Origin of the sequence: Rheinheimera sp. 1928-s (assembly GCF_029269265.1) — a bacterium.
In the GTDB taxonomy this organism is placed as follows: Bacteria; Pseudomonadota; Gammaproteobacteria; order Enterobacterales; family Alteromonadaceae; genus Pararheinheimera.
In genome coordinates this window covers 287,074-402,416 of sequence record NZ_JARIXP010000005.1, presented here as the reverse complement: position 1 = coordinate 402,416, position 115,343 = coordinate 287,074, and the positions used below count along the sequence as shown (strand labels likewise).

101 protein-coding genes, 5 tRNA genes and 1 pseudogene (2 of these 107 only partly in view) are annotated in these 115,343 nt (G+C 46.5%); 62 read left to right on the top strand and 45 right to left on the bottom strand.

Annotated features, from left to right (window positions below):
* The 4 genes from P3C17_RS14835 to P3C17_RS14820 form a co-directional block, all read right to left on the bottom strand.
* On the bottom strand, positions 1 to 652 hold the 5' portion of the coding sequence (locus tag P3C17_RS14835; protein ID WP_300930157.1) for a LysR family transcriptional regulator. It extends 242 nt beyond the left edge of the window; the window shows 652 of its 894 coding nt (coding positions 1–652); it begins with the start codon at positions 650 to 652; its stop codon lies off the left edge, out of view.
* Between the two features lie 15 nt (positions 653 to 667).
* Entirely contained in the window at positions 668 to 1,633 is a 966-nt protein-coding gene (cmoB, locus tag P3C17_RS14830) for a tRNA 5-methoxyuridine(34)/uridine 5-oxyacetic acid(34) synthase CmoB (protein WP_300930156.1), read from the bottom strand.
* Positions 1,630 to 2,370 (bottom strand): carboxy-S-adenosyl-L-methionine synthase CmoA, encoded by a 741-nt coding sequence (cmoA, locus tag P3C17_RS14825; protein WP_300930155.1) that lies wholly within the window; start codon positions 2,368 to 2,370, stop codon positions 1,630 to 1,632. Before cmoA ends, cmoB begins: the two co-directional genes overlap by 4 nt.
* 64 nt (positions 2,371 to 2,434) lie before the next feature.
* Entirely contained in the window at positions 2,435 to 3,274 is an 840-nt protein-coding gene (locus P3C17_RS14820; RefSeq protein WP_300930154.1) for a DUF72 domain-containing protein, read from the bottom strand.
* A gap of 96 nt (positions 3,275 to 3,370) precedes the next feature.
* On the opposite strand from P3C17_RS14820, the gene P3C17_RS14815 reads away from it, so the two are divergent.
* The 19 genes from P3C17_RS14815 to P3C17_RS14725 all read left to right on the top strand — a co-directional run bounded on the left by P3C17_RS14815 (position 3,371) and on the right by P3C17_RS14725 (position 19,096).
* The gene (locus P3C17_RS14815) at positions 3,371 to 6,190 is read left to right on the top strand and encodes a transporter substrate-binding domain-containing protein (RefSeq protein WP_300930153.1); all 2,820 of its coding nucleotides are present in this window, start codon (positions 3,371 to 3,373) and stop codon (positions 6,188 to 6,190) included.
* Between the two features lie 152 nt (positions 6,191 to 6,342).
* Positions 6,343 to 8,118, top strand: coding sequence for an aspartate--tRNA ligase (gene aspS / locus P3C17_RS14810; protein WP_300930152.1), 1,776 nt, complete (start codon positions 6,343 to 6,345; stop codon positions 8,116 to 8,118).
* A gap of 100 nt (positions 8,119 to 8,218) precedes the next feature.
* Complete coding sequence (locus tag P3C17_RS14805; protein ID WP_300930151.1) at positions 8,219 to 8,959, top strand: YebC/PmpR family DNA-binding transcriptional regulator; 741 nt, start codon at positions 8,219 to 8,221, stop codon at positions 8,957 to 8,959.
* Positions 8,959 to 9,480 (top strand): crossover junction endodeoxyribonuclease RuvC, encoded by a 522-nt coding sequence (gene ruvC, locus P3C17_RS14800; RefSeq protein ID WP_046520634.1) that lies wholly within the window; start codon positions 8,959 to 8,961, stop codon positions 9,478 to 9,480. Before P3C17_RS14805 ends, ruvC begins: the two co-directional genes overlap by 1 nt.
* A 28-nt stretch (positions 9,481 to 9,508) precedes the next feature.
* Positions 9,509 to 10,132 (top strand): Holliday junction branch migration protein RuvA, encoded by a 624-nt coding sequence (gene ruvA / locus P3C17_RS14795; RefSeq protein ID WP_127024496.1) that lies wholly within the window; start codon positions 9,509 to 9,511, stop codon positions 10,130 to 10,132.
* 45 nt (positions 10,133 to 10,177) lie between these two features.
* Complete coding sequence (ruvB, locus tag P3C17_RS14790; protein ID WP_233009493.1) at positions 10,178 to 11,188, top strand: Holliday junction branch migration DNA helicase RuvB; 1,011 nt, start codon at positions 10,178 to 10,180, stop codon at positions 11,186 to 11,188.
* Positions 11,189 to 11,835: 647 nt separating this feature from the next.
* A complete protein-coding gene (gene ybgC / locus P3C17_RS14785; RefSeq protein WP_300930150.1) occupies positions 11,836 to 12,261 on the top strand; it encodes a tol-pal system-associated acyl-CoA thioesterase in 426 nt (141 codons plus the stop codon).
* Positions 12,236 to 12,919 carry a protein TolQ gene (tolQ, locus tag P3C17_RS14780; protein WP_233080054.1) on the top strand — a complete coding sequence of 228 codons (684 nt, stop codon included), beginning with the start codon at positions 12,236 to 12,238 and terminating at the stop codon, positions 12,917 to 12,919. The genes ybgC and tolQ overlap by 26 nt, the downstream gene beginning before the upstream one ends.
* Positions 12,919 to 13,350: a protein TolR gene (gene tolR / locus P3C17_RS14775; RefSeq protein ID WP_008899232.1), complete on the top strand. Its 432-nt coding sequence runs from the start codon at positions 12,919 to 12,921 to the stop codon at positions 13,348 to 13,350. Before tolQ ends, tolR begins: the two co-directional genes overlap by 1 nt.
* Before the next feature lies 1 nt (position 13,351).
* The gene (tolA, locus tag P3C17_RS14770; RefSeq protein ID WP_233080053.1) at positions 13,352 to 14,257 is read left to right on the top strand and encodes a cell envelope integrity protein TolA; all 906 of its coding nucleotides are present in this window, start codon (positions 13,352 to 13,354) and stop codon (positions 14,255 to 14,257) included.
* Positions 14,258 to 14,261: 4 nt separating this feature from the next.
* Positions 14,262 to 15,611, top strand: coding sequence for a Tol-Pal system beta propeller repeat protein TolB (gene tolB, locus P3C17_RS14765; protein WP_300930149.1), 1,350 nt, complete (start codon positions 14,262 to 14,264; stop codon positions 15,609 to 15,611).
* A gap of 42 nt (positions 15,612 to 15,653) precedes the next feature.
* Entirely contained in the window at positions 15,654 to 16,160 is a 507-nt protein-coding gene (pal, locus tag P3C17_RS14760) for a peptidoglycan-associated lipoprotein Pal (RefSeq protein WP_300930148.1), read from the top strand.
* Positions 16,161 to 16,181: 21 nt separating this feature from the next.
* Positions 16,182 to 17,036: a tol-pal system protein YbgF gene (gene ybgF, locus P3C17_RS14755; RefSeq protein ID WP_300930147.1), complete on the top strand. Its 855-nt coding sequence runs from the start codon at positions 16,182 to 16,184 to the stop codon at positions 17,034 to 17,036.
* A 349-nt stretch (positions 17,037 to 17,385) separates the two neighbouring features.
* Positions 17,386 to 17,461, top strand: a tRNA-Lys gene (locus P3C17_RS14750).
* Between the two features lie 27 nt (positions 17,462 to 17,488).
* Positions 17,489 to 17,564, top strand: a tRNA-Lys gene (locus P3C17_RS14745).
* Positions 17,565 to 17,581: 17 nt separating this feature from the next.
* Positions 17,582 to 17,657, top strand: a tRNA-Lys gene (locus tag P3C17_RS14740).
* Between the two features lie 21 nt (positions 17,658 to 17,678).
* Positions 17,679 to 17,754: transfer RNA gene (locus P3C17_RS14735), tRNA-Lys, on the top strand.
* Positions 17,755 to 17,832: 78 nt separating this feature from the next.
* Positions 17,833 to 18,891, top strand: a complete 1,059-nt coding sequence (gene nadA, locus P3C17_RS14730; protein ID WP_300930146.1) for a quinolinate synthase NadA — start codon at positions 17,833 to 17,835, stop codon at positions 18,889 to 18,891.
* Between the two features lie 115 nt (positions 18,892 to 19,006).
* Positions 19,007 to 19,096, top strand: a tRNA-Ser gene (locus P3C17_RS14725).
* Between the two features lie 259 nt (positions 19,097 to 19,355).
* On the opposite strand, the gene P3C17_RS14720 is transcribed toward P3C17_RS14725, so the two are convergent.
* Positions 19,356 to 20,054: a 2OG-Fe(II) oxygenase gene (locus P3C17_RS14720; RefSeq protein ID WP_300930145.1), complete on the bottom strand. Its 699-nt coding sequence runs from the start codon at positions 20,052 to 20,054 to the stop codon at positions 19,356 to 19,358.
* Positions 20,055 to 20,325: 271 nt separating this feature from the next.
* Between P3C17_RS14720 and P3C17_RS14715 the strand changes: the two genes are divergently transcribed.
* Positions 20,326 to 20,577 (top strand): DUF4282 domain-containing protein, encoded by a 252-nt coding sequence (locus tag P3C17_RS14715; RefSeq protein ID WP_300930144.1) that lies wholly within the window; start codon positions 20,326 to 20,328, stop codon positions 20,575 to 20,577.
* Between the two features lie 77 nt (positions 20,578 to 20,654).
* On the opposite strand, the gene P3C17_RS14710 is transcribed toward P3C17_RS14715, so the two are convergent.
* Both P3C17_RS14710 and P3C17_RS14705 read right to left on the bottom strand, forming a co-directional pair.
* Entirely contained in the window at positions 20,655 to 20,912 is a 258-nt protein-coding gene (locus tag P3C17_RS14710; RefSeq protein ID WP_300930143.1) for a hypothetical protein, read from the bottom strand.
* A 92-nt stretch (positions 20,913 to 21,004) separates the two neighbouring features.
* Positions 21,005 to 21,790, bottom strand: a complete 786-nt coding sequence (locus tag P3C17_RS14705; RefSeq protein ID WP_300930142.1) for a CLCA_X family protein — start codon at positions 21,788 to 21,790, stop codon at positions 21,005 to 21,007.
* Positions 21,791 to 21,940: 150 nt separating this feature from the next.
* Here P3C17_RS14705 and P3C17_RS14700 point away from each other — a divergent pair, with 150 nt between their 5' ends.
* The 3 genes from P3C17_RS14700 (at position 21,941) to P3C17_RS14690 (ending at position 26,362) form a co-directional block, all read left to right on the top strand.
* Positions 21,941 to 23,254: a hemolysin family protein gene (locus tag P3C17_RS14700; RefSeq protein ID WP_300930141.1), complete on the top strand. Its 1,314-nt coding sequence runs from the start codon at positions 21,941 to 21,943 to the stop codon at positions 23,252 to 23,254.
* A 144-nt stretch (positions 23,255 to 23,398) separates the two neighbouring features.
* Positions 23,399 to 24,583 (top strand): MFS transporter, encoded by a 1,185-nt coding sequence (locus tag P3C17_RS14695; protein WP_300930140.1) that lies wholly within the window; start codon positions 23,399 to 23,401, stop codon positions 24,581 to 24,583.
* 198 nt (positions 24,584 to 24,781) lie between these two features.
* The gene (locus P3C17_RS14690; RefSeq protein WP_300930139.1) at positions 24,782 to 26,362 is read left to right on the top strand and encodes an ATP-binding cassette domain-containing protein; all 1,581 of its coding nucleotides are present in this window, start codon (positions 24,782 to 24,784) and stop codon (positions 26,360 to 26,362) included.
* 36 nt (positions 26,363 to 26,398) lie between these two features.
* Here the strand turns inward: P3C17_RS14690 and P3C17_RS14685 are convergent, their stop codons facing one another.
* From P3C17_RS14685 to P3C17_RS14665, 5 genes are all read right to left on the bottom strand, one after another.
* The gene (locus P3C17_RS14685) at positions 26,399 to 26,812 is read right to left on the bottom strand and encodes a hypothetical protein (protein WP_300930138.1); all 414 of its coding nucleotides are present in this window, start codon (positions 26,810 to 26,812) and stop codon (positions 26,399 to 26,401) included.
* A gap of 70 nt (positions 26,813 to 26,882) precedes the next feature.
* Positions 26,883 to 27,569, bottom strand: coding sequence for a pseudouridine synthase (locus tag P3C17_RS14680; RefSeq protein WP_300930137.1), 687 nt, complete (start codon positions 27,567 to 27,569; stop codon positions 26,883 to 26,885).
* A gap of 29 nt (positions 27,570 to 27,598) precedes the next feature.
* Positions 27,599 to 29,050 carry a DEAD/DEAH box helicase gene (locus P3C17_RS14675; protein ID WP_300930136.1) on the bottom strand — a complete coding sequence of 484 codons (1,452 nt, stop codon included), beginning with the start codon at positions 29,048 to 29,050 and terminating at the stop codon, positions 27,599 to 27,601.
* A gap of 182 nt (positions 29,051 to 29,232) precedes the next feature.
* Positions 29,233 to 30,537 (bottom strand): molecular chaperone, encoded by a 1,305-nt coding sequence (gene yegD / locus P3C17_RS14670; protein WP_300930135.1) that lies wholly within the window; start codon positions 30,535 to 30,537, stop codon positions 29,233 to 29,235.
* A gap of 38 nt (positions 30,538 to 30,575) precedes the next feature.
* Positions 30,576 to 32,324 (bottom strand): alpha/beta hydrolase, encoded by a 1,749-nt coding sequence (locus P3C17_RS14665; protein ID WP_300930134.1) that lies wholly within the window; start codon positions 32,322 to 32,324, stop codon positions 30,576 to 30,578.
* Positions 32,325 to 32,536: 212 nt separating this feature from the next.
* Here P3C17_RS14665 and P3C17_RS14660 point away from each other — a divergent pair, with 212 nt between their 5' ends.
* The 4 genes from P3C17_RS14660 (at position 32,537) to P3C17_RS14645 (ending at position 36,092) form a co-directional block, all read left to right on the top strand.
* Positions 32,537 to 33,073, top strand: a complete 537-nt coding sequence (locus P3C17_RS14660) for an RNA polymerase sigma factor (protein WP_300930133.1) — start codon at positions 32,537 to 32,539, stop codon at positions 33,071 to 33,073.
* Positions 33,063 to 33,581 (top strand): hypothetical protein, encoded by a 519-nt coding sequence (locus tag P3C17_RS14655; RefSeq protein ID WP_300930132.1) that lies wholly within the window; start codon positions 33,063 to 33,065, stop codon positions 33,579 to 33,581. The genes P3C17_RS14660 and P3C17_RS14655 overlap by 11 nt, the downstream gene beginning before the upstream one ends.
* A gap of 11 nt (positions 33,582 to 33,592) precedes the next feature.
* Positions 33,593 to 34,558: a DUF4097 family beta strand repeat-containing protein gene (locus tag P3C17_RS14650; protein ID WP_300930131.1), complete on the top strand. Its 966-nt coding sequence runs from the start codon at positions 33,593 to 33,595 to the stop codon at positions 34,556 to 34,558.
* Positions 34,559 to 34,760: 202 nt separating this feature from the next.
* Positions 34,761 to 36,092: a DUF4397 domain-containing protein gene (locus P3C17_RS14645; RefSeq protein WP_300930130.1), complete on the top strand. Its 1,332-nt coding sequence runs from the start codon at positions 34,761 to 34,763 to the stop codon at positions 36,090 to 36,092.
* Between the two features lie 166 nt (positions 36,093 to 36,258).
* Here P3C17_RS14645 and P3C17_RS14640 read toward each other — a convergent pair whose 3' ends face one another.
* The gene (locus tag P3C17_RS14640; RefSeq protein ID WP_300930129.1) at positions 36,259 to 37,722 is read right to left on the bottom strand and encodes an outer membrane protein transport protein; all 1,464 of its coding nucleotides are present in this window, start codon (positions 37,720 to 37,722) and stop codon (positions 36,259 to 36,261) included.
* Between the two features lie 274 nt (positions 37,723 to 37,996).
* Between P3C17_RS14640 and P3C17_RS14635 the strand changes: the two genes are divergently transcribed.
* From P3C17_RS14635 to P3C17_RS14615, 5 genes are all read left to right on the top strand, one after another.
* A complete protein-coding gene (locus tag P3C17_RS14635; protein ID WP_300930128.1) occupies positions 37,997 to 39,064 on the top strand; it encodes an efflux RND transporter periplasmic adaptor subunit in 1,068 nt (355 codons plus the stop codon).
* 70 nt (positions 39,065 to 39,134) lie between these two features.
* A complete protein-coding gene (locus P3C17_RS14630) occupies positions 39,135 to 42,374 on the top strand; it encodes an efflux RND transporter permease subunit (RefSeq protein ID WP_300930127.1) in 3,240 nt (1,079 codons plus the stop codon).
* Positions 42,375 to 42,378: 4 nt separating this feature from the next.
* Positions 42,379 to 45,444, top strand: a complete 3,066-nt coding sequence (locus P3C17_RS14625) for an efflux RND transporter permease subunit (protein ID WP_300930126.1) — start codon at positions 42,379 to 42,381, stop codon at positions 45,442 to 45,444.
* 101 nt (positions 45,445 to 45,545) lie between these two features.
* On the top strand, positions 45,546 to 46,619 hold the full coding sequence (locus tag P3C17_RS14620) for a serine hydrolase (protein ID WP_300930125.1): 1,074 nt from the start codon (positions 45,546 to 45,548) through the stop codon (positions 46,617 to 46,619).
* Between the two features lie 424 nt (positions 46,620 to 47,043).
* A complete protein-coding gene (locus P3C17_RS14615; protein WP_300930124.1) occupies positions 47,044 to 47,256 on the top strand; it encodes a hypothetical protein in 213 nt (70 codons plus the stop codon).
* A 278-nt stretch (positions 47,257 to 47,534) separates the two neighbouring features.
* On the opposite strand, the pseudogene P3C17_RS14610 reads toward P3C17_RS14615, so the two are convergent.
* From P3C17_RS14610 to P3C17_RS14595, 4 genes and pseudogenes are all read right to left on the bottom strand, one after another.
* Positions 47,535 to 47,834, bottom strand: a pseudogene (locus P3C17_RS14610) (type II toxin-antitoxin system RelE/ParE family toxin).
* 4 nt (positions 47,835 to 47,838) lie between these two features.
* Positions 47,839 to 48,096 carry a type II toxin-antitoxin system ParD family antitoxin gene (locus P3C17_RS14605; RefSeq protein WP_300930123.1) on the bottom strand — a complete coding sequence of 86 codons (258 nt, stop codon included), beginning with the start codon at positions 48,094 to 48,096 and terminating at the stop codon, positions 47,839 to 47,841.
* Positions 48,097 to 48,198: 102 nt separating this feature from the next.
* Positions 48,199 to 48,378: a DUF6435 family protein gene (locus tag P3C17_RS14600; RefSeq protein WP_300930122.1), complete on the bottom strand. Its 180-nt coding sequence runs from the start codon at positions 48,376 to 48,378 to the stop codon at positions 48,199 to 48,201.
* Between the two features lie 500 nt (positions 48,379 to 48,878).
* Complete coding sequence (locus tag P3C17_RS14595; RefSeq protein ID WP_300930121.1) at positions 48,879 to 50,297, bottom strand: ricin-type beta-trefoil lectin domain protein; 1,419 nt, start codon at positions 50,295 to 50,297, stop codon at positions 48,879 to 48,881.
* Between the two features lie 338 nt (positions 50,298 to 50,635).
* Between P3C17_RS14595 and P3C17_RS14590 the strand changes: the two genes are divergently transcribed.
* Positions 50,636 to 51,487 (top strand): transporter substrate-binding domain-containing protein, encoded by an 852-nt coding sequence (locus P3C17_RS14590; protein ID WP_300930120.1) that lies wholly within the window; start codon positions 50,636 to 50,638, stop codon positions 51,485 to 51,487.
* Here the strand turns inward: P3C17_RS14590 and pntB are convergent, their stop codons facing one another.
* The 3 genes from pntB to P3C17_RS14575 all read right to left on the bottom strand — a co-directional run bounded on the left by pntB (position 51,488) and on the right by P3C17_RS14575 (position 55,444).
* Positions 51,488 to 52,867, bottom strand: a complete 1,380-nt coding sequence (gene pntB, locus P3C17_RS14585) for a Re/Si-specific NAD(P)(+) transhydrogenase subunit beta (protein WP_300930119.1) — start codon at positions 52,865 to 52,867, stop codon at positions 51,488 to 51,490. It abuts the gene before it with no gap.
* Positions 52,868 to 52,872: 5 nt separating this feature from the next.
* Positions 52,873 to 54,402, bottom strand: a complete 1,530-nt coding sequence (locus tag P3C17_RS14580; RefSeq protein WP_300930118.1) for a Re/Si-specific NAD(P)(+) transhydrogenase subunit alpha — start codon at positions 54,400 to 54,402, stop codon at positions 52,873 to 52,875.
* 250 nt (positions 54,403 to 54,652) lie between these two features.
* Positions 54,653 to 55,444 (bottom strand): alpha/beta hydrolase, encoded by a 792-nt coding sequence (locus tag P3C17_RS14575; protein ID WP_300930117.1) that lies wholly within the window; start codon positions 55,442 to 55,444, stop codon positions 54,653 to 54,655.
* Positions 55,445 to 55,663: 219 nt separating this feature from the next.
* Between P3C17_RS14575 and P3C17_RS14570 the strand changes: the two genes are divergently transcribed.
* Complete coding sequence (locus tag P3C17_RS14570; RefSeq protein ID WP_300930116.1) at positions 55,664 to 56,500, top strand: AraC family transcriptional regulator; 837 nt, start codon at positions 55,664 to 55,666, stop codon at positions 56,498 to 56,500.
* 106 nt (positions 56,501 to 56,606) lie between these two features.
* Here P3C17_RS14570 and P3C17_RS14565 read toward each other — a convergent pair whose 3' ends face one another.
* The 3 genes from P3C17_RS14565 to P3C17_RS14555 all read right to left on the bottom strand — a co-directional run bounded on the left by P3C17_RS14565 (position 56,607) and on the right by P3C17_RS14555 (position 59,511).
* A complete protein-coding gene (locus P3C17_RS14565) occupies positions 56,607 to 57,863 on the bottom strand; it encodes a multidrug effflux MFS transporter (protein ID WP_300930115.1) in 1,257 nt (418 codons plus the stop codon).
* 168 nt (positions 57,864 to 58,031) lie between these two features.
* Entirely contained in the window at positions 58,032 to 58,763 is a 732-nt protein-coding gene (locus P3C17_RS14560; RefSeq protein ID WP_300930114.1) for a hypothetical protein, read from the bottom strand.
* 346 nt (positions 58,764 to 59,109) lie between these two features.
* Positions 59,110 to 59,511: a hypothetical protein gene (locus P3C17_RS14555; protein ID WP_300930113.1), complete on the bottom strand. Its 402-nt coding sequence runs from the start codon at positions 59,509 to 59,511 to the stop codon at positions 59,110 to 59,112.
* Positions 59,512 to 59,682: 171 nt separating this feature from the next.
* Here P3C17_RS14555 and P3C17_RS14550 point away from each other — a divergent pair, with 171 nt between their 5' ends.
* Positions 59,683 to 60,222 carry a hypothetical protein gene (locus tag P3C17_RS14550; RefSeq protein WP_300930112.1) on the top strand — a complete coding sequence of 180 codons (540 nt, stop codon included), beginning with the start codon at positions 59,683 to 59,685 and terminating at the stop codon, positions 60,220 to 60,222.
* Positions 60,223 to 60,305: 83 nt separating this feature from the next.
* Here the strand turns inward: P3C17_RS14550 and P3C17_RS14545 are convergent, their stop codons facing one another.
* Together P3C17_RS14545 and P3C17_RS14540 are read right to left on the bottom strand one after the other, a co-directional pair.
* On the bottom strand, positions 60,306 to 60,899 hold the full coding sequence (locus tag P3C17_RS14545; RefSeq protein ID WP_300930111.1) for a hypothetical protein: 594 nt from the start codon (positions 60,897 to 60,899) through the stop codon (positions 60,306 to 60,308).
* Complete coding sequence (locus tag P3C17_RS14540) at positions 60,889 to 61,413, bottom strand: RNA polymerase sigma factor (protein WP_300930110.1); 525 nt, start codon at positions 61,411 to 61,413, stop codon at positions 60,889 to 60,891. The genes P3C17_RS14545 and P3C17_RS14540 overlap by 11 nt, the downstream gene beginning before the upstream one ends.
* A 195-nt stretch (positions 61,414 to 61,608) precedes the next feature.
* Here P3C17_RS14540 and P3C17_RS14535 point away from each other — a divergent pair, with 195 nt between their 5' ends.
* From P3C17_RS14535 to P3C17_RS14525, 3 genes are read left to right on the top strand one after another with little or no spacing between them, the layout of a single operon-like run.
* Positions 61,609 to 63,075 carry an amidohydrolase family protein gene (locus P3C17_RS14535; protein WP_300930330.1) on the top strand — a complete coding sequence of 489 codons (1,467 nt, stop codon included), beginning with the start codon at positions 61,609 to 61,611 and terminating at the stop codon, positions 63,073 to 63,075.
* Positions 63,076 to 63,122: 47 nt separating this feature from the next.
* The gene (locus P3C17_RS14530) at positions 63,123 to 63,266 is read left to right on the top strand and encodes a hypothetical protein (protein ID WP_300930109.1); all 144 of its coding nucleotides are present in this window, start codon (positions 63,123 to 63,125) and stop codon (positions 63,264 to 63,266) included.
* Positions 63,267 to 63,269: 3 nt separating this feature from the next.
* Positions 63,270 to 63,548, top strand: coding sequence for a superinfection immunity protein (locus P3C17_RS14525; RefSeq protein ID WP_300930108.1), 279 nt, complete (start codon positions 63,270 to 63,272; stop codon positions 63,546 to 63,548).
* A gap of 92 nt (positions 63,549 to 63,640) precedes the next feature.
* Here the strand turns inward: P3C17_RS14525 and P3C17_RS14520 are convergent, their stop codons facing one another.
* The 3 genes from P3C17_RS14520 to P3C17_RS14510 are packed head-to-tail and all read right to left on the bottom strand — an operon-like array spanning position 63,641 to position 68,001.
* Positions 63,641 to 66,058, bottom strand: coding sequence for an ABC transporter permease (locus tag P3C17_RS14520; protein ID WP_300930107.1), 2,418 nt, complete (start codon positions 66,056 to 66,058; stop codon positions 63,641 to 63,643).
* Positions 66,051 to 66,740: an ABC transporter ATP-binding protein gene (locus P3C17_RS14515; RefSeq protein ID WP_300930106.1), complete on the bottom strand. Its 690-nt coding sequence runs from the start codon at positions 66,738 to 66,740 to the stop codon at positions 66,051 to 66,053. Before P3C17_RS14515 ends, P3C17_RS14520 begins: the two co-directional genes overlap by 8 nt.
* Positions 66,741 to 66,750: 10 nt before the next feature.
* A complete protein-coding gene (locus P3C17_RS14510; protein ID WP_300930105.1) occupies positions 66,751 to 68,001 on the bottom strand; it encodes an efflux RND transporter periplasmic adaptor subunit in 1,251 nt (416 codons plus the stop codon).
* 239 nt (positions 68,002 to 68,240) lie between these two features.
* On the opposite strand from P3C17_RS14510, the gene P3C17_RS14505 reads away from it, so the two are divergent.
* The 4 genes from P3C17_RS14505 (at position 68,241) to P3C17_RS14490 (ending at position 72,237) form a co-directional block, all read left to right on the top strand.
* Complete coding sequence (locus P3C17_RS14505) at positions 68,241 to 69,662, top strand: sigma-54 dependent transcriptional regulator (protein WP_300930104.1); 1,422 nt, start codon at positions 68,241 to 68,243, stop codon at positions 69,660 to 69,662.
* Positions 69,652 to 70,971 carry a HAMP domain-containing sensor histidine kinase gene (locus P3C17_RS14500; RefSeq protein ID WP_300930103.1) on the top strand — a complete coding sequence of 440 codons (1,320 nt, stop codon included), beginning with the start codon at positions 69,652 to 69,654 and terminating at the stop codon, positions 70,969 to 70,971. Before P3C17_RS14505 ends, P3C17_RS14500 begins: the two co-directional genes overlap by 11 nt.
* A 137-nt stretch (positions 70,972 to 71,108) precedes the next feature.
* The gene (locus P3C17_RS14495) at positions 71,109 to 71,348 is read left to right on the top strand and encodes a hypothetical protein (protein ID WP_300930102.1); all 240 of its coding nucleotides are present in this window, start codon (positions 71,109 to 71,111) and stop codon (positions 71,346 to 71,348) included.
* Positions 71,349 to 71,391: 43 nt separating this feature from the next.
* Positions 71,392 to 72,237, top strand: coding sequence for a DUF2971 domain-containing protein (locus P3C17_RS14490; RefSeq protein WP_300930101.1), 846 nt, complete (start codon positions 71,392 to 71,394; stop codon positions 72,235 to 72,237).
* Positions 72,238 to 72,342: 105 nt separating this feature from the next.
* Here P3C17_RS14490 and P3C17_RS14485 read toward each other — a convergent pair whose 3' ends face one another.
* The 3 genes from P3C17_RS14485 to P3C17_RS14475 all read right to left on the bottom strand — a co-directional run bounded on the left by P3C17_RS14485 (position 72,343) and on the right by P3C17_RS14475 (position 74,213).
* Complete coding sequence (locus tag P3C17_RS14485; RefSeq protein WP_300930100.1) at positions 72,343 to 72,819, bottom strand: DUF86 domain-containing protein; 477 nt, start codon at positions 72,817 to 72,819, stop codon at positions 72,343 to 72,345.
* Entirely contained in the window at positions 72,809 to 73,207 is a 399-nt protein-coding gene (locus tag P3C17_RS14480) for a nucleotidyltransferase domain-containing protein (RefSeq protein ID WP_300930099.1), read from the bottom strand. The genes P3C17_RS14485 and P3C17_RS14480 overlap by 11 nt, the downstream gene beginning before the upstream one ends.
* A gap of 115 nt (positions 73,208 to 73,322) precedes the next feature.
* Complete coding sequence (locus tag P3C17_RS14475; protein WP_300930098.1) at positions 73,323 to 74,213, bottom strand: LysR family transcriptional regulator; 891 nt, start codon at positions 74,211 to 74,213, stop codon at positions 73,323 to 73,325.
* Between the two features lie 103 nt (positions 74,214 to 74,316).
* Here P3C17_RS14475 and P3C17_RS14470 point away from each other — a divergent pair, with 103 nt between their 5' ends.
* The 3 genes from P3C17_RS14470 (at position 74,317) to P3C17_RS14460 (ending at position 77,153) form a co-directional block, all read left to right on the top strand.
* On the top strand, positions 74,317 to 75,429 hold the full coding sequence (locus P3C17_RS14470) for an S-(hydroxymethyl)glutathione dehydrogenase/class III alcohol dehydrogenase (protein ID WP_233010262.1): 1,113 nt from the start codon (positions 74,317 to 74,319) through the stop codon (positions 75,427 to 75,429).
* Positions 75,430 to 75,494: 65 nt separating this feature from the next.
* Positions 75,495 to 76,331 carry an S-formylglutathione hydrolase gene (gene fghA, locus P3C17_RS14465; RefSeq protein ID WP_300930097.1) on the top strand — a complete coding sequence of 279 codons (837 nt, stop codon included), beginning with the start codon at positions 75,495 to 75,497 and terminating at the stop codon, positions 76,329 to 76,331.
* A gap of 258 nt (positions 76,332 to 76,589) precedes the next feature.
* Complete coding sequence (locus P3C17_RS14460; protein WP_233078413.1) at positions 76,590 to 77,153, top strand: TMEM165/GDT1 family protein; 564 nt, start codon at positions 76,590 to 76,592, stop codon at positions 77,151 to 77,153.
* Between the two features lie 101 nt (positions 77,154 to 77,254).
* On the opposite strand, the gene P3C17_RS14455 is transcribed toward P3C17_RS14460, so the two are convergent.
* Positions 77,255 to 80,476, bottom strand: coding sequence for a TonB-dependent receptor (locus P3C17_RS14455; RefSeq protein WP_300930096.1), 3,222 nt, complete (start codon positions 80,474 to 80,476; stop codon positions 77,255 to 77,257).
* Positions 80,477 to 81,021: 545 nt separating this feature from the next.
* Between P3C17_RS14455 and P3C17_RS14450 the strand changes: the two genes are divergently transcribed.
* From P3C17_RS14450 to P3C17_RS14435, 4 genes are all read left to right on the top strand, one after another.
* Complete coding sequence (locus P3C17_RS14450) at positions 81,022 to 83,229, top strand: YgiQ family radical SAM protein (RefSeq protein ID WP_300930329.1); 2,208 nt, start codon at positions 81,022 to 81,024, stop codon at positions 83,227 to 83,229.
* A gap of 5 nt (positions 83,230 to 83,234) precedes the next feature.
* Positions 83,235 to 83,753, top strand: coding sequence for a GNAT family N-acetyltransferase (locus P3C17_RS14445; RefSeq protein WP_300930095.1), 519 nt, complete (start codon positions 83,235 to 83,237; stop codon positions 83,751 to 83,753).
* Positions 83,754 to 83,816: 63 nt separating this feature from the next.
* Positions 83,817 to 84,452 carry a hypothetical protein gene (locus P3C17_RS14440; RefSeq protein ID WP_300930094.1) on the top strand — a complete coding sequence of 212 codons (636 nt, stop codon included), beginning with the start codon at positions 83,817 to 83,819 and terminating at the stop codon, positions 84,450 to 84,452.
* On the top strand, positions 84,437 to 84,670 hold the full coding sequence (locus tag P3C17_RS14435; RefSeq protein ID WP_300930093.1) for a hypothetical protein: 234 nt from the start codon (positions 84,437 to 84,439) through the stop codon (positions 84,668 to 84,670). The genes P3C17_RS14440 and P3C17_RS14435 overlap by 16 nt, the downstream gene beginning before the upstream one ends.
* 15 nt (positions 84,671 to 84,685) lie before the next feature.
* Here the strand turns inward: P3C17_RS14435 and ygiD are convergent, their stop codons facing one another.
* The 3 genes from ygiD to P3C17_RS14420 form a co-directional block, all read right to left on the bottom strand.
* Positions 84,686 to 85,468, bottom strand: a complete 783-nt coding sequence (gene ygiD / locus P3C17_RS14430) for a 4,5-DOPA dioxygenase extradiol (protein ID WP_300930092.1) — start codon at positions 85,466 to 85,468, stop codon at positions 84,686 to 84,688.
* A gap of 95 nt (positions 85,469 to 85,563) precedes the next feature.
* The gene (locus P3C17_RS14425) at positions 85,564 to 88,530 is read right to left on the bottom strand and encodes a ligand-binding sensor domain-containing diguanylate cyclase (RefSeq protein ID WP_300930091.1); all 2,967 of its coding nucleotides are present in this window, start codon (positions 88,528 to 88,530) and stop codon (positions 85,564 to 85,566) included.
* Positions 88,531 to 88,903: 373 nt separating this feature from the next.
* A complete protein-coding gene (locus tag P3C17_RS14420; protein WP_300930090.1) occupies positions 88,904 to 92,083 on the bottom strand; it encodes an amidohydrolase family protein in 3,180 nt (1,059 codons plus the stop codon).
* 184 nt (positions 92,084 to 92,267) lie between these two features.
* Between P3C17_RS14420 and P3C17_RS14415 the strand changes: the two genes are divergently transcribed.
* Genes P3C17_RS14415 through P3C17_RS14405 form a run of 3 tightly spaced genes read left to right on the top strand, consistent with a single transcriptional unit; the run spans position 92,268 to position 94,641 of the window.
* On the top strand, positions 92,268 to 92,519 hold the full coding sequence (locus P3C17_RS14415) for a DUF1289 domain-containing protein (protein WP_300930089.1): 252 nt from the start codon (positions 92,268 to 92,270) through the stop codon (positions 92,517 to 92,519).
* Complete coding sequence (locus tag P3C17_RS14410; RefSeq protein WP_233078404.1) at positions 92,516 to 93,076, top strand: MgtC/SapB family protein; 561 nt, start codon at positions 92,516 to 92,518, stop codon at positions 93,074 to 93,076. Before P3C17_RS14415 ends, P3C17_RS14410 begins: the two co-directional genes overlap by 4 nt.
* Before the next feature lie 23 nt (positions 93,077 to 93,099).
* A complete protein-coding gene (locus tag P3C17_RS14405) occupies positions 93,100 to 94,641 on the top strand; it encodes a cation:proton antiporter family protein (protein ID WP_300930088.1) in 1,542 nt (513 codons plus the stop codon).
* 48 nt (positions 94,642 to 94,689) lie between these two features.
* Here P3C17_RS14405 and sugE read toward each other — a convergent pair whose 3' ends face one another.
* The 4 genes from sugE to P3C17_RS14385 all read right to left on the bottom strand — a co-directional run bounded on the left by sugE (position 94,690) and on the right by P3C17_RS14385 (position 97,464).
* Positions 94,690 to 95,004, bottom strand: coding sequence for a quaternary ammonium compound efflux SMR transporter SugE (gene sugE, locus P3C17_RS14400; RefSeq protein ID WP_053423655.1), 315 nt, complete (start codon positions 95,002 to 95,004; stop codon positions 94,690 to 94,692).
* Between the two features lie 148 nt (positions 95,005 to 95,152).
* On the bottom strand, positions 95,153 to 95,797 hold the full coding sequence (gene pcp, locus P3C17_RS14395; protein WP_300930087.1) for a pyroglutamyl-peptidase I: 645 nt from the start codon (positions 95,795 to 95,797) through the stop codon (positions 95,153 to 95,155).
* Positions 95,798 to 95,807: 10 nt separating this feature from the next.
* Positions 95,808 to 96,746 carry a DUF979 domain-containing protein gene (locus tag P3C17_RS14390; protein ID WP_300930086.1) on the bottom strand — a complete coding sequence of 313 codons (939 nt, stop codon included), beginning with the start codon at positions 96,744 to 96,746 and terminating at the stop codon, positions 95,808 to 95,810.
* On the bottom strand, positions 96,739 to 97,464 hold the full coding sequence (locus P3C17_RS14385; RefSeq protein ID WP_300930085.1) for a DUF969 domain-containing protein: 726 nt from the start codon (positions 97,462 to 97,464) through the stop codon (positions 96,739 to 96,741). Before P3C17_RS14385 ends, P3C17_RS14390 begins: the two co-directional genes overlap by 8 nt.
* A 332-nt stretch (positions 97,465 to 97,796) precedes the next feature.
* On the opposite strand from P3C17_RS14385, the gene tig reads away from it, so the two are divergent.
* The 6 genes from tig (at position 97,797) to P3C17_RS14355 (ending at position 106,408) form a co-directional block, all read left to right on the top strand.
* Positions 97,797 to 99,107: a trigger factor gene (gene tig, locus P3C17_RS14380; protein WP_300930084.1), complete on the top strand. Its 1,311-nt coding sequence runs from the start codon at positions 97,797 to 97,799 to the stop codon at positions 99,105 to 99,107.
* A gap of 170 nt (positions 99,108 to 99,277) precedes the next feature.
* On the top strand, positions 99,278 to 99,901 hold the full coding sequence (gene clpP, locus P3C17_RS14375) for an ATP-dependent Clp endopeptidase proteolytic subunit ClpP (protein WP_301331808.1): 624 nt from the start codon (positions 99,278 to 99,280) through the stop codon (positions 99,899 to 99,901).
* A 65-nt stretch (positions 99,902 to 99,966) separates the two neighbouring features.
* Entirely contained in the window at positions 99,967 to 101,241 is a 1,275-nt protein-coding gene (gene clpX, locus P3C17_RS14370; RefSeq protein WP_233010158.1) for an ATP-dependent protease ATP-binding subunit ClpX, read from the top strand.
* 184 nt (positions 101,242 to 101,425) lie between these two features.
* Complete coding sequence (lon, locus tag P3C17_RS14365; protein ID WP_300930083.1) at positions 101,426 to 103,822, top strand: endopeptidase La; 2,397 nt, start codon at positions 101,426 to 101,428, stop codon at positions 103,820 to 103,822.
* Positions 103,823 to 104,031: 209 nt separating this feature from the next.
* Positions 104,032 to 104,304, top strand: coding sequence for a nucleoid-associated protein HU-beta (gene hupB / locus P3C17_RS14360; protein ID WP_008898812.1), 273 nt, complete (start codon positions 104,032 to 104,034; stop codon positions 104,302 to 104,304).
* A 190-nt stretch (positions 104,305 to 104,494) separates the two neighbouring features.
* Positions 104,495 to 106,408, top strand: a complete 1,914-nt coding sequence (locus P3C17_RS14355; protein ID WP_300930082.1) for a SurA N-terminal domain-containing protein — start codon at positions 104,495 to 104,497, stop codon at positions 106,406 to 106,408.
* Between the two features lie 68 nt (positions 106,409 to 106,476).
* Here the strand turns inward: P3C17_RS14355 and P3C17_RS14350 are convergent, their stop codons facing one another.
* From P3C17_RS14350 to pspF, 6 genes are read right to left on the bottom strand one after another with little or no spacing between them, the layout of a single operon-like run.
* Complete coding sequence (locus P3C17_RS14350) at positions 106,477 to 107,247, bottom strand: ATP-binding cassette domain-containing protein (RefSeq protein ID WP_300930081.1); 771 nt, start codon at positions 107,245 to 107,247, stop codon at positions 106,477 to 106,479.
* Entirely contained in the window at positions 107,244 to 108,236 is a 993-nt protein-coding gene (locus P3C17_RS14345) for an oligopeptide/dipeptide ABC transporter ATP-binding protein (protein ID WP_233078394.1), read from the bottom strand. Before P3C17_RS14345 ends, P3C17_RS14350 begins: the two co-directional genes overlap by 4 nt.
* Entirely contained in the window at positions 108,236 to 109,129 is an 894-nt protein-coding gene (locus tag P3C17_RS14340; protein WP_300930080.1) for an ABC transporter permease subunit, read from the bottom strand. Before P3C17_RS14340 ends, P3C17_RS14345 begins: the two co-directional genes overlap by 1 nt.
* A 1-nt stretch (position 109,130) precedes the next feature.
* Positions 109,131 to 110,150 carry an ABC transporter permease gene (locus P3C17_RS14335; RefSeq protein ID WP_300930079.1) on the bottom strand — a complete coding sequence of 340 codons (1,020 nt, stop codon included), beginning with the start codon at positions 110,148 to 110,150 and terminating at the stop codon, positions 109,131 to 109,133.
* On the bottom strand, positions 110,147 to 111,763 hold the full coding sequence (locus tag P3C17_RS14330) for an ABC transporter substrate-binding protein (protein ID WP_300930078.1): 1,617 nt from the start codon (positions 111,761 to 111,763) through the stop codon (positions 110,147 to 110,149). The genes P3C17_RS14335 and P3C17_RS14330 overlap by 4 nt, the downstream gene beginning before the upstream one ends.
* Positions 111,760 to 112,842, bottom strand: a complete 1,083-nt coding sequence (gene pspF, locus P3C17_RS14325; protein WP_300930077.1) for a phage shock protein operon transcriptional activator — start codon at positions 112,840 to 112,842, stop codon at positions 111,760 to 111,762. The genes P3C17_RS14330 and pspF overlap by 4 nt, the downstream gene beginning before the upstream one ends.
* A 183-nt stretch (positions 112,843 to 113,025) precedes the next feature.
* Here pspF and pspA point away from each other — a divergent pair, with 183 nt between their 5' ends.
* The 4 genes in view from pspA to P3C17_RS14305 are tightly spaced (at most 35 nt apart) and all read left to right on the top strand, a layout consistent with a single transcriptional unit that may run on beyond the window.
* The gene (gene pspA / locus P3C17_RS14320; protein ID WP_233078389.1) at positions 113,026 to 113,694 is read left to right on the top strand and encodes a phage shock protein PspA; all 669 of its coding nucleotides are present in this window, start codon (positions 113,026 to 113,028) and stop codon (positions 113,692 to 113,694) included.
* A 25-nt stretch (positions 113,695 to 113,719) separates the two neighbouring features.
* Complete coding sequence (pspB, locus tag P3C17_RS14315) at positions 113,720 to 113,956, top strand: envelope stress response membrane protein PspB (RefSeq protein ID WP_233010168.1); 237 nt, start codon at positions 113,720 to 113,722, stop codon at positions 113,954 to 113,956.
* Positions 113,949 to 114,359, top strand: coding sequence for an envelope stress response membrane protein PspC (gene pspC, locus P3C17_RS14310; RefSeq protein ID WP_300930076.1), 411 nt, complete (start codon positions 113,949 to 113,951; stop codon positions 114,357 to 114,359). The genes pspB and pspC overlap by 8 nt, the downstream gene beginning before the upstream one ends.
* A gap of 35 nt (positions 114,360 to 114,394) precedes the next feature.
* Positions 114,395 to 115,343, top strand: partial view of a YcjX family protein gene (locus P3C17_RS14305; RefSeq protein WP_300930075.1) — the 5' portion only. 431 nt of this gene lie beyond the right edge of the window; only the first 949 of its 1,380 coding nucleotides appear in the window; the start codon lies at positions 114,395 to 114,397; its stop codon lies beyond the right edge, outside the window.

Genomic DNA, 115,343 nt, shown 5'->3' with positions numbered 1-115,343 from the left:
GTTGTTCCGCCCGCAGCCAGCCTACATCTTTAGGTTTGCTGGCTGTATCTCTGATCACTATTTGTAAATGTTGACTCAGCTCATTTAAATCCAGTTCTGGATGCTGTGCCAACACATGAGCTTGCCCCACCACCGGGACCATTTGCGTCACCGTTAAAGGTTCACCTATATAACCTTTAGGCACACTGGGGGACGCGGCTATGACTAAATCTGCCTTGTGTTCAATAATCATTTCGGTGGAGCCAGTGATCACAGTATCTATAATCTGAATACGGCTGCCACGGGAAACCGGGTGGAACTTGGCCAATGCCTGATACAGATATTTTTTCGGGTAAATCAATTCCACTGCTATGCGAATTTCAGGCTCCCAGCCTACGTTAATATTGGATGCCAACAGCTCTAAATCTTCAATTTGTTGGGTCAATAAACGAGAGCGACGCAACATGACTTCACCAGCCGGTGTTAAAAAGGCTTTACGGCCTTTGACTTCCAGTAGTTCCACACCCAGCTGATACTGCAATTTCGCGACTGCATGATTCAGTGAAGACTGACTTTTATTCAGTAAATCAGCGGCCTGCGCATAACCCCCCGCATCGACCACAGCTTGTAGTATGCGCCATTGTTCCATGGTTGATTTAGGGCGGTATGGCATCAAGGTTCCTTTATTCTAAGCCTGAGCTACTATCACAGCCCGTAGCGGTGCCGGATAGCCTTCAATGGTTTTACTATGATCAGTTGGGTCAAGAAAATCAATCAGACTTTCATTTTCCATCCAGCTGGTTTTACGTTGTTCAGCCAGACTGGTGACAGATAAATCCACTACTTTTGCATTTTTAAAGCCAACGCGTTGCATCCACAACAACAGAGCTGCCGTGCTTGGGATAAACCAGACATTACGCATTTTAGCGTAGCGGTCAGTGGGCACTAACACGGCCTGCTCATCACCTTCAATCACTAAGGTTTCCAGCACCAACTCGCCACCAGGGCGCAGTTGCTGTTTTAATTGAGCCAAAAAATCGATAGGGGAGCGGCGGTGATACAACACGCCCATAGAAAATACGGTATCAAAAGCTTTCAGTTCCGGCATATCGTCGATGCCGACCGGCAATAAATGCACTGTCGGGTCGGGATTAAAATGTTTGATGGCTTCAAACTGACAATAAAACAGCTGCGAAGGGTCAATTCCTACAACAAATTCTGCGCCTTCACCTTTCATTCGCCATAAGTGATAGCCACTGCCACACCCCACATCCAGCACAGTTCTGTGTTGAAGTGGGCTGATATGGGGCAGAACTCTGTCCCATTTCCAGTCAGAGCGCCATTCGGTATCAATGGTTAAACCATGCACAGTAAAAGGGCCTTTGCGCCATGGCATCAGTTGACGCAACAGCACTTCAAGTCGCTGTTTTTGTCCATGGTTTAAATCTTCTGGCTGGCCAAATTCGACTTTAGTTTTTAATTCGATGCAGCTCTTCGCTGCAACAGGTAAATGGTCCAGTACTTTTTGCCATTGCTTAAAGTCACCATGCAAAGCCTCTTGCTCCCAGCTTTTTAATTGAGCCGGCAGGGTCTCCAGCCAGTGCAGTAGTTTATTGCCTGCTATTTGCTGATAAAAACTCTGAAAACGGCTCATTGCTGCGCCTCGGCTTTAATGGCCACCATAGAGCAGAAGTTAAAACACTGGAACCACAAACTGATATGTTCAAAACCTGCAGCGGACAGTCGTGCTTTATGTTCTGCCAGACTGTCTGGGCGCATCACATTTTCAAGCGCAGTACGTTTTTGGCTGATTTCCAGCTCGCTATAGCCATTAGCGCGTTTGAAGTCGTGGTGTAAATCAATCAGTAATTCGTGCGTGGTAGCATCAGTTTCGATGATTTTTTCCGACAATACAAAAATGCCACCAGGTTTAAGTGCTTTATAGATACGCTCAATCAGGCGGGCTCTGTCTTCTTTCGCCAGAAACTGCAAGGTGAAATTACTGACAACCACAGCGGCATTTTCCATCGGAATATCGCGAATATCGGCAAGCAATACCGTAGCTGGCACGTCAGAACGAAAGGCCTGTAAATGGCTGGTACAACGTTCCACCATAGCCGCGCTGTTATCCACGCCTATTAACTGACAACCTGGTTCAGTGATCTGACGGCGCATGGCTAAACTAGCCGCTCCTAAAGAGCAGCCCAAATCGTAATAGTTGCTGTTGGCTTGTTGATAACGTTGCGTCAGCTTGCCTATGGTCTGAATAATGGTTTGATAGCCAGGCACAGAGCGTTGGATCATGTCCGGAAACACATCCACGACGGCAGAGTCAAAACAAAAATCCTGAATATGGCCCAGAGGGTCAGCGTAAATATGATCTTTTTGCATCAGTCGAACTACTTCATACCTGTAATTGGCGGACAGTTTAACGTATTTTGGCTTGGGGGCGAAATCAAAGCAGACTCAGTTGGCTCTGATTTTCTGGCCAGGGTGCCAGTATCGGATGCTCTATACCCAGATCCATCACAAACTGCCGTGCCAGCTGTGGGGCTGTTAAATTATCCGGGCTGTGGAAAAAACAAAAAGGCGTTTTCCCCTCATCCAGCCATTGCCGGACTTTCCCCAGCCAGGGCTGATAATAATGCTGATTGATGGTCATATCGTCAGTGCCGACAAAACGCAGCATCGGCTGTTTGGTCAAGGCCACTGCATGCACAGGTAAATAAGGTTTTTTCCGCTGCGCGTCCAGCAATGCTGCGGTTGTAGCTGGCACTGAGAATAAAGCTCTGCTGTCAAATATCACCCGCTCTGCCTCAAAATCACGCAATAAACGGTTCAAGGTAATTTCATGCTCTGCTTTATCAAAAAACACCGGATGGCGCACCTCAACAGCGACAGAAAAGGATGAACATAAGCTATTGAGCATTTGTTTAAGCCAGCTTAAATGCTCTGGTGAAAAATAAGCGGGTAGCTGTAAATGCACCAAAGCCAGTTTTGCTGCCAGCGGCGCTATCAGATCCTGCCAGAGTTGTAACTCGGCATGCTGGAATTGTTGAAACTGATGGCTTAATCGCTTGGGGACTTTTAAGGTAAAACGGAACGCTTCATCGCTTTGCTCTTTCCAGCGATTTACCGTCTGTGGTGACGGATCAGCATAAAAACTGGTGTTGCCCTCTACAGAGTTGAAATACCTACTATAGTTAGCAAGAAAGTCAGACGGATCCAGCTTGCTGTTAAATATCAGGTTTTTCCACTGAGGGTTAGCCCAGACCGGGCAGCCAAGATAAAGCATCCGCGATTCCCGTTGTTAGAAAGTTTCATAATCAATAAGGCGCCTATTATCGCTGTATTCGAGCTGTTAAACCAAGGTAAAGATTCTATCCCTATTATGATGAAAAACGTGCTGCTGTTGTTTGTGCTACTTACAGGTTTTACTCTGCAGGCTCAGAGCTCTGCAGTCATAAGTGAACTTCCGACATCACTGAAAATAGGTATATCCAGCGATACTTATCCTTATATGTTTGTCAATGAGCAAGGTCAGGCTGCAGGTTTAGTGGTGGATTATTGGCAGGAAGTCGCCAGGCAACAAGGCATCAAAGTAGAGTTTGTCGCCGCTGACTGGGCTGATACGTTAAGTATGCTGGACTCAGGAGTCATCGATTTACATGGTGGCCTGGGACGAACTACAGAGCGGGAACAACACTATTTACTAGGCCTGAGTTATCTGGATATTTTCAGTAATGTGTTTGTGCACAGAGATTTGGGCGGGGTGCATAATCTGATCGATTTAAAGCCCCATCTGGTTGGGGTGGTTGAACGTTCCACTCATATTGACAGCCTGAGCCACCAACAACCTGATCTGGTATTAAAGCATTACGATTCGGTATCACAAATGTACGATTCCGCCTTAAGAGGCGAAATTAAAGCCTTTACCGGTCTTGATCGATTGCCGCCACGTTATGCACGCTATCGGGAGCTGATGACGTTTTATCCTGTGTATAAAAAAGTACCAGTGCGGAAAATAGAGCTGACCTTTGCGGTCAGGCAAGATCAGGTGGTATTACTGCAACAGTTAAAAGAAGCGACCGCTACTGTGGATCTGGCGTTCAGAGATCAATTAGAGCGGAAATGGCTCAGTGTGGATACCGACCCAAACACTTTGCTGATCGGCGTGTCTATTGGCAATCAACCTTTTATGCACGTCAGTCCTGTTGGTGATGTGCAAGGTGTTTTTGTTGATTTATGGCGTTTATGGTCAAAAAATACCGGTATTGACATCAGTTTTGTACCAAATCAGTCAGAAGATTCATTAGCCTATTTGCGTAAAGGCCGTATTGACGTACAAATGGCGCAGGTTGAAAACAAGGAAAAATTTACCGGTTTAAAACCGGCTTACCACTTGTACAATATTTATTCCTCGTTGTTTTATAGCAGTGAATCAGAGCTGACAGATCCACAGCAGCTCAAAGATGCGACACTGGGGTTATTGCATACCGCCAGTTTTGGTCCTCAGGTCCAGCAACAATTCCCGGATGCAAAACTGAAGGTGTTTGATACCGTTGATCAGATGATTGAGGCCGTGTTAAGCAAGCAATTAACTGGCTTTTTAGCCTCTGATGTCATAGTTCGCAGCCGTTTATTACAAAACAGCAGTCAGAACAGTCTTAAAATGTTTCCCGGAATCCGTTATGAATCTGCTGTTTACTCCCTGATCCGCACCGAGAACGAGGAGTTGTATCAAACTATTCAGCACGGTTTTTCACAGATCAGTCTGGATGAAATGGTTGCAATTGAAAATCGCTGGCTGGACAAAGAGGCGGGTGGCTACTTTCAGACATTTCGCGACAAAGTGCCTTTAACTGATGCAGAACGGCAGTGGTTAAATCAACATCAGCAGATCCGGGTTGGCGTGATGAGTGACTGGCGACCGATTGAGTTTGTTGATGAAAAAGGTGAAGCCCAGGGTATTACCAGCGATATATTGAAGTTATTGAACCAACGTTTAGATGTGCAGTTCGTGCCTCAGCCCTACAGTGATTGGGATCTGTTATTGAAGGACTTTAAAGCCGGAAAACTGCAGATGGTAGCGAATATCTCCGACTTACCAGAACGGCGCAGTTTCAGTAACTTCAGCCTGGATTACTGGACTTTACAATGGATTATGATAGGTAAACACGATGCGTCATTCGACAGCAAGCTGGCGCAAATGCCAGGCCAGCGAATTGCCATAATGCGTGAGTACCAGTTTGTACAGCAACTCAAAACAGATTTTCCAAAACATCAGGTGATTGAAGTCGATAGTTTAAATGATGGCCTGGAGATGGTGGTCGCTGGGCAGGCCGACTTTGTACTGGACACTGTGGTAGCGTCTGGTGTGGCGATGCGGGATCCCCGTTATGTCAATTTACGTGCTTATTTGCCAACAGATTTACCTGTTTATCCTTCTTATTTCGGTGTGCATAAAAATTTGCCTGAATTATTGGTGATCCTGAACAAAGGTATAAAAACCATCAATGAAGCAGACAGAAAAAGTCTACAGGATAAATGGCTGAATCTGGAGATTAAACAAGGCCTGGATCAAAGCAGGGTGATGACGCTGGTACTGCAAATTGCTGCGGTATCCATGGCGGTTATTGTTGGCTTTTTGATTTGGAACTTTTCCTTACGCCGGGAAGTGAATTTACGCCGTAAAGTGGAAGAAAAAATGCGCTTTATGGCAGGTCACGATGATTTAACTCAGTTGCCCAACCGCAGTCTGCTGATTGAACGCCTGCAAACAGCATTGCATCAGCACGCCCGCCATAACGAAATGCTGGCGCTGATGTTTATTGATTTGGATGGCTTTAAGCTGGTGAATGATCAGTATGGGCATGATGTTGGCGATGAAATGCTGGTGAAGTTGTCCGCCTTATTAAGTCACTGCGTACGAAAAACCGATACAGTGGCCCGTTTTGGCGGAGATGAGTTTGTAATTTTATTAACAGGCCTGGTTGATAAAGATGATGCGGCCATAGTGGCTGAAAAAATACTGCTTTACCTGCAGGAACCACTGGCTTTGTCGGTGTGTCAGGCCAGCGTCGGAGCCAGTATTGGCATTGCTATTTACCCGCATGACGGCACAGACGCTGCGACTTTATTAAAATCTGCCGACAAATTGATGTATCAGGTCAAGCAGCAAGGTAAAAGCCAATATCGGTTTAGCCGCTAATCCTCGTTTTGCGGTCAAAGCTCTGCTCAGACGAACAAAATTCAATTTCCAAACCTCAACAGGCCTTAAGAGCAGTGACATTAAGCGTCTTTTCTATATAATTAGCGCTCATTTTCACAGGCAGATTAAAGTTCGACTGAAAGGATAAGTTAATGCGTAGCCATTATTGCGGTTCATTAAAGGCAGAAAACATTGGTCAACAGGTTTCATTATGTGGTTGGGTAAACCGTCGTCGTGACTTAGGTGGTTTGATTTTTATTGACCTGCGCGACCGCGAAGGCCTGGTTCAGGTATTTTTTGATCCGGACTTAACTGACTTATTCTCTCAGGCTGCAGATTTACGTAATGAATTTTGTGTGCAATTGACAGGCACTGTGCGCGCTCGTCCTGAATCTCAGGTCAACAGTGAGATGGCCACAGGTGAAGTAGAAGTCTACGCTTCCAGCCTGACTATTTTGAATAAATCTGCACCTTTGCCTTTAGATTCAAACCAAAATAACAGCGAAGAACAGCGTTTAAAGTACCGCTACATCGATTTACGCCGTCCTCTGATGAGCGATCGCTTAAAGTTCCGCGCTAAAGTCACCAGCTTCGTGCGTAACTTTATGGACAGCCATGGCTTTTTAGACGTTGAAACGCCAATCCTGACCAAAGCAACTCCTGAAGGTGCCCGTGACTATTTAGTACCGAGCCGTACACACAAAGGTCAGTTTTTCGCTTTGCCACAATCACCACAGTTGTTTAAACAATTGCTGATGATGGCGGGCCTGGATCGCTATTACCAAATCGTGAAATGTTTCCGTGACGAAGATTTGCGTGCTGACCGTCAGCCGGAATTTACGCAGATTGATATCGAAACTTCGTTCATGACCTCAGAGCAGGTGATGGAAGTGACAGAGCAGATGGTGCACCAGATGTTCCTGCAGCTTTTGGATGTCGATTTAGGTAAAATGCCTCGCATGACCTACAACGAAGCCATGCGCTTATATGGTTCAGACAAACCAGACTTGCGTAACCCAATGCAGTTTGTCGATGTGGCAGACCTTTTAAAAGACGTGGAGTTTAAAGTATTCTCAGGCCCAGCCAACGATAACAAAGGTCGTGTTGTTGCGTTAAAAGTGCCTGGCGCTGCGGAAAAAGTCTCACGTAAAGACATCGATAATTACACAGCATTTGTCGGCATTTACGGCGCTAAAGGTTTGGCCTGGTTAAAAGTGAACGATATCAACGCAGGCGCTGAAGGTATCCAGTCTCCTGTTGCCAAGTTTTTAACGCCTGAAATTATCAGCGAAATTTTAAGCCGCACTGAAGCGACTACAGGCGACTTAATTTTCTTCGGCGCTGATAGCTACAAAGTAGTCTGTGAAGCGATGGGCGCTTTGCGGCTGAAGTTAGGTGAAGATTTAGGCTTAACGGTGCAGGGCTGGAAACCATTGTGGGTAGTGGACTTCCCAATGTTTGAAGAAAACGATGATGGCAGTTTCTCTGCGGTACACCATCCCTTTACTTCACCTTTGGATACAGCTGAATTTTTGGCTACCGAAATGGATAAGCTGGATCACAGAGCGCTGTTATCCAACGCCTACGATATGGTATTAAATGGTACTGAGTTAGGTGGTGGTTCAGTACGTATCCACACCCCAGATGTGCAGGCCAAAGTATTCCAGTTACTGGGGATCAGTGATGAAGAAGCGGCTGAGAAGTTTGGTTTCTTACTGGAAGCCTTACGTTATGGTGCGCCTCCGCATGCAGGTTTAGCTTTTGGCCTAGACCGTTTGGTGATGTTAATGACTGGCGCCACGTCCATTCGTGATGTCATGGCTTTCCCAAAAACAGCCACTGCTGCTTGCCCTTTGACCGATGCACCAGGTGAAGCCAATCCGGCTCAACTGGCTGAGCTGGGTATTCAAGTGGTAAAAAAACAATAACTGACGAAGTGCCGCAACCCGTTATTGCGCGCTTTTGATGAACTATGTTGAAGCGGCTAAGGCCGCTTCACTTTTATAATTACAATGGAGTTTGATGCACATGGCTGGTCATAGTAAATGGGCTAACATGAAGCACCGCAAGGCTCGTCAGGATGCCAAGCGGGTCAAGATTTTCACCAAACTTATTCGTGAGCTGACTGTGTCTGCCCGCATCAGTGCCGATGTGGATGCTAATCCACGTTTACGTACTGCTGTCGCCAAAGCACTGCTGAATAATATGACCCGTGATGCAATAGACAGAGCTATTAAACGGGGCGCTGGTGAGCAGGATGGCAGTAATTACGAAGAGCTGGTGTACGAAGGTTATGGCCCTTGTGGTGTGGCTATAGTGGTGGAAACCCTGACCGATAACCATAAACGCACTGTAGCTGATGTGCGCAGTGCTTTTACCAAATACGGCAATATGGGCACAGCAGGTTCTGTCAGCTATTTATTCAGTAAAAAAGGCATTATCTCTTTTGCACCGGGTTTGTCGGAAGATCAGGTGCTGGACATCGCATTAGAGGCGGGCGCTGAAGATGTGGTTAGTCACGAGGATGGCAGTATTGAAGTGATCACTAGCCCTGACAGCTTTAACGATGTATGTGAAGCCTTGGAGGCCGCTAAGTTAGTGGCGGATGACGCTGAAATTACCATGGTACCTTCCGTCAAAGCTGAAGTGGATGCAGAGCATGTACTGAAGTTTTTTAAGCTCATTGACATGCTTGAAGACTTCGACGATGTGCAAAACGTCTACCACAATGCAGAGATTGCGGAAGACGTGATGGCGTTAGTGCCTTAATGGCTATCATCCTTGGCATTGACCCCGGCAGCCGTTTAACAGGTTACGGGGTTGTGCGCCAGACAGGTCAGAAATTTGAGTACATTGCCAGTGGTTGTATTCGTTTAACGCTAAACGATATTCCTGATCGGTTGAAACAAATTTTTGATGGTGTCAGTGAAATTATTCAGCAAACCCAGCCTGATGTATTTGCGATAGAGCAGGTGTTTATGGCGCGCAATCCTGACTCGGCTTTAAAACTCGGGCAAGCTCGTGGTGCCGCTATAGTGGCTGCAAAAAATGCGGGTCTTGAAGTCTTTGAATACTCAGCCCGTCAGGTCAAACAAGCTGTAGTCGGTACTGGTGCTGCGGATAAAACTCAGGTGCAGCATATGATCCGCACCTTACTGAAATTACCCGGCAATCCACAAGCTGATGCTGCCGACGCTCTTGCTGTGGCTATGTGTCACGGGCATACTCACCAAAGTTTATTGCATATGGCAGGGCAGGCCACCAAAACAGTGCGTGGTCGCCTGCGCTGATTTTTTCTGAATACCGGAGCTTTTGACTGTGATTGGATTATTACGTGGTGTTATTTTAGAAAAGCAGGCGCCGGATTTACTCATTGATGTGGCAGGTGTGGGTTACGAAGTGCAACTGCCTTTAACCAGCTTTTATAAATTGCCGGAAGTTGGCAAAGAAGCCGTGATCTACACCCACTTTGTGGTGCGTGAAGATGCACAACTTCTCTATGGTTTTCACACCAGCACAGAACGTGCTTTATTTCGTCAACTGATAAAAGCCAATGGCATAGGACCGAAGTTAGCTCTTACTATCTTATCCGGCCTTTCAGCCCAGCAGTTTGTCCGTTGTGTACAACACGACGATATCAGCACCCTGGTGAAGTTACCCGGCGTTGGTAAAAAAACCGCAGAGCGTTTATTGATTGAAATGCGTGATCGCTTAAAAGACTGGGGCTTGAATATCAGCACTCCTGTCACTGACCATTTAGTGCTTGCCGGCGATGAAGTCGATTCGTTTGAACTGGTTGAAAGTGCAGAGCAGGATGCGATCAGTGCATTGGTAGCTTTGGGGTATAGTCAGTTGCAAGCCAGCAAAGCAGTACAAAAAATTAAGCAGGCCGATATGAGCAGCGAACAGCTGATCAAACTCGCTCTGCGCAGTATGATTTAAACCAGATTTAGCCCACATTTAAAACAGATTTAACCGGGAAAACTCATGATAGAAGCCGATCGTCTGATCGATACCAAAGCCAGTCGCGAAGATGAGCTGATTGACCGCGCCATTCGGCCAAAATCACTGGCCGATTACACAGGCCAGAGTCATGTGAAAGAGCAAATGGCTATTTTTATTGAAGCGGCCCGCGGTCGTGGTGAGCCTTTGGATCATCTGCTCATTTTTGGTCCGCCGGGTTTAGGTAAAACCACCCTTGCGATGGTGGTTGCCAATGAAATGGGTGTGAATATTAAAAACACCTCAGGTCCTGTGCTTGAAAAAGCCGGTGATTTAGCGGCGCTTCTAACCAACCTCGAACCCAACGATGTACTTTTTATTGATGAAATTCACCGCTTAAGCCCTGTAGTGGAAGAGATTTTATACCCGGCGATGGAAGACTATCAGCTGGATATTATGATAGGCGAGGGGCCTGCTGCCCGTTCTATCAAGCTGGAGTTACCGCCTTTCACCTTAATAGGCGCAACCACCAGAGCTGGCGCTTTAACTTCGCCACTACGTGACCGCTTTGGCATAGTGCAACGACTGGAGTTTTATAAAGTTGATGAACTGGCACAAATTATTTTACGCTCAGCGCACTATCTGAATTTAGAGCTGGAACTGCCTGCAGCAACAGAAATTGCCCGACGTTCCCGTGGTACACCTCGTATTGCTAACCGTCTTTTAAGACGGGTGCGTGATTATGCACAGGTGAAGTCCAGTGGTTTGGTACCTGTTGAAATTGCCTCAGCCGCTTTACATATGGTGGATGTCGACGCCAGTGGTTTTGACTATATGGACAGAAAGTTAATGCTGAGTATTATCGAAAAGTTCGGTGGCGGTCCTGTCGGACTGGATAACCTGGCTGCCGCTATAGGTGAAGAGAAAGAAACCATCGAAGATGTAATAGAACCTTTTTTAATCCAACAAGGTTTTATCCAGCGCACACCACGAGGCCGCATCGTCTCACCAGCAGCCTATAAACATTTTGGTTTTGATTTACCAGAGTCGAATTAACGATACCTTGGCTTGCTGCCAGTGGGGAAGTCTGCTGGCAGACTTAGACTTTGGATTTTACCGAAAAAAAAAGCCCGCTAAATTAGCGGGCGAATGCAACAAGTTGAAGTAAATCTTCAAAATCCAGGGAACATGTTGAGAAGCAACATGACCATCTTCGAACAGATAATCACATCACCAGTATTCATCACTAAAGTTGGGGCACAAGGGCCGAAACTTTTGCGCTAGCTCAGAACACCGGGGCATTTTAGGGAGTTAGTGCATTTACTTCAAACTAGAAAAATTGAGATTTCGAATTACTTTTTTTAATCTGAATAAATAGTGGTTTTGTGTGAATTTTAATCTCATTTTGTGGTCGCTATATCGCCAGGCCTTGAAAATTAAGGGGCGCTGAACGGGGTGAATGTTTGCTCCGAATTACTATTTTTTGAGCAAAATTTATCTGACTGAGTAAAATGGTCATTAGTCGCTATTTTTTCCCCTTCTGCCGTGAAGATGAAACTTTTTATGAATATAAGACCCAGAGTTTTTTTAATCAGTCAAAATGGCTGTAAAAGTAAAATATTTTTAACTCCGGTAAGGGTCGCCCTGTTGAGTTCGGCAGTGGCCTCCAATATCATAGCGACCAATTTGGATGGCAAAACAGTATGATGCTTGAGGTGTTCGAGTTTCCGGTCAGAGTATATTACGAAGACACCGATGCGGGTGGCGTAGTATATTATGCTAACTATCTGAAATTCTTTGAAAGAGCCAGAACAGAATGGCTTAGAAGTTTAGGAATAGAACAAGACCTCTTGCTTAGTCAGGACATTGGTTTTGTTGTGAAAAGCGTGCAGATGGACAACCACAAACCAGGCAGGTTTAATCAGCTTCTGTTAGTAAAAAGTGAGATTAGACAGTTAAAAAGGGCCAGTTTGGTATTTTGGCAGGAAATCTACAACGCAGATGCAGAATTGCTTTGTTCAGCGCAGGTTAGTATTGCTTGCGTAAAACTATCATTAATGAAAGCGAGTGCAATACCTCGCGACGTTTTAGGGGTGTTATCAGGTGACAGGCGGACTATCAGTTATTGATCTAATTCTTCACGCTAGTGTAGTAGTGCAGCTGGTTATGTTGCTGTTGGTGGGCATGTCTGTGATGTCGTGGGCGATGATCATTCAACGCAACAAAGCTCTGAGTATTGCAGTTGAAGAGACAAAACAATTTGAAGACAAGTTTTGGTCAGGTATCGACTTATCCAAACTGTACAATGAAGTCAGCGCTAAAGTCACAGTGAACGGTGTGGAAGCTCTGTTTAAAGCAGGCTTTAAAGAGTTTGCCCGTTTACATAAAAACAGCCGTCAATCCGGTGCTGTGATGGAGGGCACTCAACGCGCTATGCGTGTTGGTTTGTCGCGTGAAGTAGAGCGTCTGGAAATGCATTTACCATTTTTGGCTACTGTGGGGTCAATCAGCCCTTACATCGGCTTGTTTGGCACCGTCTGGGGTATCATGAACTCCTTTATCGCTTTAGGTGCTGTACAACAAGCCACATTGGCTATGGTTGCTCCAGGTATAGCTGAAGCGTTGATCGCAACAGCTATAGGCTTATTTGCCGCTATCCCGGCTGTAATTGCTTACAACAAGTTTTCTCATAAAGTGGAAATGCTAGAAAGTGCGTACGCAAACTTTGTTGAAGAGTTCGCCAACATTCTGCACCGTCAGGCAATGGCCAACGGAGAAAACAACTAATGTACGTCCGTAAAAAACGCCGTATGGTGGCAGAGATCAACGTAGTTCCCTACATCGACGTGATGTTGGTGCTGTTGATCATTTTTATGGTGACGACGCCTATCATTACGCAAGGTGTCAAAGTGGAATTACCTAAATCAGATGCTGAGCCTATAGAGCAAATGAAAGACGGTAAAACCCCGCTTGTGGCAACAGTAGATGAAGGTGGTTTGTATTATTTTGAGAAAGATGGTGTCAATAAAGGACCATTTAACGCTCAGGAAATGCAATTGGAAGTGGCGGGCACTCTGCAGTTAGAGCCTGGCACCCAAGTGATTATTAAAGGGGATGGTCGCGTTAACTATTCAGCCATTATCCAGTTACTGAACCTGCTGAAAGATGCCGGTGCTCCTTCCGTTGGTTTAATGACTGACGATGTGGAGCAAAACTAAGATGGAACCAGCGTTTAAGAAGTCGCTGATCATCTCGGGTGGTTTGCACCTTTTGGTTGTTGTGCTTTTATTTGCGAATTTTAACTTCTTTAAAAGCAAAGAAGTTTTAGTGATACCAATGCCAGGAGATTTGAGTGCGCCTTTGAATGCAACTGTCGTTGATCAGTCGCAGTTCGATGACATGAAGGAAAAAAATCAGCAGAAAAAAAAGGCTGAGGAAAAGCGTATAAAAGATCTGGAAAAGAAAAAGCAGCAGGAAGAGCGTGATAAACGTCTTGAAGAGCAGCGTTTGAAAAAACAGGAACAAGAGAAAAAGCAGGCTGAAATAGCAGAAAAAAAAGCTGTTGAAGAAAAGAAAAAACAGGCTGTAGAAAAAGAGAAACAACAAAAACTTGCTGCTGAGAAGAAAAAGAAAGATGACGAGAAGAAAAAGCAGCAGGAAATAGAGAAGAAGAAAAAAGAGCAAGCAGCCAAAGAAAAGGCAGCTAAAGAAAAAGCAGCCAAAGAAAAAGCTGAAAAAGCCAAAGCCGAACAAGAAAAACGTGAGCGTGAAGCTGCGGAAGAAATGTTAGCTGAGCAGTTGGAAGAAGAAGCACAAGCACGCCGTGCAGCGAAAGCGGGTCAGATCCTGACCGAGAAGCAACGCTACTTGGCGATGATTGTTGCGAAAATCCAACAAAATTGGTTTGTAGACGATACAATGCGTGGCAAAGAGTGTCGGGTAAATATACGTTTGGCCAGCAATGGTTTTGTTACCGCCAGCACCATCTTAGGTGGAGACAGAGCGCTTTGTGAATCGGCGATGCGTGCAATACAAAAGGCGGGCAACTTCCCAATGTCGCCAGATCCTGATGTATATGACGCATTAAAAGACATCACGACTATTTTACAACCGGAACTGAGATAACAATATGCTGAAGTTGATAGGAAAAAGCCTGGTGGCGTTTGCGCTGGTGCTAAGTGCAAAATCGTATGCCAGTTTAGAAATTGTCATCACAGATGGTGTGGACAGTGCCCGCCCTGTTGCGATAGTGCCATTTAAATTTGAAGGCACTACACTGCCAAATCAACGTATTGCTGATATTGTGTCTGCAGACTTAATGCGTAGCGGTAAGTTTAACCCTATCGCAGTAACCCGTATGCCGCAGCAGCCGACCAACAGCAAAGAGATTGATTACCAGCGCTGGATGAAACAAGGTGTTGAAGCTGTAGTTACAGGCACTATCCGCGAAGTAGGAATTAACAGATACGCTGTGCGTTTTGAATTAGTTGACGTATTTAAAGGGGCTTCAGGTGGTGGTTCGTCTTCAGCCATTATCGGTGGTCAACTGACGACAGGTCTGACTCATGTGCTGGATGCGCGCGAAACTACCATCAGTGGTGATCAGTTCAGACAATATGCTCACCGCATCAGTGACATCGTCTATGAAAAATTAACTGGTGAACGTGGTGCTTTTTTAACTAAAATAGCCTATGTGTTAGTACGTGACAAAGCAGACTTTAGATATCAATTAGTTGTAGCAGATTACGATGGTGAAAACGAGCAGGTTTTATTAAGAGCAAAAGAGCCTTTAATGTCTCCGGCCTGGTCACCTGATGGCACTAAATTGGCTTATGTGACATTCGAGAAACGTCAGTCACAAATTTATATTCAAGATATCTACACTGGCCGTCGCAGTATATTAACCAGTTTTAAAGGTATCAACGGCGCACCTAAATGGTCTCCGGATGGTCGTAAGATGGCCATGGTATTGTCAAAAGATGGCAATGCTGAAGTTTATGTGATGGATATTGCGACAAAAGCGCTGACTAAACTGACGAATCACAGACGTATTGATACTGAACCGTCATGGTCACCAGATGGTTCTAAAATTATTTTTAGTTCAGAACGTGGTGGTAATCCACAGATTTACAGTGTAAATGTAGCTTCTGGTGTTACTGAAAGGGTAACATTTGAAGGAGAAATGAATTTAGCTGCCTCTTATACACCAGATGGGCGTGGTATTGTTATGGTCAATAGAACAAATGGCCAGTATAATATCGCCCGCATGGATGTCGAGAGTCGCTATATGCAAGTGTTGACTCGCACTTATCTGGACGAGTCACCAAGCATTGCGCCAAATGGCTCAATGATAATTTATAGTACTTTGTACGGTTCGTCACAAGTACTGGCACTGGTATCCATGGATGGGCGCTTTAAAGCACGGTTACCGGCGGCAAACGGCAGAGTTAAATCTCCGGCATGGTCACCATTTTTATAAAAAACGAAAATTTGGTTAATTGATTTACTAAGGACAACAATTATGAACTTAAACAAAGTTTTAAAAGGCTTGTTAGTTGCGGTGCCAGTGTTAACTTTAGCTGCTTGTAGCTCAACTGATGAAGTAGCTGCTACTGATGCAAACACTGGTGTAACTACAAACCAAGTAGTTGAACAAGGCCTGTCAGCTGAAGAATTGCTGCGTCAGCAATTAGAAGCTCTGCGTCAAGACAACACTATTTACTTCGACTTCGACAAGTCTGAAATCCGTTCAGAATTCGCTTCTGTTCTGGAAGCTCACGCTGCATTCTTACGCGCTCGCACAAACATCACTGTAACTGTTGAAGGTCACACTGATGCTCGTGGTACTCCAGAGTACAACATCGCATTAGGTGAGCGTCGTGGTCAGTCTGTGACTCAATACTTAGCTAACCTGGGCGTTTCTGCTGGCCAGATGTCAGTAGTTAGCTACGGTGAAGAGAAACCAGCTGTTGAAGGTAACGACGAAAGCGCGTTCTCTAAAAACCGTCGCGCTGTTTTAGTTTACTAATAACTGATACGAAGCAAAGCAGTGAAAAAATATTTAGTTACTGCGCTTTCTGTTATCAGCATTGCCTCGTGGGCAGATCCGGCTCCTGTAGCCGATCTGTCCCGCGCTGGCGGTGGCGCTATCCAGACTCCAAAATACGCTTCCACGGCTGACCGTATAGCTGCGCTGGAACGTATTGTTGAGGCCAGAGCCAATGCTCAGGTTGCGATGCAGCAGCAAGTGTCCGCTTTATTAGACGAAGTGTCTGAATTGCGTGGCGTGACTGAAATGCATTCCTACAAATTAGAAGAAATATTGCAGCAACAACGCAATATTTATCAGGAAATTGACCGAAGATTGGGCACAAGTGCCACTTCTGGTTCAACTTCAGCCACTCCGACACAGCCAAGCACCCCAACAACACCAACTGAACAGGTGCCTATAGGTAACCCTGCTGCTTTAGTGAATGGTGGTGAGACCCAGACTGCTGAAACCACAGACAGTGCTGCAGCGTCGAGCAGCCCGTCGGAAAGTGATGCTTATGAAAGTGCGGTGAATCTGGTGCTGAAAGATCGCGCCTACGATGCAGCTATCCCTGCATTTGAGAATTTCGTCCGCTCCTACCCGGATTCCAGCTATGCTCCTAATTCTTACTATTGGTTAGGCCAGTTGTTTTTCACTAAAAACGAACTGTTGAAAGCCAAAGCCCAGTTTGAACGTGTGGTGGCACAGTATCCGCAGTCTGCTAAAGCAGCAGATTCTTTAGCTAAATTGGGTCAACTGGCCGAACGAGAAGGTGATGTTGCTGCTGCCAAGCAGTTTTATCAGCTTTTAGTCAGCAAATACCCTCAGTCTAAACCTGCAAAAGCAGCCAAGGCGAAGCTAGAGACTCTCTAAGCGAATTGCAATTCTGAATGAAGACCCTGGCCAGAGTGCCGGGGTTTTTTATTTATACTGAAATCAAAGGTGCTGAAAAAGTCAGGCACAGAAGTTCTGTTTTGGTAAAAAGTAACTAACGAATGTCACAAAACATAAAAGTTGGCCGTCACAGTAGTGATCGAATAGCGGGAGTTTTGCTGTATATAAATAATACCGCTGTTTCTATTTTCACCAGACCACTCTCTTTGTGTTGGCTTTGTGTTGGCTTTGTGCTGGCATTTTAAGCAGTTGAACAAAGAAAATGGCCTTTCTGGTAATTTTTGGTTGCACTGGAAATTTAAATAAGTAAGATATGCGTCCGCGGCAGGGGTCATTAGCTCAGCTGGTAGAGCAGCGGACTTTTAATCCGTTGGTCGATGATTCGAATTCATCATGACCCACCACTCCCGCGCAAACTTTTGTATCGAACTGGGTCATTAGCTCAGCTGGTAGAGCAGCGGACTTTTAATCCGTTGGTCGATGATTCGAATTCATCATGACCCACCACTTCGATACCCTTGTTTGGGTCATTAGCTCAGCTGGTAGAGCAGCGGACTTTTAATCCGTTGGTCGATGGTTCGAATCCATCATGACCCACCACTTTCTCGATTCTCCTTGCATGGGTCATTAGCTCAGCTGGTAGAGCAGCGGACTTTTAATCCGTTGGTCGATGGTTCGAATCCATCATGACCCACCATGCAATCATCGCCTTCTTTGTGTTTCCTACTATCATTATTGTGTATAATGCCGCACTTTTTAAAACCGGGTGGCCGTTATGGATCAAGCACTGCACTTCAACGAACTTGACTTTGTATTCCCGAAAAAACCTTTGCCGTTAAATGCGGATCAAAAAGCTGCCTACAAGGAACGTATCAAGCTTTTATTACAGCAACGTGATGCTGTATTAGTTGCACACTATTACACAGACCCTGAAATTCAAGCGCTCGCTGAAGAGACGGGCGGTTGTGTGTCTGACTCGCTGGAGATGGCACGTTTTGGCAATAAGCATTCAGCTAAAACGCTCATAGTGGCCGGTGTGAAGTTTATGGGTGAAACCGCCAAAATTCTGAACCCGGAAAAGACTGTACTAATGCCGACGCTCGATGCTACTTGCTCGTTGGACTTAGGTTGCCCCGCTGATGCCTTCAGCGCCTTTTGCGACGAGCACCCTGACCGTGTTGTCGTGGTCTACGCCAATACCTCCGCTGCGGTAAAAGCCCGCGCTGATTGGGTGGTGACCTCGTCTATCGCCCTGGATGTGGTAGAGCACTTAGACAGCGAAGGTAAAAAGATCCTGTGGGGCCCTGATCGTCACCTTGGTGCTTATGTACAAAAACAAACCGGAGCCGACATGCTGTTGTGGCAGGGCGCCTGTATTGTGCATGATGAGTTTAAAGCCAAAGCGCTGGTGGAGCTTAAGAAGCAATATCCAAACGCAGCTGTGCTGGTTCACCCTGAATCACCTGCCAACGTGGTTGATTTGGCCGATGCAGTAGGCTCGACCAGTCAGTTGATCAAAGCCAGCCAGACTATGCCAAATGACACCTTTATCGTGGCAACAGACAGGGGCATTTTCTATAAGATGCAACAGGCTATGCCAGATAAGACCTTTATCGAAGCCCCAACGGGCGGTAACGGCGCAACATGCCGCAGCTGCGCTCATTGCCCGTGGATGGCGATGAACGGTCTGAAGGCGATTGAGGACGCTCTGCTGCAATCTGAAGGCCACGAAATTTTTGTTGATGCCGATTTACGCGAGCAGGCGTTGATCCCGCTGGATCGAATGCTGAACTTTGCAAAATCAGCGCAAATGCCGGTAAAAGGCAACGCCTAAGGTTTCGTTGGTCATAGTTGCTGAAAATTCCAGCAAAAAAACAGGCTTATGTATTTAACTGTTGCACGGCGCGGTGATTTTCAATAGGATAGCCGCGCTTGCTGTAGCAAGCCCCGGAGAGATGGCTGAGTGGCTGAAGGCGCACGCCTGGAAAGTGTGTTTAGGTTAATCCCTAACGAGGGTTCGAATCCCTCTCTCTCCGCCAGATTAAATGAAAAAGGCCCACGCCAAAAGCGTGGGCCTTTTTCATTTAACCCGGAGAGCGAGGATTTGGTTCGAACCCTTAGTTCGACCGGTTTGCCGGGAGCAAACCGGAACGCGCTTTAGCGCGGCCCCGAAGGGGTGGAGGGCAGGATGCCCGGAATAATCCCGAGGTGCTGCTGTCACGAACGAAAGTTCGGGGCTTTTTCATTTAAACCGGAGAGCGAGGATTGGGTTCGACCTCCTTTGTTTAACCAAAATCATCACTCAGACCAATACCAACTAGTCACGTTATAGCGATACGCAGTGGCACCTTCACTAGTCACGGCCTTTACCCAGTGCTCAGAGCCCTCTGATGACGGATCAAACAACACGCAGCGGTTGTATAAAGGCGCTATAGTCACGGGTGTATCATCCTTCCCCATAAACACCAGTTCACCACCCTGATCGTGCTGCCAGTCTTTATTTAAATAAAGCAGCATACAAATTTCTCTGCCCGGTGAATCATCCGCGTGTTGATTGACAAAATCGTTGGCACTTAAGCGAAAATAATTAGTATTAATCTCTGGTTTCGCTACGTTTATATCTGTTATCTGCACACGAAAGATACGTGATAACAAAGACATAAATTCATCGCCACGTATATATGACAAAAACTGATGAGCTATAGCTGATGAAGGACTTTCGTCAGCAGAAAGCGCGGAGCGGTCCCAAAGATCTCTCTGCACAAAACGTTGGGTGTCGGGAGTTTTTTGCCATTTTTCATCATTCACATATAAAGCAGAGTAGCTATGTTTTTGGGTTTTCCAATGCTGTTCTTGCTGCAAAACATGAATTACTTCAGCGAGTTTGTTGTGATCAAATAAATGATCAATCACGATATGATTGGGACTGGAGTGCAATAAAGTCTTTCGATAAGCGCGGATCGCAGTACTGGTGATTTGCTGTTCATTCAGCCACATTGAGACGGTTCACTTGTAGAGTTAAATAATGCTTTAAAGGAGCGATGATACAATATTTTGAGTCGTGTTTATTCACTTAACATCGCTGTAGGGCATCTGGTTTGTGCTGAGCCCTTATCCAAACATCTGCCCAACAACGCCATTGAAATAAATCAGCTTTTTTATTACTTTAAAACAAGTTAGTTCATTCGGAACTGACATCTGATCCCGATGTTGCTTGAGCAATGGCCGCAGGAATTCCGGGATAACATATGAATAAAAGGACTTCATAATGAAAAACATATTCTTCTTTGACGCCATGTTAACGCCAAAAATTATTACTGTGGTGTATTGGATCTTATTGGCTGTTGCTGTATTCAGTGGTTTAGGCGCAATGTTTTCCGATTATGGTGGTGGGTTTCTGGCTGGATTAGGTATTTTGATTGGGGGGGCTGTTGGTGCCCGTATTTGGTGCGAGCTGCTTATTGTTTTATTTAAGATCCATGAAAACCTGCAGAAAATTGCAGAGAAGAATGATCAATAAGGATTCTGTCTGGCTGTTTGTGTAATGATGATCAGCAGGCCAGCAATTGGCTTGCTGATCTTCGTCGCTAAACAGCTTCAACCTACCCGCCATTCCAGACCATAATGTGCAAATAGTTCCGCATCTTTAGCAAACCATAATTCAAAGGCCTGCACATCAAAACCTTCTTGTCTGGCCAGCCTGAATATTCTGACAGATAGCTCAAGTAAATCACGATAGCTCCAGGCTTTTCCTTGATAAATTACCGTTAAATCAGGATGTTCAGCCAATATCTCTATGGCTTTCATTGTCTGATTCAAACGACGTAGTTGCTCTGTGCGCCATGTTGTGCTCATCGTTACGCTCCTTTGGTCAAAATACTGTCAGTATTTGCTGAGTACAGGATGCTCTTCAATTTTTGTGCCATGGCTTTTACGGACAACAGAACTTAACGCAGTGCGCGGCCGAGCAAAGAAAAATAGCCAAGCCAGTGTTGGGCTAATAGTGCGGACAAAGCGGAGTTTGGGTATAAGCCCGCTTTAGCCGCTTTGCTTTTTAAGGTGCCGCTGACCAGAAAACTATTTTTCAATGATTGTTGTTGCAGCATATGTTCAAAAGCCCGTGCTGCCAGTTCCTCCGGTTTGGCGTAATAATAAATGCCATGGCTTTGATCAAAAGCGGCGGAGGTTTTGACATAGCTGTTTGATTCAGCGCAGTCGGCGGATAAAAACAGCGTGGCAAAACTGTGATCCAGATACTGATTCAATGGGTGAGGGGCGACAGCCGCATTTGTTAGCCAGCTCGAGCTGGCAAAAGCCGAAGACGGAAGCTCGTCGCTGAATAATTTGCTGCAAATATAATGGTCAAAGGCATGGAACCACTCATGCGCCAAACTGCCACCCCCGGCGTTTTTAGCCAAAGCCAGTAAACGCCCTTGCGGCTGATAAAAAGCGCAGCTGCCTTGCTGACCGCCAATGCCAAAATTCAGGCTCAGGCTTTGATTCAGTGAAATCACTTGCTCTGGCACCTGTAACAGCAGCATCAGGTCGGATAAGGCGTCAAAAAACAGGTTAGCAGCCAATTGTTGTTCGGCTGCCGTGACCCAGCGGCCGATTTTAATACTTTGGAAACCAAAAATTTTTACGATGTCCAAAAAGCTGACGTCGGCGCCGGATCTATGCTCCGGGCCGTTACGAAAATAAGCGTGCTGGATGCGTGGTACTAAATCTGACATAGGGTAACTGGTTCAAATTTAAACATTTTTTAAAGGCTTATGCTGGGAAAACACAGTTTAAGTCGTATACTGACAAGCGGTATAGTGATTTTCATTAAAACCTGATGGCTTTTCGATAGTGTAAAGCCAGTTGAAACAAAGAGTGATTTTATGTCCCTGCTAGAAAATTTACTGATTATGTTGTTACTGATCAGTGCCAGTGCCTTCTTTTCCATGTCCGAAATAGCTTTAGCTGCTTCACGCAAAATTCGTTTAAAACAACTGGCGTCGGACGGTGAACCCCGCGCTGCTCTGGTATTGCAGTTGCAATCCAACCCCGGTAGCTTTTTCACCATAGCCCAGATTGGCTTAAATGCGGTGGCTATATTAGGTGGCATTTTAGGTGAGGCTGCGTTTACCCCTTATATCCTAAGTTTCCTGAATTTATTTTTTGAAAGCCCCGCCAACGAAGGTATAGCTTTTGGTTTGTCGGTGTTTTTTGTTACTGCATTATTTATTCTGTTTGCCGATTTAATGCCAAAGCGGCTGGCGATGTTATCGCCGGAAAAAGTCGCCATTTCAGTGGTGAATCTTGTATTACTGATGCTGGTTATTTTTAAACCTCTGGTCTGGTTTTTTAACAGCTTAGCCAATCTGGTATTTAAACTCTTTAACGTACCGATGCAGCGTATCGATCAAATTACACCAGAAGATATAGTGGCCATGATGGATGAAGGCGCTCAGGCGGGCGTATTGCAGCAGCAGGAACGTACCTTGCTGGAAAATGTGTTTGATATGGACTCCCGCACTGTCACCTCAGCGATGACAGCACGCGAAAGCTTAATTTACTTCAATTTAAAAGAAACAGCAGACAGCATTAAAAACAAAATTGCCGAACATCCCCACGCCAAATTTATTGTCTGTGATGACAGCCTGGATAAAGTAGTGGGCTATGTTGACAGCCGCGATATTCTGATGCAGGTGTTACATCAGCAGCCTATTAACTTACTCAAGGAAGGCATGATCCATACGCCTTTAATAGTGCCGGATTCCTTATCGTTGTACGAAGTGCTGGCGCATTTTAAATCCAGCGGTATCGACTTTGCCGTAGTGCTGAACGAATACGCCTTAACTGTAGGTATGGTCACGCTGAAAGATGTGATGAGCATTGTGATGGGTGAGCTGGTCAATTCGGATGAAGAACAAATAGTACAGCGTGATGAAGCGTCCTGGCTGGTTGAGGGGTTAACGCCACTGGATGATGTGATGCGGGTCTTTGATATCGACAGCTTTCCGGATGACGAAAACTACGAAACTATTGCCGGTTTTATGATGTATATGCTGCGTAAAATTCCGAAACGCACCGACTTTGTGATCTTTCAGGGCTACAAGTTTGAAGTGGTCGATATCGATAGCTACAAAATTGACCAGTTGCTGGTGACTAAGGTCAAAGTCGCAGAAGATGGGTCAGAGCTTAAGCTCTGACCTTGATCTACAGCCCTGCTATCAGAACAGCTTTAAGCCATCTTTCTTGAATTAAAACAAAGTAAAAGTAATAGGAAGAGCTGTATACTGAGCCATCTTTTGTGAGCCTGAATTTTGGGCTCAGTTGTGTTGATGATTGCCCATATGATTGAAAAAAACACACCCGCTTTTTATGCCGCCAGTTTTGCGCTTTGTCTGGCCGCTGTATTTGTGTTTGCCAACCTGCATATGCTGCAGCCTTTGTTGCCTTTGTTAAGCCGCGAATTTCAACTGACCCCACTGCAAACCAGCTGGAGCTACGCCATAGGTACACTGGCGTTAGGCTTGTCTTTATTAGTGTATGGGGCTTTGTCGGATTCTTATGGGCGGCGTACTTTATTACTCTGGAGCCTGGGCGGCATGGCGCTCAGTACGCTGGCGCTGACTCAAGTAGAGTCTTATCAGTCACTTTTAGTGCTGCGTGCTTTGCAGGGTTTTTGTTTAGGTGGACTACCCGCTATTGCTATTGCTTATATGGGCGAAGAGTTCAGTAAAATGGCCATGGTGGTGGCTGTCGGCTATTACATCAGTGCCAATTCGTTGGGCGGTATTAGCGGGCGTTTATTGTCAGGCTGGTTTGCGGAAATGAATCACTGGCAATGGGTATTCTGGCCTATGGGGTTGGGCAGTGTGCTTTGTACTTATCTGGTCTGGCGTTATTTACCTAAATCCGCCTATTTTCAAAAGCAGCCGTTTCAGCTCAAACAAGCCATGTCGGATAACTGGTTTCATTTGCGTCAGAAAACTTTGTTGCTGACCTATCTGATTGGTGGCCTTAACTTTTTTATCTTTTTAAATCAGTACACTTTTGTCGCTTTCCGCTTGTCTGATGCGCCCTATTTGTTATCAAGCGGTTGGATAGGTTTGCTATTTATTACCTATTTAACCGGCACTGTAGGTTCTGCTTTATCCGGCAAAGTGGGGCAGCGAATTCATCCTGCTTTGGGGATGGCGCTGGGGATTGCCATTATGATGCTGGGCACAGTGCTGACAGTTTTTAATGCCTTGCCTTTGATTGTGTTTGGATTTTTTATCAGTGCCTTTGGCTTTTTTCTTTGCCATTCGCTGGCCAGCAGCTGGGTCAATCAACAGGCGGTGAAAGCCAAAGCCAGTGCCAGTGCTTTGTATCTGGTGTTTTATTATCTGGGTGCTAGCACTGGTGGCTTGTATCTGTCACCCTTTTGGCAGCAGTGGGGCTGGAATGGGGTAGTGTCAGGTTCCTTACTGATGTTTATGCTGACCTTAGTTTTAAGTCTGTGGCTAAAGCACTGTGCATCAAAAGCACCGTGAAATAACTTGCGTCCACTTTGTTTTGCTTGTTAGCATAACGCTACTTCCACTTCGAGTACCGCTGAAATGAACAACTAAATTCCCGAAAATTTGTAGTCGTTATTTTGCAAATCATCAGGAATGCTGTTGTTTAACAGGTATTGATCGCTTTTTTCTTTTTGTCTGTGAACACAGTCGTCCTGTATTTCAGGAGTCTGTATGTCTGAATTATCTGCCGTTTTATTATGTCGCCAATTTCAATGGACCTATCCGGGCTTGGAGTTTTTACACCCAGCTATCGATCTGCAACTTCAGCCCAAAGCTCAGGCTTTGGTCGGGTTAAATGGCTGTGGTAAATCCTTATTTTTACGCTGTTTAGCAGGGCAGGAAACCGACTTGGCTTACAGCGGTGAACTGCTTTGGCAACAGCCATTTTATTACCTGTCACAGCTGGAGCCGGAGCTTAATCAAAGCATCAGCTGTTATCTGGGGTTAGATGCTTTGTTTGACGCTTTAGAGCGAGTGGAAGCTGGCAGTCTGGACCAAACTGATTTTGATAGCATTGGCGATCGCTGGTTAGCGAAAGCTGAGCTTACGCAGTGGTTGCTCGATTTAAATCTGCCCACAGATCCTGCTTTGCTACTTTGTGCTTTAAGTGGAGGTCAGTTGATGAAGCTGCGTCTGGCGAAGGCTTTTGCAACAAAGCAGTTTTTATTGCTTGATGAAGTATCAAATCATCTGGATCAACCCGCTCGTTTATGGCTTCAACAGCAACTAAAGCAGTATCAGGCAGGATATTTGCTGGTGAGCCATGATGTGGCGTTATTGTCGACTGTAGATTGTATTTACCAGTTATCGCCTTTAGGGCTGGAGAAATATCAGGGCAACTACCAGGACTTTTTGCATCAGAGCCAGAAACAACAGCAGCAGTTGCAACAGCAAAATGACAAGTTAAAAAAACAACAAAGCCGTCAGCGACAGCAGCAACAGCTATTGCTTGAACAACAACAGCAAAAACATCAGCAGGCTAAAAAGAATAAAACCCATACCAATCAGGCGCCAATTTTACTGGGCAGAAAAGCTCAGCAGGCTGAACAAAGTCATGGTCGTTTGCAACTTCAGGTGCAGGCTCAGCAGCAGGAGTTAAGTGCCAGGCGCCAGCAGCTGCAACGACAACTGGATTACCGCGACTTGCCAAAACTGCCAGCTGTTGCTGCAGCAAAAGTTTGTAGCGGTACTGTGCTTTATTGTGACGGTCTGGTTTTACCTTATGGTTCAAAAGCGCCTTTATCTTTCCAGCTTGATGTGCAGCAGCGCTGCCTTGTCACTGGAGGCAATGGCAGTGGTAAGTCGACCTTACTGAAAGTACTGGCGGGTTTTATTCAGCCAACACAGGGTGTAGTGCAGGTGAAACAACGGTTGTGGTATCTGGATCAGTATTTGTCTTTGCTGGATGATTTCCCAGGCGCTGTAGAGGCCATCAGAGCTCTTACGATGTCGCAGCAGGAGTCGCAGATCCGAACTTGTTTGTCTGGTATAGGACTTGGTGCACAGCGCCTTACTTTACCTACGCAGCAGCTCAGCGGCGGAGAGCGGATGAAGTTGTTGTTTATGATTTTGGCGTTGCAGCCATATGCGCCTTTTTTGCTGCTGGATGAGCCGGATAATCACCTGGATTTTCAGGCTTTGGCTATGCTGCAAAGCTTTTTGCAGAATTATCCGGCAGGTTTTATGTTGGTGACCCATCAAGATGCACAGTGGCAGCAGCTTGATTTCTCTGCTTTGGTAAGACTGGATTAATCCAGTCTCTTCTAGTCTCTTCCAGTCTCTTCCAGGCTAATCCAGTCTTTGCCAGACCTCCTCAATTTTCATTCCATCTTCCATACCACTGTGATGCCAGAGATCGCCTTCAACTTTAGCTTTAAATTCATAGGTTTTATTTAGCATGGTGGCGACTGAACCTGTTTGTGGAGTTTCGTGATAGTCATTGCCTTTCAACTGGTAAGTGCCTGTTAAGGCACTGCTGAAACTGCCGTCTTTATTGACTGTGACAAAACTAAAGTGTTCTTTAGATAAGATTTTGACGGACTTCAAATCGTCACCTGACAGGGTGATCACAGTGCCATCTGCTTTGGTGTAAACCGCAGATTTGAGTGTCCAGCTGCCTTGCAGTGTTGCAGGCTCCGAGGCTATTGAGGGTAAAGCAACGCAGCAGAAAGCGGTAAAGATCCAGAGTGTTAAGTTCTTCATTTTGTCTCCTTTTTCAGTCATTTTTTCAAAAACTTACTCTACAACACAAAATGGAGTTTGATAACCCGCTTTAGTCGGCGCTCAGGCTGACGGTTTGAAAACAACCTTCAGCTAAATCGGCGAGGTTAAACTCCGCCAGTTGAATACGTTTGAGTTGCAGCACTTTAAAGCCTTGCGTACGGCACATATAGCGGATTTGCCGGTTTAAGCCCTGGGTCAGCACAATTTCAAAGCTATCAGCGCTAAGTTGGGTCACCTGACAAGGGCGGGATTGATAGCTATGAGTGCCGACAGTCCAACTGACACCGGATGCCAATTGCTCTAAAGTCTGTGTTGTCAGTGTTTTATCTACGGTCACCTGATAGGTTTTTTCATGATAAAAATCGGGGTGTAATAAACGTTGTGCCAGTTCGCCATCATTGGTTAGCAGCACTAAACCACAGGAGTCTTTATCCAGTCGTCCGACCGGAAACAACCGCATAGGGAATTGTTGCAGCAGATGATACAGGCTGTCGGCTTTTTCAGGATTGAGGTTACAGTCTATGCCCACAGGCTTGTGGTACAACAGATAATGTTTTTCAGTGATGGCAGCAAAAGGTTGCTCATCGACCAGAATAAGGTCGTCAGCATCGACATGGTCAATATGATTAGCGGGGCGGTGATTTACCAAAACCCGGCCTTCGTCAATCAGCCTTGATGCGGCTCGTCTTGAACAAAGGCCATGGTCGGCCAGGTATTTAGCTAAACGAATTTTCATCCGCCTTTTACCTGATATACCTAAATCACTTAAGCCGCTGTTGTGGCTTTAGGCTTAGGTTTAAAACGACGACGTTGACCGTTGCCGTTGTTATGTTCAGCCGCAGGTGTGGCCATATGACCGGCTGCTTGTGTCTGAATACCAGGTGTTTTTGGTGCTTCAAAACGGCGTGGCGGCTTTGGCGCTTGAGCTGTTTTTTGACCTTGGCTCTGACCTGGCTTTTGACCTGAGGCTGGTTTTTGTCCGCCATTGGCTCGTGGTTTATTGCTGCTCGCACTTTCACCTTGTGGCTTACGCACAGGACGAGGAGGGCGAGGTGCTTTCGCAATAGCAGTGACCGCATCCGGTAATGGATCCGGATTCATGCTTTGGCTTGGCAGTTTCATACCAATCAAACGCTCAACCTGTCTTAACTGTGGCACTTCATCAGGTGCGACAAAAGAGACGGCTAAACCAGATTTACCGGCACGACCAGTACGACCTATACGGTGTACGTAATCTGCTGGTGAACGTGGTAACGCAAAGTTCACCACATAAGGCAGTTGAGAAATATCAATACCACGGGCAGCAACGTCAGTGGCCACTAACACTTGTAGCTCGTTGGCTTTAAAGTCAGCCAAGGCTTTAGTGCGGGCATTCTGGCTTTTATTACCATGCAAAGCTGCAGAAGGTATACCAGCAAAGGTCAGCTGTTCGCTTAAACGGTTGGCTTCGTGTTTGGTTGGCATAAATACCAGCACCTGTTGCCATTTGTTTTCAGTGATTAACTGACATAAAGCCGCAGTTTTCTGGCCTTTACCCAGCAAGTACACCTGCTGTTCAATTTTCTCAACTGTGGTATTTTCCGGTGTGACCTGGATCATCAGCGGATTTTGCAGTAAACCCTGAGTTAAGCCTTTAATTTCATTACTGAAAGTTGCCGAAAACAACAAGTTTTGACGAACCTTTGGCAGCAAGGCCAGAATTTTTTTCAAATCACGGATAAAACCCATATCCAGCATACGGTCGGCTTCATCCAGAACCAGCATTTGCACCTGGTCCAGTTTTAAGGCGTTTTGGCTTAACAGATCCAATAAACGGCCAGGAGTCGCGGTTAAAATATCCACGCCACCCCGTAATGCCATCATTTGTGGGTTAATGCTAACGCCACCAAAGACGACATGGTGTTTTAATTTAGGGCTTAACTCTTTACCGTACTTTTGAATTTGTTCTTCAATCTGCGCCGCCAGTTCACGGGTTGGCGTTAAAATCAGCGCTTTGACCGGACGAGGTTTCTGGATGGGCTGTGCTGATAAAATTTGTAATATAGGTAATACAAAGCTGGCTGTTTTGCCAGTGCCGGTTTGAGCGGCAGCCAACAGATCACGGCGCTGTAACACAGCAGGAATGGCCTGTTGTTGAATAGGGGTAGGTTGGGTATAACCGGCCTGATGTACGGCCTCAACCAAAGCAGGGTTTAAACCCAAAGCAGAAAATGACATTAAATTTCTCAAATAAAAGCGCGAACCCCAATTGGCCCACGCAAAAAGCCGCGCATTGTAACGGGAAAGCGCCAGTGCGACCAGCGCTATTGTTGTTTTTTTGTGCAGTTTAGTGAATTGAGAGTAAAAATGGGGTCAGATCACATTATTTGTTGGGCAAATAATGTGATCTGACCCCATTTTTAACCAAAACGAAGAGACGCCAGTTTACTTAAGCCCATAGCGACAGAGCCAAACTGATCACCGCGGATCACAGGTACATCAGGCAATAACTGCTGCAGCATTTGTTGCACGCCAGGCACTGCAGAAGCGCCCCCTGTGACAAAAATACTGTCAGGTTTTACGCCAGCACTCTGTAAACACTGCTGAATAAGCTTACTGATACCAGATAACTCCTGATATAAAGCATCCATCAGTTGTTGCTGCGACAGGTTTTGCACCAGGTTTTGCTCAATACGTTCCAGCACCACATCCACTGCGGCATGTTCAGTCAGTCCGATTTTGGCTTGCTCAGCTTTTTGATTCAGGTAATAACTTAAGTGCTGCTGATACACCTGCACAAAGCGGCTTAACAGTTGTGGTTCAGCCGCCAAATCTTTTAAATCCAACAGCTCATCATAGGTTTTTTCAGCGTAAAACCGCTCCTGCGCATGAATGTCGATAATATTTACTGCATCGCTAAACAAGGCGCCAGGCAGAGGTTTGCCATCCAGCGCCAGACTCTGACGGCCAAAAAGTTTCATTAAGCCGTAAATGGTTAGTTTGATATCCATATCCACACCACCAATACGTTTACCGCTGTGGCCCAGTAAATCGCTGCTGCGATCAAATTTCTGGCTGTGTGTTGGCCCCAGACGAATCAAGCTGATATCGCTGGTACCGCCACCAATATCCACCACCAGCACCAGTTGCTCCCGGGTTAAATACCGCTCGTACTCAATAGCCGCTGCGACCGGCTCATAGGCAAAATCGACTTCTTTAAAACCAACCCGGCTTGCGGCTTGGTTTAAAATGGCCAAAGCACGTTCATCGCCCAAAGCTAAATCTATACCCTGAAAATGGATAGGGCGGCCAATCAGCACGCGCTCTACCTGATGACCTAATTTTTGCTCGGCGCCTTGTTTAATCCGGCCTAACAATAAAGTGGCGACCTGAGTATAAATTTCAGTTTGAGCGGGCGTTAAACGGCTGCCCAGCATCGACTTAGGTGAGCGAATAAACACACCACCTAAGGGATCCATACTGTAGCGTTCGTGCGCCGCTTTACCTACAAGCACTGTGCTTTTTTGCGCTAATAAACGGGTCAGACTGGCTGACAGGTAGGCATCTTCATCTTCGGGGTCACGCTGGCGTTCAATATACAAAGCCGAGCTTAAATACCGGCTGCCATCCTGCTCCAAAGCTAATAAATGCGGCTGTTGCTCCAGCATAAAACCAGCGGCACAGTTGGATGTACCAAAATCAACAGCAAGATAAGGAGCAGACATAAGATCACCTGTCAGAAAAAAGGGCGGCGAGTATAGCTTTAATCGTCAGGCTTGTCAGGCGCCACTGGCAGGATTTTGGCCTCTCCAGCGGGTTGATGCAGCACCTGCAGCAAAAACTCAAGGGCTTGAGGGGACTGGTAAGAGTTATGGCGCGAAGGCACTATAACTTCCTGCACTGCTTTGGCCTGATGCGCGCTGAAAAAGGGCACTACGCCATCACTGATTTGACTGCAGCTTTTTTCGTCCTTGCAGGATAAGGCACCGTCGCTGCCAATAATAGAATACACAGGTCGTTGATAATCGAGTTTATTTAAGCCCTGTAACAAAGGATGACGGGGCGACAGTACTTGCACTGAATGCGGGCCACTGCCACCACCCAGGTATTCACGCATAGGCAAAGTGATTTTGTCCGGTCCCAGTTTCAGGATAAAATCACTCATCAGCAGAGTGAAGTTTTTGGGTAAGTTAATAAACCAGCTGGCCATTTTGGCCAGAAGCGATTCAGAATACTCTGAACCGCCATGTGGCGTGTCGATAAACACCACTTTGTCGATATAAGGCCTGGCTTTAAAGATAAAAATATCCTGAATGTTATCCAGTTCTTTTTGTGCATAACCTATCTGTTCAGGCCGCTCCGTAAAACTAATATCCCACAATACATAATCTGTATTTTGGATCAGAGTTTTACTGATAATACCGCCCATACTGTGACCAACCACCAGCATCTGATCCAGCTCCTTGGTACCTCCGTCAGCGTTGAGCTTGCCATGCAACTCATCCAGCTTTTTACGGATACGCATCGAGTTGTAAAAAGGCGGAGGCCCGGAAGGGTAATAAGCATGCCAAATCTGATAACGTTGTTTGAGTTCTTCATCCAACAATACCGCCATGGTTAATTCGTACCAAATGAGGGGGCTGGAATTTAAGCCATGGATCAGCAGTAGCGGTTGTTTGTCGTTCTGCAGTGGCGTGACGCTGTAAATCCCCAGTTTATTGTCAGCTAATTCGGCATTAAATAAGCCCGGTAGTTCCAAATCCACCAGCTTGGCCTGCTGCATCAACCATAAATAACTGCTGGCAGCATCGTACAACAGTGGATAAGACGCTGATGTCAACTGAAGCTGCGCCGCGCTTTGCATCAGATGTCCCTGCAGCGTCAGCTGAATTTGCATCTCTTTGGTAAATTTCAATTCTTTCAGGGTCACAGTCACAGAGCGGAAAATGCCTTCTGGCGGATAATTTTTATCCCAACCTTTGCCTGTATTTTCCCGCGCGGCCACCAGACTGACGCCTAAACCTGTTCCTTTTATTTTTTGGTGATGACTTTTAATAGCCTGGAAATCACTGGCCAGAACAAAGTCTTCAAATGGCAAGCCGGTTTCATCCAAAGGAGGCTCCAATACGATACGAAGCGCAGGATGACGGTATTTTTGTTTGGGTAGCATCAACCTCAAAAAATGAGTCAGACTTTGATTGTATAAAGTGGTGGCTTGTTGCAGTTCTGTGTTGGCTAAGTGAGACGATGATAGCCAAAACTGGGCACAACTGAGTTGCAGCAGACTTTTATTGGCGGTTTCATCCGGTAAATTTAGTAAATCCGGGCAATACAAAGCCAGCTCTTCCGCGCTCATCTGCTGCATACGGGCATACTGATAATTAAAGAGTTGATTCGCTTCCAGTGCTTTTTGGGTAGAGGGTAAAAGTTTTAAAAAGTGGGGGCTGGTGCAGCCCGCAAACAGAAACAGGCAAAGGAACAACAAGCTGCATTTTTGAAGCTTCTTCTGCACTTTCTGCTCCTGTTTATCTGTGAACATTGCTTTAGTCTGTCAGATTATCCTGTCTGATACCAAACAAAATTCATATTAAAAATCAGTCACTCAGCTATAGTATTGGCTGAAAACTCTACCAGTTTAAAAGTTTTTTATTTTTGTATTTAAACCTTTTGCCACTGTGCGTGCGACTAAACAGATAACAATAGCAATAAAATAACAGGAACGGGATGTTAAGGTCTGAATGTCCGGAACAGAAAGTGTTAGCCATGGATGATCTGGTGCGCTTATCACAACAAGGCGACCGAGTGGCGTTCAGGCAACTGTATCAGCAGCATTCTGGCCGGGTTTATGCGGTTTGTCTGCGGCTGCTGGCGGATCGCAGTAAAGCAGAAGATGCCTGTCAGGAAGTATTTGTAAAGGTCTGGCAGCAACTGACCTTGTTTCGTGGTGACAGCAGTTTCAGCACCTGGCTGCATAGCATTGCAAGTCGCACCGCGATCGATGTATGGCGTCAGGACAAGCTGCTGCGACTGGCTACGGAAGAGTTACCTGAAGTGGCTGGAGCTGAATTAGGCCAGAGTCGTGAGTTAGAGCAATTAATTTTACGCTTGCCCCATCAGGCAAGAGCTGTGTTTGTGCTGTTTGCCTTAGAAGGTTATCAGCATCAGGAAATTGCAGAGTTGTTGGGCATAGCCGAAGGCAGTTCAAAATCGCAATACCACAGAGCACGGCAGTTATTACGGGAGTGGTTAGATGAAAACTGAACATGAATTGGATGCTTTGATCGCCGGGTTATCTGCTGAACTAAAACCATCCCGCGATTTATGGCCAGAGCTGGAACAGCGTTTAACTGACCCTGAAGCAATGACGGAAAAAGTGGTGCAGTTAAAACCAAATCAGTGGTTATCAGTACCTTTTGCCAGCGCTTATGTCGCCAGCGCGGCTTCGGTGTTATTCGCTGTTACCTTATTTTGGCAGCCAGCGACACCTACGCAACCTTTGGTATTTAACCCTCAAATGCTGGATGCTGAAACCGCTATAGTTTACAGCTTCGAGCAAGCCAAAGCAGAGCAACTGGCCAGCATGAAAGCGGTTGATCCTGTGTATGCCGACTGGCAGCAACAGCTTGCACAGTGGCAACAGGCGATAGCTCAGGTGCAAATGGCATTGAAATACAATCCGAATGAAGCGCTGTTATTAAAACAATTAAAACAATTGTATAGCCAACAGCAGAATTATTTACAAAAAGTGGTCCAGTCGGGCCTGGTTTAATCTGGAGTAACATGATGAAACAACAACTGATTTTAGGCCTCGCCTTATCTGTATTCAGCCAGTTTTTATCGGCGGCAGAGTCTGTCAATGAAAATCTGAAAGTGGCCAACAATGAAAAGATTTTTATTGAAAATATGCGCGGTGATGTGCAAATAACAGCAACATCCGAAGGACGTTTTAAAGTCTCAGGGACTCTGGATGAAAAAGCCGATGGGTATGACATTGAATCGAAAAATGGCTTTACCAGTTTTAAAGTAAAAATGCCCAATATGCGTAATCACAGTGGCTGGGACTGGGACGATAAAGATAACCAGGGCTCACGTTTAAAAATTGAAGTACCGCTGGGGGCAGAACTGGAGTTTCAGGGCGTAAACTCAAGCGTACGGGTGTCAGGGGTTCAGGGCAGCACCAAAATCAGTACGGTCAATGGTTCTGTGTATGCTGAAAAACTGCAAAAGTTTATTCAGTTGGAAACCGTGAACGGCGAAATTACCAGTGTGAATAACAATGGCCGTATTAGGTTGAGCACAGTCAACGGTGAAATTGAAGACAGTGGTTCAGAAGGCAGGCTGAGTATTGATGCCGTCAATGGCAGTATTGATACCAAATCTTCAGCGTCTGAAGTTTCTGTGTCAGTGGTCAACGGCGAAGCCGATCTGGAGCTGACAAAGGTGCAGCAACTGAACATGAGCTCGGTCAACGGTTCATTAGATGCTGAACTCAAAGGCAGTTTGATGCCACGCATAGAAGTCAGCACTGTCAGTGGGGATGCCAAGCTGAAGCTGGAGAAAAACATCAGCGCTAAATTTAATCTGGTCGCCAATGCCGGAGGCTCTATTAAAAATGAACTCACCAGCCATACAGCGAACAAAGCAAAGTATGGTCCACGTCGTAGCCTCGAATTCAGTACAGGCAAAGGCGAAGGTAGTGTAGAAATGAGCACTGTCAGCGGTTCATTGAAACTTGAAACACACTAAATCAAAGATGGCAGGCCATGAGCCTGCCATCTTAGTTTAGAACACTCTCTTTATATAACTTTGCAATAGCTCAATAGTAGTCAGTTTTATTTTATTTGTTAAAGGCTGTTATTAACTGTTGGTGTTGGTAAAAACGCTAGGTTTTTCATAAGGCTATACATAATCTCTTGGCGAACTAACAACCAAGTTACAGGATAGCTTTATGAACATGATACAGCGCGCCAGTCGTCTGGCTTTGCCTTTGTTTTCGCTGATCGCTTTGGCCGCCTGCGGTGGCGGCTCAGATGATAAAGCGGAAGAAGGTTTTACCCAGGGGTATGTGCAGTTTTACAATGGTGCTGCCAATAGTGCGAACAGTACGTTCACCGTCGACAACAAGGCGGCAGGATCTGCTGTTTTTGGTGATGCTTCTAATATGTTTGCTATTGAGCCTGGCAGTTACAAATATCAGCTGAAAAACGCAACCAACAGTAGTTTAATTAAGGAAGCGGATATCACGCTGAATAAAGGCGACAAAACTCTGTTGCTGATGGCTGGTGATGCAGCGAACCCAAGCATTTTGTCGTTAACTCACGCACGTGAGGAAAAATTTGACGACCAGTTCCGGGTTTTTGTTGCTAATTTATCGTCTAACTACGATAAGGTAGATATTTACACCGCAGCAGAAGCTGACGATTTCAGCAAAGCAATTTTGTTAGAGTCTGTGGCTACTAAAACCATTACCACCACGGGTAAAATGCTCAAACGTGGTAAGTACAAGCTGTATATTACCGCTGCAGGCAGCAAGACCCCATTTTTTGAAGCCGCAGCTTATAACTTCCAATACACCGCCAGCTATGTGATGGTGGTGCGTGACAAGTTAGGTCCTCTGCAGCAACAAGTGTCTTTAGACATTGTTGGCAACTCAAGCGCTGTGGATGCCCTTGAACATCGTCTGGCGAAAGGACAAGTGCGTATTTACAACAGCCTGGACAACCAAGAAGGTCAAATCGCAATCAACAATTTACCTGTTGCAGACCTAGTGCAGGATACGCTGACAGATTATATCCAGTTAGACAAAAACGATTACAGCATCGCTGTGTTAAACGAAAACAACCAGTTGTTATTAAACAATGTGTTGCTGACGATTAACGCAGGGCAGAGCAAGTCGGTGTTGTTGTTCCGTGATGCTGAGCAAAAAGTAGGCTTAGTGAACTTTACTGAAAAGAATTTACCGCAAATTCATGAACATGAAATCAACGTGGCCAACCTGGTGCCTGATTTCAAAAATCTGCATTTCTATTTTGTTCGTCAGAACGAAACTATTGAAAGCGCCAAGTTTCATGTCAAAGCACTGGAATTTAAAAAGTACGCCAGTTTAGTCTTGCCAAAAGATTTCTATTCTATTTCTCTGGTTCACGTAGCAGACAACGGCACCATCAGCTTGTTGGATAAAACCGATACACAGCAATTGGAAGCGGGTAAAAACTATATCCTGGCAGCAGAACCATCTGCTACAGCTCCAAGTGGTTACAAAATCACGCTGGTTAAATAATTCACTGGTAGGTGATAGGTTGTAAAACAAAAAATGGCCACAGGACGTGGCCATTTTTTATAGCGAAAAATAATCTCCCAACCCTGCTGGCTTTTGCCAGAAACAAAAAAACCACCGTAAAAACGGTGGTTTTGACAAAGGTGTTCAAGGCTTATGTTGAGCAGGCTTAGAACTTGTGGTTCCACTGCACGGCCAGAACTTGCGCATTGTTGCGGTAATTCGCTTGCACACCAGAGTTATAAATACGGTCGCCATGGGCGTTGTATTCATGCTCATCGATATTGACTTCGTTCATCCACATATAGCCATAAGCAAAGTCGACACTTTGTGCTGCGCTCAGAGCCCAAGTTGCACCCCAGGTCCACCAAATACGGTCCGCTGTTGGCACCCGTGCTGTTTTATGGCTGGCCGTGATAGGGTTTTCATCGTAAGCCAGACCAGTTCTTAACGTCAGTTCGTCGTTGTAGTGCACTGTGGTACCTAAAGAGAACGACCAGGTATCATGCCAATGCTCTGGGATATAGCCAATGTAACCTTCTTTATTAAGATTTTGTGGCATCTGAGTACTTAAAGAAATACTTGGAGTGCTGTCATCGCTGACGATATCGATTGACTCAAAGCTGCTCCAGCCTGTCCAGGTCACACTGCCTTGTACAGATAACACATCAGTGATTTTTTGATCCAAACTAAAAGCCAGGTTTGCCGGAGTGGTTAAATCCAGCTTGCTTTGCTCTGACAGATAGCTGTTAGCGGCCAGTTTGCCCGTGGCTACACTGACGGCTGGCAGCTCTGGACGAGCGATTATAAAATTAGGATTGCCAGCCACATTTGCGCCTGTAATTGGCGTATTGGTGATTTCAGAGTCACCTTTTAAGTTGTATTTCACTTCAGAGTGATATACCAACGCCAGTTTGGTTGAACCTAAATCACCATGAATACCGAAATTGTACCCTGCAGCTACATCATCACCATTCACTTCGTAGTGACTGTCACAGTAGGCGGCGTTGTAAACATCAGCGCCATATAATCCATTGATGTTGGTACCCAGTTCACATAAACCTGAGTGGTCTTTGTATTTGGATAAAGTGCCTTCGGCGTAATTAATATTGATACCCAAACCAACAGACCAGGCTTGGTTCAGTTTATAGGCCAGAGTAGGCTGCATGGCCACCACTTTGATGGCGGTTTCATCAGCAAAATAACGGCCGACCCAATCATCATGGTAATCAGATGACAAACCAAAAGGCGCATAGACACCAATACCCCAGCTTAAGTTATCGCTGATATGGTCGCTGTAAAAAGCAAAAGGCACCAACTCAGACAAGGTCAACTTACCTGAGTCACGGCCAGTCACAGCCATACCATTGGCGCTTTGGGCCGAGGCGTCATTGTAACGGGTTGTTGCATAGATCAGGTTTACACCGCCGGAAAATTGCGCGCCTTCTAATTCAGTTAATGCAGCAGGGTTAGAATAGACCAAAGAAGCGTCGGTGATCTGAGCGCCACGGCCTGCATAAGCGTTGCCGGCGGCACTAACTGACTGTTCAAATAATTTATAGCCTTCGGCAAAAGCAGACTGACTGACCAAAGCAAGGCTGATTGCGAATGGTAATGAAGCTTTTCGTAACATTGTTTTTGTACCCTGTATTGAATTTCGCGGCATTATAGAGGGCGAGGGGCTTAGAGTACATGCTCTAAGTCTGGCAAATTCTGCTACTGGTCGGATCTTTGATTGACTAAAAAGTAGTGAAATTTACCAAAGGCTAAAAATGAACTCAGGCTGATTTTATGTTTTATTATTTTATCTAGTTGTTTTTAAACGGATTTATTTATTTTTTTCGAGATGGCATAAGGGATGCAACCCCTCTGCAACTGATTCGATTTTGTTTATTCAAGGATTAATTATGAAAACCCGCTCATTGCTTGCGACTGCTGTAACCACTGCCTTATTGGCCAGTTCTTTAGTATTAACCGGATGCGGCAGCGCTGAAGGAAGTGCTGATACTGCTAAAGTAGACACTGTGATCAGTATTCCTGTTGAGGCTGCTGTAGTCAGTCGCGGTGAGATCAGCAGTTTGTACCGCACCACCAGTACGCTCGAAGCCAAAGAGGACGCTGAAGTAAACAGCAAGTCTACTGGCATAGTACAGCAGCTGTTTGTTGAAGAAGGTGATGTGGTCAAAGCAGGACAAGTGCTGGCTATTTTAGATACTGAACGTCAGCAGTTAAACTTAGCCAAAGGCAAAGCTGAATTAGGTCAGTTAAAAAGCGAACTGGCACGTTTAGAAACCATGTATCAGAAAAAACTGGTCAGTTTTGACTTGTACGACAAGTTAAAATGGCAGGTTGAATCTTTATCAGCTTCTGTGGCTTTGTCAGAGCTGGCGTTAAAAGAAACTCAGATCATTGCGCCTATCAGTGGTGTAGTCGCTCGTCGTCATGTCAAAGTGGGCCAGCTGATCACTGAGTATTCATCCAAAGCTTTGTTTGAAATTGTGTCACAAGAGCGCTTAGAAGCGGTGATCAACTTACCTGAGCATCAGCTGCCTAACGCTAAAGTGGGCCAGGTTGCTCACTTGCACTTTGCCGCTATGCCAGTCAAACAAGCCAAAATTATCCGTATCTCTCCGGTGGTAGATGCAGCTACAGGCACAGCCCGTGTCACAGTGGCTGTGGATAACAGCGATCTAACCTTAAAAGCCGGTATGTTTGCTCAGGTTGAAGTGCAATACGATGCAAAAGATGCTGCGTTATTAGTGCCAAAACGCGCAGTGATGGCGATGGACAACAGCAGTTCAGTCTTTGTAGTAAATAAAGACGGCAAAGTAGAACGCAAAGCTATCACAACTGGCTATGAATCCGACAGCATGTTTGAAGTGGTTGAAGGTTTAACTGAAGGTGACCAGGTGGTTACTGCAGGTCAAGCCAGTTTAAAAGAGCAAAGCCCTGTTCAGGTCATTGCGAAAAGCTAAGCTAATCTCCCTTAATGGCAGGACGAAAATCCTGCCATTACTAACTACAAAAAAAATTTAGGGATCTTCTATGAAACTAGTGGATACAGCCGTTGCACGTCCGGTCACTATGTGGATGTTCACTTTAGGCATTATGTTATTTGGTCTGGTTGCTATGGGGCGACTGGCCGTCAATTTACTTCCTGATTTGTCTTACCCAACCTTAACTATCCGCACTGAATACCAGGGAGCAGCTCCGGCCGAAGTCGAGCAACTGGTCAGTAAGCCTATTGAAGAAGCCGTGGGCATTGTTAAAGGCATTCGTAAAGTACATTCAGTGTCCCGTGCTGGTCGCTCAGATGTGATTATGGAATTTGAATGGGGCTCAGATATGGATCTGGCAGGCCTTGAAGTACGCGAGAAAATCGATGTGCTGTATCTGCCTTTAGACGTGAAAAAGCCTTTGCTGCTGCGGTTTAATCCGAATTTAGATCCTGTGGTTCGTCTGGCTTTAAGCCGGGATGAGAAAAATGATCTAACCCCAGCTCAACTGGTGAGCTTGCGTACTTTTGCTGAAGAAGATTTACGCCGTCGTTTAGAATCCTTGTCTGGCGTGGCTGCGGTACGACCTGATGGTGGTTTAACTCAGGAAATTCAAATCCTCATTGATAATGAAAAACTTAGCCAGTTAAAGCTGGATATCAGCACTATCAATCAGCGTTTAAAAGAGCAAAACATTAACCAAGCTGGTGGTCGTTTAGAAACCGGTAGCAATGACTATTTAGTTCGTACTATTAACCAGTTTGCTTCACTGGATGAAATTCGCAACTTATATATCTCCAAAGTAGGTGAAAGCCAAATTCGCTTGTCAGATATTGCCGAAGTGCGGGACTCCTTTGTTGATCGTCAAAGTATTACTTATGTGCATGGCAAAGAAGCCATTGAAATTTCTATTTATAAAGAAGGCGACGCCAATACAGTTCAAGTGGCAAAAACGGTCACTGCCAAACTGGCGGATCTACAAAAAAATCTGCCAGCCGGTTATCAGCTTACCTTAGTGTATGACCAGTCTACCTTTATCAAACAAGCCATAGATGAAGTGAAATCTGCCGCTTTTGCCGGTGGTATTCTGGCCATGCTGGTGTTGTATTTGTTCCTGCGTAATGTCTGGACCACGCTCGTGATCTCCGTGTCTATTCCGTTGTCGGTGATTGCCACCTTCAATCTGATGTATGCGCAGGATATTAGCTTAAATATTATGAGCTTAGGTGGTATTGCCCTGGCTATAGGCATGCTGGTGGACAACGCTATAGTGGTGCTAGAAAACATTGCCCGCTATAAAGAGCAAGGCATGGCACCTCTGGAGGCGGCGAAAAAAGGTGCCAGTGAAGTCTCCATGGCAATAACAGCCTCCACCTTAACTACGGTGGCGGTATTTTTCCCGCTGGTGTTTGTGGAAGGTGTGGCAGGGCAACTGTTTAAAGATCAGGCCTTAACTGTCACTTATGCTTTGCTGGCGTCGTTATTGGTGGCATTAACACTTATTCCGGCTATGGCAGCCCGTGAACGTACAGGTTCTGCTTCGGCTTCGGCAACTGCTGCAGAAACAAGCAAAATAACTATTAAACCTTCTCGTTGGTATTTATGGCCGTTGTTGCCATTCCATCTGCTGTATCTGGGTGTTCGCTTTTTGTTTTTAGGTCTGTTTACCTTGCTGACCATTCTGTTCCGTGTTGTGGCTAAAGCATTAAGCTTTATCTTTAACCCTTTGCTTAATTTGGTGCATGCTTTTTTAGCAGCGTTGGAGTCGGGCTACCGCGCGGTATTAACTGCAGCCCTCAAAGTAAAAGCTTTGGTGGTGGCCGCTACTATCGGCATCACAGCGCTGATTTATTCGCTGATCCCGGGTTTAGGTTTTGATGTGATCCCAAGCATGAGTCAGGGCGAGTTTTATGTTGAAGTGCAGTTGCCTGTTGGCAGTGCCATCGAACGCACTGACAAAGTGCTGAAACAGCTGGCTGCTGTAGCTTCACTGCAACCTGAAATTGATCGCAGTTATGCTCAGGCCGGTACAGGGCAGCAGATGACTGTGGATCCAAATGTGGGTGGCAGTCACTGGGGCCGTTTAAATATTATTTTAAAAGACAGCGCCACTAAGACCGATGAAGAACGCCTTATTCAACTGTTCCGCGACACCGTAAGCACCATGCCGGATCTGACTGCAAAAATTGACAGACCAGAGCTGTTCAGTTTCAGTACTCCGATGGAAATTGAACTGTCAGGCCATGATTTAAACAGCTTAAAAGCTACTTCTGATCAACTGGCAAAGCTGTTGGCCGCCAATAACAGATTTACTGATATCAAAAGTTCGTTACGTTCAGGTCAGCCGGAACTTACCTTACATTTCCACCACGACAGATTATCTCAACTGGGTTTAACTGCGGCTGATGTGTCCAAACGTGTGGCCAATTATATAGGTGGTGAAGTGGCAGGCCAGTATTCGATTAACGACCGCAAAGTGGATATCCGGGTGCGCCTGGCGGAAAACTTCCGTAATTCAGAGCAGCAGCTGTCGCAAATTATCATTAATCCAAACAGCGAAAGACCACTGCCTTTATCTGCTGTGGCTGATATTAAACGTGAAATTGGCCCAAGCGAAATTACCCGTATTGGCCAGCAGCGTGTGGCTTTGGTCAGCGCGAATTTGGCGTACGGTGACTTGGAGCAAGGCACTCTCGCAGCTAAAGACGTATTGGCACAGTTAAGCCTGCCTTATGGCGTAGGCGCCACTATTGTCGGGCAAAGTGAAGAAATGGAGCGTTCATTTAACTCCTTGATGATGGCTTTGTTGCTGGCGGTATTTTTGGTGTATCTGGTGATGGCGTCGCAGTTTGAAAATCTGCTGCAACCTTTGCTGATTTTATTTACTGTGCCTTTGGCTGGTGCTGGTGCTGTGCTTGGTTTGTGGCTAACCGGTACCCGGGTTTCTGTCATCGTCTTTATTGGTCTGATTATGCTGGCTGGTATAGTGGTCAATAACGCCATAGTGTTGATAGACCGCATCAACCAGTTACGGGCGGAAGGAATGGCGTTGAATGATGCGATAGTTCAGGCCGGAGCTACCCGTTTACGCCCTGTATTAATGACGACCTTAACTACAGTGCTGGGGTTATTGCCTATGGTGCTTGGCAGCAGTGATGGCGCGGAAATACGTTCTCCCATGGCTATTACTGTGATTTGGGGTTTAAGCCTGTCGACCTTACTGACACTGGTGTTTATTCCTGTGCTGTATCGTCTGACAGCCCGTGATGTGCAAGCGGCTAAGGAGTAGCGCCATGGATCATAAACCTTTAGCCATCACCCGTTTTGCCTTAACCCGGCCTGTGACTTTATGTATGTTGTTTTTGTCTTTGCTGGTATTTGGTTTAATCGCCAGCCGCATGCTACCACTGGAAAAATTTCCAGGCATCGACATCCCTGAAATTTATGTGGATGTGCCATATCCAAACGCGACGCCCAGTGAAATAGAGCGTTTAATCACCAGACCCGTGGAAGAAGCGCTGGCCACTGTGACTGGTATTAAAAAAATGCGCAGTTTTTCCAGAGAAGACAGCGCTGGTGTTTCGCTGGAATTTAACTGGGAAGAAGACATCAATACCAAAAGTATTGAAGTGCGCGAACGTTTAGACAATATGCGCCATTTGTTACCACGAGACGTCGAGCGGGTCATGGTGTATCAATTTAATACCGCCGATATGCCCATTTTCCAGCTGCGTATTTCCAGTGATCGTGACCTGGCTATGGCTTATGACTTGATTGAACGTGTGATCAAACGCCCGTTAGAGCGGGTGCCTGGCGTGTCTAAAGTTGAGCTCTATGGCGTGGATAAGCGTCAGGTGACTATTCGCCTCGACCCACAACGTATGCGTAATTTGCAGGTAGACCCGGTGCAACTGGTGCAGTTGCTACAGGAAAGTAACTTTGCAATGACAGCAGGGGAGCTTCGCAATCCCAATGAAAGCATTCTGGTGAAACCTGTGGGTGAATTTACCAGTCTGGATGAAATCCGGGCTTTACCTATACGCGCAGGTTTAACCTTAGGCGCTGTGGCCGATGTGGTACTGGAATTGCCAAAGCGTACTGAAGGCAGGCATTTACATCAAACTTATGCTGTAGGTATGAACGTCTTTAAAGAATCCAACGCCAATCTGGTGGATGTGTCCCGCGCGGCTATTGCTGTGGTCGATGCTGCTGGTAAAGATCCAGCCTTTAATGGCATTAATTTATTTCTGATGGATGATACTGCCAAAGGGGTGACGGACTCTCTATCTAACCTGTTAAGTTCAGGTGCTATTGGTGCCTTGTTATCTTTTGGTGTGTTGTATTTATTTTTACGTCATATCCCAACCACTTTAGTGGTGGTGTTGTCCGTACCTGTCTCTTTGGTTATTACACTGGGGGCTATGTATTTCCTCGGTTACAGCTTAAATATACTGAGTATGATGGGGCTGATGCTGGCCGTTGGTATGCTGGTGGATAACTCAGTGGTAGTCACCGAAAGTATCTTCCGTGAACGCGCTGCCGATCCTGATACTAAAAGGGCCACAGAACGGGGTGTGCACCGCGTTAGCCTGGCTGTACTGGCTGGTACAGCCACTACAGCTATCGTATTTCTGCCCAATATCATTGGGCAGAAAGTGGATGTGACTGTGTTTTTAGAGCACGTCGCCATAGCCATTACCATAGCGCTTGGTGTGTCTTTATTGATGGCGTTAACCTTGATTCCTTACCTGACCACAAAAATTAAGCAAATTCACAGCAGTGATAACGCAGCGCCAAGTAAGCTAGAGCTGTTTTATGGCCGCTGTTTACGTTGGGTGATGCGCTCTCCTAAATCGGCCACTGGCATCGCCTTTTTATTATTGTTCAGTATCGCTATTCCGATAGGAGCTGTTTCTGGTGGTGATGAAGATGGTGGTGATAGCGGCAGGGCTTTTCTGAATTACAACGTGCAGGGCAATTACAGTTTGGCCGAGGTAGAGGAGGAAGTGGATCGGATGGAAGCCTACTTGTATCAGCACAAAGAAGAGTATGAAATTGAGTCTGTGTACAGCTACTACAGAGCCAATCATGCGATTTCTATCATTATGTTTAACGATCCGCTGATCAAACCTGTGGCTGAAATTAAAGAAAAGATCCGTAAAAACTGGCCGCAACTGGTGCGCTCTCAACCTACCTTTGGCTGGAGTGACAGTGGCGGTGGTATGCAGGTGCATTTATCTGGCCCATCCACTGAAATGCTGACCAAATTGGCCGCAGATATAGTGCCTGTTATTTCACAAATCAAAGGCCTGGAAGATGTGCGATCTGAGATATCAGATGGTCAGTTTGAAATGCAAATTCTGCTGAACAATGAAGAGTTACAACGTCAGGGTTTAGATGCAAGCTCAGTAGCTCAGGCTGTGAGTTTGGCACTGCGTGGCACCAACTTACGCACCTTCCGTTCAGAAGATCAGGGCGAAGTGCAGCTTCGGGTGTTGTATGACGAGAAAGTCAGTCATTCACCTGCAGAGCTGGCCGCCATTCCTGTGTTGGTGAAAGACAATGTGGTGATTACTTTGGCTCAGGTGGCTGAACTGAAAGTAGCGCCACTGCTTTCGGAAATACGCCGCTTTAACCGTCAGACCACCCTTGCCATAGGTATGAATATGGGCAAGGAACTGACGATGGACAAAGCCAAAGAGGAGCTGAAAACCCGTTTAAATCAGCTGCAATTACCTGCAGGTTATGCCTGGTCATTTGAAGGCAGCTTCCAGTATCAGGATGAAGCTCAGGGCATTATGCAAATTAATATGTTGCTGGCGGTGGCGATGATTTATCTGGTGATGGCGGCACTGTTTGAGTCCCTGATTATGCCAACAGCAGTTATAGGCTCTTTGCTGTTCTCTTTTGTTGGTGTGTTTTGGGCCTTTTTATTCACAGGAACATCTATGGGCATTATGGGCATGATAGGTATGCTGGTGCTGATGGGGATAGTGGTCAATAACGGTATAGTACTGGTGGATCGTATTAATCAATTGCGCCACGAAAGCCCGGATGCAGAGCTGGTGCCTTTGATTATTGAAGCCTGTGAAGCACGGTTACGACCTATTCTGATGACAGTCTCGACTACTGTATTGGGTTTATTACCACTGGCCTTTGGCGATGCCAGCATAGGTGGCGATGGTCCAAGTTATGCGCCTATGGCCATAGCTATTATAGGTGGACTGGTGTTTTCTACCTTAACCAGTTTACTGCTGGTGCCTTTAACTTACTGGGGCTTAATACGCTTTACCATCCGCTGGTCTGGCTTTTTAGGCAAAGCCAGAGTACTGGCGAGTAAGGTGATTACGGCGCCTTAAATCGTAAAGTGAACAGTTGGTAGGCTAGTTTTCCGCTGGGCTCAAAACCAGCGCATATGCGTAGCATCACCAATTTTTTCGAGGCATAAAATGAGAGCGATATGAAAAACCTGTTGCAAGCCATGCTTTGTGTAGTTCTACCGTTTTATGCTGCCGCAGATGCCGTTTCCCAAGCTAAGGTAGATGCGCCCAAGCCGCCTTGTGCAGAGGTAGCGGGCGGGAGGTTCGATACTGTGAAAGTTGAGTTGCTGTTTAATGAGCTGGAGCAGGAATCGACACGAGATCTGAGAGGTGTCGTGATCAGCCGCCACGGATGCGTTCAAGCGGAACGATACTTTAATGGCGATGGGCCAGAGTCTCTGCGGGATATTCGTTCTGCCGCCAAAAGTATCACTGCTGTATTGATGGGTATTGCGATTGAGCAGCGCCTGTTACCTGGTGTGGATGAGCCCATAGCTAAGTTTCTGCCTGCTGGCATGCCGACGGCACAACAACAGATCCGAATTCGCGATCTCCTGACCATGCGCTCAGGGCTTGATTCTGATGATGACGACGCTAAAAGCCAAGGCAATGAAGACCGGCTGGATAACAGCTCTGCCTGGATCCCTTTTGCTTATAAAGTGCCGCTGAAATATGCGCCAGGCGAGCGCTATGTGTATTCGTCGCTGAATGCCTTTCTGGCAGGAGCTGTTGTAGAGCACGTGTCGGGCATGCCACTTCAGAGCTTTGCACAACAGCACTTGTTTGAACCTTTAGGTATTAAAGATTTTTCCTGGCGGCGTGGCCCGAAAGGAGAAGGTGTTGGCCAGGGTAATTTGAGTATCAGCGCCCGCGATATGACGAAAATAGGTTCGTTAATGCTGAACAAAGGACGGGTTGGCCAGCGTCAGATCTTACCTGATGCCTGGGTAGCTGAGGCCATGTCGCCTATCGTCAATATAGCGCAGTATGATCCGTACGCCGATAGCTATGGCTATATGTGGTACAGCAAGCAATACGAGCAAGCTGAGCGCTCTATTCTGGTTCATTTTGCTTCGGGCAACGGTGGCAATAAAATCTACATAGTGCCTCAATACGATCTTGTGATCGCTGTTACGTCAACGGCTTACGGGCAAGGTTATGGACAGCGAAGGTCTGAACATATTTTGCTACAGCTGCTTGATGCTGTTTCTTGAGCTGGCTTCACCTGGTGACAACTCCATTGATAATCCCTCCCAGCCTCTGTTGCTATATCCAGCAAATAGCTGTTGGCAAGAGAGAGTGGAAAGACGCACGGGGTCAGGTCTTGCCCCTTGCCCCTGTATTTCGGAGGCTAGATAAATCATTAGCTTTAAACGGATTGGTGATGCCATGTTTATAGAGGGTCTACATTCTTTGTGTATTTTGTCTGTTGCTGATTTGATGGAGCACAGAACAAGACCTGACCCCAAACGCTCAATCCAGTTCGCTGCTTTGCATCCCGCTTGGACGCCTGCACAGCAAATGGTCAGCGCACAGTGCTGTGGAGTCGAAAAGATGGCTGTGAAATTAGCATTATCAGGCGAGCGCTGAGCATAGGCCCAGAGAACAACCATTTATTGATCAGACTTAGGAGACAGAATGCGATTTCAAAGAAGGCGAAATGGATTTTATATCGGAGCTTTTGTTGGTTTTTTTGGTCGTTTTATAAACGAATCAAGGCTTTCGGACCCAAAAGATACGAGTTTTGTTGAAATCTTGTTCGATTCCGCATTGTATAGTTTGGCCTGTGGGATTTTGTTGTTTGTTGGTGTTGTTGGGCTCGCCGGCAGAGCTCATAGCGATAAAGGCTGATATGGATAAAACACCAGCCATTCCGCCCAGCACAACGTAAACCGAAATTCATCAACACCAAAGCTATGGAGTCCTTAAGCCAGCATCGAGCGGAACTTTGCGAACTTCGGGGGTAAGTCTTGTGCGTTGTCCAGATATTTCATTGAGTGGCCGTTTAGGCTGGTTATTGAATTGGATATGCTTTTTAGGTAGCCGATTTCACCAACACCTTTGTTTTTTATTTGTGGAGTACAGGGCAAAACCAACCCCAAAAATCTGCTATCGCCTGACCTAATCATTTATCTTAAGTGACCCAGAGCTTCCTGGCGGCCATGCAGTATTCGGATTATTTCAATCTGGTTCGCTTTCAGCCGATAAAATAAGGTGTGGCTTTGAATGGCTAAGCTTCTGATATCAGATAAAATTTACGCACGCTCGACGCCAATGAATGGTTGTTCAGTAAGCAACCAAAGTTGGTTTTTAATGACAGACAGGTAGTTATCGGATTGGGCTTGTCCCCACTGCCGAAGGCCGTATGGGTAGATATCTTCCAGAGCATTTTTAGCAGCAGGCGCAATGATGAGCTTATAAGCTGCCATGTGCTCAGCCTTTTATATCGTCAAACAGTGAATCCAGCATAGCTTTTGATTCAATGGCAATGCCTTCACCACTGTCCAATTGATTAGTACCAATTTTCAATTGATCGCGCAGGAGAGCGAGTTTCACCTGGTGGATCCAGTCTTCGTGAGTATCCATAAAACGTAACGCTTCGCGGATCACTTCGCTGGCATTATTGTACAACCCACTTTCAACTTTGGCTTTAATCCGGGACTCTAATTCAGTCGTCAAAGATATATGCATGATGATCTCAAAGGGTAAATATGAATATCTATCATGCTAGACACCGCTACAAAGATTATCAATCTGTGTAGCAGTGTCAGCGGGAGCTATCAGTTGTAAGCGCTACTTTGTTGTTTCAGCCTGCAATTTTTCCAGCTGAGCCCATAACTCTTCTGCTTCTGCGGTTAAATCAGCAAATAAGCGCATATCGCCTTTTCGCTGTGCCAACATGGCTTGTTCAGCTTTGGCATCGTATTGCTGACGTAATTTTTTGACAGGATCGCGCTTTAAAAAACTAAACATAGCTGGCTCTTAGGATAAAAAAGGACTGAGTGCAGTATCTACGCTCAGTCCTGTTCGTTAGCCCACTAAAAACTACAGAGCTTTGAAAATCGCCTCCACAGTAGCTTTGGCATCGACGGGCGGGAAAGAAAAATTATAATGGCACTCTACCCGGATAAAGTCGGCTGTTGTTTCGTTTTTTTAACACTCAATAGAGATGGGTTACTGGTCGTTGATTCTCGCGGAACAACCATTCAAACCACAGATGAATTGGTTACTCAGTTTTCGCTGGGCGCATTTATAATTGGCGAATAATCGCATAACAAGTTGCCGCAAGCCGCTGGATTGGCTTTGTCCTTGGTCAGGCCATTTTTCCGTCCTTTTATCCCAGTCCGATAGCGCAGGCGAACAGCCAGGTGTTTACTACAGCTTATGATGACTAACCTGGTATATAGTTAGGTTTGGGCGGCAATTAGCCGCCCTTTTTTATGGTGTCATTCTTTATACTGGCACCAGAGGCATCAGTTATTGATCCACTGCTGATTGCTGTTGTTGTGGCAGCTGTATTGGATTAGAACGGCCTGATCATTCAGGCTCGACGCTGTCACATCAACACAGCGGTTGCTGTAACGTGAGCGCAAACGGTAATAACCCGAGCCCATATCTTCTTTCAGCCATTGCTGGCTGTTGGAGCTACTGCAGTTGTTTTGTACCAGCTTAATATTGTTGGCTGTACTTTGACTGGCGAGATCCATACAAAATCCGCTGTGGTTTACTTTTAACCTGACATAACCACTGTTTGTGGCTTCAGTGTGCCATTGTTGATTGGTTGTGCTGCCACAACTGTATTGCTGCAATATGGCCCCTGAGCTTTGACTCAGTGCTGGTACATCGATGCATTTGCCACTCAAACGGGATTTGATCCGGCTGGAACTCGCTTCCAGAAAGGCCTGCATTGCAGGTCCGGGTCCACCACTTTGAGTAAAAGCGCCTAAAGTGTAACCCTGCCAGCTGGCATAAGCCTGAGGTTCCMAATAGAACACCGCTAAACCCATCCCTGCATTGACCGCTGCCACTTTGTTTATCAAATCGGCCACAATTTGTTTTGCTTGTGGATGATCCCATGGCGCTCCTACTTCGGCTACCATCACACCAGTACCGTAAGTTGCAGCCATTTCATTTAACGTATACAAACAGGCCGCATTGGCATTTTGCCAGGTGTAGCCCGGTGCATTGGTTGGATAGGCCGAGGCGGCGATAATATCGAAATTAGCGCCATTGGTTTTTAAGCCATTAAAAATCCAGCGGAAATTTTCCACATTATGGCAATTAGCCAGATGCACTATCACAGGAGTCGCAGGGAACACATCTTTTACTGCGTTGTAACCTGTGTTGGTCAGCCAGGCATAGTTTTGCATATTCAATGAAGCACGGCCTTCAGGCCATAACATACCATCGTTGGTCTCATTACCCACCTGCACCCAATCCGGCGTTATGCCAGCGTTACGCAGCTGCAACAGGCTGGTTCGGGTATGAGTCCAGACATTGTCCATCAGTTGTTGAAAACTATAGTTAGCCCAGGCTGCTGGCTTGGTTTGTTGGCCAGGATCAGCCCAGCTGTCGCTGTAATGAAAGTCGATCATCAATTTCATACCGGCAGCTTTCACTCGTTGAGCTTTGGCTAACACGTCGGCCATTCCGTTATAACCGTTCTGGGGATTAACCCAAACCCGTAAACGTACAGCAGTCATACCATGTTGTTTAAGTATCGGAAATACATCCTGTTGTGTGCCATTGCTGTTGTAAAACTGATAGCCGTTGGATTCCATTTCGGACAACCAACTGGTATCAGCTCCTAATACCACAGCGGCATAAGAAGCAGAGCTGGAGAAAAACAGGCAAGCCGAAGCCAGCCAGCATAAAAGTCGGCGAATAGTCATAAGTTACCCTTGTCGTTTGCTTTGATTATTATTCTGTGTCGGGTCTTTCCCAGCGGAGGCTCTTCAGAAAAGAGCAGGACGGCAAAAGTTATAGCAGTGAAGGTAAACGTTTACCAATATGTTTTTATACATTTTTTAGTTTTTTACTTATTCGTATGAATTTAAACAAAAAATAATATGTTAAACGGTTTCATTTTTGTCACCCGTCTTTGTATGTCACAGCAACAACAAAACCTGATATTTCAAATCTATCCAGGCCCTAAAATCAGCAGCTTTTCTTGTAAATCAATGAGCTGCATCTATTCTTAGTGCTGGTATTTTCATTTGTTGGTTTCATTATGACTTTTGTGATCAGCTGCGTGATGTTGTGTGCTCTGCTGCTGTTTCCTGCACAGCCCAGAGCAGAAGATGTGATCAAAATACGGCATTACCATTTGCAGCCCCGCCACGATTTTGCTTTAAAACTTCTGGAGCTGGTGCTGTTAAAAGCAGGTACTCCTTACCAAATTCTGGCGGTGAAATCGAATGAAGTACTGACAGAGGGCAGGGTGGAAAAAATGCTGTTGGATGGCGAGCTGGATATGCTGTTTATCTCCACTTCTGCAGCACGCGAGCGCACTATGATCCCGATTAAAGTTCCTATCTACAGAGGTTTACTCGGATTACGGTTGCTGCTGATCCAGCCACAAAACAATGAAAAATTTAAGCAGATAAAAAACCTGCAGGATTTGAAACCTTATGTGGCTGGTCATAACGTGCATTGGAGTGATTTTGCAGTTTTTAAGGAAAACGGCTTAAAGGTGGTTAGCTCTACCAGTTATGACGCTTTATTTGAAATGCTGAAACACAACAGATTTGATTACTTCTCCAGAGGTGTCAATGAAGTCTGGTCTGAATTGGCGCTGCATTCCGAAGACTTGATGATAGCCGACAATCTGATGTTGTTTTACCCGCACCCTGTGTATTTTTTTGTCGGTAAACACAGGCCTGAATTGGCTGCTTTAGTGGAAAAAGGTCTGGCAATAGCCACCCAGGATGGATCTTACAAAACCTTGTTCCAAAGTTATTATGCAGACACGATCAAGAAAGCGAATTTAAGCAGCAGAACTATGATTTTTCTTAACAATCCGGCTGTGCCCGCAGGCACAGCCCCTATTGATACCAGTTGGTGGTTGCCTCCGGATCGCTGACTACAGTGCTTTTAAAATCGCATCCACAGTAGCTTTAGCATCACCAAAACACATCTGAGTATTGTCTTTATAAAACAGAGGGTTACTTACACCAGAGTAGCCTGTGTTCATGGACCGCTTAAACACAATCACGTTGTGAGCTTTCCATACTTCCAGCACTGGCATACCAGCAATGGGGCTGGTTGGGTCTTCAGCGGCTGCAGGGTTGACTGTATCGTTGGCGCCTATCACCAGCACTGTGTCTGTGTCTACGAGGTCTTCATTAATCTCATCCATTTCCAGCACTATGTCGTAAGGCACTTTAGCTTCTGCCAGTAGTACGTTCATATGACCTGGCATACGACCTGCCACAGGGTGAATACCAAAACGCACTTTCACACCACGAGCTTTAAGCTTCTGGCATATCTCCGCCACCGGATACTGTGCCTGAGCCACTGCCATACCATAACCTGGGGTGATCACCACTGAACTTGAGTTTCTCAGCAAATCCGCCACGTCTTCAGCATTGATTTCACGGTATTCGCCTTGCTCTTCGTCGCCTGAGCTTTGTTTTGCATCCACCTGACCAAAACCTCCGGCGATGACGGAAATAAAAGAGCGGTTCATCGCTTTACACATAATGTACGACAAGATAGCGCCGGAAGAGCCCACCAAAGCACCTGTGACAATCAGTAAGTCGTTGGAAAGCATAAAACCTGCTGCAGCAGCGGCCCAGCCCGAGTAGGAGTTCAGCATAGACACCACCACTGGCATATCAGCGCCACCAATGGAGGCAACCAGATGCACACCAAACAGCAAAGCAATCAGCGTCATGATTAACAGGGCAGGTTCTGCGCCATCAAAGCTGACAAAATAAACCAGCAATAGAGCGGATGCGATTAAGGCCAGTAAATTCAATTTGTGTTTATGCGGAATATTTAAAGGTTTAGAGCTTGCTATACCCCGAAGCTTGGCAAAAGCCACCACTGAGCCTGAAAAGGTCACAGCACCAATAAATACCCCTAAAAACACTTCAGTTAAATGCACGGTAAGCTCTGCGCCAGTCGTGGTGGCGAACTCAAAAAAGCTGTTGTACCCCACCAAAACAGCGGCCAAACCAACAAAACTATGCAAAATAGCCACTAATTCAGGCATTTGCGTCATTTCAACTTTTAACGCCAGCCTAAGGCCTATGGCAGCACCTATAGCCAAAGCGATAAATAGCGGCAGCATTGCATCCATGCTGACGCCTGCAATGGTGGCGAGCAGGGCAATGGTCATACCCAAAATACCCAGCCAGTTACCACGACGGGCTGTTTCCTGTTGAGATAAACCGGCCAAGCTCGCGATAAAAAAAGCGGCTGCCACTATATAAGATGCTGTGATTAATCCTTGTGTCATGGCTGTTACTCCCCGCCTTTACTGAACATTTTCAGCATGCGCTGTGTGACGGTAAAACCACCCACTATATTGATGCTGGCAATAAGCACGGCAAAAAATGCCAGTACCTGCACCAGTAGTGAATCGCTGCTGATTTGTAGCAAAGCCCCCAAAATGATAATGCCTGAAATGGCATTAGTGACTGACATCAACGGGGTATGCAAAGCATGAGTCACGTTCCAGACCAGGTAGAAACCGACGACGCAGGATAGTAAAAACACCGTAAAGTGCGCTAAGAAATCACTGGGTGCTGAGTACCCTATCCAGAGTAATAACACCGCGGCTATGCCTATAAACCAGTTGGAATTAATGGATTTTTTCGGGACTGCCGGAGCTGTTGTGGCGGCTGCTACTGGTTTAGCTGTGGCGGTGACGCTGATGGCTGGAGGTGGGTAGGTGACTTCGCCCTGATGCACCACAGACATAGTGCGGATAATCACATCCTGCATATCCAGCACCATCTGGCCATCTTTGGTTTTGCATAAAAGTTTGGCTAAGTTCACCAGGTTGGTGCCATAGAGCTGTGAGGACTGAGCCGCTAAACGGCCTGGTAAGTCGGTGTAGCCTATCACTTTGACGCCTGATGCTGTTTCTGTGATTTGACCTTGTACTGTGTATTCACAGTTACCCCCTGTCGCCGCTGCTAAATCAACAATAACAGAGCCTGATTTCATCGAGTCGACCATCTCTTTAGTGATGAGCTTTGGAGCCGGTCYGCCTGGGATAAGCGCTGTGGTAATAATAATGTCGACTTCTTTGGCCTGAGCGGCAAACAGCGCCATTTCAGCGGCAATAAATTCATCCGACATTACTTTGGCATAACCACTGGACGACGAGCCATCTTCGGCAAATTCGAGTTTTAAAAACTCACCGCCCAACGACTCAATTTGTTCTGCTACTTCAAGCCGGGTATCAAAAGCCCGCACTATAGAACCCAAAGAACGTGCAGCGCCAATAGCAGCAAGACCCGCGACGCCAGCACCAATCACCAGCACTTTTGCGGGTTGCACTTTACCTGCTGCGGTAATTTGGCCACTTAAAAAACGGCCAAAACTATGAGCTGCTTCAATGACGGCGCGGTAACCGGCAATATTCGACATCGAAGACAAAGCATCCAGCGATTGAGCGCGCGAAATACGCGGCACCATATCCATCGCCAGTACATTTACCCCCTGTGCGGCAAGGCGGGCCACTAAATCAGGGTTTTGCGCTGGCCAGATAAAACTCACCAGCGTGCTGCCTTTTTGCAGTTGGTCAATTTCCTGCTCTGTAGGGGCATTGACCTTATAAATCAGCTCGCTGGCCCAGAGTTTTGTGCTGTCGGCTATGCTGGCACCGGCCTGACTATAAGCGTCATCGCTAAAACCTGCCAAAGCTCCAGCGCCCGCTTCCACCAGCACAGTAAAGCCTAATTTACGCAGTTGCTCCGTGGTGGCTGGTGTAGCCGCCACCCGGGTTTCGTCTTGTAGTGTCTCTTTGGGGATTGCAATAAACATCCTGACCTCGTCCTTTTTTTGTCGGGCCAGTAGTTTTCCGGCCCCTTATGGTTTTGATTCTGCGCACATTTGCTTATCGCACCTGCAGTTTGAGGATAGTCGGCTATTTGGTTTTTGCTGTTTGTGTTTACAAAATGGAGAGTGCCAGTAAGTAAATCGCAGGAGATTTGGCGGGCGGAGTGATGTGATTCAATACTGTAAAGAAAAACCCCGAGTAACGCTCAGGGCTTTTTAGGACTTGATAAGGCCGTTATTTACCCGTGGCTTCTGCCGCTTCAACAATCAGCTGTGCAACTTGCTGTGGGTTTGATGTCATCACCACATGAGAGGCATCTTTGATTTCAACAATCTTTTTTGCACCAGCACGCTCGGCCATAAATTTCATTGCAGCGGCCGGGATATTTTTATCGGCAGTACCGTAAATGGCCCAGGATGGAGTTTTTTTCCAGGCAGGAGCCCCTGATGCTTCATGCAATGCTGCTTCAGTGACTGGGCGTTGAGTGGCGGCCATTAAGGCTGCTTCAGCTGCAGACACATCTGCTGCAAATTGAGCATGAAATTTATCCTGCTGAATATACAAATCTTTGTTGCCATCTTTTAATACCACAGGAGCAGCAAGTGTTGGACCTAAGGTGCCACCTGGATAACGTCCTGATAATTCGGCAATATTTTCACCTTGTTCAGGAGCAAAAGCTGCTACATAAACTAAAGCTTTAATTTTTGTCTGATCGGCAGTCTGATTGCTGATCACCGAGCCACCATAAGAGTGACCCACTAAAACAACCGGACCTTTGGTGTTTGCCACTACATCAGACAGATAAGCTGCATCGCTTTTTACACTGCGCAGTGGGTTAGCGACAGCAATCACCGGGTAACCTTGTTCATGCAGTTCAGCAACTACGCCATTCCAGCTTGAAGATTCAGCAAAAGCACCGTGTACTAATAAAACCGTTGGTTTTTCTGCTGCAAAAGCGGCGGCGCCAAAGGTCAGGCCTAGTGTTGTTATAGCTGTGGTTAATAAACGTGATTTGAAATTAGTCATGTTAGTTTCCTTCTGGGTTTGCAAGCTTAGTGAATGAGTTGCGATCTTTTGATCGCGCTCAGTTGTTTAATTTTTTGCTCGCTTCAGGTGGAGTTGCTGTTTTCCCCTTGTTAGCGGCTGTGATTATAGTAAGCCGTCTTTCTTTCCTTTTGGGTTCAAATAGTCTAAGTTATGCAACAGATCGTCTAATTTGGTTTTATTTAACACAGAAGGATATTGATGGATAGGTTATCAACCTTGTTAGCCCAATTTGGTATGCACGCCACCACTATTTTTGGGGGTGTGCTTAGGGCTGAAATGGGTTTTGCTGTCACCGACAGAACAGCCAAGTTGCATTTGTTACGCTCTGGTGATGCAGTATTGCAACTGGAACAGCAAAAAACCGTGCAGATCACAGAGCCAAGTTTGTTATTTATCCCAAGGCCTTGTAGTCATAGCCTGAACACTGTGCAAGGGCCGAAATCCGATCAGCAAGTGGAGCTGGTATCAGCGTCATTAAGTTTTGATGGCGGGCTGGATAACCCACTGACCACGGCTTTACCGGCTTATGTGCTGATGCCTTTGGCTGAAATTTCTATGCTCAGTGGCAATCTGGATTGGTTGTTTGATGAAGCTTTTGCGCAGCATTGTGGCAAAAATGCGGTGCTCAACCGCTTGTTTGAACTGGTGGTGATCCAGTTGCTGCGCTATATGATGGCCAACAGCAGTGTGTCGACCGGTATGATGGCCGGGCTTGCAGATTTACGGCTGTCGAAAGCTGTGACTTTAATGCATGACCAGCCCGCCAGGGCCTGGACTGTGGCTGAACTTGCTACTGCCGCCAGCATGTCCAGAGCAAGTTTTGCCGCCAAGTTTCATAAAGTGGTGGGCATAACGCCAGCCGATTATCTGGTGAGTTGGCGGGTCAGTCTGGCACAAAAACTATTGCGTGAAGGTCGCCCTATAGCTCTTATTGCCGACGAAGTAGGCTATGAAAGCCCGTCAGCTCTGGCCCGCACTTTCAGGCGGAAAACCGGCAATAGCCCAAGAGAGTGGCTGCAGTTACAGGCGAATTAAATGCGTTGTAACCGGGCAGCTGTTACTTCATAGGTATGAAAAAGCCCATGTTGATCATGGGCTTTGTTTTATGATTGCGCCTGTTTAAAAAACGAAAGGGCGGCGATCAGATAGAGTCTGAAAAGACTGCCGGTTGTTCCTGCTCTTTGTGCTTCTCTTTGTACTTCTGCGCAAAAGTTAGAATCGCCATACTGATGCTGCCAAAAATCAAAAAGCCGGCTGTCACGGGAATTAGAGTACCGTTGTACATCTGCCCTATCACCGTGCCTATGGTCATCGACATAATGGACGAGGTCGAGCCAATAATAGCGGCTGCTATGCCCGCTACATGACCCATAGGTTCCATCGCCATGGCGTTGATATTGCCAAACACCAGACCAAAGCAGAAAAACAGCACCGAAGCGTACAGCACAAAAGTCCACAGCTGTATTTCAATGACTAAATGAAGTGCTAAAAATAAGGCTGAGCTGATAATAATTCCCCAGACAGCGCGGTTGGATAAATGCTGCATCCCCCATTTTTGCACCAGACGGGAGTTCACCAAAGAGGCCGCGCCAAAGACTATGGCCAGTAAACCAAAGTACAAGGTAAATAACTCGCCTGTTTTGAATAAGTCCTGAAATATTTGTTGTGATGAGTTCAGATAGCCAATAAAGCTGCCAAAAAACAACCCCATACAGATCATGTAGCACAGCGTTGGCACGTTGCTGATCACTTCCTTAAAACCTTCAACAAAGCCTTTAGTACTCATGGCAATACGATGCTCTTTCGGCAGTGTTTCTTCTAAGCGCATGAAAATCCACACCACAATAAGCAATGCATAAAATACATAAAGCACAAAAATATCACGCCATGAGCCTACCCATAGCACAGCCTGTCCCAGGCTTGGAGCTAAAGCCGGCACCATGACAAATATCATCATCACCAGCGACATAATACGCGCCATATCATTGCCGGAGTATTTGTCCCGCACTATAGAAATAGCCGATACATAAGGGCCTGATACGCCCAAGCCCTGCACAAAACGGCCAAACAATAAGGTATTGATATCGGTGGCGAAATAACAAATCACAGTGCCGACTAAAAACAGCGCTATACCACCGTTTAATACTTTTTTACGGCCAGTGGCATCCGACAGAGGCCCACAAATCAGTTGGCCAATCGCCATACCAAAAAACAAAGCACTGACCACCAATTGCGCCTGATTCGGATGGCTCATGGCAATATCTGCACGAATAGCGTCCAGCGCTGGTAATAATGCATCAATAGAGATGGCAACAATAGACATCAAAAGCGCCACCAGCAGGGTAAATTCGCCGGTAGAAATACGCGACTTAGGCGCATGAGTGGAGTAATCAGACATTCACAGCATTCCTTGTTTAAAACGGCCCGAAAAAGGCGGAGCTAGTTTACCTTCTTTACCGGACTTGGGTGGTGGCAAATCTAAACAAATTTGGCAGTAGTCGGTTACAGATGAGGTTAATCGACAGGAATTGAGGATATAGGCAGTTTCACTTTGGAGGGGCTCAGATCAGAAAGAGGGCAGCTTTTTTTCCGCATTTCTTTTCAGTTGAGCTGAAATGTTATCGTTTAATTCAAGCCAGCTAAAGTCTTTATTCCAGGCTTTTTTAAAGTCTTCTCCGCCTTGTGAGTTATTCAGTATTTCTTTTAAATCAAATACTGTTGAAAAATTACTTTCATTGACCTCGTAGTCTGACCAGCCCATAGTTCCGAAGTCTAAATGTGCTAAGAAACTAGACCTAAAATCCTTAGCTGCGCTCACAAAATCTTCGTTGGCATTCAATTTTTCCAGTATGAAAGCTTTTTCATCATTGCTCAGTTGGCCTGTAATTTCCAGTTCACCTGATTGATTCATTGATATACCCCAGTCTTTACTGAATAATTCAGGCTGCTTGCTCCTTATCTCAGCCATGATTTCGTCATACTGAGAAAACATTTTTTCAACAGATTGAGACACTTCACCGCCAGGCATGTAAAGATTGAACATGGCCGTCGAATTCCTGAGTAGCGCCTTTTTTTCGATTTCCGGAGTCGTTAAAACATGATTTGACACTATAGTCATTGACTTGTTATAGGTTGGGTCAGGTTCTTGGTGTTGATTTTTGTGATAAGTATCTTCGGCTAGTCGCGCCAGTTCACTATTTAATTGCTCTTCACTATGTACAGCTTTTTTGACTTCCAGTGCCGGGCTGTTCGACATAAATAGGGATGCTTGGTTTGGATCCTGTGGATTAACTTTCATGTCACTTCCTTGTTCTTCCGCTATTAGTTTGTTGTCGGCAAGAGATCCTCTTACTTGAGTTTTTTTATCAATAAAGTTACCGCTCATTTACTTATGGATGAGGGTATTACCTTAAATAGATAAAGGTTCTCTCCACTACCTACAGTTTTTGTCTGGGACAGAGAATTTCAGCCTCTACCAGTAGCTGAGTAGCTGATTTCTATTGCGGGCATCTTCGTTATAGATTTCAGCTAAGAATATCCATTTCTCTGTATTGTTCAGCCTGTTCCAGGGGGGTAAATCCGCAAATCAGTAAGAATTGAGGCTTACCACCTTAGTTGTTGCTATTTCGGTTGCTAAACCCGGCTCAGTTATTGCTGATTAGCTGCAGCACAGGCTGTACCCGACGGCCAAAATAGATTTGTACTGTGACTTGTTGACCAGCCGCCAGGCTCAACTCGAATTCCTGCGGAAAGATACGGCTGCAGTCGGCCATTAAAGCCACTAAATGTTCCTGATTAAACATACGCTGGCCACCAGCACCATTGGTCAGGGTAACAATAGCCACACGTTCGCCGTTATCTGCGGCCAGCAATGCATAGTTATCCAGGATCAGATCGCTGCGTCTGGGCACAATGTTTTTATCCCGCTGACAATTTAACTCCACTTCTTTAAATGGCGAAGGTTCAAACCTTAGCACCTTATCTCTGTCCGGCTCATAGGCATGTACACTGGTACTTAGCAGGGCCAATAACAACCACTTATTCATTACTACCTCAATAGTTGCAAAAAGGTTACATTAACGTATTTTTATCCAGTTGCCCAGCCGCTTAAACTTCAAGGTTGTATTAAGTTGTAACCACTCTTATGTGGTTGTTATTACTGCTATAAATGCTTTACAGTAACTAGCATTAATCAGTGTAAAAGGAATTGTAAAGACATGGCAACTGCGTACAGCTTTAAGAACCCGGAAATGATTATCGCGGGATCCGCACTCATCGTTAGTTTAATCACGGCTTTTGCCAGTATTTACTCAGCCTTTATTGATAGGGCCTACGCCAGATCCTCGGTATGGCCAAGAGTGGAAATTCATAGGACCTACAATAATAATGATGAACCCTATTTTTCATATATCGTTAACAATAAAGGCACTGGGCCTGCGGTGATCAAATACGCAAAGCTGAGCTATGAAAACAAACCCGTCAAAAGCTGGCCCAGCTATCTGGAAATGCGCAGTGGCCGTACTATTGGGCATACGCAATCTCATATAGGCTCTAAAGTGTTGTCGGCTGGCGAGTCCATTAAACCAATGGAAACCAGGGATAAAGAAGTTGCAGCTCTGTTGGCTGACGAAGATGGTCTGCATATCGAACTTTGTTATTGCTCTATTTACGACGAGTGCTGGCTGGCAGACAGGATGAATGAACCCATCCTTGTTGCTCAGTGCACCATAGAGGATAAAGAACGGTTTTTGCAGTAAGGGAGAGCCGGCGCACAGCAGCATTATTTGTTACGCGGCGCCGAATTGAGCAAGAATGCAGCTACTGCCTGATGCAAAAGTGGCTACAGGCTGCGCTGGAAATCATCTGCTAAGCGGCTGAGTTCTTGTAGTTGTGTTACTTTTTGTCGTTTTTTTTGCTGCAAACGCAACATCATCAGCAGACAAAGCGGGCATACCACCAGACTGTAAAACAGCAACAGGTCTGTGGGGATCTCTGCAAGTTTCCTCCACTCTAGCAGCCACAACAAGCCGGAGAATAAGATCAAGGCAACACAGGACAACTGCGTATAGAGGTAGTAACGCAGTGTGAGCTGACAGGCCCGGGCGCGAAATTGCACTAAACCGCTGCTGCTCCAGTTGTCATAGGCCAGTATAGGTCTGTGCACTGTCCAGCCGATATAAGCTGTGCTAAGGGCCCCGCATGTGAGGAACACAGCAGCCAGATACCCCAGCCATCCCGGCATAGTAAAGGCTAACCAGCAAGCTGTGGTCAGCATCACTACTGCACTAAGCCATTCGCCGTACATCAGCCATTTTTGTTGGCGTTGACGCTTTGTGGCTTGTGCGAGATCCGTCTCGTTGGGCAACTGTTCGGTTGGGGTTTTCTGTTGTTGCCAGCTTTTTGTCAGGGCGGCAAAATCAAAATTATCTGCCATTTTGCATGATCTCCATCAGTTCTGTTTTAGCGCGATTTAACCGCACTCGTACTGCCCCCTGGCTTAACTGCAGAATTTCTGCGATCTCCGGGGTATCCACATCTTCCATCGCCAGCAAAATAACCTGGCGGTTGGCTGCGGATAAGCGCCGTACTGCCTGCATTAACTGTTGGCTTTGCTGCTGCTCTCCAACTTCCGCTGAAGGGCAATCCTGCACAAACTGATGCAGGCTGTCGTCATCCAGCGGCTGCCACTGTTGGCGTTTTGCTCTGGCTATATGATCCACTGTCACGTTGTGCACAATGCGAAATAAATAGGCGCGTGGCATTTCTGCTGCCTGAATACGTGCCGCTGACTGGTGTAGCGCCAGAAAAATATCCTGCTTTAAATCCTGCCGTGCTGCCGGGTCTGCTTCGCATGCCATCAGAGTGCGGCTGATGGCGCCCTGATTTTGTTGCCACAGTTCTAACAAAAACTGCTCCGGCGACATAAAGCTGGTGGTGGATAGAGTCAAAAAACCTCCCTGTTCAATATCTTAGAGTTTTTATCGAAGTTATCACTCTGCTCTTAGTAAGTCTGCCCTTGTTGGCAAAGTGTTACAAAAATAAATAAAAAAATTTTTGTAACAGCTGACAAAAACAGCACGACTTCTTAAGCAAACACAACAAGTTCACTTACCTTGGCTTTAAGGAGTCTTACTTTGAAAACAATGACTTTAAAAAAATCAGTCCTGTTTTGCCTGATTTCAAGCTGTTCTCTGCCACAGGCCGTCGCTGAAAAACCAGCTGCGCAGGCCGGGACAGTGCTGTACCACAATGCCACTTTAATAAATCCCGCTACAGAGCAGCAATTGAGCGATGGTTGGTTGCTGGTCAAAGATGGTCGCATAGTGCAAATGGGCCAACAGCAACAAGGTGATGGCCGCTTACCTGCAGCGACTCAGCAGATTGATGTACAGGATCAGTTTCTGATGCCAGGTCTGATAGATGTGCATCTGCATCTGACCGCAGGGCCACACAGAGTCGAGATGCAGGATGGTCGGCCAGTTATGACGCTAAAAGGTCATAGCGAACTGACCCGCTATCATGCACTGAGCACTCTGGCTACTGGTGTGACTACCGCTTTTAGCCCAGCAGGTGAACCAGAGGCTAACGCTGAATACGCCAAACAGCAGAGAGCTGGACACTGGCCTGGTCCAAAGTTGAGTTATGCCGGTTTTGTATTTGAACCTACTCCCATTATAGGGGGATCTGTGCATCCAAAAGATGAAGCCGGCTGGCGAGCTGAAATCAGCAGACAAAAGTCGCTGGGTGCAGAGTACATCAAACTCTATCAGGGCTTAACCAAAGAAGAAGTGGCGATGGGGATAGATTTGGCCAAAGCGGCTGGATTGAAAACCATAGCGCACCTTGATGGCGTCAGCTGGCAATATGCCGCCGATCTGGGTATTGATGCCTTAACTCATGCCTTGCCTACCAGTGCAGAGCTATTAACCGGTGAGGGTAAAGCCGCTTATGTAGCCGAACGTAAAATTCCGCATAGCGCCCGCTTTGTTTATAGCTGGTTTAAACACGTTGATTATGACAGCGCACCTATGCAACAGCTTATCGACACTCTGGCCCGCCAACAAACCCGGATTGATCTGACGTTAGTTGCGAATGAACTGATGTACTTCGCCCGCGAGTTGGAAACCTTATACCCGGAACAGGATATGTGGGTGTATCACCCACAAATGCGCAAGCGCTGGCGCACGACATTGGCTGCGCCCAGTTATGACTGGTCAACAGAAGAAATGGCGACAGCACAGCAACAAATACCCAAGGTACAGCAATTGTTTAAACGCCTGTATGACGCCGGTGTGCCGCTGGCTATTGGCACCGACAGCGTCGCCAGCGGGCCATTTTACCTGCGCGAACTGCAACTTAGCCAAGCTGCTGGCCTGACAAACTGGCAGGTTTTGCAACTGGCGACCAGCGGCGGCGCACATCATCTGGGCCTGACCGATCATGGTCAGCTTAAAACAGGTTATGTCGCCGACTTTATTGTGCTGAAAAGCGACCCACTGCACGACCTGAAAGCGCTAAATACGCTGCATACAGTGGTGCAGCAGGGCAGAGCCTGGCCTGTGGATAAGTTAAAAACTGAGTTGGCATCCCTGTCTGATCTCAAATTTTAAGCTTTTAAAAAACTAAGGTACTTCACAATCGCCACGAGGATTATTTGATGGAAACTTTAAACTACTGTGTTTCTGAGCTGACGACTGAGCTTCACTCCACCGACGCTGAATTTCTGGTGCTTTTTATGGTGTTCTGGCTGGTCGCTTCGGTACTGCAAAACAAATTACAAATGAACGATAACGAGGAGTAAGACATGGAAACTTTACAACAATTTTTCGATAGCTTTATGCAAGCTTGGCAACAAGCTGATCTGGCATTTTTATTGATGTTTGGTCTGTTGTTCTTCGTGGTCTGGTTTTTGCCAAGCCTGCTGGCTTTGGCCTTTAACCGCCAGCACGCTGGTAAAATTGCCTTGCTCAATATACCTGCAGGTTTTTCCTGGATAGCCTGGGTGGCTCTGATGGTATGGGCTATAACCGGCAAACTGGGCGATAAACTGGCTACGAAAGCCCGCTTAAAACCAGTGGTGTAAACAACTGCTTTTGTTTATCGCAAGCTGCTGCCTGTTTAGTTGCAGGCAGCAGTGTTTTAAACCACAGAATTAACGTTTTATATGCGTCGGTATCACTGCTGCCTTAACACCATAGCCGGTTTGCGTCCCGCAACTTGCCAGGCCAATGCCGCAACTGTGCACCAGCAAATAGCGAAGGTCGCTGCTGCCGCCAGCAGATACCAGAGTGGGTTTTGGCTGATGCGTACGCTGAATTCACTTAGCCAGCTATTCAGTGCCCAGAAAGTAGCCGGTATAGCCAGCACAGCACTGATAGCCATCAGTTTTATATATTCACTGGCCAGTAAATTCACCAGATTAAAACGCCCTGCGCCCAGTACTTTACGCATTGCCACTTCGCGTGAGCGTTGCTCTGCGCTAAAAGCGGCCAGACCAAATAAACCAACGCAAGTGAGAGCTATGGCCAGCGCGGCAAATAGTGCTATGACTTTGCCCTGACGTTGCTGGTTCTGGTAAATCGCATTGTAGTCATCAGTCAACCAGCTTAGTTTTAAGTCCTGACGCTGCAGGCGCTCAGTCAGCAGGTCTTGTACTTTGGCACGGGCGGCAAGGGCCTGTTCTGGTTGCATACTGAGCAGTATATTGGCGTACGTCATAGGAGAGCGGCCGCAAATCAAAATTAAAGGCTCTTGTTGTTTTAAGGCGGACCCTATCTGAATATCTGCAACTACACCCACCACCTGCATACGCAGTACAGGAACGTCTCCAGGCAGCAGCCATTGCTGACCAATCACGTCCTGCAGATTTTCGTAGCCCGCTTTACGTGCCAGCGATTCGGTAATGATCACTGCAGCTGTGGCATGATCGCCATGTCTTTGATACCAGTCGCTTTGGTAGGTTTCGCTAAAATCGCGACCTGCCAGCAAGGTCAGGCCTGCGGTTTTGGCAATATCAAAACCTGTGCCCATCTGCGAAATAGGTGGCAGCTCAGTGTCTTGAGTTTGGCCTGGTAACTGAATAGTCATCGCCTGAGAAATAGTATCTGTGATTTGCATATCCAGCATAGATACTGCATTGACACCTTCTACCTTTTGCAGACTTTGTAACAGGTTTTGATTTTCAGCATGAAACAACAGGCTGTTATCCATACCATTGACCATTAATCTGGCCTCACGCTGATAGCCTGTGCTCTGGTTTTGCAGCAGTTGTAATTGCTGCTGAAGTACAACGCTTGCCACCAGTAAACCTATAGTAATAGCGCCCTGCAGCACCAGTAAGCCTTTACGTAACCAGACAGCGGTGTTGCCTCGTTGAAAATCACCACTCAGTACTTTTTTCGCATCAAAGGCTGAGATAAATACCGCGGGATAGACACCGGCCAGAGCACCGACACTAAACACACTCGCCAGCAAAATCAGGCCAAAATTGCCGACATAATTCAGCTGAAGAGGGCGGTTCACCAAAAGGTTAAACTCTGGCAATACCAGCTCAACAACAACAGCGGCCAGTAAACCAGCACAGCAGGCGATCAATAAGGATTCCAGCATAAACTGCACAAACAGCTGGCTACGGCTGGCACCCAGCGCTTTGCGTACACCTACTTCTTTAGCCCGCATTGCAGCTCGTGCTGTGCTCATATTGATAAAGTTGATGGCAGCAATCAGCAGCAATAAGGCCGCCAACACCAGACAGATATTCACAGTAGCTGCTGAACCATTGACTTTAAATTCATAAGCCAGGCTGGAATGCAGATGGATATCCGTCAGGGCGCGTAGTTGCAGTTCCATCACTTGGCCGCCATCATAAGCTTGCTGATTCAACTGAGTAGTTAATTCGCGCAGCATAGCGGCTTGATCAAAATCGGCTGGTAATTGGATATAGCTATAGACGTTGTTGACCACCAGGCGACCAGCCGCTACTTCATCGCTGATCCGGCGCAATGAGCCCGCCTGAAAATGGCTTTGTTCAGGCATACGATATAAAGCGCTGACACTATAACGCTGCTCGCCAAGCTGCAATTGCTGGCCAAGTACAGTAGTGTTGCCGAATAACCTCAAGGCCTCTTGTTCAGATAAAGCGATTTGGTTTGGCTGCGTCAAAGCCGCAGTTAAATCGCCTTGCAGCACCTCAATCTGGAAAAAATCCGTGATATTGGCATCCACAGCTTGAGCCCATTCCAGAGATAGTTTCTGGTTTGAACCTGTCATGCTTAACTCCGGCGCCCCTGTGTTGATCCGGGTCACTTGAATCCGCTTGTCATAGTTTTCCAATATAGCTTTCATTGCCGGGCTGGAAACCGGGAAGCGCTGGTTCACTGGCAGGAAAAACTGCTCCAGCCGGTAGCTATTTTCGGCATTCGGGTGCATGGTGTCATAACCCAGTTCATAACTGGCGTAGAGTAAAATTAATAAAGCAGAAGCCAGCCCTGTCGTTAATCCCAGCAGGTTCAGCGCTAAATGCGTCTTATGGCGCAATACGGCACGCACGCCAGTGATGAAATAATTACCCAGCATCGTCAGTGAGTTAAGCATATTTGGCCTCCAGCGCACGCTCGGTAATGATTTGACCATCCAGCATCCGTACTATACGGCTGGCGTAACGTGATTCATGTTCAGAGTGAGTCACCATCACCACAGTGGTGCCTTCGCGGTTGAGCTGACGCAGCATCTGCATGACTTCTTCACTGTTTTTAGAGTCCAGGTTACCTGTAGGTTCGTCGGCTAAAATCAGCGCAGGGTTAATCACCAAAGCACGGGCTACCGCAACCCGTTGTTGCTGACCACCAGAGAGCTGCAATGGCAAATGATCGGCCCTATGATCGATTTGCATGCGTTTTAAGATGGCTTCCACCCGGCTTTTACGTTCAGAAGCGGCTATGCCTTGATACTGCAAAGGCAGTTCAACATTCTGAAATACCGTCAGCTCATCAATCAGGTTAAAGCTTTGAAACACAAAACCAAGCTGGGTTTTGCGCAGCTGTGCTAATTGTTTTTCGCTGTAATGGGCTATGTCGGTGCCCTGAAACAAATAAGCGCCACAACTTGGGCTGTCCAGCATGCCCAGAATGCTCAGTAAAGTGGATTTACCGCAGCCAGAAGGGCCCATAATGGCGACGAAATCACCTTGTTCAATCACTAAATCAATCTGATTCAGCGCTGTGGTTTCAAGTTCTGCGGTACGAAATACACGGTTTAATTGTTGTAACTGGATCATAAGGCTGTCCTTAGTGTTGTAGTTGAATAGTATCGGCTTGTGCGAAATCGCGATAGCCGGAAATGATCACCTGATCGCCAGCGTTCAGGCCGCTGACAATTTCAATCTGATTGGCGCTTTGTTTACCCAGAGTGACGGCTTGTTTGCGAGCAGTGGCTGTTTTGCTGTCGAGCAGATAGACATACTGGCCAGCACTGTCGGTCAGGTAAGCACCGCGTGGCAGTACCAAGGCATCACGCTGCTGGGCTTCGAGTTGCAGTGTTAAGTTCACCGACTGGCCACGTTTCACCTTGTGTTCACCCGGCAGAGTAAATTCAAGTTGRAACTGGTTATTGACGACCCGGCTGTCAACCCGGCTGACTGTCAGTTGCAAGTCCTGTTGATTCAGGCTGGCATTGGCTTGCATGCCGGTGCTAACACGGCTTAAATAAAACTCATCAACACTGGCGACTAACTTGTAGCGGTCCGGGATATCAATTTGACCCATGCGGCTGCCCGGAGCGCGGGATTCACCGGCTTCGACGTTAAACTCGCTCAGATAACCGCTGACCGGAGCCCGCACCAACAGGTTTTGCACATTCTGGCGGGCAAATTCGAGGTTTTTGGTCAGCATAGCCACACTTTCACTTAACTGGCTTAATTGCTGTTTACGAATGGCTTCGTCCTGCTTCTGCTGCTGTTGTGTCAGCTTCAATCGCTCCTGCTGATAACGTAAATCCTGTTGCAAATTCAGCAGTGTTTCTTTGGCCAAAACGCCGCTTTTGACCAATGGCTCTGTCTGCGCCAGATTACGTTTGAGCGTCACCAGTTGATGTTCAATATCCAGCACATCACGTTTCAGGTTTAATCTGTTGGTTTCAATGGTCATTTGGGTATTACGTAGAAAATTCATCTGCTCTGTGACCTGAGCTTCACGGCTGATCAAATCCAGCTGTAATGCTGTGTTGCTAAGCTTGACCAGAGGCTGGCCTTGGGTCACAAACTGACCCTGCTCAATCAGTTTTTCTTCAACCCGGCCACCTTCAATCACATCCAGGTACACCGTCTGCTGCGGCATCACATTGGCGCGCAGTGCTATGCTTTCCTGCAGGCTTTGCTGCTGCACCAGGGCTGTGCTGACTGAGCTTAGTGGCAAGGCCAATGACATTTGAGCACTGGCTTGCCAGGTACTGCCAAACCAGGCTGTGCCTGCAAGCATTGCAACCACGATAGCTGGTGCTGTCAGGCGACGGCGGGTTGTGGGCGTGATTTTTTTATCCATTGGTATGCTCCAAAAAATCGTGTTCAGTGAGCTTTCTAACGCAATGGCTGTGCCAGATTGTAAGTTATTGTTTATCAATGGTTTATTGTTTTATGTTGTTTGGAACTGTCCGCTGGTGATACAACAGACTGTCCATAAATGGACAGTGTGAAAAAACCTTAAGCTATTGGATTTAAAAGACTGTTGCGAAGGCATGGCGTTTTCGGTAGGGTTCTGGAATCAACCGCAAGGACGTAGTCATGAAACAGCCCTATAAGGTACTGGTACTGGATGATAACCACGACATTCTGATCGCCAGCCGTATTTTTTTGAAGCAGCATTATACCCAGGTCGTGACCTTACATGAGCCTGCTTTATTAGTCAGTACGCTGCAGGATCCGCCAGACGGCCTGCCTTTTGCTTTGCTGTTGCTGGATATGAATTTCAGCCGCGATACCCAAAGTGGCGAAGAAGGTTTGTTTTACTTAAAACAGGCATTAAAGGCGCAACCAGAGCTCAAAGTAGTAATGATGACCGCTTATGCGGCCTTACCTTTGGCGGTAAAAGCTATGCAAAGTGGTGCTGCGAATTTTATTGCAAAACCCTGGCAGAATGAGCAGTTATTGCAGACGCTGCAACAGGCGGTGCAACAGCCAACTCAGCACACCTCTGCTCAACCCTGGTCTGCTCAACAGAGCCCAGCTTCGCGCGCAGCATCCGAAAACACTGCAACTGACACTATTCCACTTTTAGGTGACAGCCCGGCTATGCAGCAGGTACTGCGCACCATTGAAAAAGTAGCTGCCACTGACGCCAATGTATTGCTGCTGGGCGAAAGCGGCACAGGCAAAGCGTTGGTCGCTCAGGCTATTCATCAGGCCTCTAAACGCGCGGCTGCGCCTTTTGTCAGTGTGGATATGGGCAGTTTAAGCACCAGCTTGCTGGAAAGTGAGTTGTTTGGTCATAAAAAGGGCGCTTTTACCGACGCCAAAACCGACTATGCCGGCCGTTTTGTCGAGGCCAATGGCGGTAGTCTGTTGCTGGATGAACTAGCCAATCTGGCCCTGCCACAACAAGCCAAACTGCTGACTGCACTGCAAAACCGCACTGTGGTGCCTGTTGGCGCCAGTCAGGCTGTGGCTGTGGACATTCGTTTAATTTGCGCCACCAACGAAAACCTCTATCAGGCTGTGACAGAGGGCAGCTTCCGGCAGGATTTACTCTACCGTATCAATACGGTGGAGATGGTGTTGCCACCCCTTAGAGATCGCAAAGAAGATATCTCTTTGCTGCTGGATTGGTATCTGCAGCATTATTGCCAGCGTTATCAGCGCGACGGTTTACAGATAAGCGCTGCCGATAAGCGCACTCTGCAAAGTTATGACTGGCCAGGTAACGTACGGCAACTAGCGCATGCAGTAGAGCGTGCAGTGGTATTGGCTGAAGCTAATATGCTGGATTTCAGTCAGTTGCAAAGTTCAGCGCTGACACCCACTACAACGACTCATGCAACTGCAGCCTCGGAGCAAACAGCGGACACTGATTTTTTCCTTGAATTTGTTGAAGAAAAAACCATTCGTCAGGCGCTGCAGTATTATCAGGGTAATGTCAGTCAGGCAGCTAAAGCGCTGGGCTTAACCCGTGGCGCTTTATACCGGCGGTTGGAAAAATATGGCCTTTAATATGCGTTTGCTGCTCTTGCTTGGCAGTTTTACTGTGCTGCTGATTTTAAGCTACCGACAGTGGCAGAGCGGAGCATCGGCCTTTGCCGTTGCCTTAACTTTGGCAGCGGTATTAGCGGCCTGGTTGATTTGGCAACACTGCAGCACCCGCCAGCGCCAGACTGCTTTGGTGCTTAAAGCTTTGGCGAATCAGGATACTTCATTAAACCTGCGCGACCAGCCAGAACTGCAGCAGTTACTGGCCCAGGTTCAGTTGCAATTAGGCAATAGCCGCCAGCAGGCTGAAGCCAAAGCTCAGTATTTGCAAACCCTGCTGAGTCAGTTGGATGTCGCGGTACTGGAATTTTCAGCTGATGGACAACTGTTACAAGCCAACCCGGCAGCGCTGCGCTTGCTCACTGCAGCGCAACAGCAACAACTGCAACAAGGTCGCTTCGATGAGGCTAACTTAGCGCAATTGGCCACTATACTGTACAGCACCACCACGCATCATCAGGGCCAGTTGCAATGGCAGCAGCAAGGCCACACAGACCGGCTGGCGCTGAGCATTGTTTGCAGCCGAATTCAGGGCCAGCTGCGTAAACTGGTGACGCTGCAAAGTATTAATCAGGCGCTGCTGCAACAAGAAGTGCAGGCTTATCAGCAACTGACCCGGGTGTTGACGCACGAAATTGCCAACTCTGTTACCCCTATGGCGTCTTTGGCGCAAAGTTGCCAGCAGATTTTGCCTGTCGCCGATACGTTGTTAACTCAGGATGATCATGCAGATCTTTGCGAAGCGCTGACGACCATTCACAGGCGCGGCCAGCATCTGGCTGATTTTATTCTGTCCTTTAAACAGTTAAGCCAGCCGGTACAAGCCGATTTACAGCAGACTGATCTGGTGGCTATTGTCAAAAATTGTCTGGCTTTACAGCGTGATGCCCTCAGTCAGTCCGGAGTAGAGCTAAAGACTGACTTCCCTGCTCATGCCCTGTTATGGCTGGATGAAGCGCTGATGGAACAGGTGCTGATTAACCTGCTGCAAAATGCGCTGGATGCGATGCAGCACAGCGAGCATAAACAGCTGAGCGTAACGCTTGAACGTAATACACAGCAGCAATGGCAACTGGAGATCAGCGACAGCGGACCAGGTATTGCACCCGACGTAGCACAGCAAATTTTTATTCCGTTTTTTACCACCAAGGCCACAGGTTCAGGCATTGGCTTACCTTTATCGCGGGCCTTATTGCAGGTGCAGGATGCTCAATTAGAGTACAAACCAGCAGATCAAAGCGGTAGTTGTTTTAGTATACGTTTTGGGCAGTAGCTTTGTAGCAGATAAGACTCTAAAGCTTTACAGGTACAAGCGAGTCATTGTATGTTGAAGTTCAGCCTTCCGGGCTGTTTCTATACAGTCAGGCTGCTTATTAAATTTCACGCCATTTCATCATTTAAGGACAGATCATGAATATTCTGAAAGATAAAACCGCACTGATCGCCATCGCAGCCACAGCTGCATTATTACTGATGGGTTATGCCAACGTGAAGCAGGTAAACTCCAATAAACAGCTAAGCACGCAGATCGAAAAGCTAAGCTCTCAGCTTGAACAACTCAACGGCAAGTCAGCAGAACTGCAGGAGCAAGTGGATGATCTGGCACAGCAGTTAACAGCCAAACCAAGGCAGTTGGTGGCTGGTAGATAGTTTGTTTAACAACTGACCCTATATCGTAAAAAAAGAGGACATAGTGCAGTTATTCAAGTATTTACATCCTGATCGTATAGATGTGCTTGAAAATAAATCTATACGGTTTTCCCAACCATTGGTATTTAACGATCCCTTTGAATTTAAGCCTGTGATATCGGATATAGTTTCGGGTGAGTTTTTCCAGGCATATTTAGAGGAACACCTCGAAAGTATTGCGGATGAACAGCTGTTGAAATTACCACCGTCATACAGGGCTGTTGTCAACAAACAACAGCTAAAAGATTTAATTCAGAATCAATTTGCAGATAACAGCGCACTGTTTACAGACTTACTAAAGAAATCAGCAAAGGAAGTGTCAACTGTCTTTTCGGTTAAATCCAACGAGATGATTGGAGTGCTCAGCTTAACTGAAAAAAATGACAATTTATTGATGTGGTCACATTATGCTGATTCACATCGCGGGTTCTGTATTGGTTTCGATTCTAACCATCCTTTTTTTAACCAAAAGCGTTCAGAAAAAGACGAGTTTTATCATTTAAGAAAAGTTATTTATTTAAGTCGAAGACCATCTAAATCAATGATGGATATGGATGGCACTGACTTACTTTTGTTGAAATCCGATGTGTGGGAGTATGAGCAGGAGTGGAGAATGTGCTCATCTTTAACTGATGCGGATCTTGTATTCGATTCAGTATCTCCATCCGTTCATCTTTTTAAATTTCCGTACGATGCCTTAAAAGAGGTGATTATTGGTGCTAATGCAGGAAAAAAAATCTTGGAAAAGATCACTAACCTGATTAAGCAAGACTCTGAACTTAGCCACGTCATTATTAGACGGGCTGGCGTTTCTGAAAGTGAGTATAGATTGACATTTACTGATTTATGAGGAGGTCATTTAGATGATGAAATTCGGCGTCAGATTTCGTTTCTGCCACTCAAATTTTACTCCGATTGCTCAGTTTGATATGAATTCACGGTCAGACGTTCAAACCTACTTACCTCCAAGCAAAATCCGGCATAACAGCTGAAAATCCTGTAAACGATGCAGAATGACATGTTCGGTGACTGCAAGTTGTAAACGTTGATACTCGTGTAACGCTATATTCCGAAAACCAATCATTTTTTTCAGATTGTCGGCAAGTTCAGCAGGAATAAAATCAGCTGTGGCTAACAGGCTAAACACATCGCGGGAGCTTTGCGGCACACCAAGCTTATGCAGGCGGATCAGATGCTGACCCATATCAAGTGCTGCTTCACAGGCGCGTTGGATATTCAAAATGGCCGCATCCTGACGGGTAAAGTCGCTAGCAAAAGTTGCTGGGTTTTTATTGTATTCGTCCAAAGCGCGATGGATGCAACGCTCTATAGTCGCAGCCTTGTTGAGTAGCACATCATCAGGTTGCGTATCAGAAAGCTGTTTACCTGAAGGCTTCTCACCAGAAAGCAGAGAGTCATTATCAACGGTCATAAACAGACCCATCCTTTTTAATATCAGCTAAGAGTCCGGCGCGGGCTTCGTTGAGTGTGGTCATTGCCGACAGCAGCGTGGCTTCATAGCTACCTATATCTTGATCAACTGCGTAAAGCCGCTGTCCTTTGGTCAAAATTTGGTATTGCATCACGGTGGAAGCGGCACGAAAATCCAGCAAATCCACTTCACAGTGCAGCAGCTCTGCGAGATCGCTACAGATATCCCATAAATCAATTGCATCGGCATAACCTGGCACCAGTACGGCTAAATCCAAATCGCTGTTCTGGTCTGCAGTGCCTGCGACCTGACTGCCAAAAGCATACACAGCCATAAGACCTGGCAAGCGCTGTTGCAATAGTTTAACGATAAGAGGAAAGTTCAACATAATCACTTGTTTGCTGCATCTGTTCTGTCAATCATAGTAACTTTTAACCCCCAGCACGACAAATTAAAACACGACAAATTAAAACACGACAAATAAAAGTACGACAAATAAAGATCTAGTCTGTCAGCTTTGGAAAGCTTTCCAAGCCTTGCTGCAACCAATCCAGCAGTAAGCGCACTTTGACGGGTAAATGCCGATTGAGTGGATATAAAGCCCAAATGCCTTCGTCGGACGGTTGTTGTTCTGCTAATAAGGCCACTAAACGGCCGTCCTCTAAATATGGCTGCAAGTAATAATCCGGTAGTTGGGTAATGCCTAAACCTTTGAGTACCGCATCTGTTAACGCCACGCCGCTATTGCAGCGTAAATAAGGTTGGGGTTTAAATTGCAGCTTTCGGCCTTGTTGCTCAAAACGCCAAAAATCGACAGAGCCCACTAAACAGCGGTGCTGATGCAGTTCGGCCACACTAGCTGGGGTGCCGAATTTTTGCAGGTAGTCGGGGCTGGCGCATAAATACAAAGTGCGTTTGCCTAAGGCCTTGGCCTGTAAGCTCGAATCGTTAAGAGTTCCTAAGCGTATGGCGCAATCAAAACCGCCTTGTACTAAATCCAGTTGATCGTTAGTTAACTGCAAATCCAGCTGTACTTTGGGGTAACGTAATAAAAACTCGTGCAGCAAAGGCGCAATAAACTGCTCACCATAATAAACTGGGGCGGTAATTTTTATCGCGCCTGAAGGTTCGTGCTGCAGGCTGGTCAACAGCTGATTGGCTTGTTGCAGGCCGTTGACCAAAGCGCGGCAATGTTGGTAATACAAAGTACCTTGTTCAGTGAGCCGTACCTGGCGGGTGGTGCGAAGCACCAGTTTGCAGTTCAGCCGCTGCTCTAATTGCAGCACTGTGCGACTAACCTGAGCCACAGAAATGCCTAAGACTTTGGCAGCTTTAGAAAAACTACCAAGTTCTGCTACCGCCACAAATTCGCTGATGCCTTGCCATTCTTTCATTTATGCAAAACTCATTTGTTATTTGCAGGGATTATCATCTAATAAGAAAAAATTACAATAAGCTATAGTAACTACTAATCTGGTTTGGAGAACAAGAATGAAAATGATCAAAACACGTGCAGCTGTAGCCTGGGGCCCGGGTCAACCGTTAAAAATTGAAGAAGTGGATTTAATGCCACCACAAAAAGGCGAAGTGCTGGTACGTATTGTGGCGACCGGTGTGTGTCATACCGATGCTTATACCTTGTCGGGTCAGGATTCTGAAGGCAAGTTTCCTTGCATTCTGGGCCATGAAGGTGGTGGTGTGGTAGAAGCCATAGGCGAGGGCGTCACCAGCGTGGCTGTGGGCGATCATGTGATCCCTTTATACACGCCTGAATGCGGTAAATGTAAATTCTGTTTATCTGGTAAAACGAACTTGTGTCAGGCCATTCGTGCCACACAAGGTCAGGGCTTAATGCCGGATGGCACCACTCGTTTTTCCAAAGACGGCCAACCTATTTACCACTATATGGGGACTTCTACTTTTTCTGAATACACAGTGCTGCCTGAAATTTCGTTAGCCAAAATCAATAAAGCCGCACCTTTAGAAAAAGTTTGCTTATTAGGTTGTGGCGTAACGACCGGCATGGGCGCTGTAATGAATACAGCCAAAGTGAAAGAGGGCGATACTGTTGCCGTCTTTGGTTTGGGTGGCATAGGTTTATCTGCCATTATTGGCGCTGTGATGGCCAAAGCCAGCCGCATTATTGCCATCGATATCAACGAGTCTAAGTTTGATATTGCCCGTCAGTTGGGTGCTACTGATGTGATTAATCCGAAGAATTTCGACAAGCCGATTCAGGATGTGATTGTTGAAATGACAGACGGCGGTGTTGATTTCTCTTTTGAATGTATTGGTAATGTGAACGTGATGCGTTCGGCCTTAGAGTGCTGCCATAAAGGCTGGGGCGAGTCGGTGATTATTGGTGTGGCACCTGCTGGTGCTGAAATCTCTACCCGTCCATTTCAGTTAGTTACAGGCCGGGTATGGCGTGGTACTGCTTTTGGTGGTGTCAAAGGCCGCTCTGAATTACCGGACTACGTGGAGCGTTATTTAAAAGGTGAGTTTGAACTCGACACTTTTATCACTCACACCATGCCGTTGGAGCAAATCAACGAAGCCTTTGATTTGATGCATGAAGGCAAATCAATTCGCACGGTAATACATTTCTAATCACAGTATTTAGTCATTTATTAGAAGCCCGGGTTGCCGGGCTTTCTCTGCACAAGGATAAAGCAATGACGTTAATTCAGTTATCCGAACATAAAGTGTTTGCTGGCCGCCAGATTAAATATCAGCATCACTCAGATTCCGTCAAAGGCGTGATGCACTTTTCTGTCTATTTGCCGCCAGCCGCTGAAAAACAAAAAGTGCCAGTGCTTTATTGGTTATCAGGTTTAACCTGCACTGATGAAAACTTTTCGGTAAAAGCTGGTGCACAGCGTGTAGCTGCCGAGTTGGGTATTGCCTTAGTGATCCCAGACACCAGCCCACGAGGCGAGCAGGTGGCAGACGATGCAGCTTATGATTTAGGTCAGGGCGCAGGTTTTTATGTCAATGCAACCCAACAGCCTTGGGCTGCTCATTATCAGATGTACGACTATATCAGCCGTGAACTACCGGCTTTAGTGGAAGCGCATTTACCTGTCACATCAGCCAAAGCTATCAGCGGCCATTCGATGGGCGGCCATGGTGCTTTGGTGATAGCTTTACGTGAAGCAGGGGGGTATCGCTCAGTGTCGGCTTTTTCTCCTATTTGTCAGCCATCAGAATGCGACTGGGGCAAAAAGGCTTTTACGGCGTATCTTGGCAGCGATGAAAGCCAGTGGTTGCAGTACGATGCGAGTTTCTTACTGGCGCAAAAACAAAGCAGTTTGCCGATGTTAATCGATCAGGGCGAGGGCGATCAGTTTTACCCGTCACAGCTTCGCACTGAATCTTTAATCGAAGCCAATCAGCGCAGTCAAAGTGGGGCGCAAATTCGCCTGCAACCAGGTTACGATCACAGTTACTTTTTTATCAGCAGTTTTATTGAAGAACATCTGCGTTTCCATGCAAGGCACTTAAAAGCTTAAGTGGAATTTCGTTGCCGCCGAATTTTTGCTTGCCCAAATTCCTCAAGCGCAGCTAAAATGGCGGCGCGCTTAGGGGAGTAATTTACAAAACCACCAGGTTTTGTGTTGTTGTCAACATACTTGTACCTCACTGTACATGGCAACAACGTCCCATTGATCAAGCTTGATCAGGTACTAATGAGACCTAAGACAATGCACTAACCCCAGGCGGGAGTTGGTTTATTGTCTTATGTTTAGTTTTCCCGCCAGGTGCAGTTTATGTTTTTTGATGCCTTTGTTGCCTCCTTCGCTTCTGTTGCTGTTGCAGAGATCGGCGATAAAACTCAGCTTTTGTCTTTATTCCTTGCGGCCCGTTTTCGCTCCCGTGGCGCTATTATTGCCGGTATTCTGGTGGCTACTCTATTGAATCACGCTGCATCGGCCTGGTTTGGTGCCTGGGTGGCGCAGTTTATCCCTGAAGGTTGGCATGCCTGGTTGTTAGGGGGCTCTTTTATTGCCGTGGCCTTGTGGTTACTTATTCCGGATAAAGACGACAGCGAAGAGGTCAGCGTTTTAAAATACGGTGCCTTTTTTGCCAGCTGTATTTTGTTTTTCCTCGCAGAAATTGGCGATAAAACTCAGGTGGCCACTGTGCTGTTGGCAGCCACTTACCCAGAAACCTGGCAGGTAATTTTTGGTACCACCATCGGTATGCTGGCAGCCAATGTGCCAGTGGTCTATGCCGGCAGTTGGTTGCTGGAACGTATTTCCTTGGACTGGGCGCGCCGCGTGGCCTGTGCCATCTTTATGCTGCTGGGTGTTATCACTATTGTGATGTACTAAAAAAACAGCTTAAGGTTCAAATCGGGCTTTATTCGCGTCAAAGCAAATAAAAAAACCGCGTGGTATTGCTACGACGCGGTTTTTTCGAACAGAATGCGGGGTTAGAAAATTGCCCGGACGCTTATGGCATAACGACGGTCTGTCGTGAAACTCAGTGCATCGGTTCTGTCTCCTGCCTGATTCATTTGATACTGGGTTTTGGTTTCAGTGTTGAGCAAGTTGCTGCCTTCTATACCTACTTTCCAGTTGTCGTTAATGCTGTAATACAAGCTGGCATCCATCATGCCTGAAGCTTTAGCAAAGGCTGGTACATATTCTTCAGATTCACGCAGTGTTAACAGATATTCAGAGCGCCAGGTGTAAGCCAGACGGAATGAAATAGCTTCGTACTCATACATACCGACTATGTTCATATTCTGATCTGAATAGCCTTGCAGCGGCAAACCACTGAATACTCGGAAGGTATTGCGATTGTCTGCAATTGGATTACCATTTTCATCAAAGCCTAAAGTACCTTCTGAAATTTCATTTGGATCTTCCAGACCACTTTGGTCGATGTAAGTGTAGTTAAACTGCAAACCTAAACCACGCCAAGCTCCCGGCAACATATCGTAGAATTGAGAGTAGGAGAATTCCGCACCACGAATAGTGCCTGAGCCGGTGTTCGCCGGACCATAAGCAGATACGTCGTAATCCACTCCATTGTATGTAACATCAAGATCAAATTGTCTGTTACGGATAATGTTGTCCAGCTTTTTGTGGAACAGGCCTACATTGACAAAACCTGCATCGGCGAAGTACCACTCGGCAGTTAAATCCAGATTAATGGATTCCTCAGGTTCCAGATAAGGGTTGCCTGCTAAAGCAGTTACTTCTATATCATCAAGTGCAACCACTGGGTTGTTCACTTCATCCTGATCTGCGCCCGGAGTTTGCAGGCGGCGGGTATAATCCAAATCCAGCAGACTGATATTGCGCGCATCCACCAGACTTGGGTAATACAAACCTTTTGAAGCACCGAAACGCATCACCAAATCGTCTGCCAGTTCAAAGCTTAGATTCAGGCTTGGCAACACAGTGCTGTAGTCTGTGCCGTCTACTGTGCTTAATTGCGATTCACCAGAAGCAAGATCGTAATAATCTTTATATTCAGCTTGTTGCATTACAGTATTCAAAGAGGAGCCAGGCTCGCCACGTTTTGTCGTCGATGGTTGTACAAAGGCTCCTGTCGACTGCAATTGGTAATTGACATAGCGCAAACCCACATTACCTTTTACAGGTATTTCCAGATCAGCAAGCTCAAAATCACCACGCAGATAAAACTCTGTGCGTTGCTCATTCGAAGAACTGATGTTATGTGCCGCAAAAGGCCCTTCAACACGGTTAGGTTTATCGGCATAAGGAACATAAGTGCCAGTACAAACCCCGTTATTGGCGGCACTTAATGTGGCGTTGTGCCATCCATCTTTACAGCCCTGACGCAATGAATCGGCATAGTTTTTCACCAGGTCCATTTTGGGGAATAAGAAGTTGTTTACATTGCCAACAAGAACTTGGCCATTGTAATAGTCAGAAAAATCAACACGCTCAAATAACTCAGGTCTGTTGACTGCAGCTGCGGCGTTACGATCATTCATGTCCCATGGTGTGCCGATGGCTGACCAGCCTTCATATGCAGTGTCACGAACAGTCAGGTCTTTATCCGTGTAATAAACACCGGCTTTAATGCTGGAGAAAACCCCATCAAGTTCATAACTGGCATCAAACTTAAAGCTGTCAGCTTCTGCGGTATTGTGCTCTTCCTGCTCCATACCACTGCCAAGAAACAGGTTAGGCACAGGTCCATTCCAGTCACTATTTGGCGACCAGCCCGGAGTCAGAATATTATCGCTCAGAAACTCTACTGTAGGACGCTCGCCACGCATATCGAGGAAATATGGGGATACCACATGCACATGGTTACCACGGGTTTGACCAGACATGCTGTAGTTGTGTACCACTTTTTCCGAATCAATACGCTGATAATCGAATTCAAGTTTTAAACGATCTGTTGCTTTTATTTTCAGATTCAGTGAAGTGTCTTCCACTGTATTTTCGTTGTAGTTCCAACGACTGCGATAAAAAAATGGAGTTTCCGGACTAACACCAAGTGCAACACCTGAGGTGACATAGCCATTTTCAGTGGTTAAAGGGTGACCATTGGCAGTATCGTCCCGCCAGTTTTGTGAGGAGCCCATAAAGCCTCTGAACCCCTGAGCCGCCTGGCCAATTTGACGTTCATTCCATTCTAAAGATGCGTCAGAGTTAATATGTTCTAAGGTGGCCACTATGGTGTCGTCGACATTGGCCCATTGCAAAGAAGAGGTGAAGCCAGTGCGTTCCCGGTCATTTTCTGCAGTACTCATGTGAATTGCCACTGGCACATGCCAGACACTGCCTGCAGGCTGACCCGGCAGGCCGGGACCATCTACAGGGGAGCTTGGGTCTACACCTGTAATACCGCCCCACTGATCTGTTGTAGGGATAAAGGAGTCGCCACGGGAATGGAAATTACCTAAACCAACACCGTCCCCTCTGGATTTGTATTCTGATTGGGAGGCTGCGATCAGGAAACCAAACTTACCAGCTTTGGTTTCCCAGCTATCAGAAAAGAGGCCAGAAAATGAAGGAGTCACCTCTTCGCGGAAATCGCCGTAGTTAGCTTTTGTACTAAAGGCAACCACGCGTTTACTTGAATCAAAAGGTTTGCGGGTGATGAGGTTCACAGTGCCAGCTATGCCACCTGAGATCAGGTCTGCCGTTTGGTTTTTAACCACTTCTACTGAACCCAGTAGTTCCGCTGGAAAGTCTTCATAGCTCAAACCACCCCAAGGGTTTGCACTGAAAGCACCACGGCCGTTTACTTCAGAGCGCACACGATCCAGACCACGAACCAATACACCTGTTCCTTCATCAGCATAGTGTTTTGGGTCGTCAGAAGACGCAAAACGCTCAATGGTGACACCAGGAACACGTTGCAAGGCTTCAGTGACTGATTTATCAGGCAGTGCACCTATATCTGTTGCAGTGATAACGTCTTTAACTGTATCGGCAAAACGCTTCAGATCCTGGGCCGTCATGATACTGCCACGGATACCTTTTACCTCTATGACCTCAACAGGATCAGCTTTGGTTTCATTAATGACACCGCTGTCATTTTTTGGCAAATCTTGCGCAACCAGCCAGGCTGGGCTCATGCCCAGCAATGCAGCTGTCACAGCCAGGCTCAGTCTGGCTTTTTTAGTGCTGTGATTATGATCGTTAGTGCTGTTTAATTCAGACATAGTTTAAGTCTCTTCTGTTCTTGTTTTAATTTATGCAACACGGCAGTCAGATAAATACTGACTAAGCCATGAGGTATTGACCCTGCTCTTCCTGTTCAAAGCTTTCATTACTACCACATATGTCAAGCTCTGATGTTACTTTGTACCATGATGATTAAAAAGTAAACATGGTTTGATGAAAAAAGTGCGATAAAAAGCATCATGTGGTAGTCAAGCTTCTATTTGATATCGATTTTATTATGTTACCAAGTAACAAATTGGCTCTAAATGTTAGTGGTTTGATCTGCGGCTTTTGCAATTCAGGCTAATGCCTGTCACAAAGTAAAACAGAAAGGCGCAGCTGCGGGTTCACCAGGCATTGGCGTGGCAACTTGCTTTCGGCTAAATTTTAATCGACAAAAGGGCTAAAGCAGTTCAGCTTAAGGTTAGTATTCTTTGACTTAAACAAGTATAATGCGCGGCCATTTTTGGCAGGCAAAAACCGAGTGAAACAACAGATGCAAATGAATCAGGTCCCTTTAAGAAAATCCGCAGCAGTGGACCGCATGGCGGCTGAGCGTGGCTTATTTTCTTATCCTAAATACTGGGCTGAGTCCTTTGGTACTGCACCATTTTTGCCAATGAGCCGGGCCGAGATGAAACAACTGGGCTGGGACAGCTGCGATATTATTCTGGTGGTGGGTGACGCTTATGTCGATCACCCAAGTTTTGGTATGGCCGTTGTCGGCCGTATGCTGGAAAGCCAGGGCTTTCGGGTAGGTATCATCGCGCAGCCGGATTGGTCGTCCAAAGATGCTTTTATGACGCTTGGCAAACCCAATCTGTTTTTTGGCGTCTCTGCCGGCAATATGGACTCGATGATTAATCGCTACACAGCGGATAAAAAGTTACGTCACGATGACGCCTACACGCCTGGTAATGAAGGTGGAAAAAGACCTGATCGTGCAGTGCTGGTGTATTCGCAGCGCTGTAAAGAAGCCTACAAAGATGTGCCTGTGATCATCGGTGGTATTGAGGCCAGCCTGCGCCGTATTGCTCATTATGATTACTGGCAGGAAAAAGTTCGTCGCTCCATTATTTTTGATGCCAAAGCCGAACTGCTGATTTACGGCAACGCCGAACGTCCGCTGGTGGAAGTGGCGCATCGTATCGCCAATGGCGAAGATATCAATACGCTGCATGATATTCGTGGCACTGCTGTGATCCGCAAAGAGCCGTTGCCGGGCTGGCGTGGTGTCGATTCCACAGCTATTGATAAAGTCGGCAAAATTGATCCTGTGCCTAATCCTTATGGTGCAGATGACGTGGGTTGTGGCACTTTTTCTGAATTTGCTCAGCAGGGTATCGACTTAACCAAAGCGCCTGAAGTGGAAGCCAAGCCGATACTGGTGCAGCCGCCACGCCAAAAGCCCTGGGAAAAAACCTACGTCAAACTACCAGCTTTCGAGCAGGTCAGTGTGAATAAGTCGTTGTATGCCCATGCTTCTCGTATTTTGCACCAGGAAACTAACCCAGGTTGTGCCCGCGCTATTTATCAGCGCCATGGCGACCGTCATTTATGGGTGAATCCTCCGGCTTTCCCGTTGACCACAGAAGAGATGGATGGCGTGTTTGGCTTGCCTTATCAGCGAGTGCCACATCCTGTGTATGGTAAAGCGAAAATTCCTGCGTATGAGATGATCAAAACCTCGGTCAATATTATGCGTGGCTGTTTTGGTGGCTGTTCTTTTTGTTCTATTACAGAACACGAAGGCCGCGTGATCCAAAGCCGTTCGCAGGAATCGATTTTAAAAGAAATTAAACAAATTCGTGACAAAGTGCCGGGTTTTACCGGCGTGATCTCGGATTTAGGCGGTCCAACCGCCAATATGTATCGCCTACGTTGTAAAAATCCAAWAGCGGAACAAACCTGTCGCCGGCCTTCTTGTGTGTATCCGACCATTTGTGAGCATATGGACACAGACCAAAGCCCGACCGTAGATTTATACCGTGCTGCCCGCAAAGTGGATGGTATCAAAAAAATTCTGGTGGCGTCCGGTGTACGTTACGACTTAGCGGTTGAAGATCCAAACTACGTCAAAGAGTTAGTACAGCACCATGTAGGTGGTTATTTAAAAATAGCCCCTGAGCATACCGAAACCGGACCATTGTCGAAGATGATGAAACCAGGCATGGGTGCCTATGATAAGTTTAAAGAAATGTTCGACCGCTTCAGCCGTGAAGCGGGTAAAGAGCAATACCTGATCCCATATTTTATTTCAGCGCACCCGGGCACTACAGATAAAGACATGGTGAATTTAGCACTGTGGTTGAAAGAACGTGATTTTAAACTGGATCAAGTACAGAACTTCTACCCAAGCCCTATGGCGAACGCGACCACCATCTATCACACCGAGATGAACTCGCTGAAAAACATCAAAGGCAATACCGAAGTGGTGCCAGTGCCAAAAGGTGAACGTCAGCGGCGCTTACATAAAGCCTTATTGCGTTACCACGACCCGAAAGGCTGGCCGATGATCCGCGAAGCTTTAGTCAAAATGGGCTTAAAACACCTGATTGGCAGAAGCAAAGGTTGTCTGGTGCCGGAAGAAGGCAAAGAAGATCTATTCCTGCGTGGCACCAAGGTACCAGGTAAAAAACCAGGTCAGGTGGCCTTAACCCGTCACACTGGGGTAAACCCTGCGGCTAAAGCTGTGGAGAAAATCAAACGCTCATCCGGTAAACCCTCTTTTAGCAAAAAAGGCAAAGGGTAAGACTTATGGCAATGGATGCTGTACTTGAAACCCCACGTTTAATCTTGCGCTCTTTTACGCTGGATGATGTCGATGCTATGTATTCATTGGCGACTGTGCCGCAAGTGATACGTTATGTTGGCAATAAACCAGCGCAATCGAAACAGGATGTGCTGGATTATCTGCAACAGCATCCGCTGCGGGATTATCAGGTCTATGGTTATGGCCGTTTTGCCTGTGTCTGGAAAGAAACGGGGAAGGTGATAGGTTTTAGTGGCATTAAGTATCTTGAAGAAATTCAGGAAACTGAGCTTGGTTATCGTTTTTTACCAGAATTCTGGGGCAAAGGTTTAGCGACAGAAGCAGGTTCTGCCGTGATTGAGTTTGCTCAGGCTTTAGGCCTGAGCCGCTTAGTGGCAGTGATCCATCCGGATAACGAAGCTTCTAAACAGGTTGTGACCAAACTAGGTTTTAGTCTGGAAGGTAAAACACAATTGTCTTTGCTTGAAGACGTGGGACCCTTGCTGTTTTCCCGTGCCATTTAAACAAGCCGCTTTAGTACTGATTCAGGCTCTGTTAAACTTTGCCGCCTTTTGATTGGAGTTTGTATGGCGTTGAAGTTTCAGCTCAATTTACAATCTGTTGCTGCACAGTGGCTGTTCTGCCTGCTACTTAGTGTTGCTGCTATTTATGCTTATCAGGCCAAACCCTGGTTGGCTTTTATGCTGCTGCCTGAACCTATGACCCAATCTCAGTTAAATCAAGCTAATGATTTTGAGCAAAAAAGTCCGGAAGCTGCGCAAGTGCTTCATGCCTATTTAGGGATTCGAGCTTTGATGTCTGAAGAAAAAGTCTTGTTGGAACACCATGCAAGCTGGGACTCGCAGGACAGAGATGAAGGCTGGGCAGAGGCGACCGAATATCTGTTAGCGCATTTGGCTGTCACCACCACCAATAATGAGTTGCGTATTTTGGCCAGCGAATGCCGTAATACTTTGTGTCAGGTTAAATTAATGGCACCTACACCTTTGACCAAAGAATTCACCGCTAAAATTCTGGATTACGCCAAAGTATTAAAAGCGGGTGAGCTGGAATATGCTGATCTGGAAACTTTGCCTGGTGCAGTGTTGTTAAAACTCAAAGCCAATAAGCGCTATAAGTTTGACGAGGCGACCAGCAAAAATTTATGGCCAGACGAGCGGACGCAATGGGAACAGGAGCTGAAAACATGGTACACAAAATAAAGTATCCGGCCGTTTTTCTGCTGGTGTATCTGCTCTGTGCTTTGATTGATTTTGGTACTACTTATTACCGTCAGGCAAAAATTCCTGCGACAGAGCACAGCAGTGCAGAATTGTCTGAAGCTATGCAGCAGTTGATGCAACAACACCGCCTGAGCGGCGCTGAATTGTCGCAGGCGATCAATGATCTGCAACAGCAGAAAAAACGTTACCTTGAGTAACGCTTATCTGCTGTTTTAATCTCGCTTGCTGTTGATCAGTTGCACTGACAACATACTCAATGCCCCATACACAATCTCATCGTTAAACAGACTCAGATCATCGCTATCCAGCATGCTGCCAAGCACATACAGCAAAGGTAAAAAGTGGTCAGGATGTGGTACTGCCAATCTGGCGTGTTCAGTAACATCCTGATATTGCGCTATGGCACTAAAGTTTTTTGTCAGCAAAAGCGCTTTGATCTGTGCGTTAAACTGTTTCGCCCACAAAGGTGGCTCTGTGCTTTGCCAGTCCAGTAAACGCAGGTTATGCACCACATTACCAGAACCAACAATCATCACACCTTGCTTGCGAAGTGGAGCCAGCTTTTTTGCCAACTCCAGATGCTCAGCCGGACTCAAATTCTGATCAAGACTGAGTTGCACAACAGGCACATCTGCCTGTGGAAACATATGCATCAATACCGACCAGGCACCGTGATCCAAACCCCAGTTCAAATCCAGTTGCACCGGATGAGGAGCTAACAGCTCATGGATCTCTGTCGCCAGTTCAGGGCAGCCTGGGGCAGGGTACTGCACCTGCTGCAGTTTTTCAGGAAAACCGTAAAAGTCATGAATAGTTCTGGGGCAGGCCATAGCAGTTACCGCTGTGCCCTGGGTATACCAATGAGCGGAAATCATCAGAATGGCTTTGGGTGTATAACCTTGTGCCACTGAGTGCCATTGCTGCACTGCAGTATTTTGTTCCAGCGCATTCATAGGACTGCCGTGACCAATAAAAAAGGCGGGTTCGATCGACATGACATCACTCCAGAACTGAAAAAAGCAGTATAGAAGTTATGGCTTCGACTGAATATGGCTAAATATGACCACTTTCTTTCGATTATTTAGCTTAGTTAACCTGGCTCTGCGCCAGTCTGATACAGCACTACTTTATTGCGACCTGTTCTTTTGCCTTGATACAAGGCCAGATCCGCGGCGGATTGCCAGCGGATCAGCTCCAGTTGCAAGTCATCCAGTTGAGCTAAACCCAGAGTTGCTGTGACCGAAATCTGCTGTTCATCATACAAAATGTTCATTTGCATCAGGCTTTGACGTAGCTCTTCGCAGACTATCAGGGCACCTTCTGCTGAGGTTTCTGGCAACAATAAAATAAACTCTTCACCCCCCCAGCGTGCCAGCACATCCCGCTGACGCAAACGTTGAGTTAAACTTTGCGCCACTTTTGCCAAAACCACATCGCCTGCATCATGGCCATAGGTATCATTAATGGCTTTAAAATGGTCAATATCCAACAACACTAAAGTAAAAGGCGATTTTTGCCGTATGGCCTGGCGTTGCAGTAATTCAAACTGTTCAGAAAACGCCAGCCGGTTGGGCAGCTTTGTTAGAAAGTCGGTACGGGCCTGTTGGTTTAGCGCTAAGTTAGCTTGCTCCAAATCTTTAGTTCGCTGGCTTACAAGCTCGTTGAGCCTGGAGTTTTGTTGATGCAGATTACGGGTCCGTACTTGCCACACCAGCCAGAGCATTAACAAACCAACCAGACAAACAAATAACCAGAGGCGCTTGTCCTGCCATAAAGGTGCTGGGATCACAAAATTCAGTCTTGCAGTACTTTGCTCTGAATGCTCTAAACTGTTTCGTACTTCAAAGCTGTAACGACCAGGCGGTAACCTGTTGAAGCTGACCTGATGCTGGTGACCTATGTAATTCCACTCGGGGTCTGAGCCGGAGAATCTGTACTGATACTGGTGGCCATCGGTGAAAAAATACTCCAGAAAACTGAAGTGAATGCTGATCTCTTTAGTCTGAGCTGGTAATTCCAGCGGTTCCTGTGCAGAGCTTTGCGGGTCCAGCCACTGTTTTTGATCGGCTTTGAGTTTGCTGATCACCATAGGGGCGTTAAATTTGTAATCCTGCATCAGACTCGGCGTAAATTGATACAAACCCGCTGCAGTACCTAACCAGAATTGGCCTGAAGCAGTGCGGTTCAAGGCCCTGGTTTCCAGTAACAACGCATTGATATTGGCTTTTTCAGCAAAACGCCTGAAGGTTTTACTGGTTAAATTCAGTTCAGCCAGACCTCTTTTGGTACTGACCCAGACTGAACCTGGCTCCTGTGCATTGATGGCCACCACTCTGTTGTCCGGCAGTCCTTGAGCCACCTGATAAAGTTCACTATGGTTTTGTTTTAAGTCCATAAAAAACAACCCCTGGTTGGTGCAAACCCATAACTGGTATTCATTGAGTTTCTCAAGGCAAAGCAGAACGTCGCTCGGCAGCTGTATCAGGCTGTTGGCTCCGCTATGGTAGCGCGTGATCATTCCTGTGTTGCGCTCTAAGCTGTACAACCCGCTGAAGCGACTCACCATCCAGATGCTATCTGAGGTATCGCTGATAATGCTGATGACGGCGTCGCCTGGTTGTGACGTGATACTGTAGTGTTCGAGTTGTCCTTGTGGGTTTTGTTGTGGCCACTTCACCAGGCCTTTTTCCCAAATGCCAAGCCATAACGAACCATCAGCGTCTGCTGCAACTGAAGTGATACCGGCAAGCTGCCTGATGGCATCAGGTAAAGCGTGTTGACTGAATTCTTGTTCCGGTGCAACTGATACAAACAACCCCAAATCAGTACCGACCCAATACTGCCCCTGATGATCCCGGGTTACGGCCTGAATTTGATTGTGGGGGCGACGGGTGGGTAAGCGGTGTGTTTGCCAGTGTTGTTGTTTGAGATCGTAACTGACCAGATCATGATCCACCCCAAGCCATATCCTGTCGTCGATAATGGTTTGACTGTAAATACGTCTCAAGGTTTTTTCTGCCATGCCGGGTTTAAGGGGCAGCGGGACCGCCTTGAAATTCTCTGGCAAAGGGTTCATTTTAAAGACCCCTCTGTTACGGCTTGCTACCCAAATTACTCCGGTTTGGTCTTTAAAAAATTTACGGATATCTGCGGTTTGCAAAAAGTGTTCTGGCGTCTGAGGTTGCGCCAATCCGGTGTTTATTCTGAACAAACCTGCGCCGCTGCCCACCCAAAGCTGGCCCGATTCTGGTTGAAACAACGTATTGATCACGCCAAATTCAGCCGGGTACCGTGAGGTGACTTGCCCCAGCTCAAAGCTAAAGAAAAATAAGCCAAGCTGAGTACCAAGCCAAATTCCTTGCTCCACCAACACCAGGGTACGGATCTCGGCTGGATTCAGGCTGATATCTTCGTCTGACAGCGCAGGTAATGGCTTGTGCTGCAACTCTGTTAAATCTTCCGACAAGCTGTACAAACCTCTTGAGGTAGCCAGCCAAAGAGTACCGTCGTCAGATTGCGTCACTTGCCACACCCTTAAATCAGGCAAGAGTTGAACCTGATGCAAGCTGGAGGGATCTGCCGCATGCACATAACGTAGCCCTTCTACTGTACCTATCCATATTCTTTGTTGCTGATCTTCAAAAAAGCTCTGAGCTCTGTCAGAAGGGAGTTGTTGTGCCGGATTGGCTTTACTGTGATAACGCATGCGGATACTGAGTTGTTGGTCCAACAAGGTCACGCCCTGACCCCAGGTACTAACCCAAAGTCGCTGCTGGCTGTCGACTAGTAGCTGGTTGACATTGGCCATGACGGACTGAAGTTCTGTGTCTGTCAGTATCTTCCTGTGGCTCAATTCATACCCATCAAAACGTTGCAGACCATCCAGCTCACTGGCAAACCAGATATAGCCTTGCTGATCTTGTTTGATGTCGTAACTGATTAAAGGCGCATCCGGATGCTGATGCGCCAAAGATGAGAATTGCATGGAGGCCAATAAAGAGCAGGGCAGCAACATCAGCAAAGCGGACAATAAACACCAAATCAGAGCTGGATACATAGTAGGAAAAGCCTCGGAAAAACAAAGAAATGGGCTTAAATGCGAATGTCTGTTCAGATCCTAGCAGTCAAAATTACAGAAGCAAACTAAGCAGGACAATTTGTTTAAAGAAAAAACCGGCCTGAGCCGGTTTTATGTACAGGAAGTACGGTACGTCGGAAATGCAGGAGCATATTTTCGACGCATGTACAGGAAGTACGGTACGTCGGAAATGCAGGGAGCATATTTTCGACGCATGTACAGGAAGTACGGTACGTCGGAAATGCAGGGTGATATCGGGCTTTCGAAATGCCAAGAGTTTGGCATTTCGCCGATATCACGCCATTGCCTCTGGCGATGGCCGGGGCATATTTCCGACGCATGAGTTCACAAGCTATTTGCCCTTTGGACTAAAAAACCAAGGGGCCCGTTGTTTTTTCTCCGGATACACTTGGTTCATCGATTCTGCGTCATACAAACGACCGTTGACCATGCTGTATTTCACTTTGTCTGTGTCCTGAATATTTTTCAGCGGATCGGCATCCAGGATAATCAAGTCGGCCAGTTTACCTGCTTTGATGGAACCTAACTGGTGGTCCATGCCAAAGGTTTTGGCGGGATTGATAGTCGCAGTTTTTAAAGCTTCAAGCGGGCTCATGCCCCCCTGAGCAAACATCCAAATTTCCCAATGAGCACCTAAACTTTCACGCTGGCCATGAGCGCCAATATTAGTGACCACTCCTAAGTCGGACAACTCTTTCGCCATTTTGGCGATCGAGATATGGTTGTAATGATGGTCCGGTGCTTTAGGGCGACGCATGCTGCGTGGACGCAGTTCATCAGCTGGCACATACTGGCTTAAGCGTGGGTGCTTCCAGACGTCGGTTTTATCGTACCAGTAGTTTTCACCAAAGATACCGCCGTAAGCCACCACTAAGGTTGGGGTATAGGCTGTGTTGCTTTGTTGCCACAGTTGCTTCACGTCATCATAAAGCACAGCAGCAGCCAAAGAGTGCTCCAGCGTGGTATGACCGTCTACCACCATACTCAGGTTATGTTGCATTAAAGAGCCACCTTCAGGCACCACCATCATCTCAAGTTCACGAGCGGCTTCAATCACCTGCTGGCGCTGATCACGGCGTGGCTGGTTGTAGCTTTTGACTGAAAAAGCACCGACTTTTTTCAGCCGTTCCAGATGGAATTTGGCATCGTCCAGGCTGTCAATATGCGAGGTATAACCTGCACCATAAGCACCATACAAAATAGTACCAGTGGAAAATATCCGCGGGCCCACTGTGATGCCGGCTTTTTGCATCTCGCTGGCGGTGAATATTTCCTGAGTATCATTCGACGGGTCGTGAATAGAAGTGACACCCAAAGCTAAGCTTGCGTAGTTGGCATAGTTTTGTTGTGGGATCAGCTGATTCACACCCTGAGCGCCATGCGCGTGAGCATCAAATAAGCCCGGTAATAAAGTTTTGCCGCTAATGTCGATGACTTCGGCACCCGCTGGCACTTTCACCTGATCTTTAGTGCCCACAGCTTTGATTTTATTGCCTTCGACCAGCACCACAGCATCTTGAAGGACTGTGTCACCTTCCATCGTAATCACTTGACCACCAACAAAAGCAATTTGGCCTTGTGGTTTATCCATAGGCACAGTAAAGCCAATATTGCTGCCGTTCTTGGCATCGACTTTCACTTTGCTGTTGACGTCAAACAAACCGGCAATACTGTGGTGGTACAACTCTGGCCCTAAGTGCCAGTACAAGCTGCTGCTGTCAGAGGTCCAGCTGATATCAGTGCCTGCCTTAACCGATAACTGTTTGACCGGAAATTGCTTGTCTGAGCCGCTGATATCGATGACTGCGCCGCGCTCAGTAAAAGGGGTCACGTACACTTTAAAACGATCAACAAAAGCTAAGTACTTGCCATCAGGCGACAGCTTAAATTCTGTGCCGTATTTGGCTGTGTATAAAGTGCGCTGCTGCTCTGTGGCTAAATCTATGCTGAGCAGTGTCGGCGATTCGCCATAATCCTGTGCAAAAACTCTTTTATTGTCTTTGCCAAACATAGGGGCAAAACCATTGCGGCTGATAAGTTTCGGTTGCTCTGCGCCACTGACATTGGCCAGATACAGACCAGTATTCAGTGACCACTTTTTATCCAGTAAAGAGCCTGCCCCGGATTTGCGGTACACCACAGTGCGGCCGTCAGGGCTGAAGGTTGGTTCAACGTATTTACCGGGTTCTGGGGTTAAATCACGGCTTTGACCTGAAGCTAAATCCAGCAGTTTGACCCGACCTTGTTCTGTGTCATGCCAGCTGACATACACCAGCTTGCTGCCATCACGGGAGAATTGAGGGTAAAACTCAAAGTGTTCGTTCTGGTTGGTCAGGCGTTTGGCTGAACCTGATTTTAAGTCTTTGATATACAAATGACCTAAAGCCGAATACACAGCTTTTTTACCATCAGGCGACATATGCAGGTTGCCCAGCACTTTGACGTCCAGCTGATCTTTGTCTAAATCCTGTTTGAATTTAACAGCAGTTTGTATGGTTTTGCTGCGATCAACAGAAAACGGAATAACGGTTTTGCTTTTGCTGGCAATATCCAGACTGTTGATTTTACCGCCGGCCCAATACACCAGTTTCTTGTTATCCGGTGTCCAGCTTAAGGTTGGATAAACGCCATGAATAGCCCAGGTTTCCTGCATATCACGGTCAAGCTGGTTATCCAGCTGCGTGTGTTCGCCACTTGCTAAATCGTATAAAAATAAGCTGGTTTGGAAATCGACACGGCGGATATAAGCTAAATATTTGCCATCAGGGGATGGTGTAGGGCGGATAGCGCCACCAGCACCTTGCAACAGCACATCAATTTTGCCGGTTTCACGCTCAAAACGCTTAATAACATAAATGCCTTGTTCTGAGTCTTTGCTGTAATGGAAGGTTTTGCCCGGCGTATCATCCTGAGAAAAATAAATGTAGTTACCGTCAGGTGAAAAGGCCGGTTCTCCGAGGTCTTTTTGATCATTGGCTTTGGCGGTTAACATCACACCAGCCCCACCTGATTTATGGTATTGCCATACTTCGCCCGCACCTAAAGAACGGCTGGCGGTAAAGTGTTTACGGGCGACGATAAATTCGCCATCCGGGCTCCAGGCCGGGCTGTTTAATAAACGGAACGTCTCTTCTGTGACGGCTTTTTGATCCGAGCCATCTGCTTTCATTACCCAAATATTATCGCCACCGCCCTGATCGCTGGTAAAGGCAATGTATTTGCCATCCGGACTGAATACCGGCTGCATTTGCCAGCCAATATCAGAAGTTAAAACTTTGGCCTTACCACCATCAATGGGCATCGTATAAATATCGCCCAATAAATCAAAGGCAATGGTTTTGCCGTCAGGACTGACACTGACATTCATCCAGGTGCCTTGCTGCACATTAATATTGATGTCGGTAAATTTGCCTTGTGGTTTATCCACTTTCCAGAGCGGTTTTTTATCATCGGCTATGGCCAGAGTGGAGCATAAAGCCAGGGCAATCAGACTGTAGTTATAGTTTTTCATCAGTGGACCTCTTGTTGGTTGCCCGTACGCTGCCACAAAGCGAAAGCCGGGTAAAGTCTCTGCAGCAAAACTGCGGTTAAAAGCCAGACTTATCCGACTGATGGCCTTAGTTTGGAGTAAAACTTTGGCCTGCATCAAAAAGTGGTTACACTGGAGTGAGTTAGAATAAAAAGCCGGAGTTGAAGTGGAATCTCCTTGTGTGGCCTGCTGCAGGCTCAATGAAGAAAAAATTTGTGTCGGTTGTTACCGGCATATGGATGAAATAGTCGACTGGCGCCGAAAGACGCCAGAAGAGTACCAACAAATAGCCATTAATATTCAGCAGCGTAAAGCGATAGCCTGCAGTTTGGGTGAAACTGTGCCTATGACAGAAGCTGAGTGGAAAGCTGCCCGTGCGCGCAACGCGGCAAAATCATTGGTTGGGGGAGCATTATGATGCTGGACCCAGCCTGGTTTGATATCAGCCCATTATCCTGGCAAGCCATAGGTGTCACCTTATTAGCGGGCAGTATTGTTGGTCTGGAACGTCAGCTACGCGGCAAACCCGCAGGGATCCGAACATCTATTCTGATCACTATGGGGACTTATTTATTTGTTGCTTTGTCTTTACCGCTGGGGCATTCAGTGGTCGACTCCAGCCGTTTGGTTGGACAAGTGGTTACAGACCCAAGCCGTATTATCGGTCAGGTGGTGACTGGTATAGGTTTTCTTGGCGCAGGAGTAATGCTGACTCGTGAAGGCATAGTGGTTGGCGTCACTTCGGCTGCGACTATCTGGGTGCTTGCCGCCATCGGGGTGGCTACAGGTCTAGGCCATTATCAGGTCGCGATTTGGTTGTCTGTCGTGGTCGTAGGGGTTCTTACCGGAGTCGATACTCTGGAAAACGCCAGCAGCGCATTGCGTCGTGGCGTGCACAGAACCACAAAAGACTGGATCTCCCGAAAAACAGAAGCAAATAAAAGCCATGACTCAGAGCCTGATGAAGGCAAATAATAAACACTAAATACAGGAATGTTATGTTAGAAGCGGTTTGGATAGGTTTTGCCTTTAGCTTGGGTTTGTTAGTGCGCTTAATTGGTTTGCCGCCATTGATTGGTTATCTGGCGGCTGGCTTTATGATCACTGCAACCGCCACAGATTTGGATCTACCCAAAGAAGGCAATGCCATTATTGCCCATGTCGCCCACTTAGGCGTATTGTTACTGCTGTTTACCGTAGGTTTAAAACTCAATATCCGCAGTTTAGGTAAACCCGAAGTATTAGGCGGCAGTCTGGCGCATTTTGCCAGCTCAGTCTTGCTCTATACCCCCATCATTTATCTGACCTTTGAACCCGACTGGTATTACGCCTTGATGCTGGCAGCCGCTTTGGCGTTCTCAAGCACTGTACTGGCCGCTAAAGTACTGGAGGGCAAAAGGGAAATTCGGGCTTTTCACGGCCGGGTTGCCATCGGCATCCTGGTTATGCAGGATTTAATTGCGATGGGACTCTTGAGTTTTACTCAGGGTATTACGCCTTCCCCTTTTGCGTTACTGGTACTGCTGGTACCTCTGTTAAGGCCTCTGCTTTATAAGCTGATGGATTTAACAGGTCATGATGACTTACAGATTTTATTTGGTGTGCTGCTGGCAGTCGTTATAGGCGGCTCAGGTTTCCATGCCATAGGTTTAAGCTCGGAGTTAGGCGCTTTGGTATTTGGTGCTTTGCTGGCTGGCCACAACAGGGCAGGGGAGCTGTCTAAAACTTTATGGGGCTTAAAAGAGTTTTTCCTGGTGGGTTTTTTCCTGAAAATTGGCTTAGGGGGGTTACCCGATCAGCAAGCCTGGTTATTTGCCGCTTTGATGACGGTGTTATTGCCTTTTAAAGCAGTGCTGTTTTTTGCCTTATTGGTGTTGTTCAGATTAAGAGCTCGTAGTGCATTTTTGTCAGGTTTAGCCCTGAGTAATTACAGCGAATTTGCCTTGATTGTAGCTGCCAGTGTGATGCCACAATTTTTGATCCCATTGGCCTTAACTGTGGCTTTATCTTTTGTGGTTTCAGCCCCGTTAAACCGCTTTGCTCACCCTTTGTATGAACGTTTGGCGCACCGGCTTATTCCGTACGAGCGGGATATTCACCATCCGGATGAGCAACCTGTGTCTCTGGGCGAGGCTGAAGTCTTGATTATGGGCATGGGCCGTACAGGGTCGGCTGCTTATGAATATCTTGAACACAAATGCCATTTGGTCGCGCTGGATTCGGATCCATCTAAAGTGGCGGAACATCAGGAAAAAGGTAATAACGTACTGTTTGCCGATGCAGAGGATCAGGTGTTTTGGCAAGGCTTAAAACTGGTTGGGATTAAAGCTGTAGTGCTTTGCTTAAATGATGTGGAAGCCAAAGTGATAGCCACCAGAAAACTGCGACAAGCGGGCTTTAGCGGCTTAATCGTATCGCACAGTATGCATAAAGATGAAGCAGCAGCGATTTTAGACGCTGGCGCTGATCACACTTACCTGACGATGTCAGAAGCTGGTGTGGGTTTAGGTGAAAGGGTGCGTCAGCATATAACGCTCTAACTTTTTAGCGGGGCACAGCAGTGCCCCCTTATATTTAATAACTGCAATTTAAGAGCTTAGCTTTAAGCCAATAATACCTAACAGTATCAAACCAATACTGATTAAACGTCCTGCCGTAGCAGGGTCGCCTAACAGGTAAATGCCGACTATCACTGTGCCAACAGCACCAATACCAGTCCAGACCGCATAAGCTGTACCTACAGGTAAATCCCGCATCGCAAGTCCGAGCATAGTAATGCTTAACAGCATAGCGCCAAGAGTCCAGACAGAGGGCCAGAACTTGGTAAAACCTTCAGTGTATTTCAAACCCACAGCCCAACCGACTTCCAATAAGCCAGCCACAACAAGCAATAACCAGTTCATAAGGTATTCCAGTTTTTGAAGTTGGGGTCGTCCCCAGAGTATTGATGCGCTATTGGGTCGTCCCGATAGGCTTTTGACTAAAGATTTGTAGAAAAAGCGCCGCAATTTTAACCATGCAGGCTCCTAATGGCAAGCTTTAGGGGGGAGTCTAGTCGAGTGTGCCCGCCGCTATTTGTAAATCTTCAGTGCTTAAAATCGCCACAGGCAAACAGATTTTTAATGCCTGAACCACCATCTCTATTGGCATTGAAGCAACTGCTTTGCCTATAGCCTGTGCTGGTGCATAAGGAATATGTAAAAACCCAGCCGGCACTTTGGGGTTGTTTTTCAGCTGGTGCATCAACGCATAAAACACTGTATTGCAGACATAAGTACCAGCTGTGTAAGACACAGCCGCGGGGATGCCTTGTTGTTTCAGGCTGTTGACCATGGCTTTGACCGGCAAGGTGGTGAAATAGGCCGTAGGGCCATCAGTGACCACAGGCGTACCCACAGGCTGCCGTCCGGCATTATCGGCAATACGGGCATCAATAAAATTAATAGCGACTTTCTCAAAACAAAGTTCAGTACGGCCACCTGCCTGACCCACAGCCAACACCAATACAGGTTGCAATTCATCAATAGCAGTGTGCAATTCCTGCTGACTTTTTTCAAACACGCACGAGAGTTGGCGGCTGACAATCTGTACTTCATCGTCCAGTTGATAACCATCCAGTTGCTGTACTGCTTGCCAGGATGGATTGCTTTGTTCGCCACCAAAGGGCTCAAAGCCGGTCAGTAAAATAGTCTGCATTTGTGCTCCGTTAGAACATTAGGACATACATCAGGATAATATTCACCCCAAGCAATAGCACTGCTGTGGGGGCCTGAGCTTTAATCACGGCATTTTTATCCGGCAGCTCCAGAAGTGCGGCCGGCACTATATTAAAGTTTGCCGCCATAGGGGTGAGCAAGGTGCCACAGTAGCCACAAAACATGCCGATAGCCGCCATTATGGCTGGATCGCCGCCGTGCTGGATCACTAAAAGCGGAATACCTATACCTGCAGTGATCACCGGGAATGCGGCAAAAGCGTTGCCCATAATGATAGTAAATAAGGCCATGCCAATGGCATAACAAGCCACAGCCAGCAGGGGATGGTTTAAATTTAAATACAAAGTCGTCAGCTGCGATACGGTTTCACCGACACCGGCCTGATTAAATAACAAACCTAAAGTGGCTAGTAACTGAGGTAACAAAAAGGCCCAGCCTATGGCTTCAATTAAACGTGAGGATTCTTTTAAGGCTTGTTGTGGTTTTTCCCGCGTCAGATACAAAGCCGCCAGTATGGCTAAAAAGGCCGCTAAACCTAAAGCCGATAAAGTGACATTTTTTTGGTCCAGTAAAGACCAGCCATCGCCTTGAATATGCACCAAAACCAACACAGAAAATACCGTTAGCAGTGGGATCATCAAAGCCGGGATAAATAACTTGTTACCAAGGCGTTTCACCGAATCCAGTCGTTGTTGCAGTTCCAGCGTCTGATAAACACCACCTTTGACACCGCCAAAACCCGCGACTAAAGCCATCAGCACGACCAAAGCGCCGACCAGAGCGGGCGGCATAAAATCACCCAGCAGGAAAATCAGACCATAACTGAACCAGAACAAAGCGCTGCTGTATCTTTTATCTTTGGCGCTAAAAAAGGCCACAGCAAAAAACAGCACAGCAGCAACATAATAGAGCAGAGTCATACTAATCATGGCGCTGCTCCTGTTGAGGTGCTTGCTTCAGTTTATCTTTAAGCTGTCGTGCCAGATAAGCGTCAAATCTCAGTAAACGGCTACCATGAATTAAAAAAGCAGCAATGGCTGTTGGAATACCCCAAAGCGCAATATGCAGCGGGTCGGTTTCAATACCGGATTCACGCAAAAAGGTATGCATTAAAATAATGGCGCCAAAAGCGACAAAAATATCTTCACCAAAAAACAGACCTATATTGTCAGTCGCGGCTGACATAGCGCGAATTTTGAATTTGATTTTGTCCGGCAAGGTTAAATGTTTTTTCTCAAAGGCGGCTTCAGCCATAGGGGAAAGTAAAGGCCGCACCACTTGTGGGTGGCCACCTAAACTGGTCAGGCCCGCAGCTGCAGTGCTCTCTCTTAATGCCAGATAGACCAACAACAAACGCCCTGTAGTCGCCGCTTTGATGTTTTGGATCCAGCCCTGGGCTTTTTCGCGCAGGCCATGACGCTCCAAAAGACCAATCACTGCCAGAGGCAACAATAAAATAAGCGGTAAGTTACGGGTTTTTATAAAAGCTGTGCCCAGTGATTCCAGCCAGGTCAAAATCGGCATCTTCACGGCCATGCCAGTAGCAAAAGCCGCCACTGTCACCACCAATACAGGGTTAAACTTTAATAAGAAACCAAGCATCACGACGGCGATGCCAAGCAAAGGCCAAAGGCTGAAATCGGGCATAAAAAGTCCTGTTGTTTTTGTTATCTTTGCTATTGCTACACAAAATAGGGGGCTAAGGCGAGAGTAAAACGCTAAAAATCATTAGAAAAGCGATGCTTGCCCTTTGCCGTTTTCTCTTGTTAAAACTTCGGCGCTGAACAAAAAAATGAAGTGAAATTAGGCCTCTAAGCCGCGCCGTATCTGATGTTGTATCAAAAGCTCGACTCGGCGAAAAACCCTCGCTATAATGCCGCGTCCTATATAACAGGTCTGGATTGTGCGCCCTAAGGCATAAGCCGGACAAGCGAAGAGATGGCGTAGTCAGACGCCCGATTTGATTTTGAGGTAACAAGATGCAAGTTTCTGTTGAAACCACACAGGGTTTAGAACGCCGTTTGACCATTACTGTTCCAGCTGCTGCAATCAGCACTGAAGTTGACAAAGAATTAAGAAACATCGCGAAAAATCGCCGTGTTGACGGTTTCCGTCCAGGTAAAGCGCCTGTTGCAATGATCAAAAAAATGTTTGGTCTGTCTGTTTTACAAGACGTGGCTTCACGTCAGATGCAAAACCATTTTTATCAGGCGATCATTGCGAACAAATTAACTCCTGCTGGCGCTCCAACTTTCGCTCCAGGCCAACTGGCTGAAGGCAAAGATTTAGAATTCGCAGCCACTTTTGAAGTGTATCCGGAAGTTCAACTGAACGCTCTGGAGAAAATTGAAGTGACTAAGCCAGTAGTTGAAATCACTGCTGATGACTTAGAAACTATGTTAGGTACTTTGCGTAAGCAACATGCAACATGGGCAACAACTGAAGCTGCAGCAGCTTCTGGTGATCGCGTGATCATCGACTTCGTTGGTTCTATCGATGGTGAAGAATTTGAAGGCGGCAAAGCCTCTGACTTCACGTTAGAATTAGGCCAGGGTCGTATGATCCCAGGCTTTGAAGACGGCATCATCGGCAAAAAAGCTGGCGAAGAAGTGACTGTTGAAGTGACTTTCCCTGCTGAATACCATGCTGAAAACTTAAAAGGCAAAGCAGCTAGCTTTGCTGTGACTGTAAAAGCAGTTGAAGCTCAGCAGTTACCAGAAGTAAACGACGAGTTTGCTAAGCTGTTCGGTTTAGCTGAAGCTACTGTTGATGCATTAAAAGTTGAAGTGAAAAAGAACATGGAGCGCGAGCTGAACAACAGCATCAAAGCCCGTGTAAAAGATCAGGTGATCAAAGGTTTGTTAGCCACTCACGAAGTTGAAGTGCCACAAGCTTTGATCGACAGCGAAATCGAAGTATTACGTCGTCAGGCGTTACAGCGTTTTGGCAATAACCTGGATCCAAAGCAATTACCAGAACTGCCAGCTGCTCTGTTCACTGAACAAGCCAAAGACCGCGTGAAAGTAGGTCTGTTATTGGGCGAAGTGATCAAAACAAACAGCCTGCAAGTTGAAGATGCCCGTGTTCAGTCTCTGATTGAAACTGTGGCTTCTGCGTACGAAGATCCACAAGAAGTGATCCAGTACTACAACAGCAACAAAGAACTGTTACAAGGCATGCGCAATGTCGCTTTAGAAGAGCAGGCCATTGACCTGGTTCTGACCAAAGCCAAAGTAACAGAAGAAAAAGCCAAGTTTGATGAGATCATGAATCCACAAGCTGCAAACTAAGATTTGACATCTGTTTGTCAGGCAGTTTTAATGGCTCGAACATCATAGTTCGGGCCATTTTCATTTTTAGCCGTCGTACTTGAAGCAGCCGCATTTTTTGACAGCGTGCTGCAACATCAATGACGCAGGCTCTATAACACAGCCCTCTTTTCAATGAAGGAAATCGCATTATGGCATTTGAGCCAAGAATGAATGAGTTAGTGAATGCCTTAGTTCCTATCGTTATCGAACAAACTGCTAAGGGTGAGCGCTCTTTTGATATTTACTCACGTTTATTAAAAGAACGGGTGATTTTTTTAACTGGCCAGGTAGAAGACCATATGGCCAATCTGATTGTCGCTCAGCTGTTATTTTTAGAATCTGAGAACCCGGAAAAAGATATTTATATCTACATCAACTCACCTGGTGGTTCTGTCACGGCGGGTATGTCGATTTACGACACCATGAAGTACATCAAGCCAAATATCGCTACAGTGTGCGTCGGTCAGGCCTGCAGCATGGGCGCTTTCTTATTATCTGGTGGTACCAAAGGTAAGCGTTACTGCTTACCCAATGCCCGTGTGATGATCCACCAGCCATTAGGTGGTTTCCAGGGCCAGGCCACAGATTTTGAAATTCATGCCCGTGAAATTCTGTCTATCAAAGAGAAATTAAACCGTTTGATGGCAGAACATTGTGACAAGACGTATGAACAGGTTTGTAAAGATACAGAGCGTGATAACTTCTTAAGTGCACAACAAGCCTTGGAATATGGCCTAATCGATGCCATATTAACTCAAAGGGATGCGAAGTAAGTTTAATTCAGGGGTGGTGAAGGGCGCGAAGCCGGCCATCCCTATGTAGTGGAAGAGGAAGTTACATGTCTGATCATCGCTCTGATGGCGAGAAAAGCAGCAAGTTGTTGTATTGCTCTTTTTGCGGCAAATCACAACATGAAGTGCGCAAACTGATTGCAGGCCCACAGGTCTATATCTGTGATGAATGTGTTGATTTGTGCAACGATATTATTCGCGAAGAAATTAAAGATATTTCGCCAAAACGCGACAGCAATAAATTGCCGGTGCCAAAAGAGATCCGTGCCCACCTGGATGACTATGTCATAGGTCAGGAGCATGCGAAAAAAGTTCTGGCGGTGGCGGTCTACAACCACTACAAACGTTTACGCAGCATGCAGCATAAACAAGATGTTGAGCTGAGCAAAAGTAACATTCTGCTGATTGGCCCTACAGGTAGCGGTAAAACTTTATTGGCTGAAACCTTAGCTCGTTTACTGGATGTGCCATTTACTATGGCCGATGCCACCACCCTAACCGAAGCAGGTTATGTGGGTGAAGATGTTGAAAACATCATTCAGAAGTTACTGCAGAAATGTGATTACGATGTAGAAAAAGCCCAGCGTGGCATTGTCTATATCGATGAAATCGACAAAATTTCACGCAAGTCTGACAATCCATCTATTACCCGTGACGTTTCAGGGGAAGGTGTACAGCAGGCACTGCTGAAACTGATTGAAGGTACTGTGGCCTCAGTTCCGCCTCAGGGTGGACGTAAACATCCACAGCAAGAGTTTTTACAGGTCGATACCTCGAAGATTCTGTTTATCTGTGGTGGCGCCTTTGCTGGTCTGGATAAAGTGATTGAACAGCGTTGTGCTAAAGGTTCAGGTATAGGCTTTGGTGCTGAAGTGCGGGCAACGTCACAAAGCCGTACTCTGACCGAAAGCTTTAAAGATGTCGAACCTGAAGATTTAGTTAAATATGGTTTAATTCCAGAGTTTATTGGTCGTCTGCCTGTGGTTGCGACTTTAACTGAGCTGGATTTAGCTGCATTAATGCAAATTTTAAGTGAGCCGAAAAATGCTCTGGTGAAACAGTTTGGTGCATTATTCCAGATGGAAAATGTAGAACTGGAGTTCCGTGAAGATGCGCTCAAAGCCATAGCGCAAAAAGCCATGGAACGTAAAACCGGTGCCCGTGGTCTGCGTTCTATCGTCGAAAACGTGTTGCTGGATACCATGTATGATTTGCCTTCTATGGAACATGTCAGCAAAGTCGTAATTGACGAGACAGTGATCCGCGGCGAGTCTCAGCCCATATTGATTTATGAGACTGTGGAAGCTGCTGCTTCTCAGTAAGTAAAAAGGTCTGGCCGATAAAAATGGGGTCAGATCACATTGTTAACGAATAATGTGATCTGACCCCATTTTCCAGAATCGTTTTAGAAGTCCAAATTTTTTGCTAACTCATTGAAGTGACATAAACAGCCCCCATATACTGTTGAATCATGTCACCTGCAGTAAATAATTCGAGAGAGATTTCATGACAGTAGCAAAGACTGAACGTTTGCATATGCCTGTATTGGCATTAAGAGACGTGGTCGTTTATCCGCATATGGTGATCCCGCTGTTCGTTGGCCGGGCTAAATCCATCAAATGCCTGGATGCCGCGATGGAAAAAGAGAAACAAATCTTTTTAGTTGCGCAAAAAGACGCCACGCTGGATGACCCTAAAGATACTGACTTGTATCAGGTGGGTACTGTCGCCACTATTTTGCAATTGCTCAAGCTTCCTGATGGCACGGTTAAAGTGCTGGTGGAAGGGGGCAAGCGTGCTCAACTGGTAGAATTTACCGACACCGAAGACACCTTCGCCGCTTATGTTGATTTAATTCCGACACCGGAAATGGACAGCCGCGAGCAGGAAGTGATTTTGCGTTCTGCTGTGAATCAGTTTGAAGGTTATATCAAACTGAACAAGAAGATCCCGCCTGAGGTGCTGACAGCGCTTTCTGGCATAGACGACGCTGCCCGTCTGGCGGATACCATGGCGGCTCATATGCCATTAAAAGTAGACGACAAGCAGAAGGTATTAGAAATCATTGATGTGACGGAACGTTTAGAGTTTCTGATGGCGATGATGGAAAGCGAAATCGACATTCTGCAAGTGGAACGCCGTATTCGCAGCCGTGTTAAAAAGCAGATGGAAAAAAGCCAGCGCGAGTATTACCTGAATGAGCAAATGAAAGCCATTCAGCGTGAACTGGGTGAACTGGAAGATACTCCGGATGAATTTGAAACTCTGTCGAAAAAAATCGAACAGGCTCAAATGCCGGACGAAGCCCGCACTAAAGCGACGGCTGAACTGCAAAAGTTAAAAATGATGTCACCTATGTCGGCTGAAGCCACAGTGGTGCGCAGCTATATCGACTGGCTGACCAATGTGCCGTGGAAAAAACGCAGCAAGGTGAAAAAAGACCTGGCAGGCGCAGAACGTATTCTGGACTCAGACCACTATGGTCTGGATAAAGTCAAAGAACGCATTCTGGAATATCTGGCAGTGCAGCAGCGTGTCAACAAATTAAAAGGCCCGATTTTATGTTTAGTCGGACCGCCGGGTGTAGGTAAAACTTCACTGGGTATGTCTGTAGCCAAAGCCACAGGCCGTAAGTATGTACGTATGGCCTTAGGTGGTGTGCGTGACGAAGCGGAAATTCGCGGTCACAGACGCACTTATATTGGCTCTATGCCAGGCAAAATTATCCAGAAAATGGCGAAAGTTGGGGTACGTAACCCGCTGTTCCTGCTGGATGAAATTGACAAAATGGCATCAGATTTCCGTGGCGATCCGGCCGCTGCTTTGCTTGAGGTATTAGATCCTGAGCAAAACACCTCATTCAGTGATCACTATCTGGAAGTGGACTACGACTTATCCGACGTGATGTTCTTCGCCACATCGAATAGCTTAAATATTCCGGCGGCTTTACTGGACCGGATGGAAGTGATTCGTTTAGCGGGCTACACCGAAGATGAGAAGCTGAATATTTCCAAGCAGCATCTGATCAACAAGCAGATTGAACGCAATGGCTTAAAACCTCATGAAATTGAGATTGAAGACAGCGCTATTGTCGGCATTATCCGTTATTACACCCGTGAAGCTGGTGTACGTAACTTAGAGCGTGAAATCTCCAAGTTATGCCGCAAAGCAGTGAAAAACATTCTGCTGGATAAAAACCTGCAGAAAGTGGTGATTAATCAGGACAACCTGGAAGATTTCTTAGGTGTACAACGCCATGACTACGGTAAAGCCGAAGACAGCAATCGTATCGGTCAGGTCACAGGTTTAGCCTGGACTTCTGTCGGTGGTGATTTACTGACGATTGAAGCTGCTGCTGTGGTAGGTAAAGGCAAGCTGACCTACACAGGCTCTTTGGGCGATGTGATGAAAGAGTCGATTCAGGCCGCCATGACAGTGGTTCGAAGCCGTGCTGAGAAGCTGCGTATTAACGAAGATTTCTACGAAAAACGTGATATTCATGTGCACGTGCCAGAAGGTGCTACTCCGAAAGATGGTCCAAGTGCTGGTATTGCTATGGTGACAGCTTTAGTTTCAAGCCTGACAGGTAATCCGGTGCGTGCTGATGTCGCTATGACAGGTGAAATTACCTTACGGGGTGAAGTTCTGCCTATAGGTGGTTTAAAAGAGAAGCTATTGGCTGCACACCGTGGTGGCATCAAACGGGTTTTAATCCCTCATGACAACGTTCGGGACCTAAAAGATATCCCGGATAACGTCAAGGGTGACATTGAAATTCGTGCAGTAAAATGGATTGACGAAGTGTTGGAATTAGCTCTGCAAGAGCCGCCAACAGGGATGTCGGTGCTTGAAGTGGAAAAAATTCCAGCAAAAAGCAAAAAAATCCAAAAAAATCCTGCTTAGGGGCTTTTCAATTGCTCTGGCTGTGTTAAGTTATGGGCAGTTTCGACGCAGCCCTTGCGCAGCAAGGGTTGTGGCCTAACAGAAATTTTTGTAGTGCGTCGTTTTGTGCTTGCAAGCCCACATCAGGCTTGATATAACAAACACGCAGCTACGACAAAGCAAATTTACTGTAGTTGTTGAAAATAATAACAATTGAAGGGGATGATATTGTGAACAAGTCTCAACTTATCGACAAAATCGCTGCTGGTGCAGATATTTCTAAAGCGGCAGCTGGTCGTTCTCTGGACGCGTTCATCGACGCTGTTACTGAGGCTCTTAAGGAAGGCGATTCAGTAGCCTTAGTTGGTTTTGGTACATTTGCAGTTCGCGAGCGCGCTGCACGTTCAGGCCGTAATCCACAAACTGGTGAAACTATCCAAATCGCTTCTGCGAAAATTCCTTCGTTCAAGCCAGGTAAAGCGCTGAAAGACAGCGTAAACTAAGCTGAACGCTTGGCTGTTAGAGTCAAGCCTATGAAGCTGATGGTTCTGCCAAAGTCATTAGTGATTTTCGCGGAGAAAAGCAAAACGCATTAAGCCCGACGCTGCCACAGCTTTTATGAAAAAGGCGTATCTGTTAAGATGCGCTTTTTTTTTAAGACAACCAAAAGTTGCCAAAAGAGACGTAGATACAATGTTAGAAAAGATCAGAGAAGGTTCGCAGGGTATGATCGCCAAGGTCATTCTTGGCTTTGTGATCCTGACTTTTGCTTTAGCCGGGGTTGGCAGTTATCTTGGCAACACCAGTGAAGTGCCTGTTGCCACCGTCAACGGTGATGAAATTACCAAAGTTCAGTTTGATACAGCCTACCAGAACGAAAGAGCCAGAATGCAGCAGCAGTTTGGTGAAATGTTCGGCATGCTGTCAGCTGACAGCAACTATATGAGCAATTTCCGCAATTCAGTGCTGGAGAAGCTGATTGATGAACAATTACAACGTCAATTAGTCGCAGAACTGGATTTAATGGTCAGTGACGATGTGTTACGTGACACTATTCGCAGTTTGCCTGAATTTCAGGTAGACGGTGTATTTAATAATGACCGTTATATAGCCCTGCTGCGTCAGAATGGCTATGAGCCGAATCAGTTCCGTGATTATTTGCGTGCACAAATGTCGGCCAATCAGCTGGTTGTTGGTTTAGCAGGTTCAGAATTTGCGACCATATCAGAAATGCAATTGTTGTCTAAATTACAAATGCAAAGCCGCGATATTCAGTATGCTGTATTAAAAGCTGCTGATTTTGCAGCTGCCGTTGAAATCAATGATCAACTGCTGCAGGACTACTATCAAAGCAATACTAACCAGTTTGTGTCACCAGAAACAGTGTCTGTGGATTATGTGCAGTTAACAGCTGCAGATATAGCTGCGACAGTTGAAGTGACAGATGCTGATTTGCAAGCCTACTACGACGCCAACCAAGCCCGTTATCAGACTGAAGAACGTCGTCGGGTTTCGCATATCCTGCTGGAGTCGGCTGACGACAATGCTGAAATTGAAGCTAAAGCTGAAGCTTTAGCAGTGCAATTACAACAAGGTGCTGATTTTGCTGAACTGGCAAAAAAGGAATCTGCTGATACTTTTTCAGCTGAAAAAGGTGGTGACTTAGATTTTATCGAAAAAGGTGTGATGGATGCCGAATTTGAAAAGGCAGCCTATGCTCTGGCCAAGGCTGGTGATATCAGCCCTGTGGTAAAAACTGAATTTGGTTACCATATTATTCAGTTAACAGAAGTGCAGCCTGGTTCAGTGAAAGCTTTTGCTGATGTGAAAGATCAAATTCTGACCACGGTCAAAGATGATAAAGCCGCTGAGAAGTTTATTGATCTGCAACAGCTGTTAGGTGAAAAGAGCTTTGAAATCGCTGATAGCCTGCAAGAAGCTGCTGAAGCTGTTGGGACTAAAGTCGTTTCAGTGCCTGCCTTTAGCCGTTCGACTGCTCCTGCTGAATTAACTGCACCTAAAGTACTGGAAACCTTATTTTCAGATGACTTTATTAGTGCCGGTGTAAACAGTGACTTGATTGAAGTTGCTCCACAACATGTGGTTGTGGTGCGGGTGAATGCACATCAACCAGAGGTCACGAAGAAACTTGAGGAAGTGAAAGATCAGGTACAAGCTGCTGTAGTTGCAACGAAAAGCTCTGAGTTAGCCAAAGCGAAAGCTGAAGCTTTGCTGGCTGAAGTTCAGGCAGGCAAGTCTTTGCCTGAAGTAGTAGCTGCTGCACAGTTAGTTTTGGAAACTAAAGCTGCTGTCACTCGTTTTGGTGGTGATATCGATTCAGACATCCGCACCAAAGCTTTTGAGCTGGCTAAACCTGCGGCAGAACAACCTGCTACTGTGGCTATGCTAAATCTGGCGAGTGGTGATGCTGCTTTAGTTGCTGTGACTAAGGTCACTGATACTGAAGTGACAGATAAGCCTCCGGTTGACCAGTTACAACAGTTTGCTGATCAAAAGGCACAAAGTAGTTTTGGTGCATTGCTTGCTGCATTAAAAGCCAAGGCTGAAATCACCCGTTCTTTACCAGAAGCTGCTGCTGACGAATAATCTTCATATTCACCAGCCATAAAAAAACCAACCTTAGGGTTGGTTTTTTTATGGCAAGAAACGAACACTTAGCTTTGTGCGCTGTTAATCAGTTTTTTGCTGTAATCGTGTTGAGGGTGATCAAAGACTTGATTGGTTGGACCGTAATCCAGTGCTTTGCCTTGATGCAAAACCAGCATGCTGTCGCTGATATGTCGTACCAGACGCAGGTGGTTGGTGATCAGCAGGTAAGATAAACCAGTTGTTTTTTGCAGCTCCAGCAGCAGATTGACAATCTGAGCCCGTAACGAAGGGTCCAGCGCCGTTAAAGCTTCATCCAGTATCAGCAGCTTTGGATCCATAATAAGAGCTCTGGCAAGCGCTACACGCTGTAATTGACCCCCTGAGAACATATGAGGGTAGTAGGCCGCGTGCTCTTCCATCAAGCCCAATTGGGCTAAGGTTTGATGAATTTTCTGCTGACGCTGCTGTTCATTCAAATCTGTGCTGTAGCGCAGCACATCTTCCAGCATTTGTCCTACTTTATGATGAGGATTTAATGAGCGGGCCGGGTCCTGAAAAATATAGCGAATAACATGATTGTATTTTTTATGGTCGCTGATGGTGACAGCCTCACCTTCCAGCAGTATTTCGCCACTGTCCGGGGTTTCTATACCAACCAACAATTTAGCCAGGGTACTTTTACCTGAGCCTGTTTCACCTACTATTGCCAGTGTCTGGCCCGGATATACACTAAAGCTGATATCGGACAAGGCCTGAATGGTTTTACGGCCAAAGATCCCTTGAGCTTTCTGATAACTTTTATACAGCTGCCGGATCTCAAGTAATGGAGCTGTCATGTTTTTTTACCTTGTAATGGAAAATGGCAACTGAAGTAGTGATTTTGCAGGCGCTCCAGTACAGGTGTTTTGACACATTCCTTACGGGCATTGGGGCAACGAGGCCCTAAACGGCAGCCTATAGGCAAATGCTGTAAGGTGGGAATGCTACCATGCAAAGCATACAAAGGTTGTTTACTGGCCAGTTGAGGCTGGAACTCAGGCACACTTTTGATCAGTGCATCGGTATAAGGATGAAAAGGAGACTTTAAAATAGCCGCAGTTTCACCTGCTTCAACCAACTGGCCACAATACAATACGCTTAAGGTCTGAGTATTACGGGCCACAGTTTCAAGCTCATGGCTGATTAATAATATCGACATGCCTTTGAGCTGGTTAAAGCTGGCTAATAAGCGAAACAACTGCGCCTGAGTGGTACTTTCCAGCGCTGTCGTAGGTTCGTCAGCGATCAAAAGCTTCGGTTTTTTAGCAATCGCCATGGCAATCATTATTTTCTGACAGACCCCTTCAGGTAACTGATAAGGGTAAGAGTTTAAAATAGCCTGGTGATCTCTGATACCTACCTTATGCAGCAGTGCTATGGCTTTTTTGCGCCGTTCAAAAGGCCGGCCCCACCAGCGGCTTTCCAGTTCAGAATCTGGAATAGCTTCCAGTAACTGGTCCAAAATAGGGGCCGTTGGATCCATACTGCGGCTTGGTTCCTGATAAATCATCGCTATATCGCGGCCAATAATTTTGCGCTGTTCTTCATAAGATAAACGCAATAAATCCTGACCAGCCCAGCTGAATCTGTCTGCTGTGATATGCCATCTTTTATTCAGTACACCTACTATGGCTTTGGCGATTAAACTTTTGCCTGAACCTGATTCGCCCACTAAACCACGAATTTCACCTTCACGTATGGTCAGATTTACTTTGTCGACAGCCCGAATTAAGCCTTCCGGGGTTTCCAGCTCAATCGTCATGTTTTTAATATCAAGCAAAATCATCAGTTTTCCCGCCGCTTTGTCATCGCCGTGCGTAAGCCATCACCCACCAGATTCACCGACAGTACTGACGCAAAAACTAAAATACCTGGCAGAGCTATGGCCCAAGGCGCCAGATAAATTAAATCTAAAGCGTCTGCGATCATCACTCCCCATTCAGAAGTGGGAGCCTGAGCACCTAAGCCTAAAAAGCCCAAAGCTGCGACATCGAGGATAGCGGTGGACAATGCCATAGTGGCCATCACAGTGAGATGTTCCCAGATATTGGGCAAAACCGCATAACGTAACACTTGCCAGTTGGACGCGCCGTCCAACCGGTAGGCTGCTACATAATCTTGTTTTAAGGTGTCTTGTATCGCATTACGAATACCATGCACAAACTGCGGTAACAGCGCCAGCATAATGGCCCAGGTGGTGTTCCACAGGCCAGGGCCTAATACTGCCACTATGATAATGGCCAGCAGCAGGGAAGGGATGGTCAGCGCCAAATCCAGCACATGGTTAAAAATACTGGATTTAACACCTTTGCTCATGCCCGCCATAGCACCCAAAGCCAAACCCATCAGCAAAGATCCAATCACTGTGATTAGGGCAATACCAAAGGTGTAAGTGGCCCCTTTCATCAGCCGCGACATTAAGTCACGACCTAAATCATCTGTGCCAAAAGGATACTGTACTAAGCCTTGTTCGCTCCATGAAGGAGCCAGCAACAACAAATCAGCGTTTTGCAGATAAGGGTCGTGAGGGCTGAGCAGCGGTGCAAATAAGGTCAGCAACAGAAAAAAAGAAAACATCACCAGACCAAAGACGGCCGCATGCTGGCGCTGAAATTGCTGCCAGAGTTGAGTTAAAGGACCGCGATTGTGTTCCTCAAAATACAGCCGGAATTTTTTCATCTTAAGCTTTCCTGGCCAGAGGATTAAACAAAGTATGCAGAATTTCAGTCAGCATATTTACCACTATCACCAGGCAGGACACTACTAATAAGCCCCCCTGAATGGCTGGGTAATTGCGCTGATAAATACTGTCCAGTAACCACTGACCTATACCAGGCCAGGAAAAAATCACTTCGGTGATCATCGCCAGCGTAATTAAGGTACTGAACTGCAAGCCAATCTGACGTATCACTGGCAATAGCGCATTACGCAGACCATGGTGATACAGCACCTGAGCGCGGCTTAAGCCTTTAGCGCGCGCCGTTTTGATATAACTTTGTTCCAGTACCGCCAGCATCGAATCCCGGGTAAAACGGATCATCACTGTTGTTGGGTAAGTCGCCAGCACTATAGCAGGCAACAACAAGTGCCTCAGCGCATCCATGGTAGCTTCTGATTTATAACGGATATCAGAGAGCCAGATATCAGGCAGCATAAAACCAGTTGTTGTAGGTATATCAAACAAAACATTGATGCGACCTGCGGTAGGTAGCAGGCCAAGGGTCAGCGAAAACAGCATGATAAGCAGCAGTGCCCACCAAAAAATAGGGATGGAATAAGCCACCAGCGTAATGCCGGAGACCAGCTTACCGAAAAAGCTGTCGGCTTTGACTGCGGCAAATAATCCTAAAGGAATGCCCAACACAAAAGATAAAATTAGCGCATAACTGGCCAGTTCCAGTGTGGCGGGAAATACGGCAATAATCTCCGCTAAAACAGGTTGTTGGCTGGAAAAAGACAGGCCCCATTCACCAGCCAGAATACGATTGACGTAAGCCAGATACTGCATCAGCAAAGACTGATCCAAAGCATAATACTGAATAAGCGCTTGCTGCTGTTCAGGTGCAATGTTGGTCAGGCCTGAGACGTTATTCAGCACATCACCGGGGAACAAATAACTTAAACTGAAGGCCAGTACTGTCAGGGCAACAAAAACAAAGCCTATTAAAAAAGTGCGGCGTAAAAAGTAGTGCAGCATCATAAAGATTTTCTCGCTGCAGCCATAGAGATACCGCCATAGGGGTTTATGGTTACCCCGGTAATTTTGACACTTTTGGCCTGAAAACGTTTGGAATGCGCAATACTGACCAGCGGCATTTGTTCATCAAGATAAAGCTGGGCTGTTAAATAGAAACTGCGTCTTTGCTTGATATCAGCCGTCAGCAGAGCCTGATTAATCAGATTGTCAAAATTCGGGTCGCACCAGTTGGCTCTGTTACTGCCAGACTCTGCTGCACTGCAACTCAAAAGCGGCCGGAAAAAGTTATCCGGATCGGCATTGTCAGCCGCCCAGCCAATCAGCACTGAGTCATGCTCAAATTCGGATAGTTTGCGTCTGAAGCTGTTCCATTCAAAAGAAACGACAGAGGCTTTGACGCCAATTTTGGCTAAATCGGCTTGCATCAACTCGGCCATTTTTAACGCGTTCGGATTATACAAACGCTGCACTGGCATAGCCCATATGTTCATGCTGAAGCCTTTAGGGTAACCGGCTTGTGCCAGCAACTCTTTGGCTTTGATTGGATCGTACTGTTGTTCAGGCAGGTCGTGGTAAAAAGCCCAGGACGTAGGAGGGAGCAAGGTTTTTGCCTTGTCAGCATAACCAAAGTAAACCGCATCCAGAATGGCATCTTTGTTGATGGCGTAAGCTAAAGCTTTGCGCACCAGCACATTATCAAAAGGAGGTTTTTTGGTATTAAAAGCCCAGAAACCCACGTTCATACTGATTTGGCTTTGCACTTCGACATCAGAGCGTTCAGTGATCAGGTTCAGCTCTGCATTGCGTGGATAAGCTACTACATCACATTCATGAGTCAGTAATTTCGCCATACGTTTAGCATTGTCAGGCACTAAATCAAACACCAGTTGGGTCAGATCCACTTTGCCACGCCAGTATTCAGGATGGCGGTAATAACGAATAAACTGATTTTTTTTGTATTCTTTAAAGAAAAACGGTCCTGTGCCTATGGGTCTTTGATCCAATAATTCCGGCTGATTTTGTTGCAACAGCTGTTCTGCATATTCAGCAGATAAAATAGCGGCAAAGTCAGTAGCCAGATTGGATAAAAACGAACTATCAGGACGGGTCAGTTCAAAGCGCACTGTGTTACTGTTTTCTGCCACTACGGCTTTGACCAGGGAGCCCCAATCAACACTTTGAAAATAAGGATAAGCAGCACCTCCAATCGCATGATAAGGATGATCCGTCTGGGTGATACGATTAAAGGTAAAAGTCACATCGTTGGCATTTAAGGTTCTGCCAGGTGAAAAGAACACTGTGTGATGAAATTGTACATCGGGGCGTAAGGTAAACCAGTAGGTTTTACCATCTTCACTCAAACGCCATTGGGTTGCCAGGGCGGGCAACAGCTCACCGCTTGCCGGGTCGATATCCAGCAGACGGTCRTAGAGTTGCTGACTGATGGCATCAATGGTGGTGCCAGATGTCACCCGCTGTGGGTTAAAGCTCTCAGGAGAGCCTTCGGCGCAATACACCATGCCTTGCTGAATAGTTTCAGGAATATCAGGCTGACAAGCGCTGAGTATCAACACAGAGCCACAGGGGACTATCAGGCTCAGTAAGGCTTTGATCATTGTTGGCTGTCCAGCAATTTATACTTTTTCATGTAACCACGTAACTGATGATAGGTCAGATTCAGTGCTTCAGCCGTTTTCTTCTGATTGAATTGGCTGGCAGCAAGGGCTTGTTTGATCAGATCCATTTCAAAGTTTTCTGACAAGACTTTAAAATCCTGCACCTGATTAAAATCAAAGGACGAAGCTGCTTTGACCACAGCAGGCAGATTATCGCTGCTTTGTTCTCTGATAGCTACCACTGCGTTTTCTGCTGCTGGTCTGCGATCCAGAGTACGAACGCGGGTGCGGGGCCTAAATGGAGATTCAAAAGGGTCGAGCTGGATATGATGCACAGGCACATAAGGGTTGTTGGTGCGGTACACACTGCGCTCTACCACGTTTTTCAACTCCCGCACATTACCTGGCCATTCATGTTCCAGCAAAATACGTTTGGCTTTTTCACTAAAGCCGCTAAAGAGTTCAAAGCCCAGTTCACGCGCCATATTGACGGCAAAATGCTCTGCCAGTACCAGAATATCCTCGCGTCGTTCCCGCATAGGGGGCAAGGTGATCACATCAAAAGCCAGCCTGTCGAGTAAGTCAGCCCTAAACTCGCCTTGTTCGGCCATTGAAGGTAAATCTTCGTTGGTGGCGCAAATTAAACGCACGTCTACTTTGACAGAACGACTGCCACCGACCCGTTCAAATTCACCGTATTCAATTACCCGTAGTAGTTTTTCCTGCACCATGGCCGGTGTATTGGCTAATTCGTCCAGAAATAAAGTGCCGCCATTGGCTCGTTCAAAGCGGCCTTCATGACGTTTGGCTGCACCGGTAAAAGCGCCGGCTTCATGACCAAAGAGCTCACTTTCCAGCAGGTTTTCATTCAGCGCTGCGCAGTTTAAGGTTAAATAATTTTGATCCCAGCGCTGGGACAGGTAATGTAAGCGGGCTGCAATCAGCTCTTTGCCTGTGCCCCTTTCACCAATGATCAGCACAGGTTTGTGCAAAGGTGCAATTTGGGACACCTGGTCCAACACGTTTAAAAAACTGTTGGACTGACCTATTAAGTTGTCTTGCTGAAAACTTCTGCTCATCAGGGCTCACGAAGTGGTGAATTTAACTAATAAGTAGTGTATTTCATAACGAAGGCTTGGCATAGCTTTTTTCGGATATAAATAAAATCAATATAAAACAATGGTTTAAAATAGTTTGGCAAGTTGGCAAGAAACCTGAATAGGTTATAGCGAATCCAACAAGTCATTAAGAGGTAAAACATTATGGGTATCTTCTCTCGCTTTTCAGATATCGTAAACTCCAACATCAATGCTTTATTAGATAAAGCAGAAGATCCGGAAAAAATGGTCCGCCTGATTATTCAGGAAATGGAAGACACGCTGGTTGAAGTGCGTTCTACCTCAGCCAAAACCATTGCAGAGAAAAAAGAACTGCAACGTGTAGTGTCTAAATTGGAAGCTGAAGTGGCCGACTGGCAGGCTAAAGCTGAACTGGCTTTGAGCAAAGAACGTGAAGACTTAGCCCGTGCTGCACTGATTGAACGTCAAAAAGCAGCTGACCAGGCTGCAGCAGTAGCTGCTGATATCAGTCATTTAGATGAACATGTCAGCAAATTGCAGGATGAAGTCAGTCAGTTACAGGACAAGTTAGCAGATGCCAAAGCTCGTCAGAAAGCCATGCTGATGCGCCAGAAAACTGTGTCATCTCGTTTAGATGTAAAGCGCAGCTTAGACAGCAACCGTTTAAACGATGCCATGTACAAGTTTGAACGCTATGAGCAAAAAATCGATTCACTGGAAGCTCAGGTTGAATCGTACGATTTAGGTAAAAAAACCTTAAAAGATGAGTTTGCAGAATTGGCTTCATCTGAGAAAATCGATAACGAACTGGCTGAATTAAAAGCTAAAATGTCTAAAAAAGATAACGCCTGATTATCAGGCGTTATAGGAGCTATCAATGACACTTCATGAAATTATTGGTGTACCTTTTATTCTGTTCATGATTTTTGTGGCGCCGCTGTGGGTTTTTATGCACTACAGAAGCAAAAACAAAATTGGTGAAGGGTTGGGGGACAGTGAGCTGGCTCAACTGAATGAGTTGTCCCATCGCGCTGAAAAAATGGCAGACCGCATCAAGACGCTCGAAGCGATCTTAGATGCGGAGTCGCCGAAGTGGAGGGAGAAACATGACTAAAATACGCAAAGAGCTGTTGCGGGACGACCGCAACGGCAAACTGGCCGGGGTCTGTGCTGGTATTGCAGACTACTTCGGTTGGGAAGTGTGGTTAGTGCGGTTGATTGTGGTTACTTCGGTGTTATTAGGTTTAGGTGGTTTGTTGCCTGTTTTGTACGTGGCAGCCTGGTTTATTCTGGAGAAGAAATCAGTGCATGAAGCGAAAAAAGGCTTCACTGAATCTGCGTACGATGAACGCCCTGTAGAAGTAAAAACCCGGGTATGGCAACGTGGTGAAGTGCCTAAGTCAGCCTTACATCATCTGGTCAATCAATTTAATAGCCTGGAATTACGTTTACGCGACATGGAAACTCATGTCACCTCTGCCAAGTTTCAACTGAACAGAGAAATCAGCAAGTTATAGTGAGTCTGTCGAAAGACACCATATAGGAACACTGCATGGATTGGTTAAAAAAGGCGCGCTGGCATTCAGAACAATTGACGCAGCGTGCCTTTCACCGTCAACTCAGACTGGGTGTTACCGGCTTAAGCGGCGCAGGAAAAACTGCGCTCTTAACTGCAATAGTGCACCAGCTAACCCAAAGTCACTCTTCTTATTTACCCTTTTTCTCTGTGATGCAAAAACGCTGGTTGGGGGCTCGTATTGATGACAATCAATTGCCACAGCTGCCTCGTTTTGGGTTTGAAAAAAACTTAAGTTACCTGCAGCAACAGCCTGCTTGCTGGCCACCTTCGACTGTCGGCTGGAGTCAGTTGACCTTAGCTTTGCGTTATCAGAGTGAATCGAGTTTGCGCGCCCGTTTTCAGGATTTTCAGGAAACTGAACTGGTGCTGGTGGATTATCCGGGCGAGTGGCTGCTGGACTTACCTATGCTGCAACAAAGTTACCAGCAGTGGTGTGAACAAAGCTGGTTGCTATTTGCCCAATCCCATAGGGCCGCCACCGCAGAAGGATTTAAACAGCGACTACAAGCTATTGATTTAAATGATACGTCAGTGCTTTCAGTGCAAGAGCTGTGCAGTGAATACAGCACCTTACTGAAGCAATTCCGTGAAGTTGCAGGGGCTTATTTAAATCAGCCGGGCCGTTTACTGGTACCGGGTGAATTTGAGGGAACTCCGCTTTTGCAACTGCTTCCTCTGTTGCCAGAACAGCTGGCACAAGGTGGCGCTTTGGTGGACTTGATGCAAAAGCACTTTGTCAGTTACCAGAGCAAGGTGATTGAGCCTTTTTACCGTCAGTACTTTTCAGGTTTAGACCGTCAGGTGGTGCTGGTTGATATTTTGGGCGCACTGAATGCTGGTGAGTCTGCGCTCTTAGAGTTGAAACAAAGTTTATTGCTGATTTTACAGAGTTTTGATTATGGCCCTGAACACTGGCTGCGGC

Bases quoted from the DNA above. Each gene is read 5' to 3' on its own strand.
- cmoB (WP_300930156.1), bottom strand. From the start codon at position 1,633: ATGAGCCGTTTTCAGAGTTTTTATCAGCAAATAGCAGGCAATAAACTA.
- cmoA (WP_300930155.1), bottom strand. From the start codon at position 2,370: ATGCAAAAAGATCATATTTACGCTGACCCTCTGGGCCATATTCAGGAT.
- P3C17_RS14820 (WP_300930154.1), bottom strand. From the start codon at position 3,274: ATGCTTTATCTTGGCTGCCCGGTCTGGGCTAACCCTCAGTGGAAAAAC.
- P3C17_RS14815 (WP_300930153.1), top strand. From the start codon at position 3,371: ATGATGAAAAACGTGCTGCTGTTGTTTGTGCTACTTACAGGTTTTACT.
- aspS (WP_300930152.1), top strand. From the start codon at position 6,343: ATGCGTAGCCATTATTGCGGTTCATTAAAGGCAGAAAACATTGGTCAA.
- P3C17_RS14805 (WP_300930151.1), top strand. From the start codon at position 8,219: ATGGCTGGTCATAGTAAATGGGCTAACATGAAGCACCGCAAGGCTCGT.
- ruvC (WP_046520634.1), top strand. From the start codon at position 8,959: ATGGCTATCATCCTTGGCATTGACCCCGGCAGCCGTTTAACAGGTTAC.
- ruvB (WP_233009493.1), top strand. From the start codon at position 10,178: ATGATAGAAGCCGATCGTCTGATCGATACCAAAGCCAGTCGCGAAGAT.
- ybgC (WP_300930150.1), top strand. From the start codon at position 11,836: ATGATGCTTGAGGTGTTCGAGTTTCCGGTCAGAGTATATTACGAAGAC.
- tolR (WP_008899232.1), top strand. From the start codon at position 12,919: ATGTACGTCCGTAAAAAACGCCGTATGGTGGCAGAGATCAACGTAGTT.
- tolA (WP_233080053.1), top strand. From the start codon at position 13,352: ATGGAACCAGCGTTTAAGAAGTCGCTGATCATCTCGGGTGGTTTGCAC.
- tolB (WP_300930149.1), top strand. From the start codon at position 14,262: ATGCTGAAGTTGATAGGAAAAAGCCTGGTGGCGTTTGCGCTGGTGCTA.
- pal (WP_300930148.1), top strand. From the start codon at position 15,654: ATGAACTTAAACAAAGTTTTAAAAGGCTTGTTAGTTGCGGTGCCAGTG.
- nadA (WP_300930146.1), top strand. From the start codon at position 17,833: ATGGATCAAGCACTGCACTTCAACGAACTTGACTTTGTATTCCCGAAA.
- P3C17_RS14720 (WP_300930145.1), bottom strand. From the start codon at position 20,054: ATGTGGCTGAATGAACAGCAAATCACCAGTACTGCGATCCGCGCTTAT.
- P3C17_RS14715 (WP_300930144.1), top strand. From the start codon at position 20,326: ATGAAAAACATATTCTTCTTTGACGCCATGTTAACGCCAAAAATTATT.
- P3C17_RS14710 (WP_300930143.1), bottom strand. From the start codon at position 20,912: ATGAGCACAACATGGCGCACAGAGCAACTACGTCGTTTGAATCAGACA.
- P3C17_RS14705 (WP_300930142.1), bottom strand. From the start codon at position 21,790: ATGTCAGATTTAGTACCACGCATCCAGCACGCTTATTTTCGTAACGGC.
- P3C17_RS14700 (WP_300930141.1), top strand. From the start codon at position 21,941: ATGTCCCTGCTAGAAAATTTACTGATTATGTTGTTACTGATCAGTGCC.
- P3C17_RS14695 (WP_300930140.1), top strand. From the start codon at position 23,399: ATGATTGAAAAAAACACACCCGCTTTTTATGCCGCCAGTTTTGCGCTT.
- P3C17_RS14690 (WP_300930139.1), top strand. From the start codon at position 24,782: ATGTCTGAATTATCTGCCGTTTTATTATGTCGCCAATTTCAATGGACC.
- P3C17_RS14685 (WP_300930138.1), bottom strand. From the start codon at position 26,812: ATGAAGAACTTAACACTCTGGATCTTTACCGCTTTCTGCTGCGTTGCT.
- P3C17_RS14680 (WP_300930137.1), bottom strand. From the start codon at position 27,569: ATGAAAATTCGTTTAGCTAAATACCTGGCCGACCATGGCCTTTGTTCA.
- P3C17_RS14675 (WP_300930136.1), bottom strand. From the start codon at position 29,050: ATGTCATTTTCTGCTTTGGGTTTAAACCCTGCTTTGGTTGAGGCCGTA.
- yegD (WP_300930135.1), bottom strand. From the start codon at position 30,537: ATGTCTGCTCCTTATCTTGCTGTTGATTTTGGTACATCCAACTGTGCC.
- P3C17_RS14660 (WP_300930133.1), top strand. From the start codon at position 32,537: ATGTTAAGGTCTGAATGTCCGGAACAGAAAGTGTTAGCCATGGATGAT.
- P3C17_RS14655 (WP_300930132.1), top strand. From the start codon at position 33,063: ATGAAAACTGAACATGAATTGGATGCTTTGATCGCCGGGTTATCTGCT.
- P3C17_RS14650 (WP_300930131.1), top strand. From the start codon at position 33,593: ATGATGAAACAACAACTGATTTTAGGCCTCGCCTTATCTGTATTCAGC.
- P3C17_RS14645 (WP_300930130.1), top strand. From the start codon at position 34,761: ATGAACATGATACAGCGCGCCAGTCGTCTGGCTTTGCCTTTGTTTTCG.
- P3C17_RS14640 (WP_300930129.1), bottom strand. From the start codon at position 37,722: ATGTTACGAAAAGCTTCATTACCATTCGCAATCAGCCTTGCTTTGGTC.
- P3C17_RS14635 (WP_300930128.1), top strand. From the start codon at position 37,997: ATGAAAACCCGCTCATTGCTTGCGACTGCTGTAACCACTGCCTTATTG.
- P3C17_RS14630 (WP_300930127.1), top strand. From the start codon at position 39,135: ATGAAACTAGTGGATACAGCCGTTGCACGTCCGGTCACTATGTGGATG.
- P3C17_RS14625 (WP_300930126.1), top strand. From the start codon at position 42,379: ATGGATCATAAACCTTTAGCCATCACCCGTTTTGCCTTAACCCGGCCT.
- P3C17_RS14620 (WP_300930125.1), top strand. From the start codon at position 45,546: ATGAAAAACCTGTTGCAAGCCATGCTTTGTGTAGTTCTACCGTTTTAT.
- P3C17_RS14615 (WP_300930124.1), top strand. From the start codon at position 47,044: ATGCGATTTCAAAGAAGGCGAAATGGATTTTATATCGGAGCTTTTGTT.
- P3C17_RS14605 (WP_300930123.1), bottom strand. From the start codon at position 48,096: ATGCATATATCTTTGACGACTGAATTAGAGTCCCGGATTAAAGCCAAA.
- P3C17_RS14600 (WP_300930122.1), bottom strand. From the start codon at position 48,378: ATGTTTAGTTTTTTAAAGCGCGATCCTGTCAAAAAATTACGTCAGCAA.
- P3C17_RS14590 (WP_300930120.1), top strand. From the start codon at position 50,636: ATGACTTTTGTGATCAGCTGCGTGATGTTGTGTGCTCTGCTGCTGTTT.
- pntB (WP_300930119.1), bottom strand. From the start codon at position 52,867: ATGACACAAGGATTAATCACAGCATCTTATATAGTGGCAGCCGCTTTT.
- P3C17_RS14575 (WP_300930117.1), bottom strand. From the start codon at position 55,444: ATGACTAATTTCAAATCACGTTTATTAACCACAGCTATAACAACACTA.
- P3C17_RS14570 (WP_300930116.1), top strand. From the start codon at position 55,664: ATGGATAGGTTATCAACCTTGTTAGCCCAATTTGGTATGCACGCCACC.
- P3C17_RS14565 (WP_300930115.1), bottom strand. From the start codon at position 57,863: ATGTCTGATTACTCCACTCATGCGCCTAAGTCGCGTATTTCTACCGGC.
- P3C17_RS14560 (WP_300930114.1), bottom strand. From the start codon at position 58,763: ATGAAAGTTAATCCACAGGATCCAAACCAAGCATCCCTATTTATGTCG.
- P3C17_RS14555 (WP_300930113.1), bottom strand. From the start codon at position 59,511: ATGAATAAGTGGTTGTTATTGGCCCTGCTAAGTACCAGTGTACATGCC.
- P3C17_RS14550 (WP_300930112.1), top strand. From the start codon at position 59,683: ATGGCAACTGCGTACAGCTTTAAGAACCCGGAAATGATTATCGCGGGA.
- P3C17_RS14545 (WP_300930111.1), bottom strand. From the start codon at position 60,899: ATGGCAGATAATTTTGATTTTGCCGCCCTGACAAAAAGCTGGCAACAA.
- P3C17_RS14535 (WP_300930330.1), top strand. From the start codon at position 61,609: ATGACTTTAAAAAAATCAGTCCTGTTTTGCCTGATTTCAAGCTGTTCT.
- P3C17_RS14530 (WP_300930109.1), top strand. From the start codon at position 63,123: ATGGAAACTTTAAACTACTGTGTTTCTGAGCTGACGACTGAGCTTCAC.
- P3C17_RS14525 (WP_300930108.1), top strand. From the start codon at position 63,270: ATGGAAACTTTACAACAATTTTTCGATAGCTTTATGCAAGCTTGGCAA.
- P3C17_RS14520 (WP_300930107.1), bottom strand. From the start codon at position 66,058: ATGCTTAACTCACTGACGATGCTGGGTAATTATTTCATCACTGGCGTG.
- P3C17_RS14515 (WP_300930106.1), bottom strand. From the start codon at position 66,740: ATGATCCAGTTACAACAATTAAACCGTGTATTTCGTACCGCAGAACTT.
- P3C17_RS14505 (WP_300930104.1), top strand. From the start codon at position 68,241: ATGAAACAGCCCTATAAGGTACTGGTACTGGATGATAACCACGACATT.
- P3C17_RS14500 (WP_300930103.1), top strand. From the start codon at position 69,652: ATGGCCTTTAATATGCGTTTGCTGCTCTTGCTTGGCAGTTTTACTGTG.
- P3C17_RS14495 (WP_300930102.1), top strand. From the start codon at position 71,109: ATGAATATTCTGAAAGATAAAACCGCACTGATCGCCATCGCAGCCACA.
- P3C17_RS14485 (WP_300930100.1), bottom strand. From the start codon at position 72,819: ATGACCGTTGATAATGACTCTCTGCTTTCTGGTGAGAAGCCTTCAGGT.
- P3C17_RS14480 (WP_300930099.1), bottom strand. From the start codon at position 73,207: ATGTTGAACTTTCCTCTTATCGTTAAACTATTGCAACAGCGCTTGCCA.
- P3C17_RS14475 (WP_300930098.1), bottom strand. From the start codon at position 74,213: ATGAAAGAATGGCAAGGCATCAGCGAATTTGTGGCGGTAGCAGAACTT.
- P3C17_RS14470 (WP_233010262.1), top strand. From the start codon at position 74,317: ATGATCAAAACACGTGCAGCTGTAGCCTGGGGCCCGGGTCAACCGTTA.
- fghA (WP_300930097.1), top strand. From the start codon at position 75,495: ATGACGTTAATTCAGTTATCCGAACATAAAGTGTTTGCTGGCCGCCAG.
- P3C17_RS14460 (WP_233078413.1), top strand. From the start codon at position 76,590: ATGTTTTTTGATGCCTTTGTTGCCTCCTTCGCTTCTGTTGCTGTTGCA.
- P3C17_RS14455 (WP_300930096.1), bottom strand. From the start codon at position 80,476: ATGTCTGAATTAAACAGCACTAACGATCATAATCACAGCACTAAAAAA.
- P3C17_RS14445 (WP_300930095.1), top strand. From the start codon at position 83,235: ATGGCAATGGATGCTGTACTTGAAACCCCACGTTTAATCTTGCGCTCT.
- P3C17_RS14440 (WP_300930094.1), top strand. From the start codon at position 83,817: ATGGCGTTGAAGTTTCAGCTCAATTTACAATCTGTTGCTGCACAGTGG.
- P3C17_RS14435 (WP_300930093.1), top strand. From the start codon at position 84,437: ATGGTACACAAAATAAAGTATCCGGCCGTTTTTCTGCTGGTGTATCTG.
- ygiD (WP_300930092.1), bottom strand. From the start codon at position 85,468: ATGTCGATCGAACCCGCCTTTTTTATTGGTCACGGCAGTCCTATGAAT.
- P3C17_RS14425 (WP_300930091.1), bottom strand. From the start codon at position 88,530: ATGTATCCAGCTCTGATTTGGTGTTTATTGTCCGCTTTGCTGATGTTG.
- P3C17_RS14420 (WP_300930090.1), bottom strand. From the start codon at position 92,083: ATGAAAAACTATAACTACAGTCTGATTGCCCTGGCTTTATGCTCCACT.
- P3C17_RS14410 (WP_233078404.1), top strand. From the start codon at position 92,516: ATGATGCTGGACCCAGCCTGGTTTGATATCAGCCCATTATCCTGGCAA.
- P3C17_RS14405 (WP_300930088.1), top strand. From the start codon at position 93,100: ATGTTAGAAGCGGTTTGGATAGGTTTTGCCTTTAGCTTGGGTTTGTTA.
- sugE (WP_053423655.1), bottom strand. From the start codon at position 95,004: ATGAACTGGTTATTGCTTGTTGTGGCTGGCTTATTGGAAGTCGGTTGG.
- pcp (WP_300930087.1), bottom strand. From the start codon at position 95,797: ATGCAGACTATTTTACTGACCGGCTTTGAGCCCTTTGGTGGCGAACAA.
- P3C17_RS14390 (WP_300930086.1), bottom strand. From the start codon at position 96,746: ATGATTAGTATGACTCTGCTCTATTATGTTGCTGCTGTGCTGTTTTTT.
- P3C17_RS14385 (WP_300930085.1), bottom strand. From the start codon at position 97,464: ATGCCCGATTTCAGCCTTTGGCCTTTGCTTGGCATCGCCGTCGTGATG.
- tig (WP_300930084.1), top strand. From the start codon at position 97,797: ATGCAAGTTTCTGTTGAAACCACACAGGGTTTAGAACGCCGTTTGACC.
- clpP (WP_301331808.1), top strand. From the start codon at position 99,278: ATGGCATTTGAGCCAAGAATGAATGAGTTAGTGAATGCCTTAGTTCCT.
- clpX (WP_233010158.1), top strand. From the start codon at position 99,967: ATGTCTGATCATCGCTCTGATGGCGAGAAAAGCAGCAAGTTGTTGTAT.
- lon (WP_300930083.1), top strand. From the start codon at position 101,426: ATGACAGTAGCAAAGACTGAACGTTTGCATATGCCTGTATTGGCATTA.
- P3C17_RS14355 (WP_300930082.1), top strand. From the start codon at position 104,495: ATGTTAGAAAAGATCAGAGAAGGTTCGCAGGGTATGATCGCCAAGGTC.
- P3C17_RS14350 (WP_300930081.1), bottom strand. From the start codon at position 107,247: ATGACAGCTCCATTACTTGAGATCCGGCAGCTGTATAAAAGTTATCAG.
- P3C17_RS14345 (WP_233078394.1), bottom strand. From the start codon at position 108,236: ATGATTTTGCTTGATATTAAAAACATGACGATTGAGCTGGAAACCCCG.
- P3C17_RS14340 (WP_300930080.1), bottom strand. From the start codon at position 109,129: ATGAAAAAATTCCGGCTGTATTTTGAGGAACACAATCGCGGTCCTTTA.
- P3C17_RS14335 (WP_300930079.1), bottom strand. From the start codon at position 110,150: ATGATGCTGCACTACTTTTTACGCCGCACTTTTTTAATAGGCTTTGTT.
- pspF (WP_300930077.1), bottom strand. From the start codon at position 112,842: ATGAGCAGAAGTTTTCAGCAAGACAACTTAATAGGTCAGTCCAACAGT.
- pspA (WP_233078389.1), top strand. From the start codon at position 113,026: ATGGGTATCTTCTCTCGCTTTTCAGATATCGTAAACTCCAACATCAAT.
- pspB (WP_233010168.1), top strand. From the start codon at position 113,720: ATGACACTTCATGAAATTATTGGTGTACCTTTTATTCTGTTCATGATT.
- pspC (WP_300930076.1), top strand. From the start codon at position 113,949: ATGACTAAAATACGCAAAGAGCTGTTGCGGGACGACCGCAACGGCAAA.